Annotated in this window: 123 protein-coding genes, 1 tRNA gene and 1 riboswitch (2 of these 125 cut by a window edge); of the genes, 58 read left to right on the top strand and 66 right to left on the bottom strand. The window is 67.5% G+C overall.

Annotation, left to right across the window (positions count from 1 at the left end; all coding sequences use genetic code 11):
- A protein-coding gene (locus tag AB0M15_RS18840; protein WP_363820018.1) for a cation diffusion facilitator family transporter crosses the window boundary here: on the bottom strand, positions 1-110 show its 5' end (the start). 967 nt of this gene lie to the left of the window's left edge; the window shows 110 of its 1,077 coding nt (coding positions 1-110); its start codon is at positions 108-110; its stop codon lies off the left edge, out of view.
- On the bottom strand, positions 107-514 hold the full coding sequence (locus tag AB0M15_RS18835; protein WP_363820015.1) for a metalloregulator ArsR/SmtB family transcription factor: 408 nt from the start codon (positions 512-514) through the stop codon (positions 107-109). The genes AB0M15_RS18840 and AB0M15_RS18835 overlap by 4 nt, the downstream gene beginning before the upstream one ends.
- 83 nt (positions 515-597) lie before the next feature.
- Between AB0M15_RS18835 and AB0M15_RS18830 the strand changes: the two genes are divergently transcribed.
- On the top strand, positions 598-1,620 hold the full coding sequence (locus AB0M15_RS18830; RefSeq protein ID WP_363820013.1) for a cytochrome c oxidase assembly protein: 1,023 nt from the start codon (positions 598-600) through the stop codon (positions 1,618-1,620).
- Positions 1,621-1,664: 44 nt separating this feature from the next.
- Here AB0M15_RS18830 and AB0M15_RS18825 read toward each other — a convergent pair whose 3' ends face one another.
- Positions 1,665-2,099 (bottom strand): SRPBCC family protein, encoded by a 435-nt coding sequence (locus tag AB0M15_RS18825; protein WP_363820011.1) that lies wholly within the window; start codon positions 2,097-2,099, stop codon positions 1,665-1,667.
- A gap of 158 nt (positions 2,100-2,257) precedes the next feature.
- Between AB0M15_RS18825 and AB0M15_RS18820 the strand changes: the two genes are divergently transcribed.
- From AB0M15_RS18820 to AB0M15_RS18810, 3 genes are read left to right on the top strand one after another with little or no spacing between them, the layout of a single operon-like run.
- On the top strand, positions 2,258-2,617 hold the full coding sequence (locus tag AB0M15_RS18820) for a hypothetical protein (RefSeq protein WP_363820008.1): 360 nt from the start codon (positions 2,258-2,260) through the stop codon (positions 2,615-2,617).
- Positions 2,614-2,868, top strand: coding sequence for a MerR family DNA-binding transcriptional regulator (locus AB0M15_RS18815; RefSeq protein ID WP_363820005.1), 255 nt, complete (start codon positions 2,614-2,616; stop codon positions 2,866-2,868). The genes AB0M15_RS18820 and AB0M15_RS18815 overlap by 4 nt, the downstream gene beginning before the upstream one ends.
- Positions 2,759-3,289 (top strand): MerR family DNA-binding protein, encoded by a 531-nt coding sequence (locus AB0M15_RS18810; protein WP_363820003.1) that lies wholly within the window; start codon positions 2,759-2,761, stop codon positions 3,287-3,289. Before AB0M15_RS18815 ends, AB0M15_RS18810 begins: the two co-directional genes overlap by 110 nt.
- Here AB0M15_RS18810 and AB0M15_RS18805 read toward each other — a convergent pair.
- A complete protein-coding gene (locus AB0M15_RS18805) occupies positions 3,224-3,436 on the bottom strand; it encodes a helix-turn-helix domain-containing protein (protein ID WP_363820000.1) in 213 nt (70 codons plus the stop codon). The two genes, AB0M15_RS18810 and AB0M15_RS18805, sit on opposite strands and share 66 nt — an antisense overlap.
- A 113-nt stretch (positions 3,437-3,549) precedes the next feature.
- Here AB0M15_RS18805 and AB0M15_RS18800 point away from each other — a divergent pair, with 113 nt between their 5' ends.
- Positions 3,550-4,218, top strand: a complete 669-nt coding sequence (locus tag AB0M15_RS18800; protein ID WP_363819998.1) for a hypothetical protein — start codon at positions 3,550-3,552, stop codon at positions 4,216-4,218.
- Positions 4,215-5,009 carry a helix-turn-helix domain-containing protein gene (locus AB0M15_RS18795; RefSeq protein WP_363819996.1) on the top strand — a complete coding sequence of 265 codons (795 nt, stop codon included), beginning with the start codon at positions 4,215-4,217 and terminating at the stop codon, positions 5,007-5,009. The genes AB0M15_RS18800 and AB0M15_RS18795 overlap by 4 nt, the downstream gene beginning before the upstream one ends.
- Positions 5,010-5,103: 94 nt before the next feature.
- Here the strand turns inward: AB0M15_RS18795 and AB0M15_RS18790 are convergent.
- The 3 genes from AB0M15_RS18790 to AB0M15_RS18780 form a co-directional block, all read right to left on the bottom strand.
- Positions 5,104-5,176, bottom strand: a tRNA-Thr gene (locus AB0M15_RS18790).
- Between the two features lie 57 nt (positions 5,177-5,233).
- Entirely contained in the window at positions 5,234-6,412 is a 1,179-nt protein-coding gene (locus AB0M15_RS18785; protein ID WP_363819994.1) for an MFS transporter, read from the bottom strand.
- A gap of 22 nt (positions 6,413-6,434) precedes the next feature.
- Positions 6,435-7,238 (bottom strand): SDR family oxidoreductase, encoded by an 804-nt coding sequence (locus AB0M15_RS18780; protein ID WP_363819991.1) that lies wholly within the window; start codon positions 7,236-7,238, stop codon positions 6,435-6,437.
- 158 nt (positions 7,239-7,396) lie between these two features.
- On the opposite strand from AB0M15_RS18780, the gene AB0M15_RS18775 reads away from it, so the two are divergent.
- The 3 genes from AB0M15_RS18775 to AB0M15_RS18765 are packed head-to-tail and all read left to right on the top strand — an operon-like array spanning position 7,397 to position 9,070.
- Positions 7,397-7,714, top strand: coding sequence for a hypothetical protein (locus tag AB0M15_RS18775; RefSeq protein WP_363819989.1), 318 nt, complete (start codon positions 7,397-7,399; stop codon positions 7,712-7,714).
- Positions 7,715-7,732: 18 nt separating this feature from the next.
- On the top strand, positions 7,733-8,740 hold the full coding sequence (locus tag AB0M15_RS18770; protein WP_363819986.1) for a DNA topoisomerase IB: 1,008 nt from the start codon (positions 7,733-7,735) through the stop codon (positions 8,738-8,740).
- A 6-nt stretch (positions 8,741-8,746) separates the two neighbouring features.
- Complete coding sequence (locus AB0M15_RS18765; protein ID WP_363819984.1) at positions 8,747-9,070, top strand: plasmid stabilization protein; 324 nt, start codon at positions 8,747-8,749, stop codon at positions 9,068-9,070.
- A 2-nt stretch (positions 9,071-9,072) separates the two neighbouring features.
- Here the strand turns inward: AB0M15_RS18765 and AB0M15_RS18760 are convergent, their stop codons facing one another.
- Both AB0M15_RS18760 and AB0M15_RS18755 read right to left on the bottom strand, forming a co-directional pair.
- Positions 9,073-9,942, bottom strand: a complete 870-nt coding sequence (locus AB0M15_RS18760) for an alpha/beta hydrolase (protein ID WP_363819981.1) — start codon at positions 9,940-9,942, stop codon at positions 9,073-9,075.
- Between the two features lies 1 nt (position 9,943).
- Entirely contained in the window at positions 9,944-10,909 is a 966-nt protein-coding gene (locus AB0M15_RS18755) for an iron-containing redox enzyme family protein (protein ID WP_363819979.1), read from the bottom strand.
- A gap of 54 nt (positions 10,910-10,963) precedes the next feature.
- Between AB0M15_RS18755 and AB0M15_RS18750 the strand changes: the two genes are divergently transcribed.
- Both AB0M15_RS18750 and AB0M15_RS18745 read left to right on the top strand, forming a co-directional pair.
- The gene (locus AB0M15_RS18750; protein WP_363819976.1) at positions 10,964-11,161 is read left to right on the top strand and encodes a CDGSH iron-sulfur domain-containing protein; all 198 of its coding nucleotides are present in this window, start codon (positions 10,964-10,966) and stop codon (positions 11,159-11,161) included.
- 10 nt (positions 11,162-11,171) lie between these two features.
- A complete protein-coding gene (locus AB0M15_RS18745; protein WP_363819973.1) occupies positions 11,172-11,789 on the top strand; it encodes a UdgX family uracil-DNA binding protein in 618 nt (205 codons plus the stop codon).
- Here AB0M15_RS18745 and AB0M15_RS18740 read toward each other — a convergent pair.
- Positions 11,778-12,743 carry a TIGR03557 family F420-dependent LLM class oxidoreductase gene (locus AB0M15_RS18740; RefSeq protein ID WP_363819971.1) on the bottom strand — a complete coding sequence of 322 codons (966 nt, stop codon included), beginning with the start codon at positions 12,741-12,743 and terminating at the stop codon, positions 11,778-11,780. The genes AB0M15_RS18745 and AB0M15_RS18740 overlap by 12 nt on opposite strands.
- Before the next feature lie 82 nt (positions 12,744-12,825).
- Here AB0M15_RS18740 and AB0M15_RS18735 point away from each other — a divergent pair, with 82 nt between their 5' ends.
- Genes AB0M15_RS18735 through AB0M15_RS18720 form a run of 4 tightly spaced genes read left to right on the top strand, consistent with a single transcriptional unit; the run spans position 12,826 to position 15,120 of the window.
- Positions 12,826-13,266: a hypothetical protein gene (locus tag AB0M15_RS18735; RefSeq protein WP_363819968.1), complete on the top strand. Its 441-nt coding sequence runs from the start codon at positions 12,826-12,828 to the stop codon at positions 13,264-13,266.
- On the top strand, positions 13,263-14,492 hold the full coding sequence (locus tag AB0M15_RS18730) for a divalent metal cation transporter (protein WP_363819965.1): 1,230 nt from the start codon (positions 13,263-13,265) through the stop codon (positions 14,490-14,492). The genes AB0M15_RS18735 and AB0M15_RS18730 overlap by 4 nt, the downstream gene beginning before the upstream one ends.
- A gap of 3 nt (positions 14,493-14,495) precedes the next feature.
- Positions 14,496-14,789, top strand: a complete 294-nt coding sequence (locus tag AB0M15_RS18725) for a hypothetical protein (RefSeq protein ID WP_363819962.1) — start codon at positions 14,496-14,498, stop codon at positions 14,787-14,789.
- A complete protein-coding gene (locus AB0M15_RS18720; RefSeq protein ID WP_363819959.1) occupies positions 14,776-15,120 on the top strand; it encodes a hypothetical protein in 345 nt (114 codons plus the stop codon). The genes AB0M15_RS18725 and AB0M15_RS18720 overlap by 14 nt, the downstream gene beginning before the upstream one ends.
- Here AB0M15_RS18720 and AB0M15_RS18715 read toward each other — a convergent pair whose 3' ends face one another.
- Both AB0M15_RS18715 and AB0M15_RS18710 read right to left on the bottom strand, forming a co-directional pair.
- On the bottom strand, positions 15,121-15,825 hold the full coding sequence (locus tag AB0M15_RS18715; protein ID WP_363819956.1) for a GAF and ANTAR domain-containing protein: 705 nt from the start codon (positions 15,823-15,825) through the stop codon (positions 15,121-15,123).
- 21 nt (positions 15,826-15,846) lie between these two features.
- A complete protein-coding gene (locus tag AB0M15_RS18710) occupies positions 15,847-16,968 on the bottom strand; it encodes an aminotransferase class I/II-fold pyridoxal phosphate-dependent enzyme (protein WP_363819953.1) in 1,122 nt (373 codons plus the stop codon).
- Between the two features lie 54 nt (positions 16,969-17,022).
- Here AB0M15_RS18710 and AB0M15_RS18705 point away from each other — a divergent pair, with 54 nt between their 5' ends.
- Positions 17,023-17,214, top strand: a complete 192-nt coding sequence (locus tag AB0M15_RS18705) for a hypothetical protein (protein ID WP_363819950.1) — start codon at positions 17,023-17,025, stop codon at positions 17,212-17,214.
- 42 nt (positions 17,215-17,256) lie between these two features.
- Here the strand turns inward: AB0M15_RS18705 and AB0M15_RS18700 are convergent, their stop codons facing one another.
- The 5 genes from AB0M15_RS18700 to AB0M15_RS18680 form a co-directional block, all read right to left on the bottom strand.
- A complete protein-coding gene (locus AB0M15_RS18700) occupies positions 17,257-18,156 on the bottom strand; it encodes a hypothetical protein (RefSeq protein WP_363819947.1) in 900 nt (299 codons plus the stop codon).
- A gap of 77 nt (positions 18,157-18,233) precedes the next feature.
- Entirely contained in the window at positions 18,234-20,135 is a 1,902-nt protein-coding gene (locus AB0M15_RS18695) for a heparinase II/III family protein (RefSeq protein ID WP_363819944.1), read from the bottom strand.
- Positions 20,136-20,367: 232 nt separating this feature from the next.
- Positions 20,368-21,192, bottom strand: a complete 825-nt coding sequence (locus AB0M15_RS18690; RefSeq protein ID WP_363819941.1) for a carbohydrate ABC transporter permease — start codon at positions 21,190-21,192, stop codon at positions 20,368-20,370.
- A gap of 1 nt (position 21,193) precedes the next feature.
- Complete coding sequence (locus AB0M15_RS18685) at positions 21,194-22,117, bottom strand: sugar ABC transporter permease (protein WP_344847873.1); 924 nt, start codon at positions 22,115-22,117, stop codon at positions 21,194-21,196.
- The gene (locus tag AB0M15_RS18680; protein ID WP_363819937.1) at positions 22,114-23,466 is read right to left on the bottom strand and encodes an extracellular solute-binding protein; all 1,353 of its coding nucleotides are present in this window, start codon (positions 23,464-23,466) and stop codon (positions 22,114-22,116) included. The genes AB0M15_RS18685 and AB0M15_RS18680 overlap by 4 nt, the downstream gene beginning before the upstream one ends.
- 76 nt (positions 23,467-23,542) lie before the next feature.
- Between AB0M15_RS18680 and AB0M15_RS18675 the strand changes: the two genes are divergently transcribed.
- Entirely contained in the window at positions 23,543-25,921 is a 2,379-nt protein-coding gene (locus AB0M15_RS18675) for a glycoside hydrolase family 3 N-terminal domain-containing protein (protein ID WP_363819934.1), read from the top strand.
- Positions 25,918-26,943 (top strand): LacI family DNA-binding transcriptional regulator, encoded by a 1,026-nt coding sequence (locus AB0M15_RS18670; RefSeq protein WP_363819931.1) that lies wholly within the window; start codon positions 25,918-25,920, stop codon positions 26,941-26,943. The genes AB0M15_RS18675 and AB0M15_RS18670 overlap by 4 nt, the downstream gene beginning before the upstream one ends.
- On the opposite strand, the gene AB0M15_RS18665 is transcribed toward AB0M15_RS18670, so the two are convergent.
- Positions 26,936-27,427: a helix-turn-helix domain-containing protein gene (locus AB0M15_RS18665; protein WP_363819928.1), complete on the bottom strand. Its 492-nt coding sequence runs from the start codon at positions 27,425-27,427 to the stop codon at positions 26,936-26,938. The genes AB0M15_RS18670 and AB0M15_RS18665 overlap by 8 nt on opposite strands.
- A 55-nt stretch (positions 27,428-27,482) precedes the next feature.
- Between AB0M15_RS18665 and AB0M15_RS18660 the strand changes: the two genes are divergently transcribed.
- On the top strand, positions 27,483-27,995 hold the full coding sequence (locus AB0M15_RS18660) for a GNAT family N-acetyltransferase (RefSeq protein WP_363819925.1): 513 nt from the start codon (positions 27,483-27,485) through the stop codon (positions 27,993-27,995).
- Here the strand turns inward: AB0M15_RS18660 and AB0M15_RS18655 are convergent.
- Positions 27,992-28,756, bottom strand: a complete 765-nt coding sequence (locus AB0M15_RS18655) for a DUF427 domain-containing protein (protein WP_363819922.1) — start codon at positions 28,754-28,756, stop codon at positions 27,992-27,994. The two genes, AB0M15_RS18660 and AB0M15_RS18655, sit on opposite strands and share 4 nt — an antisense overlap.
- 35 nt (positions 28,757-28,791) lie before the next feature.
- Between AB0M15_RS18655 and AB0M15_RS18650 the strand changes: the two genes are divergently transcribed.
- A complete protein-coding gene (locus AB0M15_RS18650; protein WP_363819920.1) occupies positions 28,792-29,754 on the top strand; it encodes a ring-cleaving dioxygenase in 963 nt (320 codons plus the stop codon).
- The gene (locus AB0M15_RS18645; protein WP_363819917.1) at positions 29,747-30,364 is read left to right on the top strand and encodes an alpha/beta hydrolase; all 618 of its coding nucleotides are present in this window, start codon (positions 29,747-29,749) and stop codon (positions 30,362-30,364) included. Before AB0M15_RS18650 ends, AB0M15_RS18645 begins: the two co-directional genes overlap by 8 nt.
- Here AB0M15_RS18645 and AB0M15_RS18640 read toward each other — a convergent pair.
- The 3 genes from AB0M15_RS18640 to AB0M15_RS18630 form a co-directional block, all read right to left on the bottom strand.
- Positions 30,345-30,467, bottom strand: coding sequence for a ribosomal protein bL36 (locus AB0M15_RS18640; RefSeq protein ID WP_363819915.1), 123 nt, complete (start codon positions 30,465-30,467; stop codon positions 30,345-30,347). The two genes, AB0M15_RS18645 and AB0M15_RS18640, sit on opposite strands and share 20 nt — an antisense overlap.
- A gap of 35 nt (positions 30,468-30,502) precedes the next feature.
- Complete coding sequence (locus tag AB0M15_RS18635; RefSeq protein WP_363819912.1) at positions 30,503-30,853, bottom strand: UBP-type zinc finger domain-containing protein; 351 nt, start codon at positions 30,851-30,853, stop codon at positions 30,503-30,505.
- A gap of 94 nt (positions 30,854-30,947) precedes the next feature.
- On the bottom strand, positions 30,948-32,153 hold the full coding sequence (locus AB0M15_RS18630; protein WP_363819909.1) for an ROK family protein: 1,206 nt from the start codon (positions 32,151-32,153) through the stop codon (positions 30,948-30,950).
- Positions 32,154-32,234: 81 nt separating this feature from the next.
- Here AB0M15_RS18630 and AB0M15_RS18625 point away from each other — a divergent pair, with 81 nt between their 5' ends.
- From AB0M15_RS18625 to AB0M15_RS18610, 4 genes are read left to right on the top strand one after another with little or no spacing between them, the layout of a single operon-like run.
- Positions 32,235-33,527: an extracellular solute-binding protein gene (locus AB0M15_RS18625; RefSeq protein ID WP_363819906.1), complete on the top strand. Its 1,293-nt coding sequence runs from the start codon at positions 32,235-32,237 to the stop codon at positions 33,525-33,527.
- A gap of 11 nt (positions 33,528-33,538) precedes the next feature.
- On the top strand, positions 33,539-34,357 hold the full coding sequence (locus AB0M15_RS18620; protein ID WP_363819903.1) for a sugar ABC transporter permease: 819 nt from the start codon (positions 33,539-33,541) through the stop codon (positions 34,355-34,357).
- Positions 34,354-35,169 carry a carbohydrate ABC transporter permease gene (locus tag AB0M15_RS18615; protein WP_363819901.1) on the top strand — a complete coding sequence of 272 codons (816 nt, stop codon included), beginning with the start codon at positions 34,354-34,356 and terminating at the stop codon, positions 35,167-35,169. Before AB0M15_RS18620 ends, AB0M15_RS18615 begins: the two co-directional genes overlap by 4 nt.
- Entirely contained in the window at positions 35,166-37,310 is a 2,145-nt protein-coding gene (locus AB0M15_RS18610) for an alpha-galactosidase (RefSeq protein ID WP_363819899.1), read from the top strand. The genes AB0M15_RS18615 and AB0M15_RS18610 overlap by 4 nt, the downstream gene beginning before the upstream one ends.
- Here AB0M15_RS18610 and AB0M15_RS18605 read toward each other — a convergent pair.
- The gene (locus tag AB0M15_RS18605; RefSeq protein WP_363819896.1) at positions 37,215-37,574 is read right to left on the bottom strand and encodes a hypothetical protein; all 360 of its coding nucleotides are present in this window, start codon (positions 37,572-37,574) and stop codon (positions 37,215-37,217) included. The genes AB0M15_RS18610 and AB0M15_RS18605 overlap by 96 nt on opposite strands.
- Positions 37,575-37,686: 112 nt before the next feature.
- Between AB0M15_RS18605 and AB0M15_RS18600 the strand changes: the two genes are divergently transcribed.
- Positions 37,687-37,980 carry a DUF4287 domain-containing protein gene (locus AB0M15_RS18600; protein ID WP_363819894.1) on the top strand — a complete coding sequence of 98 codons (294 nt, stop codon included), beginning with the start codon at positions 37,687-37,689 and terminating at the stop codon, positions 37,978-37,980.
- Between the two features lie 9 nt (positions 37,981-37,989).
- On the opposite strand, the gene AB0M15_RS18595 is transcribed toward AB0M15_RS18600, so the two are convergent.
- Positions 37,990-39,618, bottom strand: coding sequence for an amidohydrolase family protein (locus AB0M15_RS18595; RefSeq protein WP_363819891.1), 1,629 nt, complete (start codon positions 39,616-39,618; stop codon positions 37,990-37,992).
- Between the two features lie 81 nt (positions 39,619-39,699).
- On the opposite strand from AB0M15_RS18595, the gene AB0M15_RS18590 reads away from it, so the two are divergent.
- From AB0M15_RS18590 to AB0M15_RS18580, 3 genes are read left to right on the top strand one after another with little or no spacing between them, the layout of a single operon-like run.
- Positions 39,700-40,476: a hypothetical protein gene (locus tag AB0M15_RS18590; protein ID WP_363819889.1), complete on the top strand. Its 777-nt coding sequence runs from the start codon at positions 39,700-39,702 to the stop codon at positions 40,474-40,476.
- A 25-nt stretch (positions 40,477-40,501) separates the two neighbouring features.
- Positions 40,502-40,807: an NIPSNAP family protein gene (locus AB0M15_RS18585; protein ID WP_363819886.1), complete on the top strand. Its 306-nt coding sequence runs from the start codon at positions 40,502-40,504 to the stop codon at positions 40,805-40,807.
- A 5-nt stretch (positions 40,808-40,812) separates the two neighbouring features.
- The gene (locus AB0M15_RS18580; protein ID WP_363819884.1) at positions 40,813-41,211 is read left to right on the top strand and encodes a hypothetical protein; all 399 of its coding nucleotides are present in this window, start codon (positions 40,813-40,815) and stop codon (positions 41,209-41,211) included.
- Here AB0M15_RS18580 and AB0M15_RS18575 read toward each other — a convergent pair.
- Positions 41,156-42,853, bottom strand: coding sequence for a DUF11 domain-containing protein (locus tag AB0M15_RS18575; RefSeq protein WP_363819881.1), 1,698 nt, complete (start codon positions 42,851-42,853; stop codon positions 41,156-41,158). The two genes, AB0M15_RS18580 and AB0M15_RS18575, sit on opposite strands and share 56 nt — an antisense overlap.
- A 4-nt stretch (positions 42,854-42,857) precedes the next feature.
- Positions 42,858-43,124, bottom strand: coding sequence for a hypothetical protein (locus AB0M15_RS18570; RefSeq protein ID WP_363819879.1), 267 nt, complete (start codon positions 43,122-43,124; stop codon positions 42,858-42,860).
- A 440-nt stretch (positions 43,125-43,564) separates the two neighbouring features.
- Here AB0M15_RS18570 and AB0M15_RS18565 point away from each other — a divergent pair, with 440 nt between their 5' ends.
- Genes AB0M15_RS18565 through AB0M15_RS18555 form a run of 3 tightly spaced genes read left to right on the top strand, consistent with a single transcriptional unit; the run spans position 43,565 to position 46,263 of the window.
- Entirely contained in the window at positions 43,565-44,248 is a 684-nt protein-coding gene (locus tag AB0M15_RS18565; protein WP_363819877.1) for a response regulator transcription factor, read from the top strand.
- Positions 44,241-45,488 (top strand): histidine kinase, encoded by a 1,248-nt coding sequence (locus tag AB0M15_RS18560; protein ID WP_363819874.1) that lies wholly within the window; start codon positions 44,241-44,243, stop codon positions 45,486-45,488. The genes AB0M15_RS18565 and AB0M15_RS18560 overlap by 8 nt, the downstream gene beginning before the upstream one ends.
- Positions 45,489-45,507: 19 nt before the next feature.
- On the top strand, positions 45,508-46,263 hold the full coding sequence (locus tag AB0M15_RS18555; protein WP_363819872.1) for an RNA methyltransferase: 756 nt from the start codon (positions 45,508-45,510) through the stop codon (positions 46,261-46,263).
- On the opposite strand, the gene AB0M15_RS18550 is transcribed toward AB0M15_RS18555, so the two are convergent.
- A complete protein-coding gene (locus tag AB0M15_RS18550) occupies positions 46,247-47,005 on the bottom strand; it encodes an ACT domain-containing protein (protein WP_363819870.1) in 759 nt (252 codons plus the stop codon). The genes AB0M15_RS18555 and AB0M15_RS18550 overlap by 17 nt on opposite strands.
- A 429-nt stretch (positions 47,006-47,434) precedes the next feature.
- Here AB0M15_RS18550 and AB0M15_RS18545 point away from each other — a divergent pair, with 429 nt between their 5' ends.
- The 4 genes from AB0M15_RS18545 (at position 47,435) to AB0M15_RS18530 (ending at position 51,915) form a co-directional block, all read left to right on the top strand.
- Complete coding sequence (locus AB0M15_RS18545) at positions 47,435-49,078, top strand: sugar ABC transporter substrate-binding protein (RefSeq protein WP_363819868.1); 1,644 nt, start codon at positions 47,435-47,437, stop codon at positions 49,076-49,078.
- A 71-nt stretch (positions 49,079-49,149) separates the two neighbouring features.
- A complete protein-coding gene (locus AB0M15_RS18540) occupies positions 49,150-50,031 on the top strand; it encodes an ABC transporter permease subunit (RefSeq protein ID WP_363819866.1) in 882 nt (293 codons plus the stop codon).
- A complete protein-coding gene (locus AB0M15_RS18535; RefSeq protein ID WP_343969389.1) occupies positions 50,028-50,906 on the top strand; it encodes a carbohydrate ABC transporter permease in 879 nt (292 codons plus the stop codon). Before AB0M15_RS18540 ends, AB0M15_RS18535 begins: the two co-directional genes overlap by 4 nt.
- 13 nt (positions 50,907-50,919) lie before the next feature.
- On the top strand, positions 50,920-51,915 hold the full coding sequence (locus tag AB0M15_RS18530) for a LacI family DNA-binding transcriptional regulator (protein ID WP_363819863.1): 996 nt from the start codon (positions 50,920-50,922) through the stop codon (positions 51,913-51,915).
- Here AB0M15_RS18530 and AB0M15_RS18525 read toward each other — a convergent pair.
- Together AB0M15_RS18525 and AB0M15_RS18520 are read right to left on the bottom strand one after the other, a co-directional pair.
- Positions 51,912-52,427 carry a methylated-DNA--[protein]-cysteine S-methyltransferase gene (locus tag AB0M15_RS18525; RefSeq protein WP_363819861.1) on the bottom strand — a complete coding sequence of 172 codons (516 nt, stop codon included), beginning with the start codon at positions 52,425-52,427 and terminating at the stop codon, positions 51,912-51,914. The two genes, AB0M15_RS18530 and AB0M15_RS18525, sit on opposite strands and share 4 nt — an antisense overlap.
- The gene (locus AB0M15_RS18520; protein WP_363819859.1) at positions 52,424-52,819 is read right to left on the bottom strand and encodes a DUF1622 domain-containing protein; all 396 of its coding nucleotides are present in this window, start codon (positions 52,817-52,819) and stop codon (positions 52,424-52,426) included. Before AB0M15_RS18520 ends, AB0M15_RS18525 begins: the two co-directional genes overlap by 4 nt.
- 49 nt (positions 52,820-52,868) lie before the next feature.
- On the opposite strand from AB0M15_RS18520, the gene AB0M15_RS18515 reads away from it, so the two are divergent.
- From AB0M15_RS18515 to AB0M15_RS18500, 4 genes are all read left to right on the top strand, one after another.
- Positions 52,869-53,624 (top strand): aminoglycoside 3'-phosphotransferase, encoded by a 756-nt coding sequence (locus AB0M15_RS18515; protein WP_363819857.1) that lies wholly within the window; start codon positions 52,869-52,871, stop codon positions 53,622-53,624.
- 233 nt (positions 53,625-53,857) lie between these two features.
- Positions 53,858-54,406 carry a molybdenum cofactor biosysynthesis protein gene (locus AB0M15_RS18510; RefSeq protein ID WP_363819855.1) on the top strand — a complete coding sequence of 183 codons (549 nt, stop codon included), beginning with the start codon at positions 53,858-53,860 and terminating at the stop codon, positions 54,404-54,406.
- A gap of 46 nt (positions 54,407-54,452) precedes the next feature.
- The gene (locus tag AB0M15_RS18505) at positions 54,453-55,013 is read left to right on the top strand and encodes a DJ-1/PfpI family protein (RefSeq protein ID WP_363819853.1); all 561 of its coding nucleotides are present in this window, start codon (positions 54,453-54,455) and stop codon (positions 55,011-55,013) included.
- A gap of 41 nt (positions 55,014-55,054) precedes the next feature.
- Positions 55,055-55,762, top strand: a complete 708-nt coding sequence (locus tag AB0M15_RS18500) for a class E sortase (RefSeq protein WP_363819850.1) — start codon at positions 55,055-55,057, stop codon at positions 55,760-55,762.
- 254 nt (positions 55,763-56,016) lie between these two features.
- Here AB0M15_RS18500 and AB0M15_RS18495 read toward each other — a convergent pair whose 3' ends face one another.
- Together AB0M15_RS18495 and AB0M15_RS18490 are read right to left on the bottom strand one after the other, a co-directional pair.
- Positions 56,017-56,439, bottom strand: coding sequence for a hypothetical protein (locus AB0M15_RS18495; protein WP_363819848.1), 423 nt, complete (start codon positions 56,437-56,439; stop codon positions 56,017-56,019).
- 46 nt (positions 56,440-56,485) lie between these two features.
- Positions 56,486-57,217, bottom strand: a complete 732-nt coding sequence (locus AB0M15_RS18490) for a methyltransferase domain-containing protein (protein WP_363819847.1) — start codon at positions 57,215-57,217, stop codon at positions 56,486-56,488.
- A gap of 96 nt (positions 57,218-57,313) precedes the next feature.
- Here AB0M15_RS18490 and AB0M15_RS18485 point away from each other — a divergent pair, with 96 nt between their 5' ends.
- Together AB0M15_RS18485 and AB0M15_RS18480 are read left to right on the top strand one after the other, a co-directional pair.
- Complete coding sequence (locus AB0M15_RS18485) at positions 57,314-57,898, top strand: GNAT family N-acetyltransferase (RefSeq protein WP_363819845.1); 585 nt, start codon at positions 57,314-57,316, stop codon at positions 57,896-57,898.
- Positions 57,891-58,391 (top strand): NUDIX hydrolase, encoded by a 501-nt coding sequence (locus AB0M15_RS18480; protein ID WP_363819842.1) that lies wholly within the window; start codon positions 57,891-57,893, stop codon positions 58,389-58,391. The genes AB0M15_RS18485 and AB0M15_RS18480 overlap by 8 nt, the downstream gene beginning before the upstream one ends.
- On the opposite strand, the gene AB0M15_RS18475 is transcribed toward AB0M15_RS18480, so the two are convergent.
- Together AB0M15_RS18475 and AB0M15_RS18470 are read right to left on the bottom strand one after the other, a co-directional pair.
- Positions 58,388-58,966, bottom strand: coding sequence for a dihydrofolate reductase family protein (locus AB0M15_RS18475; RefSeq protein WP_363819840.1), 579 nt, complete (start codon positions 58,964-58,966; stop codon positions 58,388-58,390). The genes AB0M15_RS18480 and AB0M15_RS18475 overlap by 4 nt on opposite strands.
- Positions 58,967-59,021: 55 nt before the next feature.
- The gene (locus tag AB0M15_RS18470; protein WP_363819838.1) at positions 59,022-59,552 is read right to left on the bottom strand and encodes an AAA family ATPase; all 531 of its coding nucleotides are present in this window, start codon (positions 59,550-59,552) and stop codon (positions 59,022-59,024) included.
- Positions 59,553-59,615: 63 nt separating this feature from the next.
- Here AB0M15_RS18470 and AB0M15_RS18465 point away from each other — a divergent pair, with 63 nt between their 5' ends.
- Positions 59,616-60,407: a class I SAM-dependent methyltransferase gene (locus AB0M15_RS18465; RefSeq protein WP_363819835.1), complete on the top strand. Its 792-nt coding sequence runs from the start codon at positions 59,616-59,618 to the stop codon at positions 60,405-60,407.
- On the opposite strand, the gene AB0M15_RS18460 is transcribed toward AB0M15_RS18465, so the two are convergent.
- Together AB0M15_RS18460 and AB0M15_RS18455 are read right to left on the bottom strand one after the other, a co-directional pair.
- The gene (locus AB0M15_RS18460) at positions 60,404-60,805 is read right to left on the bottom strand and encodes a PPOX class F420-dependent oxidoreductase (protein WP_363819833.1); all 402 of its coding nucleotides are present in this window, start codon (positions 60,803-60,805) and stop codon (positions 60,404-60,406) included. The genes AB0M15_RS18465 and AB0M15_RS18460 overlap by 4 nt on opposite strands.
- A gap of 33 nt (positions 60,806-60,838) precedes the next feature.
- On the bottom strand, positions 60,839-61,606 hold the full coding sequence (locus AB0M15_RS18455) for a glucose 1-dehydrogenase (RefSeq protein WP_363819831.1): 768 nt from the start codon (positions 61,604-61,606) through the stop codon (positions 60,839-60,841).
- A gap of 187 nt (positions 61,607-61,793) precedes the next feature.
- Here AB0M15_RS18455 and AB0M15_RS18450 point away from each other — a divergent pair, with 187 nt between their 5' ends.
- Together AB0M15_RS18450 and AB0M15_RS18445 are read left to right on the top strand one after the other, a co-directional pair.
- On the top strand, positions 61,794-62,126 hold the full coding sequence (locus AB0M15_RS18450) for a hypothetical protein (protein ID WP_363819828.1): 333 nt from the start codon (positions 61,794-61,796) through the stop codon (positions 62,124-62,126).
- Between the two features lie 107 nt (positions 62,127-62,233).
- The gene (locus AB0M15_RS18445) at positions 62,234-63,517 is read left to right on the top strand and encodes a neutral zinc metallopeptidase (protein WP_363819826.1); all 1,284 of its coding nucleotides are present in this window, start codon (positions 62,234-62,236) and stop codon (positions 63,515-63,517) included.
- On the opposite strand, the gene AB0M15_RS18440 is transcribed toward AB0M15_RS18445, so the two are convergent.
- Positions 63,510-63,965 (bottom strand): GNAT family N-acetyltransferase, encoded by a 456-nt coding sequence (locus AB0M15_RS18440; protein ID WP_363819823.1) that lies wholly within the window; start codon positions 63,963-63,965, stop codon positions 63,510-63,512. The two genes, AB0M15_RS18445 and AB0M15_RS18440, sit on opposite strands and share 8 nt — an antisense overlap.
- A 155-nt stretch (positions 63,966-64,120) precedes the next feature.
- Here AB0M15_RS18440 and AB0M15_RS18435 point away from each other — a divergent pair, with 155 nt between their 5' ends.
- Entirely contained in the window at positions 64,121-64,996 is an 876-nt protein-coding gene (locus tag AB0M15_RS18435; protein WP_363819821.1) for a hypothetical protein, read from the top strand.
- A gap of 56 nt (positions 64,997-65,052) precedes the next feature.
- Here AB0M15_RS18435 and AB0M15_RS18430 read toward each other — a convergent pair whose 3' ends face one another.
- The 7 genes from AB0M15_RS18430 to AB0M15_RS18400 all read right to left on the bottom strand — a co-directional run bounded on the left by AB0M15_RS18430 (position 65,053) and on the right by AB0M15_RS18400 (position 72,448).
- On the bottom strand, positions 65,053-65,499 hold the full coding sequence (locus AB0M15_RS18430) for a hypothetical protein (protein ID WP_363819819.1): 447 nt from the start codon (positions 65,497-65,499) through the stop codon (positions 65,053-65,055).
- Between the two features lie 174 nt (positions 65,500-65,673).
- Positions 65,674-66,678: a BadF/BadG/BcrA/BcrD ATPase family protein gene (locus AB0M15_RS18425; protein ID WP_363819816.1), complete on the bottom strand. Its 1,005-nt coding sequence runs from the start codon at positions 66,676-66,678 to the stop codon at positions 65,674-65,676.
- Between the two features lie 22 nt (positions 66,679-66,700).
- Positions 66,701-67,954: a 6-phospho-beta-glucosidase gene (locus AB0M15_RS18420; protein WP_363819814.1), complete on the bottom strand. Its 1,254-nt coding sequence runs from the start codon at positions 67,952-67,954 to the stop codon at positions 66,701-66,703.
- Positions 67,951-68,853 (bottom strand): carbohydrate ABC transporter permease, encoded by a 903-nt coding sequence (locus AB0M15_RS18415; RefSeq protein WP_343969316.1) that lies wholly within the window; start codon positions 68,851-68,853, stop codon positions 67,951-67,953. The genes AB0M15_RS18420 and AB0M15_RS18415 overlap by 4 nt, the downstream gene beginning before the upstream one ends.
- Before the next feature lie 9 nt (positions 68,854-68,862).
- Complete coding sequence (locus AB0M15_RS18410; RefSeq protein WP_363819811.1) at positions 68,863-69,810, bottom strand: sugar ABC transporter permease; 948 nt, start codon at positions 69,808-69,810, stop codon at positions 68,863-68,865.
- Complete coding sequence (locus AB0M15_RS18405; RefSeq protein WP_363819808.1) at positions 69,810-71,138, bottom strand: ABC transporter substrate-binding protein; 1,329 nt, start codon at positions 71,136-71,138, stop codon at positions 69,810-69,812. The genes AB0M15_RS18410 and AB0M15_RS18405 overlap by 1 nt, the downstream gene beginning before the upstream one ends.
- A 110-nt stretch (positions 71,139-71,248) precedes the next feature.
- Positions 71,249-72,448, bottom strand: a complete 1,200-nt coding sequence (locus tag AB0M15_RS18400; RefSeq protein ID WP_363819805.1) for an ROK family transcriptional regulator — start codon at positions 72,446-72,448, stop codon at positions 71,249-71,251.
- 210 nt (positions 72,449-72,658) lie between these two features.
- Between AB0M15_RS18400 and AB0M15_RS18395 the strand changes: the two genes are divergently transcribed.
- Positions 72,659-74,347, top strand: coding sequence for an ABC transporter ATP-binding protein (locus AB0M15_RS18395; RefSeq protein WP_363819802.1), 1,689 nt, complete (start codon positions 72,659-72,661; stop codon positions 74,345-74,347).
- Positions 74,344-76,119 carry an ABC transporter ATP-binding protein gene (locus AB0M15_RS18390; RefSeq protein ID WP_363819799.1) on the top strand — a complete coding sequence of 592 codons (1,776 nt, stop codon included), beginning with the start codon at positions 74,344-74,346 and terminating at the stop codon, positions 76,117-76,119. The genes AB0M15_RS18395 and AB0M15_RS18390 overlap by 4 nt, the downstream gene beginning before the upstream one ends.
- Here the strand turns inward: AB0M15_RS18390 and AB0M15_RS18385 are convergent.
- From AB0M15_RS18385 to AB0M15_RS18365, 5 genes are all read right to left on the bottom strand, one after another.
- Positions 76,097-76,774 (bottom strand): uracil-DNA glycosylase, encoded by a 678-nt coding sequence (locus AB0M15_RS18385; protein ID WP_363819796.1) that lies wholly within the window; start codon positions 76,772-76,774, stop codon positions 76,097-76,099. The two genes, AB0M15_RS18390 and AB0M15_RS18385, sit on opposite strands and share 23 nt — an antisense overlap.
- A gap of 116 nt (positions 76,775-76,890) precedes the next feature.
- Positions 76,891-77,418 (bottom strand): DUF1990 domain-containing protein, encoded by a 528-nt coding sequence (locus AB0M15_RS18380; RefSeq protein WP_363819794.1) that lies wholly within the window; start codon positions 77,416-77,418, stop codon positions 76,891-76,893.
- Positions 77,396-77,641 carry a hypothetical protein gene (locus tag AB0M15_RS18375; RefSeq protein WP_363819791.1) on the bottom strand — a complete coding sequence of 82 codons (246 nt, stop codon included), beginning with the start codon at positions 77,639-77,641 and terminating at the stop codon, positions 77,396-77,398. The genes AB0M15_RS18380 and AB0M15_RS18375 overlap by 23 nt, the downstream gene beginning before the upstream one ends.
- Entirely contained in the window at positions 77,641-78,654 is a 1,014-nt protein-coding gene (locus tag AB0M15_RS18370) for an LCP family protein (protein ID WP_363819788.1), read from the bottom strand. The genes AB0M15_RS18375 and AB0M15_RS18370 overlap by 1 nt, the downstream gene beginning before the upstream one ends.
- 93 nt (positions 78,655-78,747) lie before the next feature.
- The gene (locus AB0M15_RS18365; RefSeq protein WP_363819785.1) at positions 78,748-79,551 is read right to left on the bottom strand and encodes an AraC family transcriptional regulator; all 804 of its coding nucleotides are present in this window, start codon (positions 79,549-79,551) and stop codon (positions 78,748-78,750) included.
- Positions 79,552-79,623: 72 nt separating this feature from the next.
- Here AB0M15_RS18365 and AB0M15_RS18360 point away from each other — a divergent pair, with 72 nt between their 5' ends.
- Together AB0M15_RS18360 and AB0M15_RS18355 are read left to right on the top strand one after the other, a co-directional pair.
- On the top strand, positions 79,624-80,433 hold the full coding sequence (locus AB0M15_RS18360) for a phytanoyl-CoA dioxygenase family protein (RefSeq protein ID WP_363819782.1): 810 nt from the start codon (positions 79,624-79,626) through the stop codon (positions 80,431-80,433).
- A 101-nt stretch (positions 80,434-80,534) separates the two neighbouring features.
- On the top strand, positions 80,535-80,828 hold the full coding sequence (locus AB0M15_RS18355) for an HU family DNA-binding protein (protein WP_343969282.1): 294 nt from the start codon (positions 80,535-80,537) through the stop codon (positions 80,826-80,828).
- On the opposite strand, the gene AB0M15_RS18350 is transcribed toward AB0M15_RS18355, so the two are convergent.
- Complete coding sequence (locus AB0M15_RS18350; RefSeq protein ID WP_363819780.1) at positions 80,829-81,908, bottom strand: superoxide dismutase; 1,080 nt, start codon at positions 81,906-81,908, stop codon at positions 80,829-80,831. It lies immediately after the preceding gene.
- A gap of 210 nt (positions 81,909-82,118) precedes the next feature.
- Here AB0M15_RS18350 and AB0M15_RS18345 point away from each other — a divergent pair, with 210 nt between their 5' ends.
- The gene (locus tag AB0M15_RS18345) at positions 82,119-84,077 is read left to right on the top strand and encodes a M13-type metalloendopeptidase (RefSeq protein WP_363819777.1); all 1,959 of its coding nucleotides are present in this window, start codon (positions 82,119-82,121) and stop codon (positions 84,075-84,077) included.
- 96 nt (positions 84,078-84,173) lie between these two features.
- On the opposite strand, the gene AB0M15_RS18340 is transcribed toward AB0M15_RS18345, so the two are convergent.
- From AB0M15_RS18340 to AB0M15_RS18285, 12 genes are all read right to left on the bottom strand, one after another.
- Positions 84,174-84,704, bottom strand: coding sequence for a pyridoxamine 5'-phosphate oxidase family protein (locus AB0M15_RS18340; RefSeq protein WP_363819775.1), 531 nt, complete (start codon positions 84,702-84,704; stop codon positions 84,174-84,176).
- A gap of 154 nt (positions 84,705-84,858) precedes the next feature.
- On the bottom strand, positions 84,859-86,292 hold the full coding sequence (locus tag AB0M15_RS18335; RefSeq protein WP_363819772.1) for an aminopeptidase P family protein: 1,434 nt from the start codon (positions 86,290-86,292) through the stop codon (positions 84,859-84,861).
- Positions 86,293-86,310: 18 nt separating this feature from the next.
- Positions 86,311-86,733 carry an aspartate 1-decarboxylase gene (gene panD / locus AB0M15_RS18330; protein WP_363819769.1) on the bottom strand — a complete coding sequence of 141 codons (423 nt, stop codon included), beginning with the start codon at positions 86,731-86,733 and terminating at the stop codon, positions 86,311-86,313.
- A 146-nt stretch (positions 86,734-86,879) separates the two neighbouring features.
- Entirely contained in the window at positions 86,880-89,078 is a 2,199-nt protein-coding gene (locus tag AB0M15_RS18325) for an MMPL family transporter (RefSeq protein ID WP_363819766.1), read from the bottom strand.
- A gap of 81 nt (positions 89,079-89,159) precedes the next feature.
- On the bottom strand, positions 89,160-89,858 hold the full coding sequence (locus AB0M15_RS18320) for a response regulator transcription factor (RefSeq protein WP_363819763.1): 699 nt from the start codon (positions 89,856-89,858) through the stop codon (positions 89,160-89,162).
- Entirely contained in the window at positions 89,761-91,050 is a 1,290-nt protein-coding gene (locus AB0M15_RS18315; protein ID WP_363819760.1) for a sensor histidine kinase, read from the bottom strand. Before AB0M15_RS18315 ends, AB0M15_RS18320 begins: the two co-directional genes overlap by 98 nt.
- 89 nt (positions 91,051-91,139) lie before the next feature.
- Complete coding sequence (locus tag AB0M15_RS18310; RefSeq protein WP_363819757.1) at positions 91,140-92,729, bottom strand: alpha/beta hydrolase; 1,590 nt, start codon at positions 92,727-92,729, stop codon at positions 91,140-91,142.
- 98 nt (positions 92,730-92,827) lie between these two features.
- Entirely contained in the window at positions 92,828-93,190 is a 363-nt protein-coding gene (locus AB0M15_RS18305; protein WP_363819755.1) for a hypothetical protein, read from the bottom strand.
- The gene (locus tag AB0M15_RS18300; RefSeq protein ID WP_363819753.1) at positions 93,187-94,617 is read right to left on the bottom strand and encodes an FGGY family carbohydrate kinase; all 1,431 of its coding nucleotides are present in this window, start codon (positions 94,615-94,617) and stop codon (positions 93,187-93,189) included. Before AB0M15_RS18300 ends, AB0M15_RS18305 begins: the two co-directional genes overlap by 4 nt.
- Positions 94,604-96,001, bottom strand: coding sequence for a trehalose-6-phosphate synthase (locus AB0M15_RS18295; RefSeq protein WP_363819750.1), 1,398 nt, complete (start codon positions 95,999-96,001; stop codon positions 94,604-94,606). Before AB0M15_RS18295 ends, AB0M15_RS18300 begins: the two co-directional genes overlap by 14 nt.
- A 6-nt stretch (positions 96,002-96,007) precedes the next feature.
- The gene (locus tag AB0M15_RS18290) at positions 96,008-97,009 is read right to left on the bottom strand and encodes a Gfo/Idh/MocA family oxidoreductase (protein WP_363819746.1); all 1,002 of its coding nucleotides are present in this window, start codon (positions 97,007-97,009) and stop codon (positions 96,008-96,010) included.
- Entirely contained in the window at positions 97,000-98,436 is a 1,437-nt protein-coding gene (locus tag AB0M15_RS18285; RefSeq protein WP_363819743.1) for an amidase, read from the bottom strand. The genes AB0M15_RS18290 and AB0M15_RS18285 overlap by 10 nt, the downstream gene beginning before the upstream one ends.
- Positions 98,437-98,607: 171 nt before the next feature.
- On the opposite strand from AB0M15_RS18285, the gene AB0M15_RS18280 reads away from it, so the two are divergent.
- From AB0M15_RS18280 to otsB, 3 genes are read left to right on the top strand one after another with little or no spacing between them, the layout of a single operon-like run.
- A complete protein-coding gene (locus AB0M15_RS18280) occupies positions 98,608-98,916 on the top strand; it encodes a DUF3263 domain-containing protein (RefSeq protein WP_328334142.1) in 309 nt (102 codons plus the stop codon).
- A 2-nt stretch (positions 98,917-98,918) separates the two neighbouring features.
- The gene (locus tag AB0M15_RS18275; protein WP_363819740.1) at positions 98,919-99,527 is read left to right on the top strand and encodes a LytR C-terminal domain-containing protein; all 609 of its coding nucleotides are present in this window, start codon (positions 98,919-98,921) and stop codon (positions 99,525-99,527) included.
- Positions 99,524-100,357 (top strand): trehalose-phosphatase, encoded by an 834-nt coding sequence (gene otsB, locus AB0M15_RS18270; RefSeq protein ID WP_363819737.1) that lies wholly within the window; start codon positions 99,524-99,526, stop codon positions 100,355-100,357. The genes AB0M15_RS18275 and otsB overlap by 4 nt, the downstream gene beginning before the upstream one ends.
- Positions 100,358-100,366: 9 nt before the next feature.
- On the opposite strand, the gene AB0M15_RS18265 is transcribed toward otsB, so the two are convergent.
- Together AB0M15_RS18265 and AB0M15_RS18260 are read right to left on the bottom strand one after the other, a co-directional pair.
- Positions 100,367-100,861, bottom strand: coding sequence for a hypothetical protein (locus tag AB0M15_RS18265; protein ID WP_363819734.1), 495 nt, complete (start codon positions 100,859-100,861; stop codon positions 100,367-100,369).
- Positions 100,861-101,310, bottom strand: coding sequence for a hypothetical protein (locus AB0M15_RS18260; protein ID WP_363819731.1), 450 nt, complete (start codon positions 101,308-101,310; stop codon positions 100,861-100,863). Before AB0M15_RS18260 ends, AB0M15_RS18265 begins: the two co-directional genes overlap by 1 nt.
- A 258-nt stretch (positions 101,311-101,568) precedes the next feature.
- On the opposite strand from AB0M15_RS18260, the gene AB0M15_RS18255 reads away from it, so the two are divergent.
- Positions 101,569-102,369, top strand: a complete 801-nt coding sequence (locus AB0M15_RS18255) for a DNA-3-methyladenine glycosylase 2 family protein (protein ID WP_363819728.1) — start codon at positions 101,569-101,571, stop codon at positions 102,367-102,369.
- A 66-nt stretch (positions 102,370-102,435) separates the two neighbouring features.
- Entirely contained in the window at positions 102,436-103,683 is a 1,248-nt protein-coding gene (locus tag AB0M15_RS18250; RefSeq protein WP_363819726.1) for a cation:proton antiporter, read from the top strand.
- On the opposite strand, the gene AB0M15_RS18245 is transcribed toward AB0M15_RS18250, so the two are convergent.
- Both AB0M15_RS18245 and AB0M15_RS18240 read right to left on the bottom strand, forming a co-directional pair.
- A complete protein-coding gene (locus AB0M15_RS18245; RefSeq protein ID WP_363819723.1) occupies positions 103,606-104,388 on the bottom strand; it encodes a GntR family transcriptional regulator in 783 nt (260 codons plus the stop codon). The genes AB0M15_RS18250 and AB0M15_RS18245 overlap by 78 nt on opposite strands.
- 12 nt (positions 104,389-104,400) lie before the next feature.
- Positions 104,401-105,258: a glycoside hydrolase family 16 protein gene (locus AB0M15_RS18240; RefSeq protein ID WP_363819720.1), complete on the bottom strand. Its 858-nt coding sequence runs from the start codon at positions 105,256-105,258 to the stop codon at positions 104,401-104,403.
- Between the two features lie 135 nt (positions 105,259-105,393).
- Positions 105,394-105,534: riboswitch (SAM riboswitch) on the top strand.
- Positions 105,535-105,548: 14 nt separating this feature from the next.
- On the opposite strand from AB0M15_RS18240, the gene thrC reads away from it, so the two are divergent.
- Both thrC and AB0M15_RS18230 read left to right on the top strand, forming a co-directional pair.
- On the top strand, positions 105,549-106,817 hold the full coding sequence (gene thrC / locus AB0M15_RS18235) for a threonine synthase (RefSeq protein ID WP_363819718.1): 1,269 nt from the start codon (positions 105,549-105,551) through the stop codon (positions 106,815-106,817).
- Positions 106,814-107,089, top strand: coding sequence for a ubiquitin-like small modifier protein 1 (locus AB0M15_RS18230; protein WP_363819715.1), 276 nt, complete (start codon positions 106,814-106,816; stop codon positions 107,087-107,089). Before thrC ends, AB0M15_RS18230 begins: the two co-directional genes overlap by 4 nt.
- Before the next feature lie 94 nt (positions 107,090-107,183).
- On the opposite strand, the gene argG is transcribed toward AB0M15_RS18230, so the two are convergent.
- Positions 107,184-107,356: the 3' end of an argininosuccinate synthase gene (argG, locus tag AB0M15_RS18225; RefSeq protein ID WP_363819712.1), read on the bottom strand. Its footprint extends 1,282 nt past the window's final position; the window shows 173 of its 1,455 coding nt (coding positions 1,283-1,455); its start codon lies off the right edge, out of view; it ends in the stop codon at positions 107,184-107,186.

Genomic DNA, 107,356 nt, shown 5'->3' with positions numbered 1-107,356 from the left:
AGCACGCCTTGCCGGTGTCCGTGCTCGTGCCCATGTCCGTGGCCGTGCCCATGACCGTGTCCGTGGCCGGCCGATTCGGAGGAAGGGTCGTGCTGGTGCGGGGTGGTCATCGCCGCTCTCCGGTGCTGATGTGCTGATCGAGTAGAGCGACCTCGCCCCGGTGATGCTCCGGCACCCCTGGCCCGGCGTGCTCGGCGTGGTGGACTGCGTCCTGGACGAGCTGGCGGACGTGATTGTTCTCCATCCGGTAGAACACCTGAGCGCCCTGCCGACGCGTCTGTACCAGCCGCGCCATCCGCAACTTCGCCAGATGCTGCGATACCGACGCCTGCGGCTTGCCGACCTGCGCCGCGAGATCGTTCACCGCCAACTCAGCATCCGACAGTGCCCACAACAGCCGCACCCGCGTGGAGTCGGCCAGCATCCGGAACACCTCGACCACCAGGTCCACGTTCTCCGCCGCTGGTTGCTCACGAATCGTGCCTGATCCACCACTCAAAGAATCTGCACCCATACGCATATGATCACATACGCACGTCAAACCCTGCTACCAGCTGACCGGCGCTCGCTGCCCGCGATCATGACGAAGGATCAACCGTGACGTTCCTGGCCGACCCCTTCCCACCACCAGCCACCGGCCACGCCGGCCACCACGGGCACGGGGCTGCGACCACTCCGCCGCCAGGCAGTCGCACAGTGGGCGAGATCGCAGGATGGCACGAGCTGGCAGCCTGGCGGCCGAGTCCGGGCTGGCTGGTACTCGTCGTTGTGCTCGCCGGTGGTTACCTGGTTGCTGTCGCTGTCCTGCGTCGGCGGGGAGTGCGATGGCCACTTGGTCGCAGTGCTGCGTGGCTCGGCGGGGTGGTGACGCTCGCGGCCATGACCTGTACGGGTGTCGGGCAGCTCGGTGCCGCGCTGTTCAGCGTTCACATGGGCCAGCACATGGTGCTGTCGATGCTGACCCCGATCCTGCTGCTACTCGGCGCCCCGATCACGCTCGCCTTGCGAGTGCTGCCGGCCATCGGCCGGGCGGGGGGCCCGCGGCGGTTACTGCTGAAAGTTCTGCAATCGCGGGTCGCGAAGGTGGTTTCGCATCCGGGAGTGACCGTGCCGCTGTTTGTGACCAGCCTGTTCGGTCTGTACTTCACCCAGCTGCTCGATCTGGCCATGGGCAGCCACGTCGGCCACCAACTGATGCTGATCCATTTTCTGATGGTCGGCCTGCTGTTCTTCGGCCCGATCCTCGCCGTCGACCCGTGGCCGCGCCGGTCTGCGCCAGGGCTGCGACTGCTCGAGATGCTGACCGCCGTACCGTTCCACGCCTTCTTCGGAGTCATCGTCATGGGTGCCGGCTATCCCCTCAGCGACACCTTCGCCGCCTCCGCACGAGCCCTTGGCGTCGATCCACTCGCAGACCAGGCCACCGGCGGCGGCATCGCCTGGGGATTCGGCGAGACACCGATCCTCATCGTCACCCTGGCCGTCTTCGTCCAATGGGTTCGTACCGACAGCCGTGCCGCTCGTCGATTCGACCGTCAGGCAGCCCGCGACGGCGACGCTGAACTCGCCGCCTACAACGCCCGGCTACGACTCCTCAATGACCGGCAACCCGCCAGCTAGTCGCGCATCAGGCGGCGGTGGGGCAAGCGAAGAGGGGCGCACAATCACGCTTCGAGACGTGCCTTGAGTCGGGTCATGTTGCGTTGCATTTCCTTGCGGGATTGCGGTCGGACCAGCAATGGCACGAGCACTTTGCCGATGCCGTGGCCTTCGAAGTCGAGGCTGATGGTGAGGCGGGTCCCCTCGGTTCCGGCCAACGGTTCGACAACGACGTCGACGGTGGCTCTGATGGGCCCGTCGGTGCCATGGACAGCCCAGCTGGAGGGCGGGCTGTATTTGGTGACCTCGGAGGTGACTTCGCGCTCGCGGCCGCCGATGCGCCGGGTGGTGTTGCAGATGGCGCCGAGGCTGGTCTCGTGGTCCATGTGGCCACCGACGACGTTGGCCTGCCACTCGGGGAATCGCTCGGGGTCGGTGACGTAGTCGAACACCTCTGCCGCAGGTGCGTCGACCTCGATCTGGTTCACGATGGCTGCCATCGCAAAGCTCCTTCCTTCGTCACGAGTCCTCGCTTTGCGAGGAGTTCTTGGTGGCATGACGAACGAGATGCCGCCGATTCGACAAGGCTAGGCCGGTGGGAGCTGTTTGACCGGCAGGGATTGCATTCGGTACTTAGGTACAGGTTTACCGTCGAAGCATGACCACAGGACCTCTTGCTCTCGTTCAGGCCGACGACTGGCTGCCGCAGGCCTGCACGTTGCCGACCGTCGAGCAGCCGCTGCGCATCGCAGAGTTCGACAGGCTGTTCACGGCCGGCCTACGGGGCTTGGGTCGGTCAGCACCGACCCGACTGCAGCTGCGCCTGGACGCCGCGACCGAGGCGACCGCACGGGAGCTGACAGCTCGGGAGACCAGCTGCTGCTCGTTCTTCACCTTCGACTTCACCCCAGCCCCGGACGGCGAGTTGCTGCTGGACGTCACGGTGCCGCAGGCGCAGGTCGACGTACTGGATGCGCTGGCGGTCCGCGCGGCCGCGGCTGCCGGGCTGTCGGCGTGACCGCGTCCGGGCTGCGAAGCGGCCAGGTCGCCGACGCTGCAGGCGTGAACCTGCAGACGCTGCGCTACTACGAGCGCCGCGGCCTGCTGGCCGAACCCGGCTGGAGCCCGGGAGGGGCACCGGCTCCATCCGCAGGAGGCGGTGACGGTGCTGCGGGTGATCAAGGCCGCGCAACGGCTCGGGTTCACCCTGGAAGAGATCTCCGACCTGCTCGAGGCCGGCCAGCATCGCCACAGCCGCAACCCCGATGAAGGCCTGCAGGCCCGCGCCCGGGACAAGCTGGTCGACGTGGAGGCCAAGATCGCCGACCTGACCGTGATCGCGGCGTCGCTTCGGACCGCGCTCGATGCCGGATGCGACGACCTGATCGACTGCGCTCACAGCTCCGGCTGTCCGCTGCCGTTCGCCGACCTGGCCACCGGCACGCCGCTGCAGTTGGTTGAGGGATCGGAGCAGCGCCGTGGCTGCCGACCGGTCACAGACCGGGAAGTCCCGTCGGCCGTGGCAGGGGATCACGGGTCGTATTCGTGGTCGGGTGCCTATAGAGGATCGGGAGCCTTTGTCTGGCGACCTCGAGCGGCTGTCTGCATGGAGTTGCTGGCTATGTCAGTTGGTCGGCGGGATCGACAGAGGGTGAGTGCTCCTGGCCAAGGCCTTTCTTCCAGGCGATGAGTCCTGGCGGTCGTACCGCAGGTGCCTTCCGACGCGATCGGCGGGAGGGCCGTATTTCTTGCCGCGCCATCCGTACAAGGTTGCCTTTGGCACCTTTAGGTAGGTCGAGACCTGGTTGATGTCCCAGAGGGGTTCGACTTCTGTCATGCCTTCTCCTCGCTTTCGTCTCTTGCTAGTCAACGGCTGACTGGATCGCGGTCTGCGTGCGGGGCGGGCGCGAGCCGTTGAACGATTTAGGAGATCGAGTCAGGAGGCTTGTTGTGCCGAGGAAGCGGTTGCCGTTGGGGACGTGGGGCGATATCTGGACATTTCCTGTTGGGTATGACGCAGCCGGGGTGGCTAACCAGTTCGAGGCTCGGGCGAAGTTTCGGAATCTTGACGGCGTGACGCGGCCTGTGGCGGCGCGGGGGAAGACCAAGTCGGCGGCGTCGAACAGCTTGCGAGAGAAGTTGATCAAGCGTGAGCGACTCGCGGACTCCGGCGAGCTCAAGGCTTCGGATCGGGTCTCGAAGGCTGTCGAGCTCTTCATGAAGGATCAGCAGTCTTCGGTGGAGGCGGGTATCAACTCGCCGGCCACCCTGGAAACCTATCGGTATCAAACGGACAAGAACATCTTGCCGCGGATTGGCGAGCTTGCGCTCGAGGAGGCTACGACTCCTCGGGTGAATCGGGTGATCGTGGCGATCAAGGATGAGGTCGGGGCGGCGTCTGCCAAGACTTGCAAGAGCATCCTGGCAGGCTCCTTTGCGCTGGCGGTCAGATACGGGGCATTGAAGTTGAATCCGGTTCGGGAGATTGCGTCTTTGGCGAGTTCGAGACGCAAACCAACTCGCGCGTTGGAGAAGACGGAGCGAGAGGATTGGTTCGATCTGCTCAGGCAGGACGAGCGGGCGGTCAAGGCCGATCTGGTCGATTTCAGAAGTTCATGATCGCGACTGGCGAGCGCATTGGTGAGTGCCTTGCCGTTTCGTGGCGAGATCTGGATCGACAAACCGGCGAGGTGGACTGCAGCCATCAGATCCAGCGGATCAAGGGGCAAGGGCTCATTCGGCGGCGGGTGAAGTCAGCTGCCGGCGATCGGATCCTGAAGCTTCCGGAATGGGCGCTTGAGATGTTGAACGATCGCTGGACACCGGGGACGTCGCTTGACGCGCCGTTGTTCCCCGATTCGAAGGGAGGGTTCCGGGATCCTCACAACGTGAGTAAGGCGCTTCGGGATGCTCGTCGACCCATTGGTAGCCAGCGACGTCGGGAGCTCGGCGCTTTGCTGAGGCAGCACAGAAGAGCCGCAGGGCTGACACAGACGCAGGCAGTGGCGAAGCTCGGGTGGCTCAAGACTCGGGTCAGCTTGGTTGAGACGGGGCGAGTTCGGGTCGATGTTGAGGACGTGATGGCTCTGGCGGATGCGTATCGGGTGCCACGGGCGGCTCGGTTGGCGCTGCTGGAGATGACAGAACTGGCGGGAATGCGCACTGTGGCCGATGAGCTTTCGTGGGTCACCTCGCACAAGTTCCGCAAGACAACGGCGACCATCCTCGAGGACGCCGGGCAGACGCCGCGACAGATTGCGGACCAGCTTGGGCACTCGCGCATCTCGACGACGATGGATGACTACATCGGACGCAAGACCCGCAATCCGGAGGCTGCGAAGCTTCTCGACGAGGCGATGCGGTCCATCCATGAGCAGGATCGGCAAGCGTCGCCAGGTCCCGACATGTGACGATAGATGTCGAGGGCCGAGCTCAAAGGGATGAGTAAAGGATGAGTTACGGCCCTCGGGGACATGCTCCGGTGGGAATAAGGCCAGGTCAGAGAGCCGACGAGGGGACTCGAACCCCTAACCACCGCTTTACAAGAGCGGTGCGCTGCCAGTTGCGCCACGTCGGCGGGTGCACCGGAGTGCGGGTCCATCGTAGTGGATGGGGGATGGGTGGTGGTTCGGGGTTAGTTCGGGGTGTTGAGGGTGGCTATGGGGCGGCGGAGGGCTTGGGCTCCGGGGACTGCCAGTAGGGCTACGGCGGCCATTACCAGGAAGGCTGCTAGGGGGTGGTCGACCAGTAGGCCGACGATGATCGCGACTATCAGGCCGCCCAGGTTGCCGGCCATCCAGATGAGGCCGGCGGCGGTGCCTTCGGCTTCCCCGGTGCGGCGTTCTACTAGTTCCAGGACGATTGGTAGGGCGGGGAGGAGCAGGAAGCCGATCAGGGTGATGGCGATGAAGCCCATTGCCACGCCGGGCCAGAAGGCCAGTGCGGCACAGGCCAGGGCGGTGAACGACAGGCTGGCTACCAGTAGGGCGGCTTCGGCGTGGTGGCGGACTACCAGGACCGGGACTACGGCGCTGCCGACTACTCCGGCTACTACGTTGATCAGGAGGATTGTGGAGGCGGTGCCGGCGGTTACGCCGGCTGGCTCCAGCAGGGCCTGGGTGAAGGTGGTCATGGCTACGAAGACGCCGAAGGGGAAGATCGCGAGGACGCAGAGGCGGCGGATGAGGGGGTCGCCCCAGGCGATTTTCAAGGCGCCGCGGTCGGGGCGGTGGTGTTCCGGTTTGTGTTCGCCGGGCTTGCGGAGGGCAATGATCAGCCAGGCGGCGGCGATGATGGAGAAGATTGCCGTCAGCCACAGCATCGTCGGTAGTTCATTGCTCTCGGCAAAGATCGCCGAGAGTGAGAATGCGATGACCATGCCGGCGAAGATGCTGGCGGTACCGGCGGCGATGCCGGTGGGGCGGTCTTTTTCGGCGAGGTAGCGGCCGGTGATGCCGGTTACTGCGTTGAGGACCAGGGGTTGGGCGATCGAGGCGATGATTTGGCCGGCTAGGAGCCAGCCGTAGGTGTCGCCCAGGCGGAGCAGGGCGCCGATGGCGGTCAGTACGGCGCCGGCGATCAGACCGCTGCGGAACCACTTGTCGAGGATGAGGCCGGCGGGGATCGCCAGTACGACGTACAGGAGTGGGAAGACCTGCGCCAACCAGCCGATCGCGTTCTCGGAGACCCCGTAGCGCGAGGCGGCGACTGTGGTGACGCCCGCGAAGTTGAGCCAGACGAGTTGGGTTGCTGCTCCTACGACCGCGAATGCGGCAATCGCTCCCCAGCGACTGCGCAGTTTGAGCTCGACCATGCGACTGCTCCCTCCCCAATGATTACCGCAGAGTAGCGCGCACCCGGCGGTCGATGAAGCGACGGACGACCGGGGCGAACAGAGGGCCCAGGCCGGACAGAGCGGCGATGCCGGGGTCGCAGTAGACGGCGAAGCGGCGGCGGTCGATTGCGCGGACGATGTCGGCGGCGACCTTGTCGGCAGTGATGGGTTTGATGGTGCCGGAGATGGCGGCGGTCTCGGCGGGTTTGTAGAGGTTTTCCTCGGCGAGTTGTGGGGCGTCGACGTCGGGTGGGAAGACGCAGCCGACGTGGATTCCGGCCGGCTTCAGTTCGCTGCGCACGACCTCCATCAGGCCCCGTACTGCGAACTTCGCCGGCGCGTACGCCGAATAGCCGTAGAACCCGAGCAGCGCGGTACTGGAGCTGATCGCCACGATCGAGCCGCGACCCCGCGCGACCATCGACGGCGCTACCGCCCGGATCGCGTACAGCGTGCCGAAGTAGTCGACCTCGATCATGCTCCGGAACACCTCGTCGGACAGCTCGAGGAAAGGCCCGGGCCGGGCCAACCCGGCGGCCGTGATCAGCACGTCGCACGGCCCTGCGTCAGCGACGAAACCGTCGAGAGCCGCGGTCAGTGCAGCCTGGTCAGAGACGTCTACGGCCGCGGTACGGACAAGAGCCCCGCCCGAGCGCAACCCAGCAGCAGCCGACTCCAGGCGGGCGGCGCCGCGGGCGATCAGGGAGACCGACGCACCCCGGGAAGCCAGCAGCCGGGCCGTCGCCAGGCCGATCCCGCTGGATCCGCCGGTGACGACAACATGAGCGTTGCTCACTTTTGTCATGGACAGACCCTGCCACGGCAGTCAGCCTTCTGGATAGAAGAGGAACAAAACAACCTTCGCGGGAACGGACTACGCCCAGCGCGTACCGCCGCGCTTTCGGTTGACGGTGGCCGAGGCAGCGGGGAGGGTGGGTTGACGGCACGGCCAGGGGGAGGCGTATGAGTGGAGACCGGGTGGCCCGGATCGACCTGTCTGTGGTCGATGGCGGGGGCGCGGTGGTTGCCGTGGCCGGGATGATGGACGTTCCGGTCGCGATGGCGTTGCGCCGGTTGCTGGTCGAGGCGGCCGAGTGGCGGGCGGGAGCGTTGCGGCTCCGGCTCGATATCCCGGTCAACGGGGCCGAGTTGCTGGCGCAGATCCTGCGGGACGCGCAGGCTCGCTTCCGCGCCAAGGGGCGCAAACTGGTCGTCGCGACGCCCAATCCGGCGGTCGCGAAGCTGCTGGCCGGCGCCAACGTCGCGGCGGAGCTCGAATAGTCCTGGGTACAGGACGGCGTGCGGCTGAGAAGAGTCAACGTCGACCGGCCCGGATTCACCCGGCGCAAGCGCGGTACCGGGTTCAGCTACCTCGATGCCGAGGGCAACGTGATCCGGGACGCCGAGGTGATCGAGCGGATCAAAGCTCTCGCGATCCCGCCCGCGTGGCAGGACGTCTGGATCAGCCCGCACCCCAACGGGCACATCCAGGCCGTCGGCAACGATGAGGCGGGGCGGCGGCAGTACCTGTATCACGATGAGTGGCGAGTGGCTCAGGATGCGGACAAGTACGAGCGGGTACGCCGCCTAGCACACCGCCTGCCCGCATTCCGTCGAGCGGTCGACCGCGATCTGTGTTCGCAGGGGCTCACTCATCAGCGCGTACTCGCGGTGGCGCTCAGGATGCTCGATCATGGTGTGTTCCGGACCGGCAATACGCAGTACGCCGAGGAGTACGGCAGCCGTGGAGCGGCGACCCTCCTCCGCGACGACGTCCGGGTCCGCAAAGGGCTGCTGGTCTTCGACTTCACCGCGAAGGGTGGGATCCGTCGGACGCTGGAACTGGAGGACGCGAAGCTGGTCACGGCGGTCACAGCGCTCAAACGCAGTCGGCACGAGAGCCCGCATCTGCTGGTCTATCGGGATCGCGACGGCTGGCACGACCTCGACGCCAACCAGATCAACGGGCGTTTCCAGGAGTTGGTCGGCGACGACTACACGGTCAAGGATCTGCGGACCTGGACTGCGACCGTCCATGCTGCCGTCGCGCTCGCCCAGGCGGATCCGCCGGACACGAAGAAGGCAACGAACGCTGCGGTCAAGGAGATGCTCAGCGAGGTCTCGGGGCACTTGGGCAATACACCGGCGGTTGCGCGGGCGTCGTACGTCGATCCGCGGGTGATCGCGCAGTATGAGGAAGGGCGGACCATCGCCCGGGCGATCAGGCTGGCGGGGTCGGACAATCTCAACCGGGAGGTTGTCCGGACGCGATTGGAGCGTTCGGTCGCGCGGTTGGTTGGGTACTAGGGGGCCATGCCAGCAGGATCGAGCAAGAAGCGTGAGCGGCAGTACGAGCACATCAAGGCCGGGCTGAAGAAGCGTGGTCGCAGTGAGGACACCGCCGAGGAGATCGCGGCGCGCACGGTCAACAAGGAGCGCGCCCGCTCCGGCGAGGCGAAGCAGAAGAGCCGCACGTCGACCGACGACATCTCGTCGAGCCGGCGCGGTGGGCTGCGGTCGCACAGCGGGGCGCAGGGGCGTACCAAGGAACAGCTCTACAACGAGGCCAAGCACAAGAACATCAAGGGCCGGTCGAAGATGACGAAGGCGGAGCTCGAGAAGGCCGTCGGCCGCTAAAGCTAACGCAGGAAGCTCCGGAGGCTCTGGACAAGCTCGAGCGGCGCGTTCTCCGCGATGTGATGCGTCGAGTCGATGCCGTGGCCGACGATCTGCGGACACCACGGGTGCCAGACCTCGAGCGGGTTCCCGTAGAGCTCTTCCAGGTCGTCGCGCTCGGACCAGAGCAGCATCGTGGGGCAGGTGATCCGGCGGCCGTCGGCGCGATCCTTCTCGTCGGCCTGACGGTCGACGCCGAGGCCGGCGCGGTAGTCCTCGACCATCGCGTGCACGGTGGCCGGGTTGCGGATGGCGGCGAGGAAGTCGGCGTGGTTCTCGGGGCCGAGTACGTCGGGGCCGTTCGAGGTCCAGGCGTTGTACCAGGTCTCGGGATCGGCGCAGATCACCCGCTCGGCGGGCTTGGCGGTCTGGGCGAAGAACCACCAGTGCCACCACATCGCGGCGAACTTGTCCGTACACCGCTCCAGCGCCTCGACCACCGGTACGCCGTCCATCACGACCAGCTTGCTGACCCGGTCGGGGTGGTCGAGCGCGGTCCGGTACGCGACGTACGAGCCGCGGTCGTGCCCGACGACGGCGAACTGGTCATGGCCGAGCTCGGTCATCAACCCCACGACGTCGCCGGCCATGGCTCTCTTCGAGTACTGCGTATGCGCAGCGTCCGCCGCTGGCTTATCCGACTGGCCATAGCCGCGCAGGTCCGGGCAGACCACCGTGAACTCGTCAGCCAGAGCTGGTGCGACCTGGTACCACGTGGTGTGCGTCCGCGGATGTCCGTGGAGTAGTACGACGGCGGGCCCGGACCCGCCGTGGCGGACACGCAGGCTGACCTCACCGACGTTGACTCGATCGAGCTGGAAACCGTCGAACATGTCAGCTGGCCACCTTTCGAGCGCCTGCATTCCAGCCTGAGAGGAGTTGCTGGGCGAGAAGGTTGTCGAGGCCTAGGCAGCAGGCGGCTCCGAAGAGGATGTCGGGCACCGCGTCGGGGTGGTCTGCGGCGTAGCTGTCGCAGAGGTCGTGGGCGGCGATCTGCTCGTGGACTGCGTCGGCCTCGACGTGCTCGGTGAAGTAGTGCGCGGCGGCAGGGTCGGCGCCGAGGCGGGTTGCGCCGGCGGCGTACCGGCGGTTGGGGAGGGTTGAGGTCATTTCGAGGGCGGCGAGGTGGCCGAGTAGTGCTCCGGTCCAGCGGCGGTGGAGGGCGAAGTACGACATCACGTTCGAGAGCGCGAGGGTGACGGCTGGTACGTCGGGGACGTAGCGGCCGTAGGTGTCGTCGAGGTCCAGCCAGCGCATCGTCGTACGGAACAGCTCGGCGTGCATCCGGTCGGGTCGGCCGCCGCCGTACTCATCGGCCTGGATCTCCACCAGCGCAGCCTTCGCCGGCCCCTCGAGACGCGGGATGCCGAAGCTGTGCGGGTCGGCCTCTTTGAGCTGGTAGATCGATCTGTTCAGGAGGAACTCCCGGAACTCGTCGCGATCGGCGTGCCGTTGCAGGTATGCCGCGAGCGACGGGCCGTCGTCGTTGTCGATCAGCTCGCGCAACAGTTGGGAAGGCCTGCCCTCGACCTCGGCCCAGAAACCCGCCCGCAGCCACTCGATCCAGGACTGCTCGAGCGAGGCGCGGAAGGCGAGGACATCGAGGTCCCACTCCGCCTCGGCATCGACCTCGTCGAAGCCGCGGTAGTGGAGCTCGTAGCAGCACCACAACGCCAGCTGGAGATCTTCGTCGGCCCAGGGCTCGGTGCTGGCGGCCGGCGGACAGGGTGTGTCCGACTCGTCACGCAGGTGGTCGATCAGCCAGCTGCTGAGCGGTCCACGGGCTGGGGGGAGGTGCATGGTGGTTCTCCTTCACGGCCTCGCGCCGAGTGTGGCGCTGGGTACCGGTACCCCGTGCATAACTTTGATACAGCCGAGATCCAGGCCTACGAGGACGGGCCGTTGATTGTCCGCGGCAACTTCGAGTTGCGCGACGAGAACGGTGAGCTGATCGACCCCGGCCGCGCCACGATCGCCTTGTGCCGCTGCGGTAAGTCGGCGTTGAAGCCGCTGTGCGACGGCACACATACTCTGATCAAGAAGCGCCGTTAGGAGCAGACCCGTGGAGAAGTTCGCCGGAGCTGAGGAGTGGGTGCCTCCGCGGGGCGGCCTGCCCAAGCTGGAAGCGGCGCTCCGGGACTGCCGGGGCTGCGACCTGTGGGAGCACGCGGAGCAGGTCGTCCCGGGCGACGGTACGGCGAAGGCCCGGATGATGCTGGTCGGGGAGCAGCCCGGCGATGTCGAGGACGTGGAAGGCCGCGTCTTCGTCGGGCCGGCCGGACGGCTGCTCGACAAGGCGCTGGACGCCGCGGGCATCGATCGCGACCAGCTGTATGTGACCAATGCGGTGAAGCACTTCCGGTTCGAGCGCCGGGGCAAACGGCGGATCCACAAGACCCCGGCCGCCGGACACATCGTTGCCTGCAGCCCCTGGTTGACGCGGGAGCTGCGGATCGTCAAGCCAGAACTCGTGGTCGTACTCGGTGCGGTTGCTGCTCGGGCACTGTTGGGAACGGGCTTCAAGGTGACCGAGCGCCGCGGCGAGGCAGTCGAGTTGCCGGACGGCACCGCCGCGATGGCGACGGTCCATCCGTCCGCCGTGGTGCGTTCCGAGGAGTACCGCCGCGACTTCGCCCTCTTCGTCGCCGACCTCCGCGCGGCAGCCGCGCTACTTCCCTGAGCGGCGCAACTCGGGCAGGACCTCGTCGCGGTACAGCTTCATCATGTCGATCGAGTGCGGGCCCATGTTCGCCACGTAGATCTCGTCGAAGCCGGCCTCGACGTACGGCTTGAACGCCTCGAGGTGATCGTCCGCCTTCGGGCCTGCTGCCACCGATCCGGCTGTCTGTTCCCTGGTGACCAGCTCGCTCGCCTGCTCGAAATGCCGCGGCGACGGCAGGACCTGGGCCAGCTCGCCCGGCACCCCGGCGTTGCGCCAGATCCGATGCGCCTGCTCGACGCCTTCGTCCACAGTCGGCGCGTAGCTCACCTTGAAGCCCGCCTGGGCCGGTTTGTCGCTGCCGCCGTTGGCGCGGTACCGCGCCAAGAGCTCCTTGTCCGGGGTGGTCGTGATGTAGCCGTCGGCGATCCGGGCCGCGACGTCGGTCGCCTCGGGGCCGAACCCGGACATGTAGATCGGCAGCGGCGAGTCCGGACGGGTGTAGATCCGGGCGGTATCGACCGTGTAGTGCTTGCCGCGATGGTTGACGAAGCCGTCCTCGGTCCACAGCCGGCGCATGATCTCGACGGCCTCCTCGAGCATCTCCAGCCGCACGTCGACCGTCGGCCAGGCGTCGCCGAAGATGTGCTCGTTGAGCGCTTCGCCGGTACCGATCCCGAGCCGGAAGCGCCCGTTCAGCAGTACCGCGCTGGTCGCCGCCGCCTGCGCGATGACCGCGGGATGGATCCGTACGGTCGGGCAGGTGACCGCCGTCGTCACGGGCAGCTCGCACACCTGCGAGACCGCCCCGATCGTCGACCAGACGAACGCGCTCTGTCCCTGCTCGTCGTTCCAGGGATGGAAATGGTCGCTGATCCACAGGCCGTCGAAGCCGGACTCCTCGGCCAGCCGCGCCTGTTCGATCAACTGCGCGGGGGTGTACTCCTCGCTGGACAGGAAGTAGCCGATCTTCACGTCACGCCTCCAAGTCTCGTCGGTACTGCCCCGGTGCCCCGGTGCATTCATGAGTACGCATATCGGTGGGTACTGAGGCCGCGTGCGACGAGTCATCGAGTGCTGCGGGGTTGGTTGCCTGGTCATCGCGGTTTGCGCCGGATGCGGCGATCCGGACCAGCAACTGCGCTCGGAAGGCGCGCGGGCGGCCCGTGAGGCGGCCTCGGCGGCCGGTACTGCGGAACTGGCGGGCCAGTCGTTCCTCGACCACAAGCTCTGGTCCCAGCCGGCCACCCAGCTGGTCAGCGAGGCTGAGAAGGCGTTGGGCCAGGTCAGCAGCACCTTCGACCAGCAGCAGCCCAAGACCCGGGCCTCCCGCAAGACCTACGACCAGGTCTCCAAGACCCTGGACGATGCCGCGGGTGACGTCACCGACCTCCGGATCGCACTGACGAACGGTGACGAAGGTGGCGTGGCGGAGTTGGTGAAGGAGCTGGCCGACACCACCGAGGGGTTGCGCCGGCTGGGGGAGACGGAGAAGTGAAGAAGGTCTTCGCCGTCACACTCGGCATCCTGACCGCGATCGGCGGCTTCGTCGACATCGGCGACCTGGTCACCAACGCCCTGGTCGGCGCGCGGTTCGGGATGCGGCTCAGCTGGGTCGTGGTGCTCGGCGTGATCGGGATCTGCCTGTACGCCGACATGTCCGGCCGGGTCGTCGCGGTGTCCGGCCGTCCGGTGTTCGACCTGATCCGGGAACGGCTCGGCTGGCGTACCGGCCTCGTCACGCTCATCGCGTCGTTCCTCGTCACGTTGCTGACGCTGATCGCGGAGATCGGCGGCGTCGCGCTGGCCTTCGAGCTGGCGAGTGGGGTCAACTACCTGCTCTGGGTGCCACTCGCCGCGCTCGCGGTCTGGTTGGTCATCTGGCGGGTCAAGTTCTCCAAGCTGGAGACGGTGTTCGGACTGATGGGGCTGCTGCTGGTCATCTTCGCCGTCGCCCTCTGGAAGCTCGGCCCGGACTGGGGGCAGCTGGTCCACCAGGCGACGAACCCGCATCCGGCCGGTCACGAGACCTGGGCGACGTACGCGTACTACGCGATCGCCCTGTTCGGGGCCGCGATGACACCGTACGAGGTGTTCTTCTTCTCCTCCGGTGGGGTGGAGGAGAAGTGGACCAAGCGCGATCTGGCGACCGAGCGGTCGAACGTGTTCATCGGCTTCCCGCTCGGCGGGCTGCTGTCGCTCGCCATCGCCGGCTGTGCGGCGGTGCTGTACCTGCCGGTGGGGATCCACGTGGAGACGCTCGGTCAGGTGACGCTGCCGGTGGCCGTCGCCTTCGGCAAGCTCGGGTTGGCGATCGTGCTGATCGGCGTGTTCGCGGCGACCTTCGGGGCGGCGCTGGAGACCTCGCTGTCGTGTGGGTACACGATCGCGCAGTACTTCGGTTGGCAGTGGGGCAAGTTCGTCCGGCCGCGGCAGGCGGCGCGGTTCCATCTGGTGATGATCGTCTGCCTGCTGCTCGCCATCCTCGTCCTGCTGACGATGGTGGATCCGGTCCTCGTCACGGAGTACTCCGTGGTGTTCGCGGCGATGGCGCTGCCGCTGACCTATCTGCCGATCCTGATCATCGCCAACGATCCCGACTACATGCGCGACGAGATCAACGGCCGGGTGCGGAACTTCCTCGGGCTGGTCTACCTCGGATTGTTGCTGGTGGCATCGATCGCGGCGATTCCGCTGATGATCATCACGAAAGCGGGGCGGTGACTCTTGAGCGGCAAGGTGTTGCACGCGCAGTTGCATCTGCTGGATCGGCAGCTGATCGACCAGGCGACGGGAGAGTTGCTGGGCAAGGTCGACGATGTCGAGCTGGACCTGGACGCAGATCCGCCGGTGGTGTCGGCGCTGATCTCGGGGCGCGAGCGGATTCCCGCGGTCCAGGTGATGGAGATCGGTACCGCGGTCAAGATCGTGCCCGCCGAGCTGAACCTCACCCGTGGCGACGACTGGGTCGAGCGGCACGTCATCGACAAGATCCCTGGAGCCGGCGATGCGCCTGAATGAACTGCTCGGCCGGAGCGTGGTCGATCGTCACGGAGAGCGGATCGGCGGGGTCGCGGATGTCCGGCTGGTCCAGGACGGGCCGCTTCCTGCCGGTGGCAGTCAGGCCGCGCTGAGGGTGGACGGCCTGATCGTCGTCGAGCGTCGGACCACGCGGCTCTTCGGGTACGAACGGCACGTCGGACCGGCGCTGCTGCGGGCGATCGTGCACAGCAGGCTGGGCGAGGTCTGGTACCTGCCTTGGGCAGACGTCGCGCGGATTACCGACGAGTCGGTCGAGTGTGCGAACGGCCGCGACGAGTTGAGACGGCTCGAGGAACTGGCCCGCTACTAGTCAGTGCGGGAGTTTGCGGGTGTCGATGAGTTGCTGGGCGACGTCGCGGAGTTTGGTGTTGGTGTCTTGGGAGTAGCGCTTGAGGATGGCGAAGGCGCGGTCTGCGTCGACGTCGAAGCGTTCCATCAGGATGCCCATGGCTTGGCCGACGAGTTTTCGGGCGTCGACGGCTTGGGTCATGGTTTCTTCGTGGCGGGCCGAGGCGACGGCGACGGAGGCGTGCCGGGCGAGGATGTGGGCGATCGCCTCGTCGTCGGCGGTGAAGGCGTCGGGCTGGGCGGAGTACAGGCCTAGTACGCCGACGGTCGCGCGACTCGAGTAGCCGGTGGAGAGCGGGACGTCGAGCACGCTGCGAACGCCGAGCTTGGCGACCTTCTCGGCCCACTGCGGCCAGCGGTCGTCGGTATGGGTGTCGCGGATCAAAACGGTCGTGCTGTTCTGCAGGGCGGTGATCAGTGGGCCGGTCTCGCTGTCGATCTGAAGGCTGTAGACCTCCGCGACCATCGAATCGGTGACCGCGGCGACCTCCGGCGAGCCGCGGCCGGCCAGAACCAGGCCGGCATGACTGAGGCTCAGTGCCTGCAGGGCGAACTGCACCACGGCGTCGACGGTCTCCTCGACGCCGGGCGCGTCGTGCAGTTCGACGGCCAGCCGCGCGAAGGTGTCAGCCGCAGCGCTCGCTCCGTCGTCCGGGGAGTACTCCATGCCGAAATTATGCCAACAGCCTCACGAGATGGCGTCGGACATGCGGGCGAGCATCTCGGTCAGCAGCTCTTCGCTGGTCCCGAAGTTCAGCCGGACGAAGCTGGTCGCGGCCGGGTCGTAGCTGCGTCCCGGGCTGAGTGCGACCTTGGAATGCTCCAGGAAGAACGCGGCGGGGTCCTCGCCGAGGCCGGCGCCGGCACAGTCGAGCCAGGCGACGTAGGTGGCCTGTGGCGACGTCCAGGTGATGCCCTTCGGGAGCTGGTCACCGAGCAGCGCGCGGTTGCGGTCGAGTTGGCGCAGTACGTCGTCGAGCCAGTCGTCGCCGTTCGTGAAGGCGGCCTCGGCGGCGAGAACGCCCAGGATGCCCACCTGGTCGTTGTTGAACGGCAGGCGCTTCACGAGATCCTGCGCGCGGTCCGACGCGGTCACCAGGAGGGCTGTCTTCAGACCGGCCAGGTTGAAGGCCTTCGAGGCCGAGGTCAGCGAGATGCCGCAGGACCGGGCCGCGTCGGAGACCTCGAGCCAGGGCGTGTGCTTGGCGCCGGGCAGGACGAGCGGTGCGTGGATCTCGTCGGCGAGCACCCAGGTGCCGTACTGCGCGCAGAGGTCGGCGATCTGCGTCAGCTCCGAGTGCGGGAGCACCCGGCCCGTGGGGTTGTGCGGGTTGGGCAGGATCAGGATGTCCAGCCCGTCTTGCAGCCGCGTGGACAGCGCTTCGAGGTCGAACGAGCCGTCGGCGAGCAGCGGGATCGAGACCAGCGAGAAGCCGGCCGCCGGGAGCTGCTGGAAGAACGGCGGATAGGTCGCGGTCGCGAACCCGATCGACCCGCCCGGTGCGATCAGCCGGCACAGCTCGATCAGCCCGACCATCACGTCCGGTACGAGCGTCACCCGCTCGGGATCGACCTGCCAGTCCAGCCGGCGCTCGGCGAACCCAGCGAAGGCAGCACTGACCGAAGGAGCGGCGCCGCTCGTGTAGCCGAGGTCGCTGCGGTCGATCGCGTCCCGGAGTACGGCGGTGATCGGCTCGGCCAGCTCGAAGTCCATCTCCGCGATGGTCGCGGAGATCACCCCGGCCGCGTGCCCGGACCACTTCTCGCTCCGTCGCCGTTGCAACTCTTCCAGTGCTGGTACGCGTGGCATGTTTCCGAACGTACCTGGGTACCGGGGCCGCAATGGCAATGAGGAGGTAGCGCGATGAGTACGAACCCCATTCCGCCCATCACCCCGGTCGGTCCGGGAAGTGATCCGAACGAGAATCCGGACCTGGTCGACCCGGGAACGGAGAACCCGGACATCGGCATCCGTCCCGGCGATGACAGCCCGCTGTCGATCCCCGAGCCCGATCCGGACGAGGACCCGAACGAGCAGTTGCCGCATTTCGACTGAACCCGATGGCCCCACCCGCAGTGCGGGTGGGGCCATCGTGGGCTACTGGCCTCGCAGCGTGTCGTTCCTCGGGGTGTAGCGGAAGTAGTGCGGGTCGGTGAAGGTGCCGGGCACCCGGCCCAGGTTCTTGATCACGGTGGCGGTTCCTTTGACGTGGGCCATCGAGTAGAGGGTCGCCGACTGGGTGTCCCGGTCGATGCCGAGGATCAGCGTGCCGGTCCCGCACGGAGCGGCGATCAACTGCTCGAAGACCTGCCAGGTCGAGGTGCGCAAGGTGGTCCCGTACGTCGACATCGGATAGGTACCGAAGACCATCACCGTCATCAGCCGGCCCGCACGGTTGTTGAGCAGATAGACGTCGTAGCTGAACTCGCGCGCGATCAGCGTCATCGACTTGGCCGCGCTGAGACCGCCGATGCCGCCGGTACCGTGCCAGCCGGTCTCGTCCAGCGTCCAGCGCTTCAGGAGGCCGCTCGTGTCCTGGGCATAGAGGGTGGTGCGCTTCGGCTCCAGCGGGTCCACCGGGTTGTGGATCGACTCGTCGATCCAGCGGAACGCGGACCTGCCCCCACCGATCCGGCTCTCGGTGACCGGGTGGGCCGGGTCGACCTGACCGTTGGCGAGAGTCGAGTACGCCGTCGAGTACAAGGCGTTTCCGTGAACGGTCATCCCGGACCTCGCGGCGCCGGTCCCGCTCGGGATGTTCCGGAAGGTACTGATGTGCTGGATCGAGCCCGGCTGATGCACGCCGGGCGTCGTGGTCGCCGCGCCGACGGAGACGGGCGCCGTCGCGGTGATCGTGCGGGCGGTCTGGGCTCCTGCCGCGGTGACCGAGCCGAGGTTGAGTGAGCAGGTGGCGGCGGCGTTGGCCGGTACGACGGTGGAGCAGAGCGCGAAGGTCAGTACTGCGGCCCCCGCCAGGCTGATGGTCTTGGTGCGCATGCTGGATCCCCTCCCAGGTTCCACGAGGGCACCAATGTGGCCCCCATCACATTGGAAGCCGCTCGGGGCCCGGAAGTTCACTTCAACCGGCTCAACGTGCCATCAGCCTGTACTGCGATCGTCGTGTGCAGCGTGCCGACGGTCAGATCGATCAGGTACGTCGACCCCGTCGTGCGGGTCGTATAGCTGACAGCGGCCTTCGAATCGGCGGGGACGATGAGCGACAGGATCGTCGCGGACTTCCCGTTGCGGTGGAAGGCCACCGTCGGAGCAGCCAGCTTCTCCGTCGCTTTCGGGAAGTGCCAGCCCTGGACCGGGTCGTCCTCGCCCTGCTCGACGGTGATCGCATCGCCCGGAAGGTCAACGGAATAAGGGATCTGCAGCAGGACCGTCTTGACCTTGTCGCCCGGTTTCTGGGCGGTCGCGGTGGTCGGTGAGGAGATCTTCACCTGCTGGCCCTCGGGCAGGTGCCACAGGGTTTTGAAGGACTGGTCGTCGTCCGCGGTCGCCCGGTCCAGCGCGACGATCAGGTCCGGGTCCTTGAGCACGAGGACCGAGCGGTTGCGGGTCATCCCCGGCGCGGGTTCGTCGGCGAACTCGTAGAACTCCGACGTCGGCTGGATCGCCGAGCGGGCGAGCTTCGTCTCGACCCGGTGACCTTCCATGCCGGGGCTGGTCAGCACGTTGTGCGCGGCCTGGCTGTGCACCCATTCGCGCCACTTGTCCCGCTGGTACCCCGAATGCCCGCCGTCGATCAGGATCTGCCGGCCGTGCGAGGTGTAGGTCATCGACATGTGGTCGTCGTGCCCGTGCAGCGTGGGCGCCGGCCCGAACCTCAGGCTGTACGTCGATTCGAGCGCGAGCGGCCGCTTCTCACCCCACCCGGTATGGCCGAAGATGTAGCCGGCGTCGTAGATCCCGACCCGCTCGGTCGGGTGGGGGCCGGGAAGCGCCTCGATCACCTCGGAGTCGCCGAGCTGGTGGAGTTTGCCGAGCGAGTCGGTGGCCATCACGAGCCACTTCGCGAGCGCCGCGCGACGGGTGTTGATATTCGACCCGGGATCGGCGCCGCACTCCTTCAGCGCCTTCGCGGCCCGCCCCCAGAGCGAGTAGTTGAACTGGGCATATCCGGTCGACTGTTCGTTGGTCGAGCCCTGCTCGTCGATCGCCTCGGTGATCGCCCGGGCCAGCCGGCGCTGGGCCAGCTCCTTCAGCGGCTCGCGACCGAGCGTGCAGCCGATCCCGAACATCGCGATGCTCTCGTCGGTACCGTGGTTGCCGGGTCCGCCGAAGTTGATCTCCATGAACCTGGCGTGGTCCAGCAAAGCCTTGTCCAGCCAGGCATAACCAGCGGGCAGAGTCTTCACCTTGAGCCCGGACAGGATCGCCTGCCGGGTGCAGATCAGCACGTTGGTGCGGTGCATCGTCGCCTCGTGCGCGCCGACATCGACCTTCCAGTCGTACGGGTTGTCGTTCACCCAGTCCTGGATGATCGTCGTCACCCGCGCCATCGCGGCCTTGTCGCCCTTGCCGGCGGCCTTGATGCCCTGGCCGAGCCAGCGCAGCGAGTGCAGCCACATGTACCAGCTGGGCTGGTTGTACGGGTTCGAACGCCAGTTGATGTCGCCCTTTCCGTTGCCCACCTGGTACGCCGGGTAGACGCCCCACTTGAACTTGTCCTGGTACAGCCCGGACAGCGGGTTGGGCGTCTCGACTCCGCTGAACCCGGGGCACGTGTACTTGTTGGCGGGAGCCGGCGCGGGCTTGCCGGGCTTCGGGGGCGTGCTGAGGTTGGTGGAGCTCGGGATCGCCCGCACCACGGTCTTCGGCTCGCCGCGGGGGTGGAAGGAACGCTGGGGTGAGATCGTCACCGTGACCAGGGCGATCACCACGACGACGACCGCCGCGGTCAGGAGCGGCAGTCGCTGCCGCCGAACCTGCCGCAGGGCGTGCTGAAGTCTGTGCCGTCGGGGCGCCATTACCGTCCTCACTTCGCTCTCGGGTCTTGACTATTCAGGTCTAGACCGGTATTGAGGGCGGGCGTGGCCCCGGATCAGGTCTGCTGGTGGTTTTCGAGCCGATGAATGCCGGCGGCTCTACCCCTATAGATGTCCGGAACCCCCGGAAATGTTGGGTCCGTGAGGGCACGAAATGAAAACGCCGCCGTGCCCCCTTGCTGGGGTATACGGCGGCGCGGGACCGGGTTTCAGCTCAGCGGCTGAACCCGGCGGTGAGGCCGCTGAGGAGCTGGCGGCGGCCGAGGGCGTACAGGATGACGATGGGCAGTGTGGTCAGGACGACCGAGGCGAGGACCGCCGGGACGTTCACGGAGTACTGGCCCTGGAAGGTCCACAGGGCGAGGGGCAGTGTCCGCTTCTCCGGGCTCTGGGTGAGGATCAGCGGGAGCAGGAAGCCGTTCCAGACGCCGAGGCCGTTGTAGATGCTGACCGTCACGAGCGCAGGCCTGGTCAGCGGCAGGGCGAGGGTGCGCAGCATGCCCCACTCGGTGGCGCCGTCGACGCGCATCGACTCGAAGAGCTCCTTGGGCACGTCGCGGATGAAGTTCGTCAGCACCAGGACGGACAGCGGGATCGAGAACGCGATCGACGGCAGGATGATCGCCAGCAGGCTGTCGTACAGGTGCATCTTGATGATCAGCAGGTAGACCGGGATGATCGTCGCCTGCAACGGGATCGCCAGGCCCATCAGGAACAGCCCGTTGACGCCGGCCAGGAAGCGGCTGCCGGCTCCCCGGACGATCGCGTACGCCGCCATGAAGGCGATCGCGACCGCGGGCAGGATGGTGCCGGCCGTGACGATCACGCTGTTCAGGAAGTACCGCGGGAAGTCGGACTCGATCACCAGTTTGTAGTTCTCGGTGGTCGGATCGGTCGGCAGCGCGAACGGGTTCTGGGTGAAGAAGCCGGCCTGGTCCTTGAAGCTGGTGACGACGATCCAGTACAGCGGGATCAGCACGATCACGAGCCACAGCCAGCCGGCCGTGCCGCCGAGCCAGTTCCGTCGGATCAACCGCATCTCACGCACCTTCCTGCTGGCTGGCCGTCGTGCTGCCGCCGAGTCTGCGCAGCAGCAGGGCGAGAGCGAGGCCGATCAGGACGAGCAGCACCGCGATCACGCTGGCCGGGCCCATCAGGTTGGCCTGGAAGCCGCGCTTGTACATGTCCAGTGCGAGCACCCGGGTGGCATCCCCTGGGCCGCCCGCGGTGAGTACGAAGATCAGGTCGAAGAAGGTCAGCGAGCCGACCACCATCAGCGTCGACGACGTGATGATCGTGTACTTGAGCTGGGGCAGCGTGATGGAGAAGAACTGCCGGACCCGGCCGGCGCCGTCGATCGAGGCCGCCTCGTACATGGTGGTCGGGATCTGCCGGACGCCGCCTTGATAGATCAGCGAGTGGAACGGGATGAACTGCCAGGACACGACGAAGATCACGACGCCGATCGCGAGGTTGCTCTTGCCGAGCCAGTCCTGGGCGAGGAAGTCGAGGTGGAGGCCGGCACCGAGGCCGAAGTTCGGGTCGAGCAGCGCCTTGTAGGTGATCGCGATCGCGGCCGAGCTGAGCAGCAGCGGGACGAAGTACAGGACCGCGAGCAGTGCGCGGTAGCGCTGGCGGCCGGCCAGGAAGACGCCGAGCAGCAGGCTCATCGGCGTCTGCACGGCCCAGGACAAGATCATGATCTCGAACGTCACGAACAACGAATGCGGCAGCGCCGGATCGCTCAGAACCGAACGCCAGTTGGAGATTCCGGCGGTATGGATGGCGCCGAGGCCGTCCCACTGGGCGAAGCTGAGCAGCAGCACCCCGACCAGTGGGACGACTCCGAACACCGTGAAGATCGCGAGGGCGGGGAGGGCCATCCACGCGACCGATCCGCTCCGGCCGGCTTGCGAGGTCGTCCGCCCGGCGACCTTGGCGACGGTCGGAGCGGCCGCCGTCACTTGCCGATCACCCCGTTCATGCTGTCCGCGAACTGCTGCGGTGAGATCGACAGCTGGAAGAGTTTGGCGATGTTGTCGAGCAGCGTCTCGGCCGCGGCCGGGCTGAGCGCCTGGTCCCAGGACTGGGCGAAGTTCTTCGCGTTCGCCGCGGTGTCGTAGACGAAGTTCAGCCACTCGGCGTCGTTCTTGTCGGTGATCGACGAGAGCTTGTCCTTGGCGCTCTTCACGACCGGGATGCTGCCGGACTTCACCCACGCATCCACCGTCGCGTCGTCGAGCGTGTTGTTGGCGATGAACTTCTTCGCGATGTCCTTGTCGGCCTGGCTCGCCTTGGAGGAGATCGACATGTACTGACCCGGGTTGCCGACGGTGTCGCTCGGGTCGCCCTTGCCGCCCTCGTACGGCGGGAAGTTCATGAAGCCGAGGTGGCCGCCGGTGACGAAGTCCTTGCCCGCGCTCTTCATTCCGCCGTAGGTCCAGGCGCCGTGCAGCATCATCGCGGCCTTGCCGGTGTAGAGCAGGGCCTGGTCGGCGTTGGAGTCGGCGGTGATCGAGGAGAAGCCCTTGATGAAACCGTTCGCCTTGATCAGGTTCTGCATCTCCTCGAGCGCCTTCAGCGCGGACGGGTCGGACCAGCCGTCCTTCTTGCCGTCGAAGATGTTCTGGAAGACCTCGGCGCCGCCGATCCGGTCGAACAGGAACTCCAGCCACATCATGTTGGTCCAGCGCGACTGCCCGCCGAGCGAGAACGGCGCGATGCCCTTGTCGTTGAACTTGGGCACCAGCGACATGATGTCCTGCCACGACTTCGGCGGCTCGGCGCCGATCCGCTCGAACGCGCGCTTGTCGTAGAACAGCACGATCGGCGTCACGGTCTCGCCCGGCACCGCATAGATCTTGCCGTTGACGGTCGCCGCCGTGAAGGCGGACGGGAAGATCGAGTCCTTCAGGGCGGCCTGGTCCTTGCTGAGCCAATCGGTCAGGTCCTCGACCTGGCCGGCCTCGACGTACGCCTTCAGGCCGCCACCGCCCCAGCCCCAGATCAGCGTCGGACCCTGGCCGGCCCCGATCGCGGTCTTGATCTTCTGCTTGAACGCGTCGTTCTGGAACTCGGTGGTCTTGATCTTGGTGTCCGGGTTCGCGTCGTTGAACCGCTTGACCTGCGCTTCGCGGATCGCCTGCTGAGGCTGACCGGTGAGGAACCAGTACGTCGCACCGGAACCGGTCGAGCCCGCTGCGGAGGAGCTGCCTGAGCTCTTGGGGCCGGAGGTGCCGCACGCCGAGAGCCCCGCCGCTATCGCGGCGCTGCCGGCGGTCAGGCGAAGGAAGTTGCGCCGAGAAGTCGTCATGTTTCGTAACGTAGATTTCGGGAGTATTGCTGTCAAGACCTTGAATACGCTGCATTTGTGGGTGAGATTAAGCGTTATGAACGAGCCGGTGTCGTCGAAACATTTCGAAAACCGAGAGTGGCGCGATCTCAGTCTTCCGGCCGAGAAGCGGGCCGAATTGTTGCTGCAGGCGATGACGCTGGCGGAGAAGGTCGGCCAGCTCGGCAGTCGCTGGGTCGGCAACGACATGGCTGGCAGTGACGTCGCCGGGACCGAGAAGCCGGCCGGCGAGCAGCTCAACGTCGCGCCGATGCAGGACGTCTTCACCGCGGGCGGATCCGTCCCGCTGGCGGAGGCGAGCAGGCACGGGCTCGGGCACCTCACGAGGGTCTGGGGCAGCGTGCCGCTTTCGGTGTACGAGGGCAAGGCGGAGTTGCTGCGCCAGCATCGGGTGGTGCTCGACCGGTCGCGGCTCGGCGTACCGGCGTTGGTGCATGAGGAGTGTCTGACCGGATTCACGACGTACGGGGCGACGGTTTATCCGACGGCGCTGGCTTGGGGTGCGACGTTCGATCCCGCGCTGGTGGAGCGGATGGCGGCGGCGATCGGGCGGGACCTGGCCGCGGCCGGTGTTCATCAGGGGTTGTCGCCAGTGCTCGATGTCGTGCGCGACTATCGCTGGGGGCGGGTTGAGGAGACCCTCGGCGAAGACCCTTATCTGGTAGGGATGTTGGGGTCGGCGTATGTGCGCGGGCTGCAGAGTTCCGGGGTGATCGCGACACTGAAACACTTCGCCGGGTACTCCGCCTCGCGGGCCGGGCGCAACCACGGACCGGTGTCGATCGGGCGGCGGGAGTTGCTGGACGTCATCTTGCCGACCTTCGAAATGGCGATCGGGGACGCGGGGTCGGTGATGACCTCGTACGCCGACCTCGACGGCCTTCCCGCTGGAGCGGACTCGTGGCTGTTCACCCAGGTGTTGCGCGACGAGTGGGGTTTCGCGGGAACCGTGGTCTCGGACTACTGGGCGGTGCCGTTCCTGGCCCGCATGCATTGGGTGGCGGCGACGGCTGAAGACGCCGGGGCGCTGGCGCTTGCCGCGGGCACCGATGTCGAGTTGCCGGATACGATCGGGTTCGGCGCGGGGCTGATCGAGCGGGTCGAATCGGGTGAGCTGTCCGAGGACCTGATCGATCGCGCTGCTCGCAGAGTCCTGCTGCAGAAGGTGCAGTTGGGGTTGCTCGATCCGTCGTGGACGCCTGAGGGATCGGTTGGGCAGTGCGATTTCGACTCTGCTGAGAATCGCGCGCTGGCGTTGGAGATCGCCGAGCGGTCGGTGGTTTTGCTCGACGCCGGTACTGCGCTGCCGTTGGATCGCCTTGCTACGCGGCGAGTTGCGGTGGTCGGGCCGTGTGCGGGTGACCCGAAGACGTTCATGGGGTGTTATGCCTTTCCCAATCACGTGTTGCCGCGGTATCCGGAGCGCGGGATGGGGATCTCGGTGCCGACGCTGTTCGATGCCTTGAGCAATGAGTTCGTGGGGTGCGTCTACGAGCAGGGGAGCGCCGTGCTCGGGGACGATCGGTCGGGGTTCGCCGCGGCGGTCGAGGCTGCGCGCGCGGCGGATGTGGTGATCGCGTGTGTGGGGGATCTGTCCGGGCTCTTCGGTCAGGGATCCTCTGGTGAGGGATGCGATGCGGAGGATCTGCGGCTGCCCGGAGTACAGGCTGAGCTGGTCGATGCCTTGCTCGAGACCGGTACGCCGGTAGTCGTGGTCGTCGTGTCTGGGCGGCCGTACGCGCTGGGTGAGATCGCCGGGCGGGCGGCTGGGTTGGTGCAGGCATTCCTTCCTGGGCAAGAGGGTGGGGCCGCGATCGCTGGTGTGTTGAGTGGGCGGGTCGTGCCTGGCGGGAAGTTGCCGGTGCAGATTCCGCGGAACGTGGGCGGGCAGCCGGGGACGTACTTGCAGCCGGCGCTCGGGAGTGTGGAGAGCGCGGGCATCAGTGGGCTGGAGGCTGTGCCGCTGTACCCGTTCGGGTACGGCTCGTCGTACACGACCTTCGAGGTCTCCGGGTTGGAGCTCAGCGCTGAGGAGATCGCGACCGATGGCTCGTTCGTGGCGACGGTGAGGGTGCGCAACACGGGCTCGCTCCGTGGCGACGAGGTGGTGCAGCTGTATCTGCATGACGTGGTGGCGCAGGTGGCCCGGCCGTTGAAACTGCTGACCGGATTCGCTCGGGTGTCGCTGGATCCGGGCGAGGTGGCCGAGGTGGCGTTCGAGGTGCACGCGGACCGGACGGCTTACAGTGGGGCTGATCTGCGCCGCATCGTCGAGGTGGGCGAACTCGAAGTACTGGTGGGGACTTCGTCGGCCGATCTGCCGTGCCGTGCCGTCGTGCGGGTCGTTGGTGCGACCCGCGTGGTGGGGCACGATCGTACGATGGTCACCCCCGTTGTCGTGAGGAGGAGCGCTTGAACGGTCGGGTCACGCTGGCCACTGTCGCCGCCACGGCCGGAGTCTCGGTCGCGACGGTCTCCAAGGTGCTCAACGGGCGCAGTGATGTGTCCGAGTCGACGCGTGCCCGGGTGCAGGAGCTGCTCCGCGAGCACGAGTACATCGGGCGCCGGCCGGAGCAGGTCGAACGGATCACGGTCGAGCTCTTTTACCAGGGATTCCTCAACAGCTACTCGGTCGAGGTGATCCAGGGGGTTGTCGAGGCCGGTCAGGCGGCTGATGTGGATGTCGTCCTGGGGTCGCATCCGCACGCAACCCGTAGTACCGGCCGGGCGGCTACCTGGATCCGGGAGCTGACCGCGACGGGACGGCGGGCGGCGATCGGCATCACGTGCGAGCTGACCGACGCGGATCTGGCGGCGTTGTCGCGGGCTCGGTTGCCGCTGGTGGTGGTCGATCCGATCAGCATCGCGCAGCCTGATGTGACCAGCGTTGGTTCGACGAACTTCGCGGGTGGGATGGAGGCGACGCAGCATCTGCTGTCACTCGGGCACCGGCGGATCGCTTATCTGGGTGGGCCGCCTAGTTCGGGGTGCAACCAGGCGCGGTTGAACGGCTTCCGGGGTGCGATGGAGGCGGCTGGGGTCTCGGTGCCGAAGGAGTATGTGTGGCTTCGCGAGTTCCTGTACGAGGACGGGCTGGCGGGTGGGGCTGATCTGCTCGATCTGCCGGAGCCGCCGACGGCGATCTTCGCGGGGAGTGACGAGACTGCGCTGGGGGTGATGGAGGCGGCTCGGGCTCGTGGGCTCCGGGTGCCTGAGGACCTCAGTGTGATCGGGTTTGACGACACCCAGGTGGCGCGGCTCGCTTCGCCGCAGTTGACGACGATCCGGCAACCACTGCGCGAGATGGGTGCGGTCGCGCTTCGCACTGCGCTGCAGTTGGCGGCCGGTGAGAAGGTCGACTCCCATCACGTGGAGCTGGCCACCCGGCTGATCGTCCGCGACTCGACGGCTGAGCTGGCGCGCGTTCCCGTCAGCTGACCTCGCGTGGGGTCGCGCCGGGGCCGGGGCGGAAGGCGACCTCCCGGGGCGTGGGGGTGTGGCCGGCATCGCAGTGGAGGGTGACTTCTACTCGCCCGCCGCAGCCGCGGTGCTCGGGGAGTAGGGGTGGGCCGCTGTCCAGGGGCAGGTACTGGTCGCCCCACTGGACCAGGGCGACCATCACCGGGTAGAGGTCGAGGCCCGCCTGGGTGAGACGGTATTCGTAGCGTTCGCGCTGGCCGGGGATCCGGTACGCCTCGCGGCGGAGCAGGCCGCGGTCGATCAGGGCGGTCAGCCGGTCGGTGAGGACCTGGCGGGGGATGTTGGCCCGGGCCCGGATGTCCTCGAACCGGCGGACCCCGACGAAAACCTCCCGCAGAACGTGGAACGTCCACTTCTCGCCGAGGATCTCCATCGTCCGGGAGATCGTGCAGTTCTCGGTCGACCAGTGCATGGCCTCCGGTACCGCCGCCTGGGTGCTCATGAAACCAGGCTACGTCTACTTGACAGACTCAGCCAACCCGATGGAAGCTGAATCCGTGAATCAGACTCAGGTGGTCGAGGCGGATCAGCTCGTACTCCGGCGAGCGGGCGACGCCGACGTGGAGTCGCTGTCGGGAATGCTCGGTGGCATGCCCGATTTCAGCCTGTACATGCGATTCCAGACGGCGATCGGCAAGCCGCCGCGACCGGCGCTGGTGCAGCAACTGGTCTGCCCGAACGGCGCCGCCTTCGTCGCCGAGCGCGACTGCGAGGTGGTCGGCCACGCGATGTGGGCCTGGGTCGACGGCGCCACCGTCCCGACGGTCGAGCTGGCCTTGATCGTCGCGGAGCCGGAGCAACGCCGCGGCCTCGGCGTACGGATGCTGACCGCGGCCGCACACGACGCCCTCGCCTCAGGCGCGGCTCAGTTCGTCGTCATGGTCAGCGCCATGAACGACCGAGTCCTGCGCATGGTCCGCCGCCGCTGGCCCACCGCCACCACCCACCGCGAAGGAGCCCTCCTCAACTTCACCATCCCCGCCGCGGACTTCTTCGCCGCGGTCAACTAGGAGAAGTGGGTGACGACGCGGTCGAGGGTTACACCGTCGATGGCGATGTCTAGTTTTTCGTTGTAGAAGGCGATCAGGCCGGCGATGGGTTGTAGGGCGAGGGTGGGGAAGTCGTAGGTCCAGGCGAGGTCCGGGTGGAGGGTGTCGCCGGAGCGGACGGACCAGTAGCCGGTGGTTCTGCCCTTGTAGGGGCAGGCGGTTTCGGTGTCGGACCATTCCAGGTGGGTGAAGTCGACCTCGGTGCGGTTGAAGTAGTACCGGGTCGGGAGGCCGGTCTCGAAGACCATCACGGTCGACGAGGAGTCGGCTAGCACCAGGCCGTCCAGGGAGACCTGTACGTGGCGGGTCGAGCGCAGGGAGTCGACCCGGGTGTACGGGTTGCGGGGGTGGACGAAGACTTGCTCGTCCTCCTCGAACCACGCGTCCAGGGACGCCCACTCGAAGCGGACCATGCCGGACAGCCCGGGGATCGCGTCGTCGCCGTAGACACGTGCGGCGGCCGGGCGGTGGGTGTCGCCGACTTGGAGGGCGTGGCGTCTCGCAGTACCGCGCTTCAGTTTCTGTGGGTGGTCCTCGTCGACGAGGACGCCGGGAGCGACGTCGGCGAGGGGGATGTAGTACTGCGGGTAGTTGGGCCATTCCCACAGGTAAACGGCCCGAGTGGTGTCCAGCACGACCTGGGAGCCGAGCATTGCCCGGATTCGCCGGGGTACCGGCTCGAGGTGGTCCGTCCGAGCGATCGACGCGGGATAGTCAGGCATATGTTCAAGCTATCCCGGAAGAGAGAAACCAGCTGATGTCCACCGCACTCGCGCCGCACGGTCTGCACCACGTCACCGCCATCGCGGAGGATCCGCAACGCAACGTCGACTTCTACACGACGGTCCTCGGGCTGCGCCTGGTGAAGCAGACCGTCAACTTCGACGCCCCCGACCGCTACCACCTGTACTACGGCGACGAGTCCGGCAACCCCTCGACGCTGCTGACGTTCTTCGCCTGGCCCGGCGCCGAATCCGGTCAGCAGGGCACCGGGATGACGACGGCGACGGCGTTCAGCATTCCGCCGGAGGCGCTCGGCTGGTGGCAGAAGCGGCTCAAGGATCTCGGCGTGGACTCGGACGATCCGGTCGCCCGGTCCGACGAGGAGGTACTCCGGTTCCGCGATCCCGACGGATTGGTGATCGAGCTGGTCGCGTCCGACGGGGACGCGCGGTCGGGGTGGGACGGGGCTGCCTCAGTACCGGCGGACAGTGCTGTTCGGGGGTTGTACTCGGTGACGATGACCGAGGCCGAGTTGGAGCCGACCGAGCAGATGCTGGCCGGGATGCTCGGAATGGAGTACGGGCACAACACGTCGGATCGCACGCGGCTGGTGATGGGTGGCGGGCAGCAGGGGACTGCCGTGGATGTCCTGCCCAGCAAGAAGTCTCGCGGGTTCCAGGCGGCCGGGACTGTGCATCACATCGCGTTCCGGGCGCCGGATCAGGAGACGCAGGCGCAGTGGCGGCTGCAGTTGCTGGAGGCCGGGATCCACGTGACGGAGATCCTCGATCGGCAGTACTTCACGTCGATCTACTTCCGCGAGCCTGGTGGGGTTCTGCTGGAGATCGCCACCGATCAGCCGGGGTTCACCGTGGACGAGCCGCTGCTCGAACTCGGACAGCACCTCAAGCTGCCGCCGTGGCTCGAGCCGAATCGCGAGCAGATCCAGAACTCGCTGCCGGCGCTCCGGCTTCCGGTTGCCCCGATCGATGAGTGACCGGCCGCACGTCTGGCTGCCGGGGACCGGTACGCCGCCGTTGCTGCTCCTGCATTCGACCGGGGGCAACGAGGAGCAACTGCTGCCGCTGCGGGCTCAGCTGTCGCCGTCGTCGCCGGTGCTGTCGCCGCGCGGGACCGTGCTGGAGGACGGGATGGCGCGGTTCTTCCGGCGCTTCGAGGAAGGTGTCTTCGACGAGGACGACCTGCGGGCGCGGGCGGATGAGCTGGCTGAGTTTCTGACGGAGTCCGAGAAGGAGTACGGCGTACCGGCGGGCTCCTGGCTGGCCGTCGGCTTCTCCAACGGCGCCAACATGGCCTCCGCCCTGCTCCTTCGGCACCCGGATTCCCTGGCCGGCGCGATCCTCCTGGGCGCGATGGTCCCGTTCGCGGACGCCGGTCCTGAGGATGAGAGCTTGAAGGGCAAGCGCGTACTGATCGTCAATGGCAACCACGACCCGATGGCGACGGCCGGCCAGACCCAGACGCTCGCCGGCAATCTCCGGCGGAGAGCGGCTGACGTCGAGGTACGGGGATTCGAGGGCGGTCACACCATTGATCCCCGGCAGTTGCCGGGGATCAAACAGTGGATCAGCCTTGGCGGGCTTTGAGGTGCGGACTCTTGCGGTTGAGGACGTAGACCCTCTTGCCGCGCTTGACCACCTGGGCGCCCGGCTTTGACTTGAGCGAACGTAGAGACCTTCGAACCTTCATGCTGTCCGCAACAGGGATCAGGGGGTGAACATTCCCTACTGGTGGATGTGCTGCACCCAGTCGGCCGGTACTGCGCCCTGCGGGCCGGGGGCCGGCTGGTCGACCGGGTGGTTGACCGGGGGCGCGAGGTCGGGGCCCTCGACGATCTGCTCGGTGGTGTAGTCCCAGAACCAGTCCTCGCCCGGCTCGTACGACTGGATGATCGGGTGGCCCGTCTCGGCGGCATGCGCGCTGGCGTGCTGTTCGGGCGAGCTGTCGCAGCAGCCGATGTGCCCGCACTCGGCGCAGCGGCGCAGGTGGAACCACCAGCCGCCGCCGTCGGTGCACTCGACACAGCCCGGCCCCGAAGGCGCGACCTCGGGCCGGATCCCGGCGTCGTTCGTCATCCTGATGTCCTTCCGTCGGTGACTCGCAGGACCAAGCCTGACACAAGGGTTTCCGGGGTCACCGCAAGGATGATAATGACAAAAAGGATGCGTATTAACTGCCGGGGACGGCGAGCAGCTCGGCGAAGACCGAGTCGAGGGCCAGCCGGGCCGCGCCGAGGGCGACCGAGTCGGCGCCCATCGTCGAGGTGACCACCTCGAGTGGGACGAGGGTCAGCTTGGCGAGTTCGCGCCGGAACGGTTCGGCGATGATCGCGCCGCCGCGGGACATACCGCCGCCCAGGACGACGACCTCGGGATCGACGGCCAACGCCAGGACTGCTGCGCCGCGCGCCAGTACCTCGGCGAACTCGATCAGTACGCCCAGACTCTCGGGGTCCTGCAAGGCGGCTGAGGCGATCACGAACTCGCCCTCACGGCCGGCGGGGGCGCCGGCCTCGGCGGCGAGCGCGGCTCCGCGGGCGTGCAGCCGATCGACGGCCGCCTCCCAGCCGAGCATCGGGAGAGCTCCTATTTCACCGGCGGCGCCATGCCGGCCCTGATGGACCTGCCCATCGATCAGTACGCCGGCGCCCGCGCGATGTCCGGCGAACATGTAGACGATGTCTCGATGCTCCTGCGCCGCGCCCTTCCAATGCTCGGCCAGCGCGGCGAGCTTCACGTCATTGGCCACCGCGACCGGCTTGCCAAGCCCGTCGGACAAGGCCTTCGCGACATCGACCTCGGTGAATCCCGGCAGTGAGTACGGCGCCAGCCCCGATCCGACCGGCCCGACCCGTACGTCGGAGACGCCCTCGGCGGCCCTTAGCGTTCCGGTGATCCCGCAGGCGATGCCGGTGATCGCGGTCGGCTCCAACTCGGCGTCGGCCCAGCAGGCTTTGGTGGTGTCGATCGCCGCCTGCAGTCGCTCGGTCGCGGGCAGGTCGGGGTCCAGCTCGACTCGCCGGCTGGCGAGGGTGTTGCCGCGCAGATCGGTGACGACGGCCATCGCCTTGTGAGCTCCGATGTCGATGCCGCTGACATAGCCGGACTCCGCCCGGAACCTGAAGTGCCGGGCCGGTCGACCGGCGCTGCGGCCGGTCGCCGTACGAGGTGGTGCCGTCTCCTCGACGCGGCCTTCGGTGAGCAGCTCGGCGAGCAGATCCTCGGCCGTCGGGCGGGAGACGCCGACGACCACGCGGAGCTCGCGCAGAGTCAGGCTCGGTGCGTTCACGAAGGCGCTCAGGGCCGCGGAGAGATTGAGTCTGCGCAGCAACGACGAGTCGCCCAGCCGTCCGCCCGCCTTGGTGTCTTGACTCATCCGAGATCTCGTCCTTATGCTCGCCGCGTCGATATTGCTAATTGACTTGCTTATTGTATCCGCTGGCCTGGAGGTCCGCTCATGGCAGCACGGTGGAACAAGGTGGTCGCCGTAGCGACCCTTCTGACAGTAGCGCTCGCCGGTTGTACGAGTGGCGGCAAGGCAAAGGACAGCGCGGCGGGCGGTGACGTCGAGCTGACCATGCTCACCTTCGAGACGCCGAACCTGCCGGCCGCGCTGTGGGACTCGGCGATCGCCCGGGTCTCGCAGAAGGTTCCGGGCGTCAAGATCAAGAAGCTCGTCACGCCGAACATCGACCGCACGACGTACGCCAAACAGCTCGCCAGCTCGGGCCAGTTGCCAGACATCATGCTGGCGGTGAACCCGCAGGGCTTCGCCGAGGGTGGACAGCTCGCGGACTTCAGCAAGGACGAGCTGAAGGACTTCGCCAGCCCCGAGTCGGGGGCGATCAAGGGCAAGGTCTACCAGTTGCCGACTAACGCGCAGCCGCAGTCGCTGCTCTATTACAACAAGGCCGACTTCGCGAAGGCCGGCATCACCGCACCGCCGAAGACGTGGACCGAACTCCTCACCGCCTGCGCCAAGCTGAAGGCGGCCGGCATCACGCCGATCGCGGTCGGCGGTGGCGGGCAGGACACCTTCGCCAGCATGTACAGCTGGGTCGGCACGGTCGGTACCGACGTGTACCTGAGTGATCCGGGCTTCTCGAAGGAGATCACCGACGGGTCGAAGACGTTCGACGATCCGCTGTTCGTGAAGGCGACCGACAAGGTCGCGCAGCTGGCCAAGCTCGGCTACCTGGATCCGAAGGGCACCAGCCGGTCGTACGCCGATCACGAGAAGGCGTTCCGGGCCGGGTCGGCGGCGATGTACCCGATGGGGTCGTGGTTCGCGACCTCGGCCGACAACGACAAGCCGAAGTTCGCCGTCGGGGTGTTCGCCTGGCCGTCCGACGACGGCAAGGCGGTGGTACCGACGCTGACCGGCGGCGGGTTGAGCGTTAGCGCGAAAGCGGAGAACGTCGAGCTGGCGAAGAAGTTCGCGCTCGAGTGGACCAGGGACAAGGAGACGTCGGACGCCTTCAGCAAGGCCGACGGCACCTTCAACACGGTCGCCGGGTACCAGCCGCCGGCCGACATGGGGCCGCTGTTCCAGCAGACGTTGGCGATCTACAACCAGGCGGTCAAGGACAAGACGGTCACCCCGGCACTCTCGATCGAGCAGGGCGACAACGGGCTGCCGGCCGATCTGACCGTGCCCGTCCAGCAACTTGCCGTCGAGCTGCTGACCGGCAAGTCCGACGCGCACACGGTGATCGGCAAGCTCGACAAGGAATACGCCGCGCTCAGGTAGAAGGGTCGAACATGTTGCGGCGTGCTCGCGAGTTCTCCGGCTTCGCCCTGCCCGGGCTGTTCCTGTACGCCGCCCTGGTGCTGGTACCGATCGGCTGGACCGTCGTACTCGGCTTCACCGACCGGAACCGGTTCGCGCCGGCGACTCACTTCGTCGGCTTCGACCAGTTCCACCGGCTGGCCCAGGACGACCAGTTCTGGCTGGTGCTGAAGAACACCTTCGTCGTCACCGCGATCGTCGTGATCGTGCCGAACGTGCTCGGCCTCGCGCTCGCGCTGCTGCTCAACCGGGATACGCTGCTCTACCGGGTGCTGCGCTCGGTCTTCTTCACCCCGGTCATCCTCAGCGGCATCGTGGTCAGTGTCATGTGGCAGAACCTGCTCCGCCCGTGGCTGGCGGATCCGGGGATGGCGTTGTTCTCGATCAGCGGGATCCTGTGCTGGCAGCTGCTCGGGTTCTGCGTCGTGGTCTACCTCGCCGGGCTGAACGCAGTACCGAAAGAGTTGTACGAAGCGGCGACCGTCGACGGGGCCGGCTGGTGGCGGCGGTTCCGGTCGGTGACGTGGCCGATGATCGCACCGGCGGTGACGATCAACACGGTGATGCTGCTGATCAGCGGCTTCAAGGTCTACGAGCACATCCTGGTACTGACGAACGGCGGCCCGGGTCGCAACACCACCGCGTCGATCGCCTTCGACGTGATCGAGAAGGGCGTGCGCGGCGACCGGATCGGGTTCGCCGCGGCCGAGGCGACGGTGATGCTGGCGATCATCGTGCTGCTGAGTGGCGTCGTCCTGCGGCTGCTCCAACGTCGCGAGGTTCAGTTGTGAGGGGTCGCTTCGAGGTGCTGCGGCCGGTTGGCGCGATCGTCCTGGCGGCGGTGTTCTTCTTCCCGGTCTACCGGCTCGTCACCGGAATGCTCAAGCCCGCCGGCGAGATCCAGTCGTCGCCGCTGGGCCCTCTGACCGGTGCGAACTTGCGGGCGGTACTCGGGCGCGAGGACGGTCTGTACTGGTCGGCGTTGCTCAACAGCATCCAGATCACGGTGTTCTCGGTGGTGTTGTTGACGCTGCTGTCGGCGATGCTCGCGCACTATCTGGTGCGCTCGAAAGCGCGCTGGACGAAGCCCGCGATGCTGATGTTGCTGTCCGGGTTGATGATTCCGCCGGCCGTCATCCTGCAGCCGATCACGCAGGTACTCGGTGCTTTCGGATTGATGAACTCCGTCGCGGGCGTGGTTTGCAGCAACGTCGGGTACTACCTGCCGTTCGGTGTCTTCGTCTTCGCCGGCTTCATCCGGACCGTGCCGGTGGAGATGGAAGAGGCGGCCAGCATCGACGGGGCGAGCCGGTTCCGGCTGTTCTGGCAGGTCGTCTTTCCGACGTTGCGGCCGGCCGCGGCGAGCGTGCTGATCTTCCTCGGCGTCTGGGTCTGGAACGACTTCCTCAGTCCATTGATCATCCTCGGCCCGGAAGCAGGTACCACCGTGACAGTCGGCGTCTACCGGTCGGTCGGGGAGTACTCGACGAACTTCGGCACGCTCTACGCGTTCTCGTTCCTGGCCTCGTTGCCGGTGTTGCTGTTCTTCGTGGCGCTGCAGAAGCAGTTCGTCGCCGGGCTCACGGCGGGGGCGGTCAAGTGAGCGTCAGCTTTTTGGATGGGGTGTTGGTGCTGCAGACACCCGCTACTACGTACGCGGCGTACTGCGGGGCCGACGACATCCCGTTGCATTGCTATTGGGGTCCGCGGATCGCATCGGCCGATGTCGGGGTGCTGGCGGCGGGGATGGCCGAGCGGTTGGCGAGTGAGTGGCCGAGCTTTCGGTCGGCGGCCAATGGGCATGAGGAGTACCCGCTGGAGGGACGGCTGCAGTTCGGGCGGGCTGCTTTGTCGTTGGAGTTTGCGGGGGCTGTTCGGAGTACGGAATGGAGGTTGGCCGGGCACGTGGTGCATGACGAGCACCATGTGGAGTTGTTGTTCGACGTACGGCGGTATGAGGTGAGCGTCAGCTTGCACTACCGGGTGTACGAGGACACGGACGTGATCGATCGGTGGGCCTCGTTGCGTAACGGGCCTGGGGTCGTGGAGGTCCATCGGTTCGACTCGGCGGCTTGGGTGATGCCGGAATGGGAGCGGCATCGTCTCTCGCATCTGACCGGGCGGTGGGCAGCGGAGACCTTGCTACGGCGGGTCGAGTTGGCCGATGGGCGGTTCGTGTTGGAGAGCGGGCGGGGCACAACCTCGCATCATGCGAATCCTTGGTTCGCTGTCGATGACGGGTCTGCGACTGAAGACTTTGGTGGGGTTTACAGCGCTGCCTTGCATTGGAGCGGGTCGTGGCGGTTGCTGGCGCAGCGGGAGTTGGACGAGCCGGCGCAGGTGTTGTTCGGGTGGGGGCATGAGGGGTTCGGGCCGCGGCGGTTGGCGGCGGGGGAGGTACTGGAGACTCCGGTGAGTTCGGGGTTGTTCAGTGCGTCCGGCTTTGGCGGGGTCAGCCGGATGTGGCATGCGTACGCGTTGGGGCAGGTGTTGCCGCGGTCTGCCGAGGATCGGCCGGTGTTGTTCAACTCTTGGGAGGCGACGGGGTTCGCTGTCGAGGAGGCTGGGCAGCTTCGGTTGGCTCGGCAGGCGGCTTCGTTGGGGTGCGAGTTGTTCGTGCTGGATGACGGGTGGTTCGGGGGACGGTCTTCGGATGCGGCTGGGCTTGGGGATTGGTGGGTTTCGCGGGAGCGGTTTCCTCGCGGGTTGGAGCCGTTGATCGCTGAGGTGCATGAGCTGGGGATGGGGTTCGGGTTGTGGGTGGAGCCGGAGATGGTGAATCCCGACTCGGATCTTTATCGGGCGCATCCGGAGTGGGTGTATGGGTTCGAGGGGCGGGCGCCGGCGTTGATGCGGAATCAACTGGTGCTGAACCTGGCTCGGCCGGAGGTTGCGCAGTGGGTGCTGCAGGAGCTGGACTCGTTGCTGTCGGCGCATGATCTGCAGTTCGTGAAGTGGGATATGAATCGGCCATTCGCTGATGCTGGGTGGCCGTCGTCGCCTGAGTCGGTGGGCAGGGTTTGGTTCGATCACGTGACTGCTGTGTATTCGATTCTCGATGTGTTGCGGGAGAAGCATCCGGGGGTTTCGTTCGAGGCTTGTTCGGGTGGGGGTGGGCGGGTCGACCTCGGGATGATGGCGCGGTCGGATCAGTTCTGGGTGTCGGACAACACGGATGCCTTGGATCGGCGGTCGATTCAGCACGGGTTCAGTCAGGTGTATCCGGCGCGGACGATGGCTTGCTGGGTGACGGATCAGCCGTCGTTCATCAACAAGCGGGTCGGGGTGCCGCTGGAGTACCGGTTCCATGTGGCGATGGCCGGGGTGCTCGGTATCGGCGGTGATTTGGCTGCTTGGAGCGATGACGAGTTGGCTTTGGCGCGGGAGCTTGTTGCGCAGTACAAGGTGATCCGACCGCTGGTGCAGCACGGCACGCAATACCGGCTGGGGGTGCCGGGGCGGGCGTTGTCTGCGGTTCAGTACGTTGCGGCGGATCGGGGTGAGGCCGTCGTACTGGCCTACCAAGAGGCCCAGCAATTCGACAGCCTCCCGCGGCCGTTGTCTTTGCGCGGGCTGCAGGCTGACGCTGTGTACCGGGTGGACAACGGGGTGGAGCTGTCGGGTGCGGCCCTGATGTCGTACGGGCTCCTACTGAACCTCACCGGCGACTACGCCAGCCAGCTGATCCGGCTGGAGAGGGTCTACGAGGATGGTTCTCCCGGGATCCCAGCTGGTTTGAGCTAGCCGGCGGGTCAGGTGGTGCCAGCCTGTTGGTGAGGCGATGACGACCCAGGCGTCGGGTGCGCCTGCGGCGAAGCGGCGGGCTTGGCGGAGCCAGGAGGCTGCTTGCTCGGGCCAGTCGACTATGTCCAGTACTTCGCCGCCTGCGGACTCCCAGGCCTTGGCGAGTTCTTCGGCTCTGGCCAGTGAGTGGTCGTCGCGGGAGGAGCCGATGACGATCGAGGTGGCGGCTCGTTGGGTGAGCAGGCGGAGTACGGGGTCGGTCACCTGGGTTGAACGGGGTTGGGAAGTTTTTTGTGAGGGGTGTCGATTTGGGGGTGGGGTTTTCGACGCTGGGGTGTGGCGGCCGGTGGGGTTGCCCTGGTGAGAGGTGAGTGGGATGTCGTTTCAGGCGTACTTGGACAAGATCGAGGAGAAGACGGGGCTGACGCCTCGGGAGTTGGTGGAGTTGGCGCGGGGGCGGGGGTTCGAGGGGCCGTCGACCAAGGCTGGGGCGGTGTGTGACTGGTTGAAGGAGGACTACGGGTTGGGGCGGGGGCATGCGATGGCGCTGGTGTACGTGATCAAGAACGGCGCGACGATCGGCGACAAGCATGTCGGGACGACCGGGGTGCACCGGGATGAGTCGAACACCTTGTGGCTGGACGGGAAGGCGAGCAAGCCCGCTCGTTGAGGTCCGGTGTCAGGCGTAGTCACGGAGGCCGGACAGCAGGCCTCCGTGGAACGGATTGGCATCGACGGCTTCGAACCAACTCGCTCCAGTGGTCAACGGCTCAGGTGCCGGGACGACAACCGCCTGCGGCGCCTCAGCCGCAGGCCCACGCCGCATCCGATCCGCCACATCAACCTCCGGCGCCGGCATATCAGGCAACAACACAAACGCACCCCCAGCGGCGCCTCCGAAGGCGTCCACACCAAACGCGTCCACACCACCTGCGGCGACGGCCCCTGCGGCGCCCAGCCCCAGACCGGCGCCTGGGTGGTACTCGCCGGTTGCGCCTGTGGTGAAGATGCCGGCGGTGGCTAGGGCGTGGAAGGCGTCGGCTGCTCGTTGGGCTGCGATGGTCGGGTTTTTGCGGACTTTGTCCAGGGCGGCGAGTACTGACTTCCAGGTGGTGGTGGGGTCGCCGTAGTCGATGGAGCGGGCCAGGCGGCCGACGGTGATGGGGGTTGCGGTGGGGGCCAGGGCGGACATCAGGGGGCGTACGCCGTAGCGGGGGCGGCCGCCGACTACTACGAGGCGGAGGTTGGCTTCGGTGGCGTTGATGAGGTTGCGGTAGACGTCGGTGCCCGGGGTGGTGACGATCAGGTCGGCCAGGGCGCCTTTCTCCAGGCGGCCCAGAGGGTGGGGCCAGATGCCGGAGAGGGCCTCGCCGGGGTTGGAGGTTGCGAGGCGGACGAGTTCTTCGTCGGTGAAGACGGGAGTGGGCTGCGCCTTGTTCCAGAGGTCGGCGACTTTGAGTTCCCAGAGGATGTTGCGGGTGCCGGACGGGCCCCAGTCCGAGCCCAGACAGAGGCGAACGCCCTTCGCCTTGGCCGTCTTGACGTCGGCGGTCGCGCCATACAGCCAATAGTTGGAGAACGGCGACCAGACGAGGCTTGAGTCCCCGGCATGCAGTTGGGCGAGATCATCGGCCGTCAGAGCGGCGCCGTGGATCGCGACGAGCTGCGGTTTGACCACGCCGACCTGGTCGAGCAGCTGGAACTCCTTGCGCAGCTTGGGATCTGTCCCCTCGGCGGTGTGCGCGATGAAACCACGTCCGAGCTTGACCGCCGCCACGTACGATTCGAGCGCTTCGGGGCTGTCGGCAACGAGTGTGCTGACCCGGATGAAGTCTTCGTGCGTCCCGAGCTTCTCGGAGTCGATGTTGCGGATCAGGTCGTTGTCCGGCGGCACAGCGCCACGCGGGTTGCCCTGGATCGAGGTCGTACCACCGACGATCGCCCGCGTTTCGGCGTACCGGAGAAGTGCGCGACCAGCCGCCGCCCCGAGCAGTCGCGCCGGTTGGCTGATGGTCCCGCTGTACGACGGCGCGCCGCCCCACTGGTTGTGCGAGGTCCACGGGACTTTGCGCTTCGGCTCGGTCCACAGCGGCAGGCTGTTGTACATCAAGTGATTGTGGAGATCGATCAAACCGGGATAGATCACCCCGCCCGAGGTAATCCGCGGCGCATTCTCGAACCCCGCCGGAATCGCATCACCCGGCGTCACCGCGGCAATCAGCCCGTCGTCGCCGACGTAGACCGCGCCCCGGTTGAACACTGCACCATCCGGCCGCATTGTCGCGACCTTGCCCGTCAGAACGAACATTTGCTCGACCTCCCCCGGTCATCACCCTTTCAGGTGCTATTCAGGAGCGTAGGCTATTGGGCGTCCATGGGGGTGGCGATGATGGTCGAATTCGATGGTGGTCCGCCGATGGCGGTGGCCCGGCATTTCGCGCAGTTACCGAGCTACGCGGAGTACCGGCGGTTCTTCTGGTACGACTGGGGGCCGATCTTCTATCGCGGCCGGCTGAATCGGACCGGGCGGCTGCTCTGCGTGGCGTCCGATCCCGGGCCGACCGAGCGGATCGCGGGCCGGACGCTGGTCGGCGACGCGGGGCAGCGGGTCCAGGGCTTCCTCGGCAAGGTCGGGTTGACGTCGAGCTACACGCTCGTCAACGCCTATGCGTTCGCGCTGCTGCCGTCGCACGCGCAGGACGCGATCCCGTTGCTGTCCGAGCCCGACCAGCTGCAGTGGCGCAACAAGTTGCTCGAGCTGATCACCGGGCCGAAGCTCGAGGCGATCGTGGCCTTCGGAGTACAGGGGAGGACGGCGGTGCGGCTGTGGGAGAACAAGCCCGACGTACCGGTCTTCGAGGTGCCGCATCCGTCCAGCCGGAGCCCGAAGGTGCTGCTGGACAGCTGGCGGGCGGCGGTGACCGAGCTGCGCGGGATCGTCACGCCTGACCCGGACGGCGATCCCGGCGTACCGAACTACGGGCCGAAGTTCCTGGAGTCCGACTACGCGAGCATCCCGGCGCGCGACCTGCCGTTCGGCGTACCGCCGTGGCTTGGTGACGACGCCTGGGGCCGGTCCGACCGGCCGAAGCACAACAACAGCGTCGAGCGCCCGGCCACCGACCTGCGCAACACGCTGATCTGGCGCGCGCCAAAACACGCCTGACCCCACCCGTGGCAGGCTTCTCACCATGATCACCTGTGTCGTGGAGTATGTCGTCGACCCGGCCAAGCTCGAGGCGTTCGAGGAGTTCGGCCGGCGATGGATCGCGCTGGTGAACGAGCACGGCGGCACGCATCACGGGTACTTCCTGCCGTCGGAGGGGGCGAGTGACAAGGCGCTGGCGCTGTTCAGCTTTCCGAGTCTGGCCGACTACGAGCAGTACCGGACGCTGTTCGGCGTCCATCCCGACTTCATCGCGGCCGACAAGTTCCGCGACGAGACCGGCTGCGTGATCCGGTACGACCGCAGCTTCATGCGCCCGGTCCTCGGCTGACGGCGATGCGGACCTTCGTCTGGCGGTTGAGCTGGATCAGTTCGGTGGGGGTCGCGCTGTTCTCCGTGCTGATGCCGATCGTCGCCGACCGTTCGGGTGCGGCGTACTGCGGCGCCGGCGTCTGCGATCCGAACGGGTACGCGACGATCTTCTACATCGGGGTCGGCGTCGTGCTGACCGGGCTGAGCCTGGCGGCGTACGGGTTCAGCCGAGCGCGGCGGGATGCCGGACCCGCGCTCGGCCTACTGACCTCGATCCTGCTGCTGGGCTTCATCGCCGGTGGTGACGACGACATCCCGGGCTGGCTGACCGCGCTCACGTGGATCGTGGGCGGGTGGTTCCTGGTGGTCAGCGTTGCCGGTCTGGCCTACCTACGTGGCGACCGGCCGCACGACGCCGGCTGACAACTAGAAGCACTCCGCCGGCGAGTGCGAGGGAGACCGCCAGCGCGACCACGAACGGGCTGAGCGGGCCGCCGGTCTGAGCGAGCTCCTGCCCGACTTGGCCACCGGTCTGGGCTCGCTCCTGCCCGACCGGACGGATCGGCACCGGCTGGCCCGCCGGGGTGGCGGCGTCCGGGCCGGGCACGACCCTGCCGGACGTGGCCGGAGCCGGTGGCGTGACGGTCACCGTCGCCGGGGTGGGAGTTGGCGGAACCGGCCTGGGCGGGAGCGGCTTGGGTGGTACGGGGATCGGGGGGACCGGCGACGGGGGCGCTGGCTTCGGGGGTACCGGCGGGGGCACCGGCTTCGGCGGTACCGGCAACGGGGGCACTGGCTTCGGAGGTACCGGCTTCGGTGGTACTGGCTTCGGGGGTACTGGGGTTGGTGGGTCGGGCTTGGTGGGCTGGGGGGCGATCTCCAGCCGGAGGGTGGAGGTGTTGTTGGTCAGTACCGGGTCCTCGGTCTCGGCGCCTACGCCGACGACATTGGCGAGCGGGCCGAGGTAGTCGTCGGGGACGAGGGTGTGGACGGTTACCCGGACGGTCTGGCCGGCGGGGATCGTGAAGAACTTGCATTCGAGCGCGTGGTCGTAGTTCCAGAAGCACTGGGTTCCGTCGGGCGCGTCGATGGCGGTGACCGTCACGTCCGGGGACGGGAGATTGATCGTGGTGACGTCCTCGGCGTCCGACGGCCCGTCGTTGGATACGTCGAGGTCGTAGATCAACGGTTCGCCGGCCAGGTGCTTGTCGCCCCGGGCGCTCAGCTTCACCGAGACATCGGCCGACCCGAAGATGACGACGTTGGCCGAGCCGGTCTCGTTGCCCGGCTTGAGCTCCCGCGAGCTCGAGGTCGCGGTGGCCTTGTTCGTCAGTACGGAGTCCGGATAGCTGGTGGCGACCTTGACGGTCAGGTCGACGAGCTGCTTGCCCACGCCCTGATCGCCTAGCGCACAACGGATCTGCTGCCCACTGGTGTCACAAGTCTGCCCACCGCGGACCTTCGCGCTCAGCACGGTCACGCCGTCAGGCAGGCGATCAGTCAGTACGACGTCCCGCGCGATCTCCGGCCCTTCGTTGTGAACGGTGGCGAGGAAGTCCACCTGCCCACCGCGGACCATCCGCTTCAGCCCGGCGTCCATCGTCACCCGGAGATCCACGCCTTGCCCGACCGCGACGACGTCGGTGACCGAGTCGGTCGCGCTGCCTTCAGGGCTGGATGCCTCTGCCGTGTTCACCTTGGTACCGGAGGCGTCGTCAGCGACCTTGAAGTGAATCTTCACCGTCACGGTCGTGCCCGGCGGAATGGTTCGCAGGTCGCAGCTGACGTCCGGGCCGCGCGTCTCGCAGGACCCGCTCGTGGTCGACACGTCGACCAGGCTCAGGTCGGGCGGCAGGGTGTCGGTGAGCTTGACCGCCTGCGCCGGCGCGGTACCGGTGTTGCCGACGGCAACCGTGTAGGCCCCTTCCTCGCCGGGGATCAGCGGGGTCGACGAGACCTCGACGGTGAGTTCGGCCTGCCATTCAGGCTCGGCCGCATCGGCCGCCTTGGCCAGTCCGAGCACCGCCAGCGGTACCAGGGCAAGCCCCACGAAGATCCTTCGCATCTCCTCAACCCCGCTTCTGCCAGGTCCGGCAAGTCCGTTCGAAGCGGCCGAGCGCCTCGACGACACTGACGTCCACCAGGCCGGGAGGCGCGGTGAGGTGGTCTTGCTTGAGGTCCGCGTGTGCGAGTACGGAGATCGGGTTCGTGTACCGGCCGGACCAGCCGAAGCTCAGCTGTCGCTCCAGGTCGAACCAGAACAGGAGCGGCTCGCTGGTCGACGGTTGGTGTCGGTCTCGGGCGCGCTGCCCGGGTACTGCGTATCTGCTGGACATCCAGTGCTCCTCACGGCGGTGCTGCCGCCCCCGGTCGGGAACGCGGTCGTCGACCCAACGGTCCTGGAGCGGCTCGCGGCCGACTACCCGCGCGAAGTACCGGCTGACCCCGCTGATCGGCGGGGTGATGGGGGCCGGTCGGCGTCTGGGCGGCAGGGGCGCCGGCCGCTGGAATGGTGGCCAGAACCAGTCAGGGCGGACTGGGGACCTGGTTCACCGATACGGGGGAACTTCTCGACATCCACCTGTCTCCTCACCCCGGAGCGCGTCCTCTTCCGGCGCGGCACCGTGGCGACAGGCCGAGAAGTTCAGAACCAGGGCGGCAGCTCGCCGGCGACCGACTACCCCCCTCGAGTCGCCGGCGAGCGACCGGTCCCCCACGGTGGGTCACCGGCGGAGTACGATCTGATCACGCCAGGTGATCGAGCGGGGGCTACGAGATGGCGAAGATCCGGGTCGCGATCGTCGACGACGAAGGCCTGCTCAGATCCGGCCTGCAACTGATGATCGACGCGGCCGAAGACCTCCAGGTCGTCTGCTCCTGCACCGGCGCCGACGCCCTCAGATTGTTGCCCCAAGCAAACGCCGACGTAGTCCTCCTCGACATCCAAATGCCCGAGGTAGACGGCCTCACCGTACTCCGCGCGCTCCGCGCAACCCCACCACCCGCTGCTGGCCGGGGGCCGGGCGGGCGTGCTGTGCCTGCGGTGGCGATGTTGACGACTTTTGCTGCTGATGACCTGATTGCTGAGGCTCTGCGGGCCGGGGCCGACGGGTATCTGCTGAAGGACACCGACCCGGGGGAGTTGGTTGCTGCGATCCGGGCGCTGGCGGCGGGGCGGCCGATGTTGTCGCCGGCGGTGGCGCGGACTGTGATCGATGGGTATCTGGAGGGGGCGGACGATCCGGAGGCGTTGCAGCGGCTCATGCGGTTGTCGCCGCGAGAGCGGGAGATCCTGGCGATGCTGGCGGACGGATCGTCCAACGCGGTGATCGGCGAACGCTTGTATCTCAGCGCCTCGACCGTCAAGGACTACGTAAGCGCAATCCTCGCCAAACTCGGCGTCACCAACCGAGTCCAAGCCGCCGTCCTCGCCCACCGCGCCGGCCTAACCGATGTCTGACCCCACCAACCCCCGATCGCCCGCGGACCCGAACGCCGGGCCGAACGCCGAGCCGGCTGGCCGGTCGAGCGCCGAGCTGGGCGGTGGGTCGAGCGTTGAGCGGGTTGGTGGGTTGGGTGCGGAGCAGGGTGGTGGGGTGTGGGATCGGTTGTTGCTGGGGGCACCGACTGTGGGGGCGTTGTTGCTTGCGTTGACCGGGGTTGGGCGGGTGTCGTCGGTGCATCTTGGTGTCGTTGTGGTGTCGGCGGTGGTGTTGATGCTTCGGCGGCGGTGGCCTGTGGTGGTGTTGGTGGTGGCGTTGGGTGGGTTCGTCGGGTTTCTTGATCTGGTGCCGTTGGCTGTTGCTGTCTACGCCGTGGCGGTACAACCGTCGGCCCGGCGCTGGCAGCGGGCGTTGCCGGTGCTTGTTCTGCTGGTGATCCCGGTCGGGTACCTCCTCCGGGCTGCTGGCGACGATGAGCAAGAGTTGCTGGCGAACGTACCCATAGTCATGCTGCTCTGTGCGGTGCTCCCGGCGGTGATCGCGCTGCTCATCCGCGCTCGTCGGGAGCAGGCGGCCGCGATCGCCGAGTTGATCCGCAGCCGCGAGCGGGAGGCGATGCTGATCGCCCAGACCGTCCGGGCCGAGGAGCGAGTACTGCTCGCACGCGAGATGCACGACGTCGTCGCCGACAAGATCAGCCTGATCTCGGTACGGGCCGGCGCGTTGGCGGTCACCCGCGGCGGCGACGACGTAGTACAGGCCGAGGCGGAGACGATTCGCGGGTTGAGCAAGGCGACGTTGCGGGAGTTGCGCGAGGTTCTCGCCGTACTGCGTGAGCCGGGTGCCGGTTCGGCGGAGGGGTTGTCGGCGCTGCCTGAGTTGCTGGCCGGGAGTGGGCTGGACGCTGGGTTGACGATCGCTGCCGGCGTACAGGAGGAGTTGTGGAGCGCGGCGGCTCAGCGGGCGGTCTATCGGACTGTCCAGGAGGCGCTCACGAACGTACGGAAGTACGCGGCCTCCGCACGGACCGAGGTCGTGCTGGCTCAGCGTGAAGACCATCTGGCTGTCACTGTCCGCAACGGCCCGGCCCGGCGGGTCGAGCGGGATCCGGCCTTGCCGTCGGGTGGGCACGGGCTGACCGGGCTGCGGGAGCGGGCTGAACTGCTCGGTGCGGAGTTCAGCGCCGGCGCCACCGAGGCGGGTGGATTTCTGGTCGAGGTGCGGATCCCGGCGGGCGCCGGCAACCGGCCGCGCTGACCGGCTGTACCGTACGGGGGTGGATCAGGAGGCGCGGGAGAAGCTCTCTCCCCGGGACAAGTGGATCACCATCTTCGGGCGTAAGCCGGTGCTCGAGGCGCTGAACGATCCCGCGTTGTCGGTGGCGAAGGTGGTGGTCGCGGACAACGCCGGCGGCGGATCGCTGGACGAGATCCTGCGCGCCGCTTCGCGAACCGGTACGCCGGTGGAGCGCGCGACGGCGTCTCGGGTGAAGTGGCTGGCCGGGAACGGCAAGCACGATCAGGGCGTGGTCGCGGATGTCGACGCGCCCCGGATGACGCCACTGGCCGACTTCGTGCGGACTCGGGGCAAGCGGCCGACGAAGGTGTTCCTGCTGGACGGCGTCACCAACCCCGGCAACGTCGGCATGATCCTCCGGACCGCGACCGGCGCCGGCTTCGACGGCGTGATCCTGCCTCGAGCCGGTACGCCGCACGTCGGCCCGCTGGTCATCAAGGCGTCCGCCGGTATCGCCTTCCAGGCCCCCATCGTCAACGTCGCGACCGCGAAAGCCGCCGTCAACCTGCTCACCGAAGCCGGCTACCGCATCTACGGCCTCTCGGCCCGCTCGAAGCAGTCGCTCTTCAAGGCAGAACTGGCCGACCGGGCCGTCTTCGTCCTCGGCGGCGAAACCAACGGCATCACGGTCACCACCGACGAGGACCTGCAGATCCCGCTGCACGCGGGGGTCGAGTCCCTGAACGTCGCCGTCGCCGCGGCCGTCGTAGCTTTCGAGGTCACAAACCGCGACTGAGCGTCCTAGCCGTCTCGGCGACCTCAGCGAGCCGGTGCGCTCTTGCCGACTCGGCTGGGGTGAAGGGTTCACCTGGGCGAGTGAAGACGTAGAGCCCGCTCCAGGGCGACGGGATCTTGAGGATCGTGCCGTCGGTCGGCAGCGACCTGCCCTGAAATGCTTTGGGATCGGTGACCAGCTGAGCGCCAAGCAACTCGGCGACGGCGTGCGGCAACTCGGCCGGATCCGCGACGACCTGCGCCGACAGACTCAACGCCGTCGTCTGCCCATCGACCAACGCGAGCGTCGTAGTCGGCCAGACATGCACCTCCCGCCCACCCGCCGCCTTCAGAATCTCCACCAACTCGTCCGGCCCGACCCCATCAGGTGTCGAAACCACCAGCTCATCCCGTACGCCGTCCAGCACCGGATGAACATGCAGCCCCAGAATGTTGGCCTCCAACTCAGCCAGCCCGAACGTCAACTGCTCCAGCGCCCCGGCCCGATCATCCAGCGTAACCCTGATCCGCCACAGCGACCCCGCCTGCTCCAACCCCGCCTTCGTACGCCGCCGAAGCCGATGCCCCGGCGCGTGCAACCAGGTCCGCAACAGCCGCATCGTCGAGGGTTCGATCACCCAGATAGCCAGCGCGGTCGTGCTGATCGCCAGCAAACTCACCGCCACGAGATACGGCGGATGAACCGCCCCGACGACCGCATGCAGCCCGAACTCCACCGGAAAGATCGCCGCCAACTTAGCCACCGTCAACCGCACCCGAGCCGGATGCGGCATCCGCCCACACACTTCACACGCAGTACCAGCGCTAACCCTCGCCCGAAGCTGCTCCATACCCCTCACTCTCCCGCCCCCACCCACACCCCCCATTGCCACCCGATTGCCACCTCGTAAAACCCCACCGCGCACCTGAGCGGGCGTGGGGTGGGCGCCTCGCACCGCCACGCCATCAATCGCTCCGCCCGACCGAGCTCTCCCGCGGTATCGCGTCTCCAACTGCGCCCATTGATGGGATGGCGGTCCGCTCCCACCGATCGCGGTGCATGGGGATTCTGGGCAGTTGGGGGTTGCGGGAGGGCACGGGTGGGGTTTACGGTCCCGGTTAACGTTTAAGTGAGCGTTAGTGAGTGGTTTGTGCAGAGACAGATCATAAACGGGCAAAGGTGAGGCGGCGACATGGAGAGCAACTTCGGGCGGCGGCGGTTTCTCGGGCTGGGTAGTGCGGCGGTCGGTGTCGTGGTGCTCGGGCCGACGCTTGCGGGATGTGGTGATGGTGGATCGACGGGCGGCGGGGCGAAGGCGTCCGGGGATGTGAAGCTGCCGACGTACAAGGCGTTCGACGGGCTCCGGCCGGAGCTGCCGGGAGCGGAGTCGGGGCTCGAGCCGGGGTTCCTGCAGTTCCCGGAGAACGCGATCGCCAGCGTTCAGAGCCCGCCGCTCAAGTCGGCGGTGACGGCGCTGACCGAGACGTTCGCGACGCCGCCGCCTCCGATGGGCAGCAACCCGTTCTGGCAGGGGCTCAACCAGGCGCTCGGCGGCGAGCTCAAGCTGACCATCGGCACGGACCCGGGCTACCCGGAGAAGTTCGCCACCTTGCTGGCAGGCGATGACCTCCCCGACCTCATGTGGCTGCCACCGAACCAGGGCATCCCCAACGTCGGCCCGATGCTCGAGGCCAAGTTCCAGGACCTCACGAAGTACCTGGCCGGCGACGCCGTACTGGAGTATCCGAACCTCGCCGCCCTCAAGCCCGCCTCCTGGCGGACCGCAGTGGTCAACGGCAAGATCTGGGGCGCGCCGATCCCGTCCACCCCGTTCGGCCAGGTGATGATGGGCAACCCGAAGACCTGGGCGAAGGTCGGCGGCCTGCAGTGCAAGACTGCGGACGAGTTCTTCGCCAAGTGCAAGGAACTCACCAAGGGTACGAACTACGCGCTCGAGCCGGCGATCGTCAACATGCTGCACATGTTCGGCGAGTGGTTCGGCGCCCCGAACAGCTGGCGGGTCAACCAGGACCGCTCGCTGACCCACCTGTACGAGACCGACAACTACAAGGCCGCCGTCGAGTACGCCGCCAAGCTGTGGGCCGCCAAGGTCTTCTACCCCGACCTCAACCTCGCCGACGCGACGCCGAAGACCGTCAACGGCCAGATCGCGGCCCAGGTCGTCGTCGGACCGCGTGCGACCGCCGACTTCCGGGCGGCGGACCCGAGCTTGTTCGTCGACACGATGATCCCGTTCGGCCATGACGGCAAGGCCAAGCCGGTCTACGACATGGGCTACGGCACGGTCGGTTTCACCCCGTTCAAGAAGACCGACGAGGGCCGCATCCGCGAACTCCTTGCCCTGGTCAACTATCTCTCGGCGCCGTTCGGTACCAAGGAATACCTGCAGAAGAACTTCGGTACCGCGGGCCAGCAGTACACCCTCGACGCCAAGAAGAACCCGGTCCTCAACTCCGCCGGCAACCAGCAGGCCCCCGGCCTGGTCAGCGCGCTCCAGATCATGACCGCACCGGAAAGTGTCATCTTCAACCCGGCGTTCCCCGAGGACACCAAGAAGATCCACGCCACCGAGCAGAAGCTGCTCGAGTACGCGATGCGCAACCCGACCGCGGGCACCTACTCCGACACCAGCAGCAAGGTCGGTACCAAGCTCACCGCGGCCTTCCGCGACACCATCGTCGACATCGTCACCGGCCGGCAGAAGATGGACGCGTACGACGGGGCGCTGAAGCGCTGGAAGAGCGGCGGCGGCGACAAGATGCGTGGTGAGTTCGAAGCCGTGCTGCCCGCCGGCGTACCGGTGACACAGTCTTGAGCCGGCCCAAACGGCAGCGGCGCAGTCAGCCGGAGCTACCGTTCGGGGTCCGGCTCAGGCGGGACTGGCAGATGCTCGTGCTGATGGTGCCGGGAGTGCTGTTCCTCTTGGTGTTCTTCTACGTGCCGGTGCTCGGCAACGTGGTCGCGTTCCAGGACTTCCAGCCGTACCTCGGCATCATGCACAGCGAGTGGAACGGCATCCAGAACTTCATCAACCTGTACGACAACCCCGACTTCTGGGATGCGCTGCGCAACACGCTCATCCTGGCGGCGGTCCAGCTGGTGCTGTTCTTCCCGGTGCCGCTGGCGATGGCGTTGATCGTGGATTCCCTGGTCAGCAACAGGATCCGGCGCGCGTTCCAGACGATCGCGTACCTCCCGCACTTCCTGTCCTGGGTCCTGGTCATCACGCTGTTCCAGCAGTCGCTCGGCGGCGCCGGGTTCGTCAACAACCTGCTCCGGCAGGCCGGGTTCGACCCGATCCCGTTCATGACGAACCCGGACACCTTCCCGCTGCTCGTCGTCGGCCAGCTGATCTGGAAGGACGCCGGCTGGGCGATGATCATCTTCCTGGCGGCACTGTCAGCGGTGGACGTCTCCCTGTACGAGGCTGCCGCGGCGGATGGAGCGGGTCGCTGGCGACGGCTCTGGCACATCACGCTGCCGTCGATGCGTACCGTCATCGTGCTGCTGCTGATCCTGCGGATCGGCGACATCCTCAGCGTCGGGTTCGAGCAGTTCATCCTGCAACGCGACTCGGTCGGGCCGGGCGCTGCCGAAGTACTGGACACCTTCACGTACTACGCCGGCGTGGTCGGCGGCGACTGGAGCAGTGGTGCCGCGGCCGGGCTGGCCAAGGGCGTGATCGGCGCGCTGCTGTTGTGGGGTGCGAACACGATCGCGCACCGGCTCGGCGAGCCGGGCATCTTCCAGAAGCGGAGTGACGGATGAGACGGCCGATCTGGAAGGAGCGCCCGAGCCCGGCGTACCAGACCATCAAGGCGGTCGTGCTCGGTGGATTCGCGCTGGCGATCATCGTGCCGATCATGGTGGTGATCTCGACCTCGCTGGCCAGCGACCAGGACATCATCGAGGCCGGCGGCTACGTGTTGTGGCCGTCGCATCCGACCTTCAAGGCGTACGACACGCTGTTCAGCGGCGGATTGATGGCGCGGGCGATCGGGGTCAGCGTGTTCGTCACGGTGATCGGTACGGCGATCGCGCTGTTCACCACGATCGCGCTCGCCTACGCGACATCCCGGCCGGTACTGTTCGGCCGCCCGGTGTTGCTGCTGGTGCTGTTCACGTTGCTGTTCGCGCCGGGCATCATCCCGATGTTCCTGATCGTCAAGCAGCTCGGCCTGATCGACAGCCTCTGGTCGCTGATCCTGCCGGGCGCGCTGGGCGCCTTCAACTTCGTGGTGATGCGGACGTTCTTCATGAACGTGCCGGCCGAGATCCTGGAGAGCGCGCGGATCGACGGCGCGAGCGACTTCACCATCCTGCGCCGGATCGTGATGCCGTTGTCGAAGGCGGTGATCGCGGTGGTCGGGCTGTTCTACGCGGTCGGCTTCTGGAACGCCTTCTTCAACGCGCTGCTCTACATCAACGACACGTCCAAGTGGCCGGTCCAGGTGATCCTGCGGACGTACGTGCTGCAGGGCAAGTCGCTGTCGGCCGACCAGCTCGGGGTGACGCCGTTGCCGCAGCCGCAGTCCTTGCAGATGGCCGTCGTCGTGGTCGCGCTGGTGCCGATCGCGATGGTCTATCCGTTCCTGCAGCGGCACTTCAACAAGGGCGTCATCACCGGAGCGGTCAAAGGCTGAGAGAATCGCTCTCATGGCCACGGGGATGACCGACAAACCGACGCTGCGCACCGTTGCCGCCGCGGCGGGAGTTTCGATCGCCACGGTGTCCTACGTGCTTTCGGGGCACCCGCGCAGCCAGACGATCTCGGAGAACACCGCGGATCGGGTACGGGAGGCGGCCGCGCGGCTCGGGTACCGGCGTAATGACGCCGCTCGGGCGATCCGGACGGGGAAGTCGGATCTGGTGCTGCTCTCGCTGAGTGTGCTGGCCGATCCGTGGGCGCAGGCGGTCGCGGCGGATGTCAGCAACGCGGTGCAACCGCTGGGCAAGACGGCGCTCATCGTGGCCGACGGCGACTGGCGGACGGTACTCGCGAACCGGACGCCGGATGTCATCTTCATCGATCACGTCCGGGATGACCCGTCGCTGGTGGCCGATCTGGAGGCGTTCGCGGCACAGGGCGTGCAGATGGTGGTCTTCAGCGAGGTGCTCGAGCCGCGGGGGTTCGACGTCATCCGGTCGGGTGCCGAGCCGCGTTGTCATCTGGCCGTCGAGCATCTGCTGGAGCGGCATACGCGGATCGGCGCGTTGACGTCGAAGTTGGCCGGCTGGCCGCGGTACGACGCGTATCTGCGGACGATGGCGGCGGCCGGCGTACCGGTGCTGGATGAGTTGGTGGCGACGTACGAGCCGCATCCGGAGGGGGCTTATCGGGCGGCGATGTCGGTGCTGAATCGGCCCGACCGGCCGACGGCGCTTTACTGTACGACGGACTTCGCGGCGATCGCTGCGATCCGGGCGGCGCATCGGTTGCGTATCGACGTACCGGGAGATCTGGCGGTGATCGGGGTCGGGAACACGCCTGAGGGCGAGCATCTCGATCCGTCGCTGTCGACGGTCGGGCCGGTCGGGTTCAACGCTGCACTGTGCCGGATCATGGTCGCGCGCCTCACCGACCGCGAGGGCGCGGACGGCAAGGTGTTCGACTTCCCGTGGCAGTTGATCCCTCGGGAATCGACTGCTTAGAACAGCCTCGTCTCCTTGACGAGGGCGGGCTCTTCGAGGTCCAGCAGGAACTGCTTGCGCTTGAGGCCGCCGGCGTACCCGGTGAGCTTGCCGTCTTTCCCGACGACGCGGTGGCACGGGACGATGATCGAGAGCGGGTTGCTGCCGACGGCCTTCCCGACGAGTTGGGCGAGCTGTTTGTCGCCTAGTTGCTCGGCTAGTTCGCCGTACGTCGTGGTCTCGCCGCGCGGGATGTCGTCGAGCAGGGCCCAGACCTTCTGCTGGAAGGCGTCGCCGCCTCGGAGCTCTGTCTTGAGGTCGAAGTCGTCGCGCTCGCCGGCCAGGTACTGGGTCAGCTGGCGGGTCGCTTCCGTCAGTACCGGGTCTGTCGCCGCGTCGACCTCGTCGCCGAGGGTGGCGCGCTCGGGCTTCACCCAGTGGTGCGGGAAGTAGACCCCGGTGACTGCGTCGTCCGAGGCTACGAGGGTCAGGTCGCCGAGCTGGGTGCTGACGATGGCGTGCCGGTTGGTCATTTCTCCTCCAAGGGTTCCGGTGATGGAACGGTTGGGGACGTCGTCGTGTGAGGGGACTGCTGCCAGGGCCAGCGACCGCTGATCTCGACCTCCAGGGCGAAGCTCAGCACGGTCCGGATCACCACGATCAGGCCGAGCACGAGCACGCTCTGCACCGAGGCCTCGACGATGATCGTCCGGACGATGTCGCCGACGATCAGGATCTCCAGCCCGAGCAGGATCACCCGGCCGATGCTGACCCTCAGCCGCTCGTAGCTGCCGGAGCGGGTGCTGGCCGAGGCGGCCGCGTAGGCGTAGCGCAGCAGGACGGAGACCAGGCCGACGGTCATGATCACCACTCCGACGCCCTCGATCACCCGGGCGACGTCGGCGAACAGCTCCTCGAAGCTCATGGGTTCAGGACTACCAGAAACCGGTTGCGGCGCGTGTGAGGATGGCCGGATGAGCTTGTTCCCATCCTTGTTGCCCGGGGACGGCTGGGAGCCGGTCGGCGGTGGGGAGTCCGCGACCGAGGTCTACCGCCGAGGCAACATCTTCGCCAAGTGCTGCGATGTTTCCGGGGTGAAGGAGCTGGCCGCCGAGCGAGACCGCGTCGAATGGCTAGCCGGCACGTCGGTCCCCGGCGCCCAGCTACTCGACTGGATCGAGTGGACTGAAGGTGCTGCGTTGTTGACGTCGGCTGTGTCGGGGGTTGCGGCGGTTGAGTTGCCGTGGTCGGAGAAGTTGGTGTCGAGCTTTGCGGGTGCTCTGCGGGCGGTGCACTCGCTGCCGGTGGAGGACTGTCCTTTCCCGCGGCCGCTGAGCGAGGTGATTGCGGTGGCGGACGACGTCGTACACCGCGGCGCGGTGAACCCGGACTTCTTGCGAGACGACTGGCGGACGGTGGCACCTGAGGAGTTGCTCGCCCGGGTTCACGCCGCACAGGACGAGATGGCGGTCGATCTCGTCGTCTGCCACGGCGACGCCTGCCTCCCGAACTTCCTCTTCGACCCGGACACCCTCGAATGCACCGGTGTGATCGACGTCGGCCGCCTCGGAGTCGCCGACCGCTACACCGACCTGGCCCTGGTCCCAGCCCAACTCGACGACGTGTGGTCGGTCGACGCGTCCGGCTTCTTCGCGGCATACGGTCTGCCTGAGCCTGACGCCGCGCGGCTGGAGTTCTACCTCCTGCTGGATCCGCTCACCTGGGGCTGAGCCCGACCTCGGCCGCGAACCACTTCGACCGATCCTTCGGGTCGCCCACCTGGATCCCCTTGGCGATCGCCAGCACCAGTGGCAGACCGGCTGCGAGTTCGGCTGAGTTGGCGTGCAGCTCGACAGGAGGTAGCCGCCTCGGAGTGTCGGCCCGCCGCCTCTCTGAGCGTGGCGAGCGGGCCTGCTGGGGACTACCTCCTGTCGAGCGGGACAGCCTTGAGTAGCTTGGGTGCGTGGCTGATGCCTTCGCGGTGGAGATTGTCGGGTTGGTCGTGTCGTCGGTGCATGCCTATGTGGGGCGGCCGGAGGACGGGGCGCAGGGGGATCCGGAACCGGTGGCGCGGGGTGAGATCGAGGTGCGGGCCGGGTTGGGGATCGTGGGGGATCGGTACTTCAACCAGTCGGCACATCGTCGGGCGGCGGTGACGGTTTTCGACGCTGGGGTGCTGGACTCGCTGGCGGTTGAGCTCGGGCTGGATGAGGTGCCCGATCCGGTGCTGACCAGGCGGAACATCATCATCCGTGGGTTCCCGGTCGACCAGTTGGCGGTACGGCGTACGGAGGCTGGGGAGCGGGTGCCGGGGCTGGCCTTCAGTTTGGACAGTGGGTTGGGGGCGGTGCGGTTCCAGGCGCATCGGCCGGCTAATCCGTGTGCGTGGATGGATGTGATGGTTGCGCCGGGTGCGTTCAAGGGACTGCGCGGGCATGGTGGGGTGCGGTGCGAGCCGTTGGGGTCGGGGACGCTTCGGGTCGGGCCGGCCACCTTGATCATCGGGTCTTGACCATCGCGGGTGCCCGGCGGAGGCTGGCTGGGGAGGTGGTGTGGCGATGGCCAAAGTACTGATCATCACTGGAGACGCGGCGGAGACGCTGGAGGTCTTCTACCCCTATCAGCGGTTGCAGGAGGAGGGCTACGAGGTCCATCTGGCGGCGCCGGAGGCGAAGAAGCTGCAGTTCGTGGTGCATGACTTCGTGGACGGGTTCGACACTTATACCGAGAAGCTGGGGCATACGTGGCAGGCCGACGTGGCGTTCAGGGATGTGAATCCTGAGGACTACGTCGCGTTGGTGATTCCTGGCGGGCGGGCGCCGGAGTACATCCGCAACGATGAGGACTGTCAGCGGATCGTGCAGCACTTCTACGGCGAGGACAAGCCGGTCGCGCAGTTGTGTCATGGACCGCTTGTCGCTGCGGCGGCCGGGGTGCTGAAGGGTCGCAAGACGTCGGCGTACCCGGCGCTGGCGCCCGATGTACGAGCCGGCGGCGGCGAATGGGTCGATGGCGACGCGGTCGTCGACGGCAATGTGGTGAGCGGGCGCGCGTGGCCGGATCATCCTGGCTGGATGCGGGCCTTCATGGCGGTGCTGAAGGAGAAGGCGCCGGTCTAGGTTTTCGGCCGGCTTTCGGTACTGCGGGTTACGGTCCGACGATGGTCGGACGATGGGCGGTTGCGGTGTTGGTAGCGGCCGCCCTGGTGGGGTGCGCCGACACAGCACCCCGTACTACGGAATCGCCGCCGACTGTCACTCCGTCCGAGCCGAAGAGCTCCATCCCCGAGGGCCCGACGTCCCCCTCCGCCAAGCCCTCGACCCCAGCTCCTAGCTCCGTGCCCCCTCCTGCGAAGCCCGCCGCAAACGTGACCCTCGCGATCCCCTCGATCGGAGTGCGCGCATTGCGGGTGATCACCTACCGAGGCACCGCCGACGACAAGCCCGGCACCCTCATCCAGGACCGCGGCCTCTTCGCCTCACCAAGCGGCCCCGCAGGCGGCGTCGGCCCCGGCGAAGTCGGCAACTTCATCGTCACCGGCCACCGAACCGCCCACGGCAAACCCCTGGCCCGCCTACCAGAACTGAAAACCGGCGCCCACATCCTGGTAACCGCCGACGGCACCACCTACGACTACGTAGTCACCCGAACGATGACGATCTCGTTCCGCAAACCAGCCGAGAAGGCCCAGCAAAACGCCCCCGTCCCAGGCCGCCCCGGCGTCACCCCGACCCACCCCATGCTCACCATCTCCACCTGCGCCACCCCCGAAGACCACGCGGCCGGCAACTACTGGCACGACGCCCTCAACAACCCAGAACACCGAATCAACAAGATCGCCACCCTCACCACCACCCACGCATCCTGACAACATCACCCGCCACGGCAACCTCCCCAGACCACCTGGCGCCCCGACCACAACCCGGGCTAGCCCGACCAATGTCCAGCCGATGAAGAGCCCTTGGCCAGCTCGTCCAGACGAGCCTCCGCAAGACAGCGTGTCTGCGTGGCACCCGCAGTTGGCTGCGGACGCAGGCCACCTCGCCATCACCTGTCCGCGACAGCCCGGCCGATCGCGACGGTGGGGTCTGCTTCGCCATCGCGTGTCGGCGGTGGGGAGTACTAGCTGCGGCCGAATTTCCACCACTTCGGTTTGTTGGCTTTGAGTTCTTCTTCGGTGAGGGGTGGTGGGACGGGTGGGCGGGACTCCTCGGTGAGGAAGTTGCCGGATTCGGTGTCGTACGCCGTCACGCCGAGCTTGCTGCTGATCTCCATCACGAGTGGGATGGAGCGGGGGCCGTCGTTGAGGTAGAAGGTGATGTCGCGGACCTCGACGCTCTTGCCGATCGACATCTCGACGTCGTAGTCGTCGCTCTTCAGTACCAGCCAGGAGCGGTTGCTCGCGTCGACGCCGGGCGCCAGTTCGCGGACCTGGTCCAGTACCGACTCCGTGGTACCGACCGACGGTGGTGCGTAGCCGTCCGGAATGTCGTCGAGACGGCGGACGCCGCCTGGTCCTCGCATCGCGTAGATAGCCCAGCTCATACCAACAGCATTGCTCAGTACCGGTCGAACACGAAACCCGGGGCCGTCAGCGGGGTTTACGCGCAGTGACGAGAGCGAAGCCGAGGTACTCGCCCTGGTCGGCGTGGAGCATCTCCAGGTGGCCCTCGGTGGTACCGGTGTGCTCAGCGATGGCTTCGGCCCAAGCGAGCCAGTCGCGCCAGCCGGACTCCTGCATCCTGGCGGAGACGTCCTCGACGAGCTCGGTGATCTCCCACTGGAAGCGCCACCAGTCGGCGGTGTGCCAGGCGAGCGCCTCCCAGCCGACGAGCTTCTTGATGTGAGCGGGGATCTGGCCGAGGTCGCGGATCTCGCGGGTCATCGCGGGAGTGGCGACGCCCAGTTGGCCGCCGGGTTTGAGGAAGGTGGTGAGGTACGCGAGGTAGCCGTCGGCGGTACCGAAGTACTCGTAGGCATCGATGCAGACGATCGCGTCGAAGAACTCGCGGGCGAAGGGGAGCGCGTGTGCCTCGGCCTTGAGCGCGGTGACCTCGACGCCCTGGGCGGTGAAGTTGGCGGCGGCGTCGGTCGGGTCGATCCAGAGATCGGCGGCCCAGACCTGTACGCCGTACTCCCTGGCGAGGAAGACCGAGGTCGCGCCCTTGCCGGAGCCGAGGTCGAGGACCTTCATCCCCGGTCGCAGGTCGAGGTCGAGGGCTTCGAGCAGCCAGAGCGGGTTGGGGCCCATGTCGCAGTCGAGAAGCCAGGCGGCGTCGTACTTCGAGGAGCGCGGGTACTCGGGGCGTCGCAGATCGACCATGTGGTCAGCCAACCGAATTCGGGGGAGTCGGCGCAACAGGATTGCGAATTGTCGGTGCTGGCAGGCAGAGTGCTGGCACGCGGAGGAGGTGGCTGGATGCAGGTGCGGGCGATCGACGAGGACGGGCTGCGACAGGTCGAGCGCTGGCTGGCGGCGGACCCCGTCGGGGGCGCGATCTTCGGCGGTTTCTACGGTCACGCCGTGGACCGCTGGGCGCCGTTGCTGCAGGCACCGAGCCGGCACGGCTGGATCACCTTCGACGAGACCGGCCCGATCGGTTTCATCGACCTCGAGGTCCTCGACGACGAAGCAGAGATCACGTACTACGTGAGCCCAGCGCACCGGGGTCGAGGCCTCGGCCGCCAAACCCTGACCCAAGTCGTCCAGCTGGCCGCCGGTGTCGGCGCTCGCCAGATCCACGCCTCCGTGGACCCGACCAACGAGCCCGGCCTAGCCACCCTCCGCTCCGCAGCCTTCACCGACCTCGGCACCAACGAATTCAGCGAAGCCGAATTCGCCCTGACCCTCCCCAACCCCACGGAGACAGGTCCGGCCGCCAACCCAACGGAGGCGGCTTCGCGCCCCGATCCCGCGGGGACGGCTCCGCCGGTCGATCCAACGGGCTCGGCTTCGCGCGTCGACCCTGCGACGTCGGTCGAGCCGGAGTCCGCGGGTGACTGATTACGCGGGGGTGTTGGCGGTTCGGGAGGGGCGGGTGGTGTTGGTTCGGGAGCGGTATGAGGAGTGGGAGGACGAGCAGTGGTCCTTGCCGAGTGGGGCTGTCGAGCCGGGTGAGACGCCGGCTGAGGCGGCGGTTCGGGAGTTGCTGGAGGAGACGGGGTTGCGGGTTCGGGTCGATCAGTTGAGTTTGGTCGCCGAGGTGGTGGTGGAGAGCAGGGACGGGGCAGCTCGTAGTACGGCGTACGACTATCGTGCCGAGGTGCCGGACGGCGACTTCGCGATCGACGATCCGGACAGCTCCGTGCAGGAAGCTCGCTGGTTCCTGCCGGCGGAGGCGATCCCGTTGGTCGGCGCCGTCCCCTATCCACCGCTCAGCCAACCGGTCGCGGCCCACCTCGAAGGGGCGGGCCCCACGCGCTGGACCTTCACCTACGACGACGCGGCCGTCGCTTTCCTCGACCGCGTCTACGAGGTCACCAGGTCGGCGCTCTAGTTGTGCAAGGTGGGCTGGTAGATCAGCTCTTGGAGGTTGCCGTCCAGGGTGCGGCTTTCGAGGAGCGCGAGGTCGAAGTCGGGTACGCCGTCGAAGATGCGGGTTGCTCCGGTCTTGCCTGTGATCACGGGGATGACGGTGACCTGGATGCGGTCCACCAGGCCGGCGGCTAGTAGGGCGCGGTTCAGGGCCACGCTGCCGTGTGAGCGCAGGGGCACGTCGGATTCCTGCTTGAGGCGGGTGATCACCTCGACGGCACCACCGGTGGCGATGGTCGCGTCCGGCCAGTCGACGGGGCCTTCGAGGGTGTTCGAGACGACGGTGGCCGGCAGGTTCCTCAGCTGGGTGATCCAGGAGCCGGCTTCCTCGAACGCCCCGGGGAACGCCGCCGCCATCTCCAGGTTGTCCCGGAAGGTCGCCGCGCCGAAGACCAGCCGCTGCTCCTCGGAGTACTGAGCGAAGCGGTGCTCGAGAAACTCGGGCCCTTGCTTGCCCCAGTAACCACCCCAGTCGCCGGTGTGGTTGCCATAACCGTCGAGGGTGGAGAAGACGTCGAAGGTGTAGATCGCGCTCATGCTGCTCTCCTCGAGCTCAGGTGGCCCACCCCCTCCGGGCGGCCTCTCACAGCTTCTACGAAGACCCGGTCACCGATCCGACAAACCTTTTGTCGAGATATCGCAGGATCCGCTCCAGCGAAGTACCGGTGGGCTCCGTCGAGGTGTCGATCAGCAGCTCGTAGGCGATGCTGTTGACAGCCTCGTACGTCGCGACGTCCGGCTCGAGAAATCCGTTGTACCGGTCGGTGCGCCCGGCCTCGCGCCGACGGATCTCGACCAGCGGGCAGGTGATGCCGACCATCGTCACGTCGAAGGAGCCGAACAGTTCGGCGTACCGCGGTAGATCCGCCGGCAGGATCAGCGACTCGGCGACGACGTCGAGGCCGTGTGCTGCCACGTCGCGGAGGCAGGCGACGTACGTGTCGACGACGCGCTCGAAGAGGCCGGGGACGCGGCCGTGGATCCAGAACTCCGGCCGGATCGAGCCGCGGAAATCGTCCAGCGACTGGTAGAAGACCGGGCCGGGCAGGGCTGCGTGGAGGGCCCGCGCGAGGGTTGTCTTGCCGGTCGAGGGAGCGCCGTTCAGGAAGACGATGCGGCTCATCGGGGCAGGATACGGCGCGGGAAATGAGGTGTGCTGGGGATTTGTGGGTCGGATGATGGGGTGATGGTTGAACTGGATCCGTTGATCAGGGCGTTCTATGCGGAGCGGTACGTCGAGGACGACAGGCTGGTGCGGTCGGGCCATGGGCAGCTGGAGTTCTTGCGGACGCAGGAGTTGGTACGTCGGTACCTGCCGGGGCCTGGGGCAACGGTTCTGGATGTGGGTGGCGCGACCGGTGTGCACGCGCGGTGGCTGGCGGCCGATGGGTATGCGGTGACGTTGGTGGATCCGGTGGCGGAGCATGTTGCGACGGCGCTGGCGATCGGGACGTTCGAGGCGATGGTCGGCGACGCGCGCAAGCTGGAGCAGGCTGATGACAGCGTCGACGTGACCTTGCTGTTCGGGCCGCTGTATCACCTGGTCGAGGCGGCGGATCGGGCGCAGGCGCTGGCCGAGGCGCGACGGGTGACCAGACCGGGTGGGCTGGTGGTTGCCGCAGGCATCAGTCGGTACGCCGGCCTGCTCGAGTACGGCACCAAGGGGATGCTGAGCGAGGACAACCTCTCCGAGTTCGAGGTCGCGCTCGGCACCGGGCGCAACTACGACGACCCGGAGGGATTCACCAACGCGTACTTCCATCACGCCGACGAGCTTCGCGTTGAATTCGAGCAGGCCGGCTTCGGCGGGATCGAAGTACTGGGTGTGGAAGGACCGGCCGCGGCGACCCTCGAGCACGCTCCAGCTGACGACGTACCGAGCCTGCTCCCGTCAGCGATCCAACTGGCGCGACTCGTCGAGAACGACGCCAACGTGATGTCCGCCAGCTTCCATTTCCTGGCCTTCGGAAGGGCTTAGGCGGCCGGCCCGGTGAGCCTGTGCGGCGTGATCCGGATGACGGTGCGGACGACCTCGGGCGGCAATGCGACGTACTCCTTACCGGCGCCCTCACCCGCATAGTGCTCGGCCAGCCGTTGCGCCACCGCCCGGCCGGTATCCTCCGTCACCACCGCGGTGCCCCGGATCTCGACGTACTCGTCCGGATCGTCCTTCGCGATCACCAGCAGACTCGCCCTGGGATCCCGCCGCAGATTGCTGTCCTTCCGCCGCCCGGCCTGGGTGGAGATCACCACGTCATCCCCGTCCAACCCGACCCACACCACCGACGTCTGTGGACTCCCGTCCGCATTGACCGTCGCCAGCACAGCCGGATTGGCCCCGTTCAGCAACTTCCGCGCAGCATCACTGAATCCCATGCCCCGGACCTTAAAGCACCCCACAGACAACCCTCAGTAGACCGAGTACCCACCGTCGATCAGAAGTACTGAGCCGGTCATGAAAGAGGAGGCGGGGGAGGCGAGGTAGACGACGGAGGGGGCGATTTCGGCGGGGGTGGCGTAGCGCTGGAGAGGGGCGTCGAGGATCCAGTTCTGCTGGAACTCGGGCCGGTCGACCGGCGCCATGTCGGTTTTGACGTAGCCGGGGGCGATCGCGTTGACGCGGATGTTGTGCGGGGCCCACTCGGCGGCGAGGCTGCGGGTGAGGTGGTGGACGGCAGCCTTGGAGGCGTTGTACGACGCCTGGTGCTGCGGCCGGTTGACGATCTGCGCGGACATGCTGCCCACGTTGACGATCACCCCGCCACCGGCGGCGATCATGCCGCGCGCGACGGCAGTACTGGTGTTCCACAGCGCAGTCACGTTGAGGTCGAGCACCTGCTGCCACTCGTCGTCGGGGACCTCCAGGGCCGGCCGGTGGATCGCGATGCCGGCGTTGTTCACCAGTACGTCGATCCCGCCGAGCTCCTCCGTCACCTCCGCGACCATCTGCGTCACGTCGGCCCGTACGGTGATATCAGCCTGTACTGCGAACCCGCGCCGCCCGACCGCCTCGAGCTCCGCAACCACCGCCGCGTTCCGCTCGGCGTCGCGCGCGGCGATCGCCACGTCGGCACCCGCCTCGGCCAGCGCCAGCGCGAAGGCCCGCCCGAGCCCGCGATTGCCGCCGGTCACCAGCGCCCGCTTGCCGTTCAACGCGAAACTCTCCAGCACGCTCATTCAGTACTCCTACCAGTACGCAGAGTCATCTCAGGTCGCGAAGCGATGTCAATAGCTGCAATCCAGTACAGCGAAGGACCGTCCGGCACGTAGCAACGTGCCGCGATTCGAGCCGGGGGTGGATCTCGGACCGCCACCGAGACGATGGGTCCGGCACACGTCCAGGACCGGGGAGAAGCGGGGAAGCATGGCCGAGGAGTCGGGCCCCAAGCCCGGACATTTCCTGCCGCAGGGCGATCAGCCGGCGAGCACTTCGACGTACCGGCGACCGCCTGTACCGGCGTACGGCGACCCCTCCGAGCCGCTCGCGCCGCCCACCCGGCCGCTGCTGACCGGCTCCCGCCTCGGCCCGCCACCACCCGGCGACCGCGCGGCCGCCGCCTTCAAGGCCCGCTACAACCCCGACCCGATCGCCTACGAGCCACGCAAGCGCTCCAAGACCCTGATCGCCGCCATCGTCGCCGGTGCCGTGATCCTGATCGCCGGTGGCGCCTTCGCGGCGACCGTGGTGTTGTCCTGATGGGTCGGCTCGCGGAGGGGCTTTGCGGGGCCGGTTGGGCGCCCTGCAACACTTTCGTTGCAGCGGCGGGTGGAGCCAGCTGATCACCGACGGACTGGGGTAGATGGATGGCGGACGACGAGCGGGTGCCCGAGCCGGGTCATTTCCTGCCCGGTAGCGACGTGCCTGCGGGTGCGGCTTCGCCGGTTGCTCCGACGTCCAAGCCCGGTCTCGGCCTCGGTCTCGGGGAGGCTCGGCCGATCAGCGTTTCGCAGGAGCCGGCCCGGAAGAAGGCGGCTCCGCTGCCGGACGACCCGGAGTACCAGGGGTTCTACAGCGGGCCGCCGGCCGCGCCGCTGCCGGATGCGCCGACGGGGCCGTTGGGTGGGACCCGGCAGTTCGGACGGGTCCGGTACGCCGGGTGGAAGGCGAGGACTCCCCGCACGGGCGTACAACAGTTTTCGACCCATTCGCCGTACCGGAAGCCGGCCCGGCAGTTCTCCCAGCGCTTCGTGGGCCTGATCTCCGCCCTGGCGTTGGTCATCGTGGCCGGCGGCACCATCGCGGCGTACGCCAAGATCGACAGCTTCGGCAACGAGGTCACCAACCCGCTGGCCGACCCCTCCATCAAGCCCTCCGAAGGCCCCCAGTCGGTCGCCCCCAACCCAACCGTCACGGTGACCATCCCAGCGGTCCCGGACGAGGTCCGCCTGCAGAAGAACAAGCTCTACACGGTCGGCAAGCTGCGCAGCGTCAACTGCGCGCTCCCGAAGGTGAAGCCGAACAGCAAGGCCAACGTCCTGCGGTTCTACCAGGCGATGATGCCGTGCCTGGCGCAGACCTGGGAGGACCTGGTGCTTGAGGCCGACTACCCGTTCCGCCAGCCCAAGTTGGCGCTCGTCGTCAAAGGCACGACCCCTGCCTGCGGGGGTGACCTGCCGGACACCTCCTTCTACTGCCCCAACGACGAGACCATCTACATGCGCTGGGAGGACGAGGTGAAGTTCTACAAGCGGAATCCCAACGCCGTCGTGGACCTCGTCAGGACTGTCGCGCACGAGTACGGCCACCACGTGCAGCAGCTGACCAACATCATGATCTCCTCGCAGTCGCAGGAGGGCTTCGCGAAGAGCAAGGCGGCGGAGCTCGAGTGGAGCAGGCGCCTGGAGCTACAGGCCAGCTGCCTGGGCTCGAACTTCATCAGCGCCAACCAGAAATCCCTCGGCCTGGTCGGCGAGAAGATGGAGTTCTGGAAGATCCTCTCGAAGAACATCGGCGACGAGCTGACGAAGAAGAAGATCCGCGACCACGGCTCCAGCAAGAACTACCGCTTCTGGTCCGACCAGGGCTTCAAGACCGCCAACCCGGCCTCCTGCAACACCTACACCGCGCCGCCCGCCAAGGTCAGTTGAGTTGGAGTTTGAAGCCTTCGTGGGTTTGGGCGAAGCCCAGTTGGTGGTAGAAGCGGTGGGCGTCGACGCGGGCCTTGTCGGACGTCAGCTGGAGGATGCTGCAGCCCCGGGCGCGGGCCTCTTCGATGGACCACTGCATGAGAGTGGTGCCCAGGCCGGTGCCGCGGGCTGAGGAGGCTACCCGGACGGCTTCCACCAGGGCTCGGGTGGCGCCCTGGCGGGAGAGGCCGGGGACGAAGGTCAGCTGGAGGGTGCCGATCAGCTCGCCGTTGCGCTCGGCAACGACCAGGAACTGGTTCGGGTCGGCGTCGATCGCGGCGAAGGCGGCCTGGTACGGCGCCAGGTCGGCGGGGTTCTCCCGGCCGGCGCCGATCTCGTCGTCGGCGAGCATCGCGACGATGCCGGGTACGTCGCCGGCGGTGGCACGGCGGATCACGACAGCGGTCATTTGCCTTATGCAATCACATTACTTTAGGTGAGCACCGTTTACTCCCGGTTGCACCGGGCACGGGTGGGCAGACACCAACTGCAACCCGCCCGTAGCCGGAGTCGCGCGGGAACGGGTGCGTGGCGGCGGTACGGGCCAGTCCGGAAGGAACGCCGATGTCAGCACTGGCCATCGACTTCACCCAACCTTTTGAAGATGCCTTCAGCAAGCTTCTCGGGTTCATCCCCAACCTGCTGGGCGGCATCGTCATCCTGGTGATCGGCTACTTCGTCGCCAAGGTGCTCGGCAAGCTGGTCGGCACCCTGCTCGGCAGGGTCGGCTTCGACCAATGGATGGAACGAGCCGGGGTGTCCGGCGTCCTGCAGCGGTCGGGTACGGGGCTGACCGCGTCGACGATGCTCGGCAAGGTCGTGTTCTGGTTCGTGTTCCTGATCAGCTTCACGATGTTCGCGTCCGCGCTCGGCGTACCGGAGATCTCGAACTTCATGTCCGACATGCTCGGCTACATCCCGCGGATCTTCGCGGCGATCGTGATCGTCTGCCTGGCGGCGCTGTTCGCGAACTTCCTCGCCGCGGTGATCCGCGGCGCGACCGGCAACGAGACGCTCGCGAAGGTCGGCCGGTACGCCGTACTGGTGTACGCCGCGTTCGCCGCGCTGACCCAGCTGGGCATCGCCGTCCAGCTGACCGGCAACACGCTGCTGATCGTGCTGGGTGGTGCCGCGCTGGCACTCGGCCTCGCTTTCGGCCTCGGGGGCCGCGAGATGGCCGGCGAAGCGCTGCGCACCCTGTTCGACCGCAGCACCATGAACCGCACCGCCGGTACTGCCGGCTCGAACGGCATGGCCAGCAACGGAACGGCCAGCGGCAACGGGATGACCGGCGGCAACGGAACGGCAGGCGGCAATGCTGCTGGCGGGCAGGCCGGCTACCCCACCCAGGAACCCGCTCACCACGGCGCTCCGCAGTCCAACGGCAACTGGCCGGGCAGCGACAACGGCTGGAGCACGGAGCCGCCGCGACACAGCTGACCGAAGTACCGGACTAGGTGGGTGTGATCGGATCGGATCACACCCACCTGTCTGTTCTAGTCCTCTGCAGCGTCCGGTCCGGCGCGGCGGACGTCCTCCACCTTGGCCATCGCCTCGCGGAGGTCACCCAGCCAGCTCTCGCTGTGCTGAGCGACGAGCTTCACGCACCACCCCAGCGCATCGCTGCGAGACCGCGCGACACCGGCGTCGACGAGCGTGTCCAGCACCTGCCGCTCCGGCTGCCGCAGCCGAGTCATCACCGGCGCCGACAGTGAGGTGAACACGGTCCGCGTCTCCCCGGCCCGCACCCCCCATGCGACCTTCCGCCGGGTAGCGTGCTCCAGCTCCCGCGCGATCTCGATCCGCTTCTCCCGGGTGTCCTCCCGGAACTGCTTGATCCGCCCTTCCTCAGCCGCCGACCGCTCGGCTGCACTGACCCCGTCACCCTGCTCAGGCGCCGCGATCCTCCCGACCACGAGAATCTCGTCGCGATCGATACTCACCTCAGGCTCACCCTCGAACCACCCCGCCGGAAGCCGGCCGGTAAGCCAGCCCCTGACGCGCTCACCCTCTGACTGTGTACTCATGTAATCATGATTACACGCCACACAAGGCAAAAAACAACAGGCAGTTCGGTCCGGTAACGGGGTCCGGGCCGAACTACCTGTTGTGGGCGCCTACGCAGCAGGGGATGTTGCGTAGGCGGATCTGAGGGTTAGGTGGGCTGCGGGGGCCGCGCCTGTGTGGTCCAGGCCTAGGAGGGCGGCTCCGACTACCGGGGGGACGTCTACTACTCGGGCTACTGCTTTGGGGGCGGCTGCGGAGAGTAGGCGGACCACTGTTTCCATCAACAGCGGGTGGCCGGCTGTTAGGACGCCGCCGCCTAGGACCACGTCGGTGGGCTCGTCGAGGAGGTCTAGGCGGCGCATGGCTACTACTGCCATCGAGACGACCTCTTCGGCCTGGTGCTGGACGATGGCTCGGGCTATGGCGTCTCCGGACGCCGCCACCTGGAAGAGGAGAGGAGTCGCTTCCAGGCGGCGGGAGACCGGGATGTCGCCCAGGTGGAGGGCCTCGATCAGTAGGGGCATCGAGGCGACGCCGTAGTGGGCGGGGAGAGCCGTCGTCAGTGAGGTGGCCGGGCCTCGGCCGTCTTCGGCTCGGGCGGCTGCCCAGAAGGCTTCGTCGGCTAGTTGCTGGCCGCCGCCCCAGTCGCCAGAGATCTTGCCTACGGCTGCGAAGCGGGCGGTACGGCCGTCAGGCAGCAGTCCGGCGCAGTTGATGCCGGCCCCGCAGACGACTGCGACACCGCGCGGCTCGTCCACACCGGCCCGCAGCAGGGCGAAGGTGTCGTTGGCGACGTGTACCGACGTCGCCCAGCCGAACGACTCGAACGCCTCGGCGAGACGTTCCTCCTCGATCGGCAGGTCCGCGTTCGCCAGGCACGCGGAGATCTGCTGGACCAGCGGTACCTCACCGACCGCCAGCCCGGCCTTGGCAGCCGCGGCGGCGACCAGCGGGGCCAGGCCCTCCACGGCGGCGTAGGCCCCGACGATGTGCGGCTCGAAGCCGCCGCCGCGCGCAGTACCGAGGACTGTGCCGTCCGCGGACACCAGCGCTACGTCGGTCTTGCTATTGCCCGCGTCGAAGGCCAGTACGCCGCCAGGCACCAGCGGTCTCATCAGGCGAACCCCGCAGTCATGGTCACGCCCACGGCAGGTACTCGCGGTTGTGCGCGAGCAGCTTGTCGGTGAGCTGGTTTGCGTACTCGATCTGCCCGATCAGCGGGTGCGCCAGCAGTGCGTTGAACACCCGGTCCGCACCGCCCTTCAGAGCCGCTTCGAGAGCAAGATTCTCGTACGCGGTGACGTTGGCGACCAGCCCCGCGTACAACGGCTCGAGGGGCGAGATCGGCAACGGCGTAGTACCGGATGCCCCTACGGTCGCGGGCACCTCGATGACCGCGTCGTCGGGGAGGAACGGCAAAGCACCGTTGTTCAGCGTGTTGACCACCTGCACGTCACCAGTGTCGTTCAGCAGCGAGGACGCCAACGCGACAGCGGCTTCCGAGTAGTAGGCGCCACCACGTTGCTCCAGCAGCGCAGGCTTCTCGTCCAGCGACGGGTCGGCGTACAGGTCGAGCAGTTCCTTCTCGATCGCCGCGACCTCGGACGCCCGCGACGGCTTGTCCAGCATCTCGCGGACGACCTCGTCATGCGCGTAGAAGTAGCGCAGGTAGTACGACGGTACGACGCCCAGCGAGAGCAGCAACTCGGCCGGCAGCTTGATCTCCGCGGCCAGGTCGGCCGAGTGCGCGGCGAGCAGCTTCGGCAGGACGTTCTCGCCGTTGACCCGGACACCGCGCTCCCAGGTCAGGTGGTTCAGCCCGACGTGGTCCAAAGAGACCTCTTCGGGCTTCACCCCGAGCATGCCGGCGAACTTCCGCTGGAACCCGATCGCCACGTTGCACAGCCCGACCGCCTTGTGGCCGTGCGACAGCAGCGCCCGGGTGACGATCCCGACCGGGTTGGTGAAGTCGATGATCCAAGCGTCAGGGTTGGTACGCCGTACCCGCTCAGCGATGTCCAGTACGACGGGAACCGTCCGCAGCGCCTTGGCCAGGCCACCGGCGCCGGTCGTCTCCTGGCCGACGCAGCCGCATTCGAGCGGCCAGGACTCGTCCTGACCACGCGCCGCCTGCCCGCCGACGCGCAGCTGCAGCAGGACGGCGTCCGCGCCTTCGATGCCTTCGTCCAGGTTCGACGTGGTGACGATCTTGCCCGGATGCCCCTGTTTCGCGAAGATCCGCTCGGCCAGGCCGCCGACCAGCGCGAGCCGGTCGGCCGCCGGGTCGACGAGGACCAGCTCCGAGACCGGCAGCGAGTCGCGCAGCCGGGCGAATCCGTCGATGAGTTCAGGCGTGTAGGTGGATCCGCCACCGACGACTGTGAGTTTCAACCTTTGACCCCTGTGAGTGTGACGCCTTCGATGAAGGCCTTTTGGGCGAAGAAGAACAGGATGATCACCGGCGCCATCACCAGCAGGGTCGCTGCCATGGTGAGGTTCCAGTTGGTGTGATGGGCACCCTTGAAGGATTCCAGGCCGTAGCTGAGGGTCCAGGCGGCCGGGTTCTCGGAGGCGTAGATCTGCGGTCCGAAGTAGTCGTTCCAGCAGTAGAAGAACTGGAACAGCGCGACCGCCGCGATGGCCGGCTTGGCCATCGGCAGGATGACCCGGACCAGCGCCCGGAAGTCACCGCAGCCGTCCACCTTCGCCGCGTCGACGTACTCCTTGGGAATCGTCAGCAGGAACTGCCGCAGCAAGAAGATCGAGAAAGCGTCGGTGAAGGCCAGCGGGATGATCAGCGGCCACAGAGTCCCGGACAGGTGCAGTTGCTTGGCCCAGAACAGGTACATCGGCACGATCACGACCTGCGGCGGCAGCATCATCGTCGAGATGACCAGCATCATCGCCAGGTTGCGGCCGCGGAACTTGAAGCGGGCCAGGGCGTACGCGACCGGGATGCTCGACACCAAGGTGAGCACCGTGCCGAGTACGGCGTACACGAGCGTGTTCTTCCACCAGGTGAGGAATCCCGGCGTCTCCCAGACCGTGCGCAGATTCTCCCAGTGCCAGCTGTCCGGCCACAGGTCGCGGGTCAGCGCCTGCTGGTCGCTCATCAGCGCGGTCAGGAAGACGAACACGAACGGCAGCACGAAGAACAAGGCGGCCGCGATCGCCAGCGTGTGCACGGCGACCCAGTTCAGGAACCTGGTACGCCGGGCCTCGCGGCCCGCCGTCGTCAGCCCAGGGGTGGAAGCCGGGGAGTCAACCCGGGATGTCGTCAGAGTACTCATGCAGGCCTCCTAGTCGTCCGTGGCCAGGAAGCCACTGCCGCGGCGCATCAGGAACGCCGTGAACACCATCGCCAGCGCGAACAGCACCAGCGCGATCACCGAGGCGCCACCGGTGTCGAACCGCTGGAAGCCCAGGTTGTAGACCAGTTGCGGCAAGGTCAGCGTCGACTTCTCCGGGTAGCCCGGTTCGAACTGTTGCCCCGAGCCACCGATCACCCCGCTCGCGACTTTTCCGGCGATCAGTGGCTGGGTGTAGTACTGCATGGTCTGGATCACGCCGGTGATGACCGCGAACAGCACGATCGGCTGGATGTTCGGCAGCGTGACGTGGCGGAACCGCTTCCACGCCCCGGCGCCGTCCAGCGAGGCCGCCTCGTACTGCTCCATCGGTACGTCGAGCAGCGAGGCCATGAAGATGACCATCAGGTCACCGATGCCCCAGATCGCGAGCAGGGTCAGGGCCGGTTTGGACCAGGTGGGGTCGTTGAACCAGCCCGGTTGCGGCAGCCCGACCTTGCCGAGGATGTTGTTGACCGGCCCGGTACCGGGGTTGAGCAGGAACGCGAACGCCATCGTCGCGGCCACCGGCGGCGCCAGGTACGGCAGGTAGAACAGGGTCCGGAAGATCCCGGCGCCGGTCTTGACCTTGGTGATCAGCAGGCCGATGCCGAGCCCGAAGATGACCCGGAGGGTGACCATCACGATCACCAGCCAGAGGGTGTTGCGCAGGGCCGGCCAGAAGAACGGGTAGTCGGTGAAGACGTACTTCCAGTTCTTCAGGCCGGTCCAGACCGGCGGGGTGAAGCCGTCGTACTTCATGAAGCTGAAGTAGACGGTCGAGATCAGCGGGTACAGGAAGAAGACGCTGACCCCGATCAGCCACGGGGAGAGGAAGGCGAGGTTGCGCAGCCGTTCGCGACGGCGCTTGTGCCTGAGCCCTACTGAGATGGTCGCCATCACTTCGCCTGCGCGATGTCCTTGTCGATCTGGGCGTCGGTCTTCGCCAGACCCGCGGCCAGATCGGTCTGCTTGCCGGCCTCGAAGGCGTAACCGAAGTCCTGCAGGGTGAGCTGGTAGGCGCCGCCGTTCGGGCTGGCCGGCGTGGTGCTGCTCTTGGCGTGCTGGGCGATCTCCAGGAAGACCTTGAAGTTGTCGTCGGCAACGAGCTTCGGCGACTTGAGCGCGTCCAGCGTGGACGGCACGTTGTGGATGGCGTTGGCGAAGTTGACCACGGCGTCGGTGTCGGTGGTCATGTACTTGACCAGCTCCCAGGCGGCGTTCTGCTTCTCACTGGTGTTCGCGATCCCGATGATGGTGCCGGACAGGTAGCCCTTGCCGTAGCTGTCGGCCTGGTCGTCCGGGACCGGGAACGGCGCGACGCCGATGTCGAACTTCACGCCGGCCTCCTTGGCCATCCCGAGCCGCCACTCACCGTCGATCGACATCGCGACCTGGCCGGTGTGGAAGGGGTTCTTGGCGCCGAACTCGTCACCGAAGGTCGCGCGGTACTTCTCCAGCTTGGCGAAACCGCCGAGCTCCTTGACCAGGTTCGACTGCCAGGTGAGCATCTTGCCGAACGCGGGATCGGCGGCCAGGTTCGACTTGCCGTCGGCGGTGAAGTACGTCGGGTTCCACTGCGCGGCGAAGTGCGTGGTGGTCGACTCGAAGCCGTGGAAGTTCGGCATGAAGCCGAGCTGGGAGAAGCTGTCGCCCTTGGCCTTGGTCAGCTTCTTCGCGTCCGCGTCGAACTCCGACAGCGTCTTCGGCGGGCCGGCGATCCCGGCGGCCTTGAACGCGTCCTTGTTGTAGTACAGGCCGTACGCGTCGTTCAGCAGCGGCAGCGTGCAGCGCTTGCCCTCGAACTGGGTGTAGTCCTGCAGCGGCTTCGGGAAGGTCTTGTCCAGGTCGACGCCGGACTTGTCCAGGAACGGCTTCAGGTCCGCGAACACGTTCGAGGCGCAGAAGGTGCCGACATTGTCGGTGGTGAACGAGGAGACCACGTCCGGCGAGTTCGGGCCGCCCGCGCGCAGCGCCTGCTTGATCTTGTCGTCGTTGATGTTGCCGACGACCTTCACGTGGATGTTCGGGTGGGCGGTCTCGAACGCCTTCACGTTGGCGGCGATCGCGGCCACCTCGCTGGGGGCGCTCCAGCCGTGCCAGAAGGTGATCGTGGTGTCCTTGGTGGCGTCGTCGCTCGCCTTGGGGGCGCTCGACGTTCCGGTGCACGCGGTACCGAGCAGCGCGACCGCCGCCGCGGCGATCACTGCTTTGTGGACTCGACGCATTTTCCGTTTCTCCTGATCCTGGGTGGAGCCGACCTGCATTTGGGTGTACGGATCCACCGGGCCGGGTGGTGATCCCGGTCCGGGGATGTGTGTGGATGGCGGTCTCGGCGCTAGTCGGCACTGCCTCCGGTCGTCGTGCCGGCAGTGTCGAAGACAGCGTCGCGGGTGTAGCTCAGGGCGGACTGGAGGGCGCCGGACAGCACCGGGTCGGTGTTGATGGCGGTCATCAGCAGCCGCGGCCGCGGTACGGCGAGCTCGGCGAGCTCGTCCTGGATCAGGCCGCGCAGCCGCTCGCCGCCGGCGGTGATGACGCCACCGGCGAGCACGATCAGTTCGGGGTCGACGACGGAGACGATCGCGGCCAGGCCGACCGCCAGCCGGTGCGCGAACTCGTTGAGCACGATGTCGCCGGCGCCGGGTGTCTGCAGGGCGGCGGTGATCGCGGCTTCCGGCGTACGGGCCTTGAGGCCGTTGGCGCGGGCCAGCTCGAGGACGGGTTCGCCACCGGCGAGCTCCTGGAAGCCGCCGGCGTTGTTGCGGCCGACGTTGCGGACCAGCGGCGTACCGGGCAGGGGCATGAAGGCGACCTCACCGGCACCGCCGGTCGCGCCGCGGACGAGGTGGCCCCCGATCACTATCGCGGCGCCGATGCCCTCCTCGCCCCAGAGCATGACGAAGTTGTCGCTGCTGTTCGCGTGCCCGACCTGCTGCTCGGCGACCGCGGCCAGGTTGACGTCGTTCTCGACCTCTAGCGGTACTGCGATCGCCGCGGCCAGCTCGTCGAGCAGGTGTGGCGCGTGCCAGCCGGGGAGGTGGGTCGCGTAGCGCAGCCGACCAGTCGTCGGGTCGAAGCCGCCGGGAGTGCCGATCGAGACGCGGTGCAAGCGGTCGCGGGTCAGCCCGGCCTCGCCGAGTGCGCCGTCGATGGTCTTGACCACCCGCTCGACCGTGCCCTTGGCGCTGCGGCCCGGGGTGGGCAGCTCGAAGCGGCCGACCACCTTGCCGGTCAGGTCGGCGACGGCGGCGCGGATCCGGGTCGGGGTGACGTCCAGGCCGGCCACGTAGGCGATGCCGCCGTTGATCTCGTACAGCTGAGCGTTCGGGCCTGGGCGGCCGGCGCTCGTCCCGCTGGCCCGGACCAGGCCGGCGCTCTCCAGCCGCGCGAGCAGCTGGGAGGCGGTCGGCTTGGACAGGCCGGTGAGGTTGCCGAGGGTCGTGCGCGACAGCGGACCCTGCGCGAGCAGCAGGTCGAGGGCGGCGCGGTCGTTCATCGCGCGGAGCAGGCGGGGAGTACCGGGTGTGCTGGCCATGTGCTAACCCTGCCCTTCCTTCGCTCTCGCGTCGCCGAACCACGCTGCTGGATACTCGTCGAGATCAACTGTTAGGAAAGTTTCCTATTACCGCGAGACCGTACGGGGGAGTCGTGGCAGGTGTCAATCGATCAGCGCGTCCGGGTTCCGGCCGCCTCAAGTTAGGGTTGGCTTACTTGTCGGGGCAGTGAGGCTGGGGAAGGGCTTTCCGTGGAGTTCACAGCAGGCCGGGTGATGCGCCGGGCGATCGGCCGGCACCGGGGACGGATGCTCGCCGGGTGCCTGGTGCTCGCCTTGCACCAGGCGACCGAGGCCGCTGTCCCGATCACGATCGGCATCTTCGTCGACCGCGCGGTGTCGTCCGGGCGGCTGGAACCGCTGCTGTGGTGCGTCCTGATGATGTTCGTGCTGTTCGCGGTGCTGTCGAACGCTTGGAAGGCCGGTGCTCGGCAGGTCGTGCGGGCGATCGAGTACGAGACGCACCTGCTCCGGCTGGAGATCTCTCGGCGAGTGCTGGACCCCCGGGGCCACCAGACCGGTCTGCGGTCGGGGGAGCTGCTGCTGATCGCCACATCCGATGCAGAGAAGGCTTCCCTGGTACTACGTGCCGTCTCGCTCGGGTTTGCCGGGAGTACTGCGCTGGCGGTCTCCTCTGTCGCGTTGCTGCTCGTCGACGTACCGCTGGGGCTTGGCGTGATGATCGGGGTTCCCCTGCTGGTGTTGGGGATCCAGACCTTGTCGCCACTGCTCACCCGTCGTACGTCGTCGCAGCAGGAGGCAGTCGCCGACACCACAGCACTCGCGACCGACCTGGTTGGTGGGCTGCGGACGCTGCGGGGGATCGGGGCGCAGCACAACGCTGCTGAGCGGTACCGGCGTTCCAGCCAGCAGACGTTGAAGGCGACGTTGAGGGCCGCGTCTACCAACGGGCTGCAGGACGGGGTGACTACAGCTTTGAGCGGGCTCTTGCTGGCGGCCGTGGCGGGTGTGGCGGGGTGGTTTGCGCTGAACGGGCGGATCACGATCGGTGAGCTGATCACTGTGGTGGGGCTGGCGCAGTTCGCGGCGGAGCCGGTGGGCCTGCTCGGGTACAGCGGGCAGGTGTTCGCCATGTCGCGGGCCTCCGCTGCGCGGCTGGCCTCTGTGCTCAGCTCGCCGTTCGAGATCGCCACTGGCACCTCTACTGCGGTGGACCCGGCTGCGCCCCTGCTGTCCTTGCAGGACGTCAGCTACAAGACGCTGTCCTCGGTGGAGCTGGCTCTGCAGCCGGGCGAGTTGGTGGGCGTGCTCTGCTACGACCCGCGCGATGCTGATGCTCTGCTGACAGTCGTGGCTGGTCGGGCTGCCTCGCATGAGGGTCGGGTGCTGGTGGGCGGCGCTGCCGTCGAGGAGCTGGACATCGACCTGGTGCGTCGCTCTGTGCTGGTTGAGCAGCACGACACCGACCTGTTCGAAGGAACGCTGCGATCCAACTTGCTAGCCGGTACTAGCGACCCGTCGGGCTTGGAGCGTGCAGTGTCGGCCGCTGCGGCTACTGACGTCATCGAGGCGCATGCGGACGGTCTGGAGCATCCGCTGGCCGACCGGGGCCGGACGCTGTCGGGTGGTCAACGACAACGCCTCGGGCTGGCCCGGGCCTTGCTGGCTGCGCCGCCCGTGCTGGTGCTGCACGATCCCAGTACTGCGGTCGACGCCGTCACCGAGGAGCTACTGGCCGAGGGGCTCGCTGAGGTCCGTGGGGCGGACGGGCTGGCGACGCTGGTGCTGACTAGCAGCCCGGCGTTGCTGGGCAAGATGCATCGGGTGCTGGTCGTGTCGGACGGAGCGGTGGTGGCCGAGGGGCGCCATGCGGAGTTGGCCGAGACGGATCCGGCGTACCAGGAGGCGGTACTGCGATGAGCACGTCCGAATTGCTGCCGATCACCGGGCCGCGGGCCACCTGGAGCCTGCTGTGGCGGGAGATCCGCCAGCAGCGAGGGTTGTCCTTGCTCGCCGCTGCCGTGGTGACGCTGGGGAGCGCAGCTGGGCTGGTGGCGCCGTGGGCCCTTGGTGTGTTGGTGAATGACGTCTCCGCGGATGACGCGCACGGGTCTGCCATCGTGCGAGTGGTTGTGCTGATCGCCGGCGCGGCGCTGCTGTCGGGGGTGTTGACGGCTCTTGGCGTGACGCTGATCGCGCGGGTGGGCGAGACGGTGCTCGCGCGGATCCGTGAGCAGGTGCTGGATCGGGTGCTGCACCTGCCGGCGCCCGTGCTCGACAAGATCCGCACGGGCGACCTGCTGTCACGGGTCGGTGATGACGTGGCGTCGGTCGCGGCCGCGTTGACCGAGGTCGGGCCGGCACTGCTCTCGGCGACGCTGACGATCGTGCTGACGGCAGTCGGGATGTTCGCGCTGGACTGGCGACTCGGACTGGCCGGGTTGCTCGCCTTGCCGATGTACCTGCTCGCTCTGCGTTGGTACCTGCCTCGCTCGGCGCCCTTCTATCGCAAGGAACGGCTCGCGATGGGCGAGCGGTCCGAGGCGATCATCACCTCGTTGCGGGGGAGCGCGACGGTTCGGGCGTACCAGCTCGAGGAGACCCAGCTGGAGCGGATCTCGGACCGGTCGGCGACGGCGCGCGACCTGTCGCTGAACGTCTTCAAGCTGTTCAGCTTCTTCTCGTCGCGGATCAACCACGCGGAGTTCGTCGGGCTCACCTCGATCCTGGTGGCCGGGTTCTTCCTGGTCCGGGCGGATGCGGTGACGATCGGTGCGACGACCGCGGCCGCCTTGTACTTCCATCGGTTGTTCAACCCGATCGGCGCGCTGCTGATGCAGTTCGACGAGGTGCAGACAGCTGCGGCGGGGATGGCGCGGCTGGCCGGCGTACTGACGCTGGAGCCCGCCGTCGAGCCTCCTGCTGGGCCGGCGCCTGCGGATGCGTCGGTGGATTTGGTGGGGATCGGGCATTCGTACGACGGGCCGCTGGTCGTCGATGGGGTGTCACTGCGGCTTGAGCCTGGGGAGCGGGTTGCCCTGGTCGGCGCTAGTGGGGCTGGGAAGACCACGTTGGCAGCGATCGCTGCGGGGGTACTGATGCCAACCGCTGGGACCGTGCTGCTTGGTGGGGTGGATATCAGGGCGCTTGGGGAGACGCGTACTCAGCAGCAGGTTGCGCTGTTGAGTCAGGAGGTCCATGTGTTCTCGGGGGCGTTGCTGGACGATGTGCGGCTAGCTAAGGCTTCCGCGACGGTTGAGGAGGTTGAGGCGGCGCTGGAGCTTGTCGGCGCGTTGGCTTGGGTGAGGGCGCTGCCGGAGGGCCTGGACAGCCAGGTGGGTGAGAACGCGCATCAGTTGACGAGGGCGCAGGCACAGCAGGTTGCGCTAGCACGGCTGGTGCTCGCGGACCCGGCGGTCGCAGTACTGGATGAGGCGACGGCTGAGGCGGGTAGTGCTGGAGCGCGGGAGCTTGAGCGGGCCAGTGCAGCGGCTACTGAGGGTCGGACGACGCTGGTGGTGGCACACCGGCTCACGCAGGCACAGCAGGCCGACCGGATCGTCGTACTGGATCGCGGGCGGGTGGTGGAGTCGGGAACGCACGACGAGTTGCTGGCTGTCGGTGGTCGCTACAGCCAGCTTTGGCACAGCTGGACAGGTACAGGTACCGCTAGGGAAGGCGCCAATCGATAGGGGTTCCGCCCTGCTCGATGAGCAGTTGGTTGACCCGGCTGAACGGCTTGGAGCCGAAGAAGCCGCGGTCGGCGGACATGGGGCTCGGGTGGGCGCTCTCGATGTACGGCGTACTGCCGAGCATCGGCTTGAGCGTCTGCGCGTCCCGTCCCCACAGGATCGCCACGAGCGGGCCGCCGCGCTTCACCAGCGCGTGGATGGCCTGCTCGGTCACTGCCTCCCAGCCCTTGCCCTTGTGCGAGGCGGACTTGCCCGGCTGCACGGTGAGCACTCTGTTGAGCATCAGCACGCCCTGCTCCGCCCACGGCGTCAGATCGCCGTTGCTCGGAGCCGGTACGCCGATGTCGGCCATCAGCTCGCGGTAGATGTTCTGCAGGCTGCGCGGGATCGGGCGCACATCCGGCGCCACCGAGAAGCTCAGCCCGACCGGGTGACCGGGCGTCGGGTACGGGTCCTGGCCGACGACCAGCACCTTCACGTCGTTCAGTGGCTGGTTGAAGGCGCGCAGTACGTTCTCACCGGCCGGCAGATACGGCCGCCCGGCCGCGATCTCGCCGCGCAGGAACTCGCCCATCCGCGACACGGTCTCCTCGACCGGAGCCAACGCCTCGGCCCAGTCGGCCGCCACCAGATCATTCAATGCCTTGGGACTCACCCGGACATGATGTCACTTACTGTTCGCGTGTCGGTCAGCCCACTGGCCGACCACCCCCGGTAAAAATACCCCCGGCCCCGCAAAAGGTATGAGCTCTTGCGGGGCCTCTGCGTTGCCTATGGTTTGTTGGCGACGCGTTCGAGGGCTTTGGCGTATTGCTTGGCTACCTGTAGTTGGGCGGCTCGGCTGATGGGGCCGCCTAGGCGGGTGTACCAGGTGCCGGGGCGGCTGTAGGCGAGGATTGTGTAGTAGATGCCGTCTGGTTCGCGGGTGACGACCAGCGACTCCTCGCCTGCTTGCGGGTGCCCTTGCAGGGTGCCGTAGGCGAAGCCGCGACGGTCCAGCTCGTCCACGACCCAGACGACCCGGCACGGGACCGGCAGGCCGATCGAGCCGACTCCGAGGCGGCCGAGGGAGTTCGTACCGACCACCAGCGGGGTGTCCGTCGCGATGACGTGGATACCGGCGGCTGCGTGGGCTTTCCAGGTCATCACCGCTTCGACGGCGCGCTCGAACACGTCGTCGCCGCTGCCGATCCGGTGCTTGTACTCCAGCCGGTGATAGCCGGGTGGGGTCTCGGCCTGTGCGGTGGACCCGACCACGTCGTAGCTGAACCGCTTGTCACGCAGGTCGTCGAGCTTCATCCCACTCCTCCAGCCGGCGCATCGTCACCATCAGGGTCGCAGCCGACAGGATCAGAAGCACCCTGGTACTACGCTCCGCCGCCCGCGACCGCCGCGAGGTAGATGCTCGCCAGGGTGATGGACAGCGGACCGTGGTACTGCCTTGCGCGTTCACCAGGCTGAGCCCGGGCGGCACGATCACGAGCATGCCCAGGCTCACCACCAGGTGGACCAGTGTGAGCACTAGGTGCTCTTGAGACCGCTGGTCTTGTCTTCCTTCAGGGCGTTGAACAGGGCGGTCGCCTTCTTGTTGTCCCACTTCACGGCCGAGCCGTTCGGGGTGCTGAGGTTGGTGTCGGAGACCGGCACGGTAAGGGTGACGCCGTTACCGCCGGCCGCGACCGCCTTCATCCCGCGGGCGAACTTGAGCAGGGTGAGCGGGCCCATGTCGCTGTCGATCGTGAGCGCCTCGGCGCCCGCGGTGCTCAGCTTGTAGAACCGGAACGGGTTCAGGAAAGTGCCCGGACCGACCGCCTTGTCGGCGATCGCGCCGATCATCTCGCGCTGCCGCTGGACCCGGCCCAGGTCACCGAGCGGATCGAAGTGCCGGGCCCGGACATAGCCGAGCGCGTTCGGTCCGTTCAGGTCCTGGCAGCCCTTCGGCAGGTCGATGTGCGCGTCCTTGTCCTTGATTGCCTTGGGCAAGCACATGTTGATCCCGCCGACCGCGTCGACGATCGAGGCGAAGCCGCCGAAGCCGATCTCGACGTAGTGGTCGACGCGCAGACCGCTGACCTGCTCGACGGTCTTGATCAGCAGCTGCGGGCCGCCGAACGCGAAGGCCGCGTTGATCTTGTTCTTGCCGTGGCCCGGGATCGGCACGTAGCTGTCCCGCGGCAGGCTGATCAGCGCGGTCGGGCCGGACTCCGGCACGTGCAGCAGCATGATCGAGTCGGTCCGCTGACCGGCCGCCTTGCCGGTGTGCAGCTTGGCCCGCTCGGCCCGGGACAGACCCGCCCGGCTGTCGGACCCGACCAGCAGGTACGTCGTACCGGGAGTCTCGGCCGGTCGCTCGCCGGACGGCATCGCGTCGACCTTGTTGATCTTGCCCCAGGCGAGCAACGGGATGCAGATCAGGCTCAGCGCGAACAGCAGGACGATCAGTCCGATGATCCGGGCGAACCAGTTGCGCCGCTTCTTGGGTCGCACGGGCGGCCGGCTGACGTAGCGCGGGTCGATGGACTCGGAATGGCTCATGGCATGACGCTATCGGGATCCGGGGCTGTCATGCGTCAGTCGGTAGAACGGTCTTGACGAATACTTTCAGACCGGACCGGGCCGGAGCGTCGATCAAAAGGATGATCTTGGGCCGGAGATCGAACCAATCCGCCGGAACGTGCGCGGCGCTTGGCCGACGCGGGCGCTGAACAGCCGGCTGAAGTACGCCGGGTCGTCGTAGCCGACCTCGCGGGCGACCACTGCGACGGGGAGGTCGGATTCGGCCAGCAGGGCCTTCGCCTGGTTCATCCGGGTGGTCAAGATCACCTCCTGTGGCGTACTACCGGACGCGCTCCGGGTTGCGGCTCTCAGGTCATCGACGGTCACTCCGAGTGCTTCGGCGTACTGGGGGATCGACAGTGGGCGGCAGGCGATGGCTCTGAGTTGGGCTAGTAGCTCGTTGCCTGGATCGTCCTGGGTGGCGGTTGCTATGAGGTCGTAGAGGGCAGCGGTCGCTTGTACTTCGCTGGTCTGCGCGGCCCGGAGCAGCCTGGCGAAGGCCCGTTGGGTTGGGCGGGGGTCGGCGTACCGGCGTACGGGCTGGTTGGGGGTCAGGTGGCCTAGGCGGGTTAGGGCTTCGGTCGCAGTACCGCCGAAGAGGACCCAGGACTGGCGCCACTGGGTGGTGGGCCGGTAGCCGTGCAGTACGCCAGGGAAGAGCCAGAGGAGCGCAGGGGCCTCTACTGGGTGGAGTGTGCGGTCGGGGCCGTGCAGTAGGTGGCCTCTGCCCTGGTGGAGGAAGACGGCGGCGTGGCAGCCGAGGGCGCGTTCGGGAGGCTCGCCCGGCGGGTTGCGCTGGGTGCCGACGCCTAGGCATAAGAGTCCAAGTTGCTTCTCGATCTCTCCTGGGGTCAGGTAGATCGACCAATCGTCCATGGTTACAAGAGTCCAAGAAGTGCTCGCGCTAGTCCATTCCGGCGAGCTATTGGCGGCGGGTGCAATGGTCGGGTGCTGACTTCTAATGGGTATGTGTTGCCGCCTGAGCGGCTTGGGGTGTTGTCCGAGGTGCCGCGGCGGGAGCGCGGGGACCGTGAGGCGTTGCGGGGGCGGCTTGCGCGGGATGGGTATCTCTTCCTGCGTGGGCTGCTCGATCCGGCTGTGGTGCTGGAGTTTCGGCGGTATTACTTCGAGGCGACGGGGGTGGCTGACAGTCGCGGCGTACCGGCTGAGGTGGAGCGGGGTGAGTTGCGGCGGGTGCTGTTCGGCGAGGTGGTGCCGGGGGCGGAGTACGGGGCGTTTTGTGCGCAGCCGGCGTTGCGGGGGTGGTACGAGTGGTTCCTGGGTGGGGAGACGTTCCTGCATCGGCGCAAGATCATCCGGCACATCGCACCTGGCGAGGCAGGGATCGGTACGGCGACGCAGGCGCACTACGACCTCGTCTACCTGCGCGGGGGCACTGACCAGGTGCTGTCCGCGTGGATCCCGCTAGGCGACTGCCCTGTCTCGCTGGGTGGCCTCACCTACCTAGAGGGCAGCCACCACCGGGTACTACGGGAGGAGGCGGCCGGGACGCTCAAGAGGCCCGCAGCGTCGATCACTGCCGACCTGCCCGGCCTGGCCGAGTCGTACGACTCTCGGTGGCTCGTCGCCGACTACGAGGCCGGTGATGTGGTCATCCATACGGCCCACACTGTCCACGCCGCGCTGGACAACGTGTCGTCGACGATGCGGCTCTCGACCGACATCCGCTACCAACTGGCGGCCGCTCCCATCGATGCCCGCTGGCAGTCCGACTGGCACGACCGCGACGGCCTGTAGGGCACCGTTTGCGCGGGATTTCCCCAGAATCTGAGATCGCTCTCGCTAACGACATTCATTTCGGTTAAGGTTTTCAGGACCGACCGAGTCTGAGGAGAACCGTGAACCGCAACGAGCTGGTCGCCGGCGTGGCGACGAAGGCGGGCATCCCGCGCAACCAGGCCGAGAAGGTGCTCGACGCGCTGGGCGACGTCGTCACCGAGGCCGTGCACAAGGGGGACAAGGTCTCGCTGACCGGCCTGCTGAGCATCGAGCGGGTGATGCGGGCGCCCCGGACCGGCCGCAATCCGCAGACCGGCGAGCCGCTCTCCATCCCCGCCGCGTACTCCGTCCGGCTGTCCTGCGGAAGCCGCCTCAAGGCTGCTGCCCGGGGCGACCTCCGCACCGTCTCCTGATCAGCGCTGGACGGCTGTCACCCAGTACTCCGTTGCCGGGGTCGGCGGAGTACTGAACCGGGCGTTCGGCAGATAGATCCGCGAGCCGTAGAAGGCCGCCGTGGTCGGGATGTCGAAGTCGGCGCTGGTGAGTTCCTTGACCAGCCTGCCCTTGCTACCCGAGTTGTCGAGGTCCAGTACTGCAACCTTGTTGAGCCGGTTCTGTACGACGTACAGGGTGTTCTTGGATCGCAGTAGTCCGTCCCCGTTGGTCATCACGGCGGTACCGAGGTCTATGCGGCGGGTGACACCGGTGCGCGGGTCGACCCGGAGCAGGAAGCCGGTGGACGACTGCATGATGATCAGGCTGCGGCCGTCCGGGGTGAGTTCGATGCCGTTGGCATTGAGGTTCACCGGGTCGTGCACGTAGTCCCCGCTGAGCGGGATCGTCTGCACGGCCGCCTGCCGGGGCAGCTTGCCGTTGTGGCCGAGCGGGACCTTGTAGAGGACGGGCTGGCGGGAGTCGGTGAACCAGGCGGCGTCCTTGCTCAGGATGACGTCGTTGACGAAGGTGTTCGCCGAGCTGGTGAAGGTGTAGCTGGCGAGCACGTTGCCGGAGTTGCTGTCGATCACGCGGCCGTTGCCACCGGCCGCACCGGCGACGAAGAGCCGGCCGCGCTGGTCGAGCTTCATGCCTTGCGAGGCGGTGCCCGGGCCCTGGCTGATCACGCTGCCCTTGCCGGTACGCAGGCTGGCGGCGTAGATGTCGCCGTCGAGGCGCGAGCCGAAGTACGCCGTACCGGAGTGGTCGATCGCGATGCCCTCCGGCTGGAAGCCCGCCGGCAGGTCGATGCGCTTGGGGTAGCTCGCAGACGCGCGTGCTGCGGCTGCCTCGGCAACCAGGTTGGCCGGGTTGGTGCCGAAGTGGATGTGGTCGCAGAGGCCGTCGTCCAGGAAAGTACTGGAGGTCTGCTGCTTGACGGCCGTAGTGGCGGGCGTGCCGGTGACGGCCGAGGCGGTGAGGCTGCCGAGGATCAGGGCGGGGAGACCGAGAGTGGTGGCGAACGCGCGGCCGAGATGTCTCGGGTGTGGAAGTGACATGGCGGAGTGTCCTCCTGGTCGATAGACCGTTCCTTCAACACTTAGTGTCCCGTTAGCGCTGTAGCTTGGCGCTATCGGGACACTGGGGACACGTGTGGCGAGGCTGAACAGTTCAAGGCTGTTGATAACTTTCGGGGCGCTTGCAGCCGAGCAGGTAATGTCACTGTGAGTGGCTCAGGCCGGAGGCGGCAGCGAAGGAGCGGGGCAAGGATGACAGCAGGGATCGACAGCTCGGATCTGTCCACGACGGTCCGGCCGCAGGACGACCTGTACCGGTATGCGAACGGACCGTGGCTGGACCGCACCGAGATCCCCGCGGACAAGGCGATCTACGGCGCTTTCCACGCGCTGCTGGACGACTCCGAGCGGGATGTCCGGGCGATCGTCGAGAAGACCGCGGCCGCGGAGCAACCGGCCGGCAGCGAGGCGCGCAAGATCGGCGACCTGTTCAACAGCTTCATGGACATCGAGACGATCGAGCGGCTCGGCGCCGAGCCGATCGCCGACCAGCTCGACCTGGTGGCCTCGGTCAAGGATGTCGACGGTCTGGTCGCGGCGCTCGGCAAGCTCGAGCTGCAGGGTGTGCCCGGCGTCTTCTACTACGGCGCGGACATCGATGCGAAGAAGTCCGACGAGTACATCATCTACGCGAGCCAGGGCGGCATCAGCCTGCCCGACGAGTCGTACTACCGCGAAGACAACTTCGCTGACATCCGCACTGCGTATGTCGCCCACGTCGGTCGGATGCTCGGGCTCGCCGGGTTGCCCGATGCCGCTGGTGCCGCTGAGCGGATCATGGCGCTGGAAACGCGCCTGGCCGCCGGGCACTGGGACCGGGTGCGCAACCGGGACGTCACGGCGACGTACAACAAGGTCGACCGGGCCGGGCTCGAGCAGCTCACCCCTGGGTTCGACTGGGCCGGATGGCTGTCCAACGCCGGGGTGCCCGAGTCGGCGTTCGCGCAGTTGGTCGTGCGCCAGCCGGACTATCTGACGGCGGCCGCCGCGGCCCTGCAGGAGATCGACCTCGAGCAGTGGAAGGAGTGGCTGAGCTGGCGCGTCGTGCACGCCGCCGCGCCGCTGCTGAGCAAGGCCTTCGTCGACGAGAACTTCGAGTTCTACGGCAAGGCGCTGACCGGTGCGCCGGAGCTGCGCGAGCGGTGGAAGCGCGGCCTGGGCGTCGTCGACTCCGCGCTCGGTGAGGCCGTCGGCCAGCTGTATGTCGCCGAGCACTTCCCGCCGGCCGCCAAGGCGCGGATGGTCGAGCTGGTCGGTCACCTGGTCGAGGCCTATCGGCAGCGGATCGAGGCGCTCGACTGGATGAGCCCCGAGACGCGGCAGCGGGCGCTGGACAAGCTCGGCAACTTCACGCCGAAGATCGGCTACCCGGACAAGTGGAAGGACTACAGCGGTCTGGAGATCCAGGCCGACGACCTGGTCGGCAATGTCCGCCGCTCGGTCGCGGTGGAGACCGCCCGGGATCTGGCCAAGCTCGGCCAGCCGATCGACCGGACCGAGTGGCTGATGACGCCGCAGACGGTGAACGCGTACTACAACCCGCGGATGAACGAGATCGTCTTCCCGGCCGCGATCCTGCACCCGCCGTTCTTCGACATCGACGCCGACGACGCGGTGAACTACGGCTCGATCGGCGCGGTGATCGGGCACGAGATCGGTCACGGCTTCGACGACCAGGGCTCGAAGTACGACGGCGCCGGCAACCTGGTCGACTGGTGGACCGACGCCGACCGGGCCGCCTTCGAGCAACGCACGGCGAAGCTGGTCGCGCAGTACAACGCACTCGAGCCGACCGATGCACCCGGCCACAAGGTGAACGGTGAGCTCACCCTGGGTGAGAACATCGGCGACCTGGGCGGCCTGTCGATCGCCTACGTCGCCTACACGCTGTCGCTGGGTGGCGGTTCCGAGCCGGCTCCGATCGACGACCTCACCGGCTCGCAACGGTTCTTCCTCGCCTGGGCCCTCGGCTGGTCCAGCAAGGCCCGTGAGGCAGAAGCCATCCGCCGCCTGGCGATCGACCCGCACTCCCCGCCGGAGTTCCGCTGCAACGCGGTCGTCCGCAACATCGACGCCTTCCACGAGGCCTTCGCCGTCACGGACTCCGACACCATGTGGCTGTCCCCCGAGGACCGCGTCCGCATCTGGTGACCTCGAACAGATACCGGCGACCTTGAACACCAACTGGCGACCTTGAACAAGTAATAACCTGTTCAAGGTCGCCGCTTGGTGTTCAAGGTCCTGCCGTCACGCCTTGGTGCCTGGATCGATCGGCTTCCAGAGTTGGCGGGGTGCGTAGCCTTCGCGGCGGAGCCAGTGTTCGGTGTAGACGATCCGGTGCGGCTCGACGACGACGAGTGCGCCGGTCGGCGGCTCGTCCAGGGAGTTGCCCCGCTCGACGTGGTCGGACTGCCAGCGGTAGGCCTCGAAGTACCGGTCGAATTCGGGGCTGCCTGGTGGGACGACGGTGGCGGTGCCGAAGAGCTGGGCGCCGCGGCTGCTGGCCTGGCCGACCAGTGGGGCGAAGACGCCGATCGAGATCCGCGGGTCGGCGGCGAGGTTCCGCATCTTCGGTGAGCGGCCGGATGCGGTGAAGACGATGGTGAAGTCGAGGTGGTAGTACCGCACCGGTGTGGCCAGTGGGCCGGCCGGGCCGGTCGTCGCGAGGACGCACATGTTCTGACTCGACAGCAGGTTCAGGATGCGTTCGGAGAGCCGCTCGTGATCGAGCTGCTCGGTGGGAGCGGGACCGGACAACCAGGGATTCGTCAGCGCCATGCCAAATCGTCGCATCCCCCACGCGGTGCTTACTCCGCTAGCGGGGAGGCTGAGAGAAGTACAAGGCGGAGTAGATAGCAGGCGCATAGCACCAGGCGGCCGCCTGGTGCTTCCTCCGCCAGTAGGGAGGCGGAGGAAGCATCGGGGGATGGGGTTAGTCGGCCATCCAGGATTGGATGGCGTCGATTTCTCGGGGCATGGCGGCGGAGAGGTTTTCGGTGCCGTCGGCGGTGATCAGGATGTCGTCCTCGATCCGGATGCCGATGCCTCGGAGGTCTTCGGGGACGGTGAGGTCTTCGGCTTGGAAGTAGAGACCGGGCTCGACGGTGAGGACGTAGCCGGCTTCGACGTTGCCCTTGTTGTACTTCTCGTTGCGGGCGGCGGCGCAGTCGTGCACGTCGATGCCGAGCATGTGGCTGACGCCGTGCAGCGTGTAGCGCTGGTAGATGCCGCTGCTCGGGTCAAGAGCCTCGTCGGCGCTGACCGGCAGGAGCTCCATCGCCTCCAGGCCACGCACGATGACCTCCATCGAAGCGTTGTGGCCCGACCGGAACGGCACACCGGGCTTGAGCGCTGCGATGCCGGCGTTCTGCGAGTCCAGGACCAGCTGGTAGAGCTCGCGCTGGCGTGGGGTGAACTCGCCGTTGACCGGCAGTGTGCGGGTGATGTCCGCGGTGTACAGGTTGCGGTTCTCCACGCCCATGTCGAGCAGCATCAGCGTGCCGTCGGTGACCGGGCCGTCGTTCTCGATCCAGTGCAGTGTGGTCGCGTGCGGTCCGGCGGCAGCGATCGAGGTGTAGCCGACGTCGTTGCCCTCCGCGCGGGCCCGGCGCCAGAAGGTGCCCTCGATCCAGCGCTCGCCGTACTTGCGGACGGACGCCATGTCGGACAGCACGTCGGAGAAGCCGCGGTGGGTGATCGCGCACGCCTCCCGCAGCTGCTCGATCTCGAACGCGTCCTTGACCAGCCGGAGCTCGGACAGCACGAAGGCCAGCTCGCCGTCGCGGTCCTCGTCGGTCTTGGCGCCGCTGAGCAGCGAGCTGATCGAGCTCTCCTCGCCGCGCCGGACCCGGGTCGGGACATCGCTCTTCAGCACGTCGGCGAGGGCGTCGACGTGCCGGGTCTCGATCCCGAACTCCTTCGACGTCTCGGTCAGCGACGGACGCCGGCCGGCCCACAGCTCGCCGTACATCCGGTCGCGCCAGAACTCCTCGCCCTCGCTGCGGTCCGCGCGGGGGCGGAAGTACAGCACCGAGTCGTGGCCACTGGTCCCGTTCGGCTCCAGCACCAGGACTGCGTCCGAGGTCTGGTCGCCGACCAGCCAGACGTAGTCGGTGTGCGGGCGGAACGCGTAGTCGGTGTCGTTGGAGCGGACCTTGTAGGTGCCGGCCGGGATCACCAGCCGCTCACCGGGGAACGCCTGCGACAGGGCGTCGCGGCGCTTCGCCGCCCAGGTGCCGACGTCGCTGAGAGTGACGTCGTCACGCTCGATCGAGCCCCAGCCGGAGTTCATGAACTCACGCAGCTTCTCGCCTGACGGGGTGTCGTGGCTGGCGGTCTTGGGGGTCTTGTCCGTGCTCTCGCTCATCGTCGAGCCATCCTCATCTCAGCGCGCGGTGTGCAGTTGGTCGCCGCGGAGCGTGCTGCTGTCCGGCAGCACCTCGGCGGGGTCCGAGCCGATGCGGGTGATCGCATTGTGCTCGTCCACGAAGACTACGCTCGGCTGGAGGGTCTTCGCCTGCGCGGTGTCGAACATCCCGTAGGCGATCAGGATGACCAAATCGCCCGGGTGGATGAGGTGCGCGGCGGCTCCGTTGATGCCGACGATGCCGGTATCGCGCGGGCCTTCGATCAGGTACGTGGTCAGCCGGTTGCCGTTGGTGATGTCGACGATGTCGACCTGCTCACCGGGCAGCAGATCCGCCGCCTCCATCAGCGTCGCGTCCAGCGTGCACGACCCGACGTAGTCGAGATCGGCCTGGGTGACGGTGGCGCGGTGGACCTTGGACTTCATCATCGAGCGCAACATGCCGCTCATCATCCAGCCCACCCGCATCACTGTCAGTGGCCACCGTCACCCCACAGCCGAACCCCATCCCCACCCAGCACCCACCAACGGCACGGATCAACCGGTGGTGGGTGCTGGGGCGCAGTGGGTTGGCGAGGGGGTGGTGGTTAGCGGTTGGCTAGTTGGGGTTCTCGGGAGGGGAGTTCTGTGGGGAGGGATTGGCGGAGTTTTTCGCCTTCGACGTCTACGTTGGGGAGTAGGCGGTCCAGCCAGCGGGGGAGCCACCAGGCTGAGCGGCCGAGCAGGGCCATCACGGCGGGGACGATGGTCATCCGGACGATGAAGGCGTCGATCGCCACCGCCATCGCCAGGCCGAAGCCGATCTCCCGGATCAGGGTCTCGCTGGAGAGGATGAAGCCGGAGAAGACGGCGACCATGATGATCGCGGCGGCGGTGACCACGCGGGCGCTGTGGCTGAAGCCGTCGACGACTGCCGCCCGTGGAGTTGCTCCATGGACGTGTTCCTCGCGCATCCGGGTGACCAGGAAGACCTGGTAGTCCATGGCGAGGCCGAAGACGATGCCGACCAGGAAGACGGGCAGCATGCTGATGATGGGGCCGGTCTGGCCTTCGATGCCGAGCAGGCCGGCGAACCAGCCCAGCTGGAAGACCGCGACCACGGCGCCGAAGGTCGCCGCGACCGTGAGCAGGAAGCCCAGCGTCGCCTTCAGCGGCACGAGCACCGAACGGAACACCAGCATCAGCAAGATGAACGCCAGCCCGACGATCAGCGCGAGATACGGAACGAGCGCGTCGCCCAGCTTGTTCGAGATGTCGATGTTGAAGGCGGTCGGACCGGTCACCGACACCTCGGAGCCGCCCACCTGCGGCACGGCCCTGATCGCCTCGACGAGAGCCTTGGTCTCGGCCGTCCCCGGACCGCTCGAAGGAATCACCGTCAGCAAGGCGGTGTCACCCTGCGGGTTGAAGCTCGGCGGCGTCACCACGGCAACATCCTGGAGCTTCCGTACTGCGTCCGCAGTACCCGCAGCCGCCGCCTTCGGGTCGGCGGAGCCGGCCGCGTCGACCACGATCATCAGCGGCCCGTTGAAGCCAGGACCGAAGCCTTCCGACAACAACTCATAGGCCTTGCGCTGCGTCGAGGCAGGCGCGGCAGTGCTGTCGTCAGGCAACCCGAGCTCGAGTTGGGTCGCCGGGATCGCCAGCGCTCCAAGGCCGATCACAGTCACCAGCAACACAGCCACCGGCCGCCGAGTGACGAATCCGGCCCACCTGCGACCGGCCGACGGCTTGCCGTTCGAAGCTTCCGTATCGCCGCCACGCAGCCCAGGGATCTTGCCACCGAGCACTCGGCGTCCCGCCATGCCGAGCACCGCCGGCAACAAGGTGAGGGCGATGGCCACGGCAATCACGACGGTGAAGGCGGCCGCGAAGCCCATCTGGGTCAGGAACGGAATGTCCACCACGAACAGGCCGCCCAGAGCGATCACCACGGTCAGCCCCGCGAAGACCACTGCCGATCCTGCGGTCCCGACAGCTCGGCCGACGGCTTCCTCAGGCTCCAGACCGGTACTCAGCTCATGCCGGTACCGGGACATGATGAACAAGGCGTAGTCGATGGAGACCGCGAGCCCGATCATCACCGCGAGGATCGGCGTCCCGGAGCCGATGTCGATGAAGCCGGTCGCCGCCGTGATCACGGTGGCGCCGATGCCGACCCCGATGATTGCCGACAGCAACGGTAGGCCGGCCGCGATCAGCGAGCCGAAGGTGATCAGCAGGACCACCGCGGCGACCGCGATACCGATCACCTCGGCCGCGCTCTGCCCTGCCTGGGCCTGCAGGGCTTCCCCGCCGAGCTCGACGGTCATCCCGGCGTCGCGGGCAGGCCCCACCGCCTCGGTCACCGCATCCTGGGCCTCCGGAGTCACCTCCTGCGCGGGGACGTCGTACGTGACCTGGGCGTAGCCGATCCGCCCGTCGGCGGAGATCGCCTTGGCAGCAAAGGGATCCACCACCTTGGCGACCTGTGGCGCCGACTCGATCCGGGCCAGCGTGCTCTTCACCAGCGCGGTGCTGGCCGGATCGGCGAGCTTCCCGCCCGGCGGCGCCTGGAAGACGATCCGCGCCGTACCACCGTCCGCCCCCGCCTGCGGGAAGCGTTCGTCGAGCAGGTCGATCGCCCGCTGCGACTCGGTGCCGGGGATGGAGAAACCGTTGGCGGTCGGACCGGACAGCGTGGCCGCGCCGGTGATGCCGGCGGCGAGCAGCCCCAGCCAGATGAACACGACGAGTCGGCGGCGCCGGAACGCGAACCTGCCGAGGCGGTAGAGGTAGGTAGCCATGCTGACGATCGTTCCGTCCGGACCGTGTAGTCCGCGTCCGATGGCTGCGGTCACTCTGCCGTACTGCGCCCGCCGTACTGCCTACTGCAGCGGCTGTACGCCGGGTTGGTCCACTGCTCCGGAGCGGACCAGCCCGGACCGGTAGGCGATCACCACGAGTTGGGCCCGGTCGCGGGCGTCGAGCTTCATCATCGCGCGGTTCACGTGCGTCTTGGCGGTCAGCGGCGAGAGCACCAGCTGATCGGCGATCTCCTCGTTGGACAGCCCGAGCGCCACCAGGCCGACCACTTCGCGCTCGCGGTCGGTGAGCACGTCCAGCTCGGTCGATTCGGCGCCCGAGGTCAGCTCGGGCTGAGCCAGGAAGCGATTCATCAAGCCCCGCAGGGCTTTCGGCGACAGCAACGCGTCGCCGCGGGCGACCGTACGGATCGCAGCGATCAGCTCCTCCGGCTCGGCGCCCTTGCCGAGGAACCCGCTCGCGCCGGCCCGGATCGCCTCGAAGACGTACTCGTCGACCTCGAAGGTGGTCAGGATCAGCACCTTCACGCCGGCCAGCGACTCGTCGGCGGTGAGCTGCCGGGTCGCGGCGAGACCGTCGAGCTCGGGCATCCGGATGTCCATCAGGATCACGTCCGCCAGCTCGCTGCGCGCCAGTTCGAGCGCCTGCCGGCCGTTCTCGGCCTCAGCAACGACCTCTAGATCCGGCGCTGAGTTCACCAGCACTCGGAACCCGCTGCGGATCAGCTTCTGATCGTCGGCCAGCAGTACCCGGATCGTCACCTGTTGCTCCAGTTTCCAGAGGAAGGACGGCACGAACGCGGAATCCGCCGTGCGGTTGCGGCCCGGTGGTCAGGTCTCCGCCGACGGCCGCGACCCGCTCTCGCATGCCCAGCAGCCCGTGACCGGAGCCGGGTGGACCAGCAGCCGTACCAGCGTCGCGGTACGGCGTATCGGGATGGCCGCCGTCGTCGGTCACCTCGATCGTGAGCGAGCCGCGCCGCTCCTCGAGCCGGACCCGGACGACGGCGCCAGGGGCGTGTTTGACCACGTTGGTGAGGGACTCCTGCAGGATCCGATAGGTGGTCAGTTCGAGCACGTCCGGGAGTGACGTGGGCACCGGCGGCTGCCAGTCGATGGTGATTCCGGCCGCAGTGGACGACTCGATCAGAGCACTCAGTTCCTGCAGGGAGGGAGTGGGAGCCGTCGGCAACGAGTCGAGGCCCGAGCGGCGCAGTACTCCGAGCAGCACGGTCAGCTCCCGCAGCACCGTCCGGCCTCCGTCGCGGACCAGGGCGAGGGCCTTCTCGGCCTCCTCCGGTTGCTCGCGGAGCAAGTGGGAGGCGACGCCGGCCTGCACGTTCATCAAGGCGATGTGGTGGGCGATCACGTCGTGCAACTCGTGCGCGATCCGCAATCGCTCCTCGATCACCCGGCGCTCTGCCTCCTCCTCACGGGATTGCTCGGCCCGTAGGACGCGGTCCTCCAGCTCATCGAGGTAGGCGCGCCGGTACCGCACCGCCTCGCCGATCGCGGCGGCGAACAGGACGAAGATCGCGACCGAGAGGTTGGCCAGCAGATCGTCATCGATGAACACCGCGGCCGAGGCGACCATCACCACGACGACCGACACGCACGCGATCGAGCGGGTCCGCCGGCTTTTCTGGATCACCACGGTGTACATCGCGCAGGCCAGCGCGAGGCCGATCGGGCTCTTCACCTGCACGGTGGCCGCATAACCGATGGTCGCGAGCGTGCTGATCGTCAACGCGATCAGCGGAGCCCGCCGGCGGAAGGCCAGCGGCAGGCAGGCGATCAGGATCAGCGCGACGCCGGTGGCGGTCAGGTCGATCTGGGTGCCGTCGTGGCGGGTGCCCGGTTGCAGCAGGCTGATGGCGATCAAGAACAGCACGACGGCGTGGTCGTACGCCATCGGATGACCCTTGAACCGGGTCTGCCACGGACTCGCTGCCATTCCCTCACTCTACGTGCGCACGGCCGGCGAACGCGTCGTCCACCGGCCGTATCCACGCGGTACTGCGTACGCAGTACACCCAATCGCTACTACTCCACCGGGCTCCGGAGGTCCAGCTTGAAACTCTTCCCGGCGGCCACAGCTGCAGGAGTGGGGACCGGCAGCGGGTGGCCGGCCACCGTCGTGTCGCCGCTCGGGAGCTCGCCGGTCAACAGGTACTTCGTACCGATCGCGTTCACCGCCGGGTTGACCAGCAAGCGTGAGTTCGCGAAGACGCAGTGCTTACCCGAGTCCTTCTCGGTGACCAGGACCGAGGTCGGCAGCGAGTTGTGCATCTTGAGCGCACCGGCGTACGGGGTGGCCGGGTCGCCGACCGTGTTGAACATCAGCACGCCGGGCAGACCCTTGCCGGTGATCCTGACCCGGCCGGGGCTGTCGAACGCCCAGCTCTGGCAGGCGCTGCCGCTGGTCCAGATGTTGTACCAGCTGAACTGCGAGGTCTTCGCCAGCCGGGCGGCGTCGCGCTCGTACGTCTTCCGGTCGCGCGACCACTTCGAGTCGGCGCAGATGACCGAGTTGAAGATCGCGTTGAACTGCTCGGCGTCCGCACTCGTGTCCGGGGTGGCGAAGTCGACCAGCGGGGCGTCGTCCCCGCTGACGGCGTACGCGCTGAGCGCCTGGGTGAACGGGATCCAGGCCGACTCGGAGAACAGCACCCCGTACGCCGTACCGAGCAGCTCGCTGCCGCCGACGACGCCGTGCGGGGTGGTGCGGAAGTCGGTCAGCGTCTTGTTCCACGCGGCCCGCACGGTCGCGACGTCCTTGCCGAGGTGGAAGACGTCGTCGTACTTCGCGACCCACGGCAGGTAGAACTCTTCGAGCCGCTTCTGCAGCGCTGGGCCCTGGGTCAGCCCGGCCTGGTACCACATGTCCTTCGGCGTCGGGTCGACGTTGCCGTCGATGATCATCCGGCCGACCCGCTGCGGGAACAGCTTGCCGTAGACAGCGCCGAGGTAGGTGCCGTACGAGAAGCCGAGGTAGTTGAGCTTCTCCTCGCCCAGCGCCGCGCGGATGCCGTCCATGTCTCGGGCGACGTCGACGGTGCCGAGGTGCGGGAGGACGGCCTTGTTGTCGTCGTAGCAGCCCTTCGCATAGCTGCTCCACAGCTTCCACAGCTCGGCCCGGCTGGCTTTGGCGTCAGGATCCGGCTGCGGTGGCGTGAAGTGGTCCGGTGCGGCGCAGCTGACCGGCGAGCTGTGCCAGACGCCGCGCGGGTCGAACCCGATGACGTCGTAGGCGTCCAGCACGCCCTTCTCGAGCCGGGTGAAGCCGGTCGCGTCGGGCCGGGTCAGCGATCCGGCCAACGTCGTACCACCGCCGCCGGGGCCGCCCGGGTTGACCAGCAGGGAGCCGATTCGCTTGGCCGGGTCGTTGGCCGCGTGCTTGGTGATCAGGATGGACAACGTGGCGCCGTACGGGCGGGTGTAGTCCAGCGGGACGCTCAGAGTGGCGCAGGTGAGCGCCGGGTACGGCGTTGCGATATCTGCCGGGCAGGCGCCGAAAACCAGCGCTTGCGGGTGCTTGCCCTCGGCAACCGCCGGGGCGGCGGCGACGGAGGGTACGGCGGGAGCGACAAGGGCCAGGGTGGCGGTGGCGACGAGGGCCACACGGAGACGCATCGGCGAACTACCTCCAGGAGGAGCGGACGGGTTCGTCCGCAACGTACCTCGCAGGAAGGTCGCCCTAGGTGGTCAGGCGATTGCAGGAAGCTGCAATGTCAGAGGTACTCGCGTAGGGCGGCCACCGGGTCCGGTGCCGCGAGCAGTTGGACGCCGCGGGGTAACAGCATCAGTTGGCCGCTGGGCTGTCTGGAGGCTAGTCGGGCGCGCTCGTAGATGAGCTCGATCTCGGATGTCAGCGCGTCGAAGGCGTACGTGTTGCCTTCGGTCCAGCGCGGCTTGCCGAACTCCTGGCGCAACCACTTGCGGATCTTGCCGCTGCCGAGTTGCTTGCCGAGGTAGAGGCCGGGGAACAGCGCCACGAAGCTCTGGGCCGCCAGGACGACGATGTCGGCCGCGAGCATCCGCTCGATCTCGGCCTGGAGGTTCAGTGCGTACTCGCTGTGGGCGTCAGGGCTCACCAGCTACTCGTTTCTGTGGAGGCTTGGACCGCGAGTGCACGCAGGGTCTCGTAGCGCGGGCGTAGCACGCTGATCCGCTCGACCTCGGCCGCAACCGGGTCCAAGTGTTCACCGCCAGGCGAGGGGGACAGGCCGAGGGCGACTGCTGCCGCGCCGCGGGCGCCGACCTCGGGTTCGGCGCAGACGTCGGTGGGGCGGTCGAAGGTGGCGGTCAGGCAGCGTCGCCACCATGCCGATGCGTCGATGCCGCCGCCGCCCAGGACGACCTCCAACGGGCGGTCGAAGAGGGCGTCGAGCATGCGTAGGCCGCGGTCGATCTCGAGCGAGGCGCCTTGCAGGGAGGCGGCGAGCAGGTCGGCGGCGGAGTCGTCGAACGACAGTCCGAAGTACACGCCGGAACCGCCCGGGACGGTGTCCGGCGGCCGGGTGCCGGCGTGGAACGGGATCGCGATCACCCGGGACGACCCGATCTCGACGCCGGTGGGCTCGGGGGCTTCGAGGTTCAGTACGCCGGTGAGCCAAGCATGCAGATTCCCCGCGGCCGAAAAGGCCATCCCGGTCACCGCACGCTGATCGTCGACGCGGTACCGCCACAGTTCCCACGGCAACTCGGGGGCGTCCTCGATCGGGTGGACGACGCGCACCGCGGCCGAAGTACCGACTGTCACTGCTGCTGTGGACGCGTCATAGCCGCCGCTGCCGACGTTGGAGGCGGCGCCATCGCCGGTCGGCGGATGAATCGGTACTCCGACCAGCCCCGGCCACCGTCTCGCGTACTCGACGGAAAGCGCGCCGGTCCACCCCGTCGGGACGATCGGCGGAAGCTGCTCGGCCTTCACGCCCGCGACGGCCAGCGCCTCGTCGTCGTACCCACCGTCGGCGAGGTTCAGCGTGCCGGTGCCCGAGGCGACCGAGACCGACGTGACGCGCTCGCCGGTCAGGCGCTCGAGAACGAGGTCGGGGAGACCGGCGTAACCGGCCGGTGAGGTGATCGAGCGGAGCCACGGGATGCGGCGGGTCCAGTAGAGCCGGTGCAGCCAGGCGCCGGTCCTTGCATGGAAGGCGCGCTCGTCGAAGGCGGGATCGAGTGCGAGGTCGACCGAGCGGGTGTCGACCCACGGGATCACAGTTGTGAGCGCGGCACCGTTGTTGTCCAGGGCAACGATCGAGTGCCACTGCGAGGACAGCACGATGTCGGTGATGTCGGTCAGATGCCCGTTCTGCTGCAGCTCGTCGAGGCAGCCGAGCAGTCCCTCGATGTAGTCGTGCAGGTCGAGCGTCGCCTCGCCCGCAGGCCCGTAGACGGCCCCGATCTTGTGCCTGGCCAGGGCTCCGGGCACAGGCGAGGCATCGGCCGACAACACCAACGCACGCGCGGATGAGGTGCCTAGATCCAGTGCAAGGATCCGGCCGTCAGTCCTCGGCATGCAGCGCCTTCAAGAAGGACGCCGCCCACACGTTCACGTCGTGGGCTGCCAGGTGTTTGCGCATCGCCTTCATCCGGCGGCCGAGCTGGCGGTCGTCGGTGTTCATCGCGTCGACGATGGTGTCCTTCATGCCGTTGATGTCGTGCGGGTTCACCAGGAAGGCCTGGCGGAACTCGTCGGCGGCTCCGGCGAACTCCGAGAGCACGAGCGCGCCCGTGTCGTCGTACCGGCAGGCTACGTATTCCTTCGCCACCAGGTTCATCCCGTCGCGCAGCGGCGTGACGACGGCGACGTCGGCGGCACGGAAGAGGGCTGCCATCTCGGTGCGCGAGTACGACGTGTGCAGGTAGTTGATCGCCGGCGTCCCGATCCGGCCGTGCTCGCCGTTGATCCGGCCGACGAGCAGTTCGATCTCGTCTCGTAGTACCCGGTACTGCTCGACGCGCTCACGCGACGGCGTCGCCACCTGGATGAAGACGGCGTCGTCGACCGACACCCGGCCCTCGTCGAGCAGCTCGCCGAACGCACGCAACCGCTGCCGGATGCCCTTCGTGTAGTCGAGCCGGTCGACGCCGAGCAGGATGTGCGCCGGGTTGCCGACCTCCTTGCGCATCTCCGCGGCCCGCGCCTCGGTCTCCGGCTGCCGCGCGAGCTGCTCCAGCTCGCCGACGTCGATGGAGATCGGGAACGCCTTCGCCCGTACGACGCGATCGTCCGGCAGGTGGATCCGGTCACCACGCGTCCGCAACCCCATCCGGTTGCGGGCGAGCCGGGCGAAGTTCGACGCCGCCCCCGGTCGCTGGAAGCCGACCAGGTCCGCACCCATCAGCCCGTCGAGGATCTGCCGCCGCCACGGCATCTGCGCGAACAACTCGGTCGGCGGGAACGGGATGTGCAGGAAGAAGCCGATCCGTACGTCGGGACGCAACCGGCGCAGCATCGCCGGCACCAACTGCAGCTGGTAGTCGTGCACCCAGACCACCGCGTTGTCGTCGGCTGCCTCCGCGGCCGCCTCGGCGAACCGGCGGTTGACCGCGACGTACGACTCCCACCACTCCCGGTGGAACTCGGGCGCCACGATCACGTCGTGGTAGAGCGGCCAGAGCGTCGCGTTGGAGAAGCCCTCGTAGTACAGCTGGATGTCCTCGGCCGACAGCGTCACCGGGACGAGGTGCATACCGCCCTCGTCGAAGGGGTCCAGCTTCTCGTCCGCGCCACCGGTCCAACCGATCCAGGCGCCGTGATGGCGCTGCATCACCGGGGCCAGGGCGGTCACCAGTCCACCGGGGCTGCGCCGCCAGGCCGTCGTACCGTCGGGCATCTCGATCCGGTCGACAGGGAGCCGGTTGGCCACCACTACGAAGGAACTGCGTCCGCTCGGCATCAGTTGTTATCCACCCAGGTATTCGTCGTCGCCGGGGTAGCTGACCCCGATCTGTCTACGTGTCTCGTCCAGCAGCTCGAGGATCTCGATCGTCGCGGCATGCGGAAGGGCCGGACACTCGATCTGCCCGGCGCGCAGCGCACGCATCACTTCGGCTGCTTCATAGTGGTACCCAAGGCCATGCGCCGGTACGTCGATGCGCTCGTCGCCCGCAGCTGTTCGGCGGACGTAGTACTCGGGGTGGTGGAAGCGGCTGGGGAGCAGGAGGCTGCCCTCGGGGCCGCTGACCGAGGCGGTCCACGGGTTCTGGGAGCGGAGGCCGCAGGTCAGGGCGGCGATGGCGCCTGAGTCGTAGCGCCAGGCCATTGCGACGTTGAGGTCGATGCCGTCGTCGTTGAGCGAGCCGACTGCCTTGACCTCTGCGGGCTTGCCCAGGGCCATGTAGACGAACGTCATCGGGTAGATGCCGCCGTCCATCAGCGAGCCGCCACCCTGCTCCGGGTCGAGCAGCCGGGCCGGCAGCTGTGGCTTGTGGAAGCCGAAGTCGGCCAGTGCCTCCATCGGTTCGCCGATGGTGCCCTTGGCCAGGTCCTCGAAGAAGGCCTGGACAACGGGATTGGTGCGCATCCACATCGCTTCGGCGAAGAGGGTGTTGTTCTCAGCGGCAACCGCTATGAGATCGCGGGCCTGCTTCGCGGTCAGGGTGACCGGCTTCTCGCACAGGACGGCGATCTTGGCCTGCAGGGCGGCCCGGGCGATCGCGTAGTGCTGCGGGTGCGGAGTACCGATGTAGAGGGCATCGACCTGGCCGTCGTCGATCAGCCGGCGCCAGTCGTCGTACCGGCGCTCGATGCCGAACTCGTCGGCGAACTTGTTCGCGCTCTCCAGCGAGCGGGAGGACACGGCGGTCGCCACCGCGTCGTCGCCGAGGACGGCGAGGTCTCTGCTGAACTGGGTCGAAATGTTGCCAGTAGCAACGATTCCCCAGCGGATCCGATCTACACCCATGGTTTGAACTCCGGGGTCGGGAACGGGCCGTGAGCCTTGATTCTCGCGGTTTCGAACGCGTGCGCCAAGCGAATGAGGGTGGCGTCACTGCGGCCGGTGCCATGGAAGGTGATCCCGACCGGCAGGCCCTCGACCAGGCCGGACGGCACCGCCAGCAGCGGGTAGCCCGCCAGCGCCGCATGTGAGGACGAGCTGCCGAGCACGTGATCGCCGTTGATCAGGTCGATCGCCCAGGCCGGTGAGTACGACGGGGTGACCATCGCGTCGAGCTGGTTGTCGCGCAGCAGATTGTCGACGCCGTCGCGACCGGCCCGCAGGGCGGACAGCCGGGCGGCGACGTAGACGGCCGAGTCGAGGCCGTCGGTCTGTTCGGAACGCTCGAAGAGTTCCTGGCCGAAGTACCGGAGCTCCGTGGCGGCGTTCGCCTTGTTGAAGGCGATGATGTCGGCGAGGGTGCGCGGGCCGCCCGGGTGACGCGTGGCGAGGTACGCGGCGAGGTCGACTTTCATCTCGTACGAGAGGATCGCGAGCTGGTCCTCCTCACTGCCCGGCGACGGCAGCGAGAGCCGGTCGATGATCGTGGCGCCTGCCCCTGACAGCAGCGTCAGCGCCTGCTCGGTGATCTGGTCGAGGCTGTTCGAGTATCCCCACAAGGGCCCACGCGGTACTCCGATGCGAACGCCGGTGAGGTCGTCCCCCTGGCAGCTGGCCTCGAAGTCGAAACCACCGCCGCTCATCACAGTCAGCAGCGCGGCCGCCTGGCGGACGGTCCTGGTCATCGGGCCGGCCGTGTCCTGCGAGTGGCTGAGCGGGACGATGCCCTGCTGCGGGATCAGGCCGACGGTCGGTTTGAGGCCGACGATGCCGTTGAGAGCTGCCGGGCAGACGATCGAGCCGTTGGTCTCGGTACCGATCGCGAGGTCGGCCAGTCCTGCCGCGACCGCCGCGCCCGAGCCGCTGGAGGAGCCGCCGGCCGAACGGTTCAGGGCGTAGGGGTTGCGGGTCAGGCCGCCGTACGCGCTCCAGCCGGACGAGGAGGCCGCGCCGCGGAAGTTGGCCCACTCGCTCAGGTTGGTCTTGCCCAGGATGATGCAGCCGGCCTCTCGCAGGCGACGGACCAGCGGGGCGTCGTACGGGGGAGGTGGCTGGTCGGCCAGCGCCAGTGAGCCCGCCGTGGTGGGGAGGTCGGCGGTGTCGATGTTGTCCTTGACCAGCACGGGCAGGCCGTGGAGCGGTCCGCGGACCCGGCTGTCGTCACGCTCCGTGTCCAGTCGGACGGCTTCGGTCAGGGCGGCTGGGTTGGGGGTGCAGACGGCGTTCACGAGCGGGTTCAGCTCGGAGTACCGGTTCTGCAGCTCCTCGACCGTCGCGACGGCGGTTCGCGGACCGGGCGACACGTCGCCAGGGCCCTGTCGAGTTGAGCTCACACCGTCGATCCTGCCAGAGTGGAACCCGCCCGGCCGTCCGCTTGGGTGCGCCCTGGACAACCTGCCGCGACACACACTCAGTAGTTGACGCGGTGAATGACAGGCTTGTCGTTCTCCGCGTAGGGTGGAGCGCGGACGGACGATCACCGACCGCACGGGAGTCACCAGCAGATGGACAGCGCCAACGCCAGCACCTCCGGCCCCGCCGAGGCGGGCCTGCCGGCCGTCGCTGGGTTGTCCGACCGGGACGGTGCCATCCTCGGCTTCGAGCGGCACTGGTGGAAGTACGCCGGTGCCAAGGAGCAGGCGATCCGGGACCAGTTCCAGATGTCGGCCACCCGCTACTACCAGGTGCTCAACGCCCTGATCGACCGGCCCGAGGCCCTCGCGCACGACCCGCTGCTGGTCAAGCGCCTGCGCCGGCTGCGAGCCGCTCGCCAACGGGCCCGATCAGCCCGGCGACTGGGTATCGAGGTCTGAGTTTGAACCGCCGTACGCGCGACGACAAGGGCCAGGTCCTCTCGTCTCTGGTCGCCGTGCTCGCCGTCGTGGCGATCGTCGGCGGGTTGCTGGTGCTGTTCGGCACCCGGGGCAACGACTCGGTCGCGGACTCCGGCAAGCCGGCCGCGCCGAAGACCACCCCCAAGCCCTCGTCTGCTCCGTCTTCGTCGTCGAAGCCAACTGTGCCGCGGTCTGCTCCGGTCTCGTCCGAGCCGCCGTCGGCACCTCCGGTCGAACCTTCGTCGGCGCCTCCCTCGGCTCCGGTTTCGCAGCCGGCCTCGGTACCGCCGAGCGCTCCGGCATCGATCCCAGTGACCGAGCGGCCGGCCGTCGAGATCTACAACAACACCCCGCGCAAGGGGCTGGCCGAGGACGTCTCGGTCCGGGCCCGGCAGGCCGGCTGGATCGTCACCGGCAAGGACAACTGGCACGGCAAGATCATCGCCAGCACGGTGTACTTCCCGGCCGGTATGCAGGCCGAGGCCAACCAGTTGGCCCGCGATCTCGGCATCGGCCGGACCAAGGACGCCCTGGACAACATGAAGAAGGATCGGCTCACCGTCATCCTCACCACGGACTACGCAGGATGAGTACTCCCGTACTGGCGACTGCAGCCGGGCGGGAGGGCTGGGAAGCGATCGTCGCGGATCCGGCCGGGGCGGTCATCGCCTCCGACTTCGATGGCACGCTGTCGCCGTTGGTGGCGGACCCGTCGATGTCGCGGGCAGCCGACGGGGCGCTCGACGCGCTGGCCCGGCTGGCCAGGTCGGTGGGGCAGGTGGCCATCGTGACTGGCCGGCCGGCATTGGTTGCCACGGAGCTGTCTGGGGTTACTGGGCATCCGGGGTTGGGGCGTCTCGTAGTACTGGGGCACTACGGGCTGGAGCGGTGGGAGGCATCCACTGGTGCTGTCACCAGCGACCCTGTACCTCCGGGAGTCGAGGTAGCCCGGGAGAAGCTCCCTGCTCTCTTGCAGGAGCTAGGTCTCGGTGATGCGTTCGTAGAGGACAAGGGCAGCTCACTAGCGGTCCACACCCGTCGCCTGCCCGACCCGCTGCCTGCATTAGAGGTACTGCGCCAGCCCCTGACCGACCTAGCCGAGTCGGTAGGCCTGCGCCTCGAGCCCGGCAACCTGGTGCTGGAGCTCCGCCCGCCCGGCATCGACAAGGGCGTAGCGCTGCGCCGCCTGATCGAGTCCACCGGCGCCCGGTCAGTCCTCTACGCCGGTGACGACCTGGGCGACCTGGCCGCCTTCGAAGCCCTCAATACCCTCCGTCTTGACGGCCTTCACGCGGTGCTGGTGGCCGCCCGCTCCTCCGGCGCCACCGCCCTCACCGACGCCGCCGATATCGTCGTCGACGATCCGTCCGGCGTCGTCACGGTGCTCACTGCCCTGGCCGACGCCATCGCAACGCGCTGACCCAGCCGCTCAGAAGATCGCTTCCGCAGTGATCCTCGTGTACTGACCGAAGAGGCCGTCCGGCAGGCAATGCAGCTCCGCCGTCTGCCCGGGCTCGATCATGCTCGAGCTGCACTCGACGTCGCCGACCACCTTGCCGATTCCACCTCCCTTTCCACCTTCACCGTCACCCTCACTGAGGTTGGGTTCGTTGCCGACCCGGAACTTGAGACGGAAGGACGCTTTCGACCGCTGGTCGCTGACATTCCTGACCGTGCCGACGACGCCGAACCTGCCGTCCGTGTCGGCAACCGTCCAGCCCGCCAGCGTCTCGTGCTTGCCGAGCGTGAAGGCCGCATCCGCCTCGACCTCGCGAGGCATGTTCCGTTTGGCGGCCTCGTCGATGCCCTCGGTCATACTGGTCCCGATCGAGGCGGCGACCACCGCGCAGCCGCCGATCCCGGCAAGCAGCAGAACGCCGGCGCCGATCATCAGGTTGCGGGCGTTGCGCTTCGTCTCCGCCATCAGTTGCGTCTGAACGTCTGGCTGAGAATCTGCCCGAGCGGCCGGACCGGCTTCTCGTCGTAGTTGCCGTCGGTGAGACTGGCCAGCCGTTCGAACGGGTTACGAGAGGCCGGACAGCCGGTCCGCAGGAAGGACCAGGCGACCCCCAGCACGTACAACGGCAACATCGGCAGCCCGAACAGACAGAAGTACTGCCACGAATGCCGCTCCTCGTGCTTGACCAGCACCGGCCGCTCGTCGAAGTACGCCCGATCATGCTTGGTCAGAATCATGTTCCCGATCGTGAACGCACTGGCCACCGGAAACTTCAGCCGGTACCCGGTCGCATAGAACAACCCCCGCGGCCCCCGACTGAACCTGGCCCGCCCGATCAGCCCGACGACCACCCCCGCAATCGTCGACAAATTCACCGTGTTCCACACCAACTTGAGCACCTGCCACCCAGACATCGCCCACCTCCCGACCCCAGTATCAACCGCCCTCGGGCCGATGTGGGAGCGGTTGGTGATGGGCGGTGGGCGCTGGCTGTCGGTGGGGTGGGTCAGACTTGGTGGGTGGACTCGGTGGTGCGGCGGTGGCGGGCGGGGCGGGTGGTGGATCCGCATGTGGTTATTGGGGGGTTGCGGAAGGGGCCGGGGGATCCTGCCTATGTGTTCGAGGCGGGGCGGCGAACTGTTTGGCGGGCTACTCGGACGCCGGAGGGGGCGGTGTTGATCAGGCTTACGCCGTACTCCGGGGTGGGAGAGGTGGAGGCCGAGGCGTGGGGGCCGGGGGCCTCGTGGGCGTTGGATGGGGTGCCTGAGCTGTTGGGGGAGGCCGATAGCTGGGAAGGGTTCGAGCCGTTGGCGGAGCATCCGGCGCTGGTCGATGCGGCTCGGCGGTTTCCGGACTTTCGGGTGCCTCGGACTCGGGCGGTGTTCGAGGCGATGGCGGCGGCTGGGATCGAGCAGGTGGTGACGGGGAAGGAGGCGTTCGCCGGGTGGCGGATGTTGCTGCGGGAGTACGGGGAGCCCGCGCCGGGGCCGGGGTCGCCGGATGGGCGGAAGATGATGGTGCCGCCGTCGCCGGAGGAGTGGCGGCTGATTCCGTCGTGGCAGTGGTTGCGGGCCGGCGTCGAGGGGCGGCGGTCGCGGGTAGTGATCACGGCGGCGACGCGGGCGGCCGCCTTGGAGCGGACGCTGGAGCTGACCGACGGCGCTGAGATCGAGCGCCGGCTCAGATCGCTGCCAGGCGTTGGAGTCTGGACCGCCGCTGAGGTCCGGCAGCGTGCGCATGGAGATGCCGACGCCTTCTCCTTCGCTGACTACCACGTGTCGCGCGATGTCTCGTACGCCCTCACCGGCGAGGAGTTGGACGACGACGGCTGCGCCGAACTCATCGAGCCCTACCGAGGCCACCGCTACCGAGTCCAAGCCCTCCTGAGCCTGGCCGGCCACCACCACCCCCGCTACGGCCCCCGCAAATCCCTCCCCACCCACACCCCCGGCGCCACCCACCGCCTCCGCTGACCCACCCGGCCCCGAGCCCCGCGGTTGCGGGTGAAAGGCGCCAGGGTTGGGCACTGGGTGCGCACGATGGAGATTGACGGGGATGGGCTGTATCTGGTTGCGGGCGTGGCTTTGTTGGTGGGGGCTGTGTTGCCGCGGCTTTTGCGGCGGTATGCCATCTCGGCGCCGATTGCGTTTGTGGCGGCTGGGTTGTTGTTGGGGCTGTTTGTTGAGCGGGGGCGGGTCAGTCCGATCGCTGAGCCGGGGGTGACTGAGCATCTGGCTGAGTTGACGATCTTGATCGCCTTGATGGGCGTCGGGCTGGCGATTGATCGGCCGATTGGGTGGAAGCGGTGGGCGGTGACGTGGCGGCTGTTGCTGGTGGCGATGCCTGCTTGTATCGCGGCAGTGGCCGGCGTGGGGTGGCTGGTGGGGTTGGCGCCGGCTACGGCGTTGCTGCTGGGCGCAGTACTGGCTCCTACCGACCCGGTGCTCGCGTCGGACGTACAGGTGCAAGGGCCGACGACAGGGGAAGGCGCCGAGCCTGAGGAGGATGACGAGGTGCGGTTTGCGCTCACCTCGGAGGCCGGGCTCAACGACGGGCTGGCGTTTCCGTTCATCTACGCCGCAGTGTTCGCGGCGACGAAGGGTGCGGTCGGCAACTGGGCGCTGGAGTGGTTCGCTTGGGACCTGATCGGCAAGACCGTGATCGGGGTCGCCATCGGAGCCGGAGCAGGCTGGTTGCTCGGCAAGATGGCGTTCTCGGCGCCGTCGCGCACCTTCCGGTTGGCCGATTCCCGCGAGCCGGTGCTGGCGTTGGCGATGACACTCGGCGTCTACGGTCTCGCCCAGGTACTGCACGGCTACGGATTCATCGCCGTCTTCGTTGCCGCCCTGACGCTGAGGGCCGCCGAGCGCAGCCACGACTTCCACGAGGAGCTGCACGGGTTCATCGAGCAGCTCGAACACATCCTCACCTGGGGCGTCCTGCTGCTGGTCGGCGTAGCGATCACCGGCGGCCTGCTCAAGCCACTGACCTGGGCCGGCGCAGCAATCGGCCTACTGCTTGTCCTGGTACTACGTCCGCTCACCGCCTGGCTGTCCCTCGCCAAGACGCCGATGCGCCGGTCCGAACGCTGGGTCGCGGCAGCGTTCGGCGTACGAGGCGTCGGGTCGGTGTTCTACCTGGCCTACGCTGGCGCCGACTTCAGCACCGACCTGCCGTGGCTCTGGGCAACCGTCGGCTTCACCGTGGTGCTAAGCGTCGTCGTCCACGGTGTCGCCGCCACCCCACTCATGCGCATGCTCGACCTCCGCCGCGACCGAGCTCAGTGACAGCTGCGTGGTGACGCGGTACCGGTCGCCGCGATAAACCGCTCGCGTGAACTCGAAGATCCGCCCGTCCTGATCCCGCGCCACCCGCTCAAGCACGAGCACAGGGGCGCCAAGAGCCACCCCGAGCAGCGCGGCCTCAGCAGCGTCCGCCGCTGCAGCCTCATGCACCTGCTCGGCATCGGTCGGTACTACGCCGTACCGGTCCCTCAACAACCCATAGAACGACCCAGTCTCGATCGCACCGAGATCGATCCCCGGCACCAGCGAGTCGAGCACATGGATCGTCTCCACCGAGATCGGCTCCCCGTCGACGAACCGCTGGCGGGCGATCCGTAGTACCGGCGTACCGGCCGTAACCCGCAACCGGCTGCCGAGCGTCATGCCGGCCGGGATGACCGCATGGTCGAGCACTCGACTGGTCCAAGTCCCGGGAGCCAACGGATAGGCGGCCCCACGCGAGCTAGGGCCGCCGACGATCTCCTGGACGATCTTGGGGCTGCCGACGAACATGCCACGGCCGTGCTCGCGGACCAGCCAGCCATCGCGGATCAGGTCGTCGACAACCGCCCGCAGGGTCGGCCGGGAGATCCCGAGCTCGGCGGACAGCTGGCGCTCCGACGGGATCGCCTGACCGACGGCCCGCGCTTCGATCAGGCCGATCAGGTGTTCACGCGCACGATCGCGCTTCCGCAAACTGGCAGTCACAGACCCAGAACGCTAGCTGTAGACGCGTACGTAATCGACCAGCATCTTGGCCGGGAACGGTGTCGCGGAGTCCGGCGGACCCGGCCACACCCCGCCGACGGCCAGGTTGAGCAGTAGGTAGAACTCGTGGTCGAAGACCCACTTCTTGCCGGGCGGGAGATCGGCCGGGGTGATCCGCAGGTACTGCCGTCCGTCGACCTTCCAGACGACCTGACCAGGTGCCCATTCGACGCTGTAGACGTGGAAGGCGTCGGACCACTTCTGCCCAGCAGGCAAGGAGGTCTGGCCACCCGGGCCGTTCTCCGAGTGGTACCCCGGTCCGTGCACGGTGCCGTAAAGCGTGCCGGGCTCCTTGCCGATGATCTCCATGATGTCGATCTCGCCGTTGCCCGGCCAGTCGACCTCGTCGATGTCACTGCCCATCATCCAGAACGCCGGCCACAGGCCCTGCCCGGCCGGCGTCTTGATCCGGGCCTCGAACCGGCCATACGCCTGGGCGAACTTGTCCTTGGTGGTGATCCGCGCCGACGTCACGTCGCAGGGGCCGAACTGGCAGTTCTCCATCCCGGCCAGCTTCTCCCGGCGGGCGCTGATGACGAGGTTGCCGGCGCCGTCGGTGGACGCGTTCTCGCGGCGGTTCGTGTAGTACTGCCACTCCTCGTTGCCCCAGTTGGGTTCGCCGCCGAGCTCGAAGTTCCAGCGGGCCGCGCTGGGCTTCGTACCGGCTGCCTGGTTGAACTCGTCCTGCCAGCTGATCGCCAGCGGGCGGACGTACTCGGGCTTGTGCTGGGCCGCGGCGGACGCGCTGGTCAGTGCTGCTGAGGCGACGACGGCAGCGATCAGCGCGGCCGTGGGGCGGGCTCGTCTCATGACACCTCCTGGTGTGGTCGGTGCCGCCACGATGTCACACTGGTCAAGAAGTGGTCAAATATCAGGGTGAGATCAGCCGTCTCGCATGGTGGGAACGGAAGACAGAATATGGACCCGATTGGGTAATCTCGGCAGTGCTCATCCAGAGGGACTGAGGGAAACGGCCCGTTGAAGTCCCGGCAACCCTCCCCGTTCAGCGCACTCGATCCGAGGCGCCGGCGGCGGAACGGTGCCAAATCCGTCCTGTGCCGAGATCCGGTGCGGGGAAGATGAGGAGGGAAAACTCCGTCATGAGCCTGAGTACCGCCGCCACCACCCACACCATCCGTGAAGGTGCCTTCGGCAACGGAACCCATCTGAGCTGTCGCGCGTGCGGCGCCAAATCCGAGCTCGGCCCGTTCTACGCCTGTATGGAGTGCTTCGGTCCGCTGGAGGTCGGGTACGAGTTCCCGACCATCACGCGTGAGCAGATCGAAGCCGGACCCAAGAACATCTGGCGGTACCAGCCGCTGCTGCCCGTCCCCGTCGACGTGGCCAGCTTCCCGAACACCGAGCCCGGCTACACCCGGCTGATCGACGCCGGCAACCTCGCCCGCGAGCTCGGCCTGCGCAAGCTCTGGGTGAAGGACGACTCGGGCAACCCGACGCACTCGTTCAAGGACCGGGTCGTCGCCTCCGCCCTGAGCGCCACCCGTGAGCTCGGCATGAAGGTCTTCGCCTGCCCCTCGACCGGCAACCTGGCCAACGCCGTCGCCGCGGCCGCCGCCCGGGCCGGCATCCGCTCGGTCGTGTTCATCCCGCAGGACCTCGAGCGCCCCAAGATCATCACCACCGCCGTGTACGGCGGCACCCTGGTGGCCGTCGAGGGCAACTACGACGACGTGAACAAGCTCGCCTCCGAGATCGCCGGTGAGGAGGAGGGCTGGGCGTTCGTCAACGTCAACGTCCGCCCGTACTACTCCGAGGGCTCCAAGACGCTGGCCTTCGAGATCGCCGAGCAGCTCGGCTGGCGGATCCCGCAGCAGGTGGTGATCCCGGTCGCGTCCGGTTCGCAGCTGACCAAGATCGACAAGGGCTTCACCGAGCTCGGCAAGCTGGGTCTGGTCGACGCGACCGACTACAAGATCTACGGCGCCCAGGCGACCGGGTGCTCGCCCGTCGCACAGGCGTTCCGCGACGGCCATGACGTGGTGAAGCCGGTCAAGCCGGACACCATCGCGAAGTCGCTGGCGATCGGCAACCCGGCCGACGGACCGTACGTGCTCGACGTGGCCCGGCGGACCGGCGGGGTGATCGAGGACGTCAGCGACGAAGAGGTCATCCAGGGCATCCAGCTGCTGGCCCGGACCGAGGGCATCTTCACCGAGACCGCGGGCGGGGTGACCGTCGCGACGCTGAAGAAGCTGATCGAGACGGGGCAGATCGACCCCGACGCCGAGACCGTCATCATCAACTCCGGCGACGGGCTCAAGACGCTCGACGCCGTGGCCGACCGGGTCGGCCCGAAGGTCACCATCCCCGCGTCGTACGACGCCTTCGTGAAGGCGGGTCTGCAGTGAGTGTCAGCGTCCGTGTCCCGACCATCCTGCGCCCCTACACCCAGGGTGCCTCCGAGGTCTCCGTCGAGGGGGCGACGCTGAGCGAGGTGCTCGAGTCGCTCGATTCGTCATACCCGGGCATCAAGGGCCGGGTGCTCGACGAGTCCGGTGAACTCCGCCGCTTCGTCAACATCTACGTCGACAACGACGACGTCCGCTTCTCCGAGGGCCTCCAAACGGCCATCAAGAACGGCGGCCAAGTCTCGATCATCCCCGCCGTCGCCGGCGGCTGACACAACTGGCGACCTCGTACACCAAGCGGGGACCTTGAACAGGTAATAACTTGTTCAAGGTCCCCGTTTGGTGTTCAAGGTCGCGACAAACTCGTCAGTCGGTGCCGGACTCCATGGCGGCGCTGTCGAGGAGGGCGTCGTCGGGGTTGGGCTCGCCGCGGGAGGCGATCGCGTCGGCGCCGCCGGTGGTCATCTCGCCGATCAGGGTGGTCTCGCCGAGCTGGTTGGTCTCGGCGCCCAGGAGCTGGGCGTGGGCAGTACCGATCA

The organism is Kribbella sp. NPDC051718 (assembly GCF_040681515.1).
Lineage (GTDB): Bacteria > Actinomycetota > Actinomycetes > Propionibacteriales > Kribbellaceae > Kribbella.
Note: the sequence above shows the minus strand (reverse complement) of the source record. Positions and strands in the feature narration are given on the sequence as shown.

Bases quoted from the DNA above. Each gene is read 5' to 3' on its own strand.
- AB0M15_RS18590 (WP_363819889.1), top strand. From the start codon at position 39,700: ATGGTCGAATTCGATGGTGGTCCGCCGATGGCGGTGGCCCGGCATTTC.
- AB0M15_RS18465 (WP_363819835.1), top strand. From the start codon at position 59,616: ATGGTTGAACTGGATCCGTTGATCAGGGCGTTCTATGCGGAGCGGTAC.
- AB0M15_RS18675 (WP_363819934.1), top strand. From the start codon at position 23,543: ATGAACGAGCCGGTGTCGTCGAAACATTTCGAAAACCGAGAGTGGCGC.
- AB0M15_RS18545 (WP_363819868.1), top strand. From the start codon at position 47,435: ATGGAGAGCAACTTCGGGCGGCGGCGGTTTCTCGGGCTGGGTAGTGCG.
- AB0M15_RS18500 (WP_363819850.1), top strand. From the start codon at position 55,055: ATGGTCGGACGATGGGCGGTTGCGGTGTTGGTAGCGGCCGCCCTGGTG.
- AB0M15_RS18295 (WP_363819750.1), bottom strand. From the start codon at position 96,001: ATGCCGAGCGGACGCAGTTCCTTCGTAGTGGTGGCCAACCGGCTCCCT.
- AB0M15_RS18445 (WP_363819826.1), top strand. From the start codon at position 62,234: ATGGCGGACGACGAGCGGGTGCCCGAGCCGGGTCATTTCCTGCCCGGT.
- AB0M15_RS18635 (WP_363819912.1), bottom strand. From the start codon at position 30,853: ATGACGAACGACGCCGGGATCCGGCCCGAGGTCGCGCCTTCGGGGCCG.
- AB0M15_RS18665 (WP_363819928.1), bottom strand. From the start codon at position 27,427: ATGAGCACCCAGGCGGCGGTACCGGAGGCCATGCACTGGTCGACCGAG.
- AB0M15_RS18470 (WP_363819838.1), bottom strand. From the start codon at position 59,552: ATGAGCCGCATCGTCTTCCTGAACGGCGCTCCCTCGACCGGCAAGACA.
- AB0M15_RS18680 (WP_363819937.1), bottom strand. From the start codon at position 23,466: ATGACGACTTCTCGGCGCAACTTCCTTCGCCTGACCGCCGGCAGCGCC.
- AB0M15_RS18535 (WP_343969389.1), top strand. From the start codon at position 50,028: ATGAGACGGCCGATCTGGAAGGAGCGCCCGAGCCCGGCGTACCAGACC.
- AB0M15_RS18570 (WP_363819879.1), bottom strand. From the start codon at position 43,124: ATGTCCAGCAGATACGCAGTACCCGGGCAGCGCGCCCGAGACCGACAC.
- AB0M15_RS18450 (WP_363819828.1), top strand. From the start codon at position 61,794: ATGGCCGAGGAGTCGGGCCCCAAGCCCGGACATTTCCTGCCGCAGGGC.
- AB0M15_RS18415 (WP_343969316.1), bottom strand. From the start codon at position 68,853: ATGAGTACTCTGACGACATCCCGGGTTGACTCCCCGGCTTCCACCCCT.
- AB0M15_RS18345 (WP_363819777.1), top strand. From the start codon at position 82,119: ATGACAGCAGGGATCGACAGCTCGGATCTGTCCACGACGGTCCGGCCG.
- AB0M15_RS18505 (WP_363819853.1), top strand. From the start codon at position 54,453: ATGGCCAAAGTACTGATCATCACTGGAGACGCGGCGGAGACGCTGGAG.
- AB0M15_RS18630 (WP_363819909.1), bottom strand. From the start codon at position 32,153: ATGAGTCAAGACACCAAGGCGGGCGGACGGCTGGGCGACTCGTCGTTG.
- AB0M15_RS18260 (WP_363819731.1), bottom strand. From the start codon at position 101,310: ATGTCTGGGTGGCAGGTGCTCAAGTTGGTGTGGAACACGGTGAATTTG.
- AB0M15_RS18265 (WP_363819734.1), bottom strand. From the start codon at position 100,861: ATGGCGGAGACGAAGCGCAACGCCCGCAACCTGATGATCGGCGCCGGC.
- AB0M15_RS18580 (WP_363819884.1), top strand. From the start codon at position 40,813: ATGCGGACCTTCGTCTGGCGGTTGAGCTGGATCAGTTCGGTGGGGGTC.
- AB0M15_RS18455 (WP_363819831.1), bottom strand. From the start codon at position 61,606: ATGAGCGTGCTGGAGAGTTTCGCGTTGAACGGCAAGCGGGCGCTGGTG.
- AB0M15_RS18640 (WP_363819915.1), bottom strand. From the start codon at position 30,467: ATGAAGGTTCGAAGGTCTCTACGTTCGCTCAAGTCAAAGCCGGGCGCC.
- AB0M15_RS18720 (WP_363819959.1), top strand. From the start codon at position 14,776: ATGCGCCTGAATGAACTGCTCGGCCGGAGCGTGGTCGATCGTCACGGA.
- AB0M15_RS18645 (WP_363819917.1), top strand. From the start codon at position 29,747: ATGAGTGACCGGCCGCACGTCTGGCTGCCGGGGACCGGTACGCCGCCG.
- AB0M15_RS18600 (WP_363819894.1), top strand. From the start codon at position 37,687: ATGTCGTTTCAGGCGTACTTGGACAAGATCGAGGAGAAGACGGGGCTG.
- AB0M15_RS18700 (WP_363819947.1), bottom strand. From the start codon at position 18,156: ATGCGCACCAAGACCATCAGCCTGGCGGGGGCCGCAGTACTGACCTTC.
- AB0M15_RS18240 (WP_363819720.1), bottom strand. From the start codon at position 105,258: ATGAGACGAGCCCGCCCCACGGCCGCGCTGATCGCTGCCGTCGTCGCC.
- AB0M15_RS18760 (WP_363819981.1), bottom strand. From the start codon at position 9,942: ATGTTCGACGGTTTCCAGCTCGATCGAGTCAACGTCGGTGAGGTCAGC.
- AB0M15_RS18655 (WP_363819922.1), bottom strand. From the start codon at position 28,756: ATGCCTGACTATCCCGCGTCGATCGCTCGGACGGACCACCTCGAGCCG.
- otsB (WP_363819737.1), top strand. From the start codon at position 99,524: ATGAGTACTCCCGTACTGGCGACTGCAGCCGGGCGGGAGGGCTGGGAA.
- AB0M15_RS18565 (WP_363819877.1), top strand. From the start codon at position 43,565: ATGGCGAAGATCCGGGTCGCGATCGTCGACGACGAAGGCCTGCTCAGA.
- AB0M15_RS18300 (WP_363819753.1), bottom strand. From the start codon at position 94,617: ATGCCGAGGACTGACGGCCGGATCCTTGCACTGGATCTAGGCACCTCA.
- AB0M15_RS18280 (WP_328334142.1), top strand. From the start codon at position 98,608: ATGGACAGCGCCAACGCCAGCACCTCCGGCCCCGCCGAGGCGGGCCTG.
- AB0M15_RS18585 (WP_363819886.1), top strand. From the start codon at position 40,502: ATGATCACCTGTGTCGTGGAGTATGTCGTCGACCCGGCCAAGCTCGAG.
- AB0M15_RS18290 (WP_363819746.1), bottom strand. From the start codon at position 97,009: ATGGGTGTAGATCGGATCCGCTGGGGAATCGTTGCTACTGGCAACATT.
- AB0M15_RS18775 (WP_363819989.1), top strand. From the start codon at position 7,397: ATGAGTGGAGACCGGGTGGCCCGGATCGACCTGTCTGTGGTCGATGGC.
- AB0M15_RS18540 (WP_363819866.1), top strand. From the start codon at position 49,150: ATGCTCGTGCTGATGGTGCCGGGAGTGCTGTTCCTCTTGGTGTTCTTC.
- AB0M15_RS18335 (WP_363819772.1), bottom strand. From the start codon at position 86,292: ATGAGCGAGAGCACGGACAAGACCCCCAAGACCGCCAGCCACGACACC.
- AB0M15_RS18350 (WP_363819780.1), bottom strand. From the start codon at position 81,908: ATGTCACTTCCACACCCGAGACATCTCGGCCGCGCGTTCGCCACCACT.
- AB0M15_RS18310 (WP_363819757.1), bottom strand. From the start codon at position 92,729: ATGCGTCTCCGTGTGGCCCTCGTCGCCACCGCCACCCTGGCCCTTGTC.
- AB0M15_RS18820 (WP_363820008.1), top strand. From the start codon at position 2,258: ATGACCACAGGACCTCTTGCTCTCGTTCAGGCCGACGACTGGCTGCCG.
- AB0M15_RS18785 (WP_363819994.1), bottom strand. From the start codon at position 6,412: ATGGTCGAGCTCAAACTGCGCAGTCGCTGGGGAGCGATTGCCGCATTC.
- AB0M15_RS18715 (WP_363819956.1), bottom strand. From the start codon at position 15,825: ATGGAGTACTCCCCGGACGACGGAGCGAGCGCTGCGGCTGACACCTTC.
- AB0M15_RS18365 (WP_363819785.1), bottom strand. From the start codon at position 79,551: ATGGACGATTGGTCGATCTACCTGACCCCAGGAGAGATCGAGAAGCAA.
- AB0M15_RS18520 (WP_363819859.1), bottom strand. From the start codon at position 52,819: ATGAGCTTCGAGGAGCTGTTCGCCGACGTCGCCCGGGTGATCGAGGGC.
- AB0M15_RS18805 (WP_363820000.1), bottom strand. From the start codon at position 3,436: ATGACAGAAGTCGAACCCCTCTGGGACATCAACCAGGTCTCGACCTAC.
- AB0M15_RS18325 (WP_363819766.1), bottom strand. From the start codon at position 89,078: ATGGCTACCTACCTCTACCGCCTCGGCAGGTTCGCGTTCCGGCGCCGC.
- AB0M15_RS18400 (WP_363819805.1), bottom strand. From the start codon at position 72,448: ATGGCCAGCACACCCGGTACTCCCCGCCTGCTCCGCGCGATGAACGAC.
- AB0M15_RS18250 (WP_363819726.1), top strand. From the start codon at position 102,436: ATGGAGATTGACGGGGATGGGCTGTATCTGGTTGCGGGCGTGGCTTTG.
- AB0M15_RS18460 (WP_363819833.1), bottom strand. From the start codon at position 60,805: ATGGGATTCAGTGATGCTGCGCGGAAGTTGCTGAACGGGGCCAATCCG.
- AB0M15_RS18405 (WP_363819808.1), bottom strand. From the start codon at position 71,138: ATGCGTCGAGTCCACAAAGCAGTGATCGCCGCGGCGGCGGTCGCGCTG.
- AB0M15_RS18710 (WP_363819953.1), bottom strand. From the start codon at position 16,968: ATGCCACGCGTACCAGCACTGGAAGAGTTGCAACGGCGACGGAGCGAG.
- AB0M15_RS18515 (WP_363819857.1), top strand. From the start codon at position 52,869: ATGAGCTTGTTCCCATCCTTGTTGCCCGGGGACGGCTGGGAGCCGGTC.
- AB0M15_RS18835 (WP_363820015.1), bottom strand. From the start codon at position 514: ATGGGTGCAGATTCTTTGAGTGGTGGATCAGGCACGATTCGTGAGCAA.
- AB0M15_RS18485 (WP_363819845.1), top strand. From the start codon at position 57,314: ATGCAGGTGCGGGCGATCGACGAGGACGGGCTGCGACAGGTCGAGCGC.
- AB0M15_RS18370 (WP_363819788.1), bottom strand. From the start codon at position 78,654: ATGAGCCATTCCGAGTCCATCGACCCGCGCTACGTCAGCCGGCCGCCC.
- AB0M15_RS18390 (WP_363819799.1), top strand. From the start codon at position 74,344: ATGAGCACGTCCGAATTGCTGCCGATCACCGGGCCGCGGGCCACCTGG.
- panD (WP_363819769.1), bottom strand. From the start codon at position 86,733: ATGTTGCGCTCGATGATGAAGTCCAAGGTCCACCGCGCCACCGTCACC.
- AB0M15_RS18410 (WP_363819811.1), bottom strand. From the start codon at position 69,810: ATGGCGACCATCTCAGTAGGGCTCAGGCACAAGCGCCGTCGCGAACGG.
- AB0M15_RS18490 (WP_363819847.1), bottom strand. From the start codon at position 57,217: ATGGTCGATCTGCGACGCCCCGAGTACCCGCGCTCCTCGAAGTACGAC.
- AB0M15_RS18765 (WP_363819984.1), top strand. From the start codon at position 8,747: ATGCCAGCAGGATCGAGCAAGAAGCGTGAGCGGCAGTACGAGCACATC.
- AB0M15_RS18780 (WP_363819991.1), bottom strand. From the start codon at position 7,238: ATGACAAAAGTGAGCAACGCTCATGTTGTCGTCACCGGCGGATCCAGC.
- AB0M15_RS18525 (WP_363819861.1), bottom strand. From the start codon at position 52,427: ATGACCAACCGGCACGCCATCGTCAGCACCCAGCTCGGCGACCTGACC.
- AB0M15_RS18340 (WP_363819775.1), bottom strand. From the start codon at position 84,704: ATGGCGCTGACGAATCCCTGGTTGTCCGGTCCCGCTCCCACCGAGCAG.
- AB0M15_RS18315 (WP_363819760.1), bottom strand. From the start codon at position 91,050: ATGGCAGCGAGTCCGTGGCAGACCCGGTTCAAGGGTCATCCGATGGCG.
- AB0M15_RS18435 (WP_363819821.1), top strand. From the start codon at position 64,121: ATGTCAGCACTGGCCATCGACTTCACCCAACCTTTTGAAGATGCCTTC.
- AB0M15_RS18575 (WP_363819881.1), bottom strand. From the start codon at position 42,853: ATGCGAAGGATCTTCGTGGGGCTTGCCCTGGTACCGCTGGCGGTGCTC.
- AB0M15_RS18825 (WP_363820011.1), bottom strand. From the start codon at position 2,099: ATGGCAGCCATCGTGAACCAGATCGAGGTCGACGCACCTGCGGCAGAG.
- AB0M15_RS18625 (WP_363819906.1), top strand. From the start codon at position 32,235: ATGGCAGCACGGTGGAACAAGGTGGTCGCCGTAGCGACCCTTCTGACA.
- AB0M15_RS18495 (WP_363819848.1), bottom strand. From the start codon at position 56,439: ATGAGCTGGGCTATCTACGCGATGCGAGGACCAGGCGGCGTCCGCCGT.
- thrC (WP_363819718.1), top strand. From the start codon at position 105,549: ATGAGCCTGAGTACCGCCGCCACCACCCACACCATCCGTGAAGGTGCC.
- AB0M15_RS18440 (WP_363819823.1), bottom strand. From the start codon at position 63,965: ATGACCGCTGTCGTGATCCGCCGTGCCACCGCCGGCGACGTACCCGGC.
- AB0M15_RS18595 (WP_363819891.1), bottom strand. From the start codon at position 39,618: ATGTTCGTTCTGACGGGCAAGGTCGCGACAATGCGGCCGGATGGTGCA.
- AB0M15_RS18755 (WP_363819979.1), bottom strand. From the start codon at position 10,909: ATGCACCTCCCCCCAGCCCGTGGACCGCTCAGCAGCTGGCTGATCGAC.
- AB0M15_RS18690 (WP_363819941.1), bottom strand. From the start codon at position 21,192: ATGCGGTTGATCCGACGGAACTGGCTCGGCGGCACGGCCGGCTGGCTG.
- AB0M15_RS18695 (WP_363819944.1), bottom strand. From the start codon at position 20,135: ATGGCGCCCCGACGGCACAGACTTCAGCACGCCCTGCGGCAGGTTCGG.
- AB0M15_RS18380 (WP_363819794.1), bottom strand. From the start codon at position 77,418: ATGAAGCTCGACGACCTGCGTGACAAGCGGTTCAGCTACGACGTGGTC.
- AB0M15_RS18530 (WP_363819863.1), top strand. From the start codon at position 50,920: ATGGCCACGGGGATGACCGACAAACCGACGCTGCGCACCGTTGCCGCC.
- AB0M15_RS18650 (WP_363819920.1), top strand. From the start codon at position 28,792: ATGTCCACCGCACTCGCGCCGCACGGTCTGCACCACGTCACCGCCATC.
- AB0M15_RS18475 (WP_363819840.1), bottom strand. From the start codon at position 58,966: ATGAGCGCGATCTACACCTTCGACGTCTTCTCCACCCTCGACGGTTAT.
- AB0M15_RS18425 (WP_363819816.1), bottom strand. From the start codon at position 66,678: ATGAGACCGCTGGTGCCTGGCGGCGTACTGGCCTTCGACGCGGGCAAT.
- AB0M15_RS18620 (WP_363819903.1), top strand. From the start codon at position 33,539: ATGTTGCGGCGTGCTCGCGAGTTCTCCGGCTTCGCCCTGCCCGGGCTG.
- AB0M15_RS18705 (WP_363819950.1), top strand. From the start codon at position 17,023: ATGAGTACGAACCCCATTCCGCCCATCACCCCGGTCGGTCCGGGAAGT.
- AB0M15_RS18560 (WP_363819874.1), top strand. From the start codon at position 44,241: ATGTCTGACCCCACCAACCCCCGATCGCCCGCGGACCCGAACGCCGGG.
- AB0M15_RS18795 (WP_363819996.1), top strand. From the start codon at position 4,215: ATGATCGCGACTGGCGAGCGCATTGGTGAGTGCCTTGCCGTTTCGTGG.